At 42.9% G+C, this 93,727-nt stretch carries 64 protein-coding genes and 1 tRNA gene; 59 read left to right on the top strand and 6 right to left on the bottom strand.

Annotated features, from left to right (window positions below):
* The first annotated feature begins 249 nt into the window (after nucleotides 1-249).
* The 6 genes from Hs20B_RS08455 (at nucleotide 250) to Hs20B_RS08430 (ending at nucleotide 4,699) form a co-directional block, all read left to right on the top strand.
* Nucleotides 250-687: a GNAT family N-acetyltransferase gene (locus Hs20B_RS08455; RefSeq protein ID WP_172357499.1), complete on the top strand. Its 438-nt coding sequence runs from the start codon at nucleotides 250-252 to the stop codon at nucleotides 685-687.
* 30 nt (nucleotides 688-717) lie between these two features.
* Nucleotides 718-1,095: a hypothetical protein gene (locus Hs20B_RS08450; protein ID WP_172357497.1), complete on the top strand. Its 378-nt coding sequence runs from the start codon at nucleotides 718-720 to the stop codon at nucleotides 1,093-1,095.
* A 126-nt stretch (nucleotides 1,096-1,221) separates the two neighbouring features.
* Nucleotides 1,222-2,139, top strand: coding sequence for a glutathione S-transferase family protein (locus tag Hs20B_RS08445; protein WP_172357507.1), 918 nt, complete (start codon nucleotides 1,222-1,224; stop codon nucleotides 2,137-2,139).
* 122 nt (nucleotides 2,140-2,261) lie between these two features.
* Nucleotides 2,262-3,095 (top strand): transporter substrate-binding domain-containing protein, encoded by an 834-nt coding sequence (locus Hs20B_RS08440; RefSeq protein WP_172357495.1) that lies wholly within the window; start codon nucleotides 2,262-2,264, stop codon nucleotides 3,093-3,095.
* 26 nt (nucleotides 3,096-3,121) lie between these two features.
* Nucleotides 3,122-3,967 (top strand): transporter substrate-binding domain-containing protein, encoded by an 846-nt coding sequence (locus Hs20B_RS08435; RefSeq protein ID WP_172357493.1) that lies wholly within the window; start codon nucleotides 3,122-3,124, stop codon nucleotides 3,965-3,967.
* A 120-nt stretch (nucleotides 3,968-4,087) separates the two neighbouring features.
* Nucleotides 4,088-4,699 carry a superoxide dismutase gene (locus tag Hs20B_RS08430; protein ID WP_172357491.1) on the top strand — a complete coding sequence of 204 codons (612 nt, stop codon included), beginning with the start codon at nucleotides 4,088-4,090 and terminating at the stop codon, nucleotides 4,697-4,699.
* An 88-nt stretch (nucleotides 4,700-4,787) separates the two neighbouring features.
* Here the strand turns inward: Hs20B_RS08430 and Hs20B_RS08425 are convergent, their stop codons facing one another.
* Nucleotides 4,788-5,930 carry a DUF8462 domain-containing protein gene (locus Hs20B_RS08425; RefSeq protein ID WP_172357489.1) on the bottom strand — a complete coding sequence of 381 codons (1,143 nt, stop codon included), beginning with the start codon at nucleotides 5,928-5,930 and terminating at the stop codon, nucleotides 4,788-4,790.
* A gap of 562 nt (nucleotides 5,931-6,492) precedes the next feature.
* Here Hs20B_RS08425 and Hs20B_RS08420 point away from each other — a divergent pair.
* The 18 genes from Hs20B_RS08420 (at nucleotide 6,493) to Hs20B_RS08335 (ending at nucleotide 43,415) form a co-directional block, all read left to right on the top strand.
* Nucleotides 6,493-27,483: an Ig-like domain-containing protein gene (locus Hs20B_RS08420; protein WP_172357487.1), complete on the top strand. Its 20,991-nt coding sequence runs from the start codon at nucleotides 6,493-6,495 to the stop codon at nucleotides 27,481-27,483.
* 139 nt (nucleotides 27,484-27,622) lie between these two features.
* Complete coding sequence (rlmB, locus tag Hs20B_RS08415) at nucleotides 27,623-28,396, top strand: 23S rRNA (guanosine(2251)-2'-O)-methyltransferase RlmB (protein ID WP_172357485.1); 774 nt, start codon at nucleotides 27,623-27,625, stop codon at nucleotides 28,394-28,396.
* 24 nt (nucleotides 28,397-28,420) lie between these two features.
* A complete protein-coding gene (locus tag Hs20B_RS08410) occupies nucleotides 28,421-28,933 on the top strand; it encodes a YacP-like NYN domain-containing protein (protein WP_172357483.1) in 513 nt (170 codons plus the stop codon).
* A gap of 29 nt (nucleotides 28,934-28,962) precedes the next feature.
* Nucleotides 28,963-29,832: a DegV family protein gene (locus Hs20B_RS08405; RefSeq protein WP_172357481.1), complete on the top strand. Its 870-nt coding sequence runs from the start codon at nucleotides 28,963-28,965 to the stop codon at nucleotides 29,830-29,832.
* A 153-nt stretch (nucleotides 29,833-29,985) separates the two neighbouring features.
* Nucleotides 29,986-31,368, top strand: a complete 1,383-nt coding sequence (gene ftsA / locus Hs20B_RS08400; RefSeq protein ID WP_172357479.1) for a cell division protein FtsA — start codon at nucleotides 29,986-29,988, stop codon at nucleotides 31,366-31,368.
* A 29-nt stretch (nucleotides 31,369-31,397) separates the two neighbouring features.
* A complete protein-coding gene (gene ftsZ, locus Hs20B_RS08395) occupies nucleotides 31,398-32,663 on the top strand; it encodes a cell division protein FtsZ (protein WP_172357477.1) in 1,266 nt (421 codons plus the stop codon).
* A gap of 4 nt (nucleotides 32,664-32,667) precedes the next feature.
* On the top strand, nucleotides 32,668-33,336 hold the full coding sequence (locus Hs20B_RS08390) for a YggS family pyridoxal phosphate-dependent enzyme (protein ID WP_172357475.1): 669 nt from the start codon (nucleotides 32,668-32,670) through the stop codon (nucleotides 33,334-33,336).
* A 19-nt stretch (nucleotides 33,337-33,355) separates the two neighbouring features.
* Nucleotides 33,356-33,931, top strand: coding sequence for a cell division protein SepF (locus Hs20B_RS08385; RefSeq protein WP_172357473.1), 576 nt, complete (start codon nucleotides 33,356-33,358; stop codon nucleotides 33,929-33,931).
* Nucleotides 33,931-34,176, top strand: coding sequence for a YggT family protein (locus Hs20B_RS08380; protein ID WP_172357471.1), 246 nt, complete (start codon nucleotides 33,931-33,933; stop codon nucleotides 34,174-34,176). Before Hs20B_RS08385 ends, Hs20B_RS08380 begins: the two co-directional genes overlap by 1 nt.
* Before the next feature lie 2 nt (nucleotides 34,177-34,178).
* Entirely contained in the window at nucleotides 34,179-34,982 is an 804-nt protein-coding gene (locus Hs20B_RS08375; RefSeq protein ID WP_172357469.1) for a YlmH family RNA-binding protein, read from the top strand.
* A gap of 48 nt (nucleotides 34,983-35,030) precedes the next feature.
* The gene (locus tag Hs20B_RS08370) at nucleotides 35,031-35,759 is read left to right on the top strand and encodes a DivIVA domain-containing protein (RefSeq protein ID WP_172357467.1); all 729 of its coding nucleotides are present in this window, start codon (nucleotides 35,031-35,033) and stop codon (nucleotides 35,757-35,759) included.
* A 350-nt stretch (nucleotides 35,760-36,109) separates the two neighbouring features.
* Complete coding sequence (gene ileS / locus Hs20B_RS08365) at nucleotides 36,110-38,917, top strand: isoleucine--tRNA ligase (protein WP_172357505.1); 2,808 nt, start codon at nucleotides 36,110-36,112, stop codon at nucleotides 38,915-38,917.
* A gap of 134 nt (nucleotides 38,918-39,051) precedes the next feature.
* Entirely contained in the window at nucleotides 39,052-40,236 is a 1,185-nt protein-coding gene (locus Hs20B_RS08360; protein ID WP_172357465.1) for a DUF4097 family beta strand repeat-containing protein, read from the top strand.
* Nucleotides 40,229-40,552: a PspC domain-containing protein gene (locus Hs20B_RS08355; RefSeq protein ID WP_172357463.1), complete on the top strand. Its 324-nt coding sequence runs from the start codon at nucleotides 40,229-40,231 to the stop codon at nucleotides 40,550-40,552. Before Hs20B_RS08360 ends, Hs20B_RS08355 begins: the two co-directional genes overlap by 8 nt.
* A 92-nt stretch (nucleotides 40,553-40,644) precedes the next feature.
* Nucleotides 40,645-41,568, top strand: coding sequence for an HPr(Ser) kinase/phosphatase (gene hprK, locus Hs20B_RS08350; RefSeq protein WP_172357461.1), 924 nt, complete (start codon nucleotides 40,645-40,647; stop codon nucleotides 41,566-41,568).
* A gap of 16 nt (nucleotides 41,569-41,584) precedes the next feature.
* Nucleotides 41,585-42,382, top strand: a complete 798-nt coding sequence (gene lgt, locus Hs20B_RS08345; protein ID WP_172357459.1) for a prolipoprotein diacylglyceryl transferase — start codon at nucleotides 41,585-41,587, stop codon at nucleotides 42,380-42,382.
* A gap of 57 nt (nucleotides 42,383-42,439) precedes the next feature.
* Nucleotides 42,440-42,835, top strand: coding sequence for a DUF948 domain-containing protein (locus Hs20B_RS08340; protein ID WP_172357457.1), 396 nt, complete (start codon nucleotides 42,440-42,442; stop codon nucleotides 42,833-42,835).
* Nucleotides 42,836-42,854: 19 nt separating this feature from the next.
* The gene (locus Hs20B_RS08335) at nucleotides 42,855-43,415 is read left to right on the top strand and encodes a YtxH domain-containing protein (RefSeq protein ID WP_172357455.1); all 561 of its coding nucleotides are present in this window, start codon (nucleotides 42,855-42,857) and stop codon (nucleotides 43,413-43,415) included.
* 49 nt (nucleotides 43,416-43,464) lie between these two features.
* Here the strand turns inward: Hs20B_RS08335 and Hs20B_RS08330 are convergent, their stop codons facing one another.
* Nucleotides 43,465-43,632 carry a DUF3042 family protein gene (locus tag Hs20B_RS08330; protein WP_172357453.1) on the bottom strand — a complete coding sequence of 56 codons (168 nt, stop codon included), beginning with the start codon at nucleotides 43,630-43,632 and terminating at the stop codon, nucleotides 43,465-43,467.
* A gap of 78 nt (nucleotides 43,633-43,710) precedes the next feature.
* Here Hs20B_RS08330 and miaA point away from each other — a divergent pair, with 78 nt between their 5' ends.
* From miaA to pflB, 18 genes are all read left to right on the top strand, one after another.
* Nucleotides 43,711-44,604: a tRNA (adenosine(37)-N6)-dimethylallyltransferase MiaA gene (gene miaA, locus Hs20B_RS08325; RefSeq protein ID WP_172357451.1), complete on the top strand. Its 894-nt coding sequence runs from the start codon at nucleotides 43,711-43,713 to the stop codon at nucleotides 44,602-44,604.
* Nucleotides 44,591-45,838, top strand: a complete 1,248-nt coding sequence (gene hflX, locus Hs20B_RS08320) for a GTPase HflX (RefSeq protein WP_172357449.1) — start codon at nucleotides 44,591-44,593, stop codon at nucleotides 45,836-45,838. Before miaA ends, hflX begins: the two co-directional genes overlap by 14 nt.
* The gene (locus Hs20B_RS08315; protein WP_172357447.1) at nucleotides 45,825-46,487 is read left to right on the top strand and encodes a hypothetical protein; all 663 of its coding nucleotides are present in this window, start codon (nucleotides 45,825-45,827) and stop codon (nucleotides 46,485-46,487) included. Before hflX ends, Hs20B_RS08315 begins: the two co-directional genes overlap by 14 nt.
* A gap of 10 nt (nucleotides 46,488-46,497) precedes the next feature.
* Nucleotides 46,498-47,391 carry an SPFH domain-containing protein gene (locus Hs20B_RS08310; RefSeq protein ID WP_172357445.1) on the top strand — a complete coding sequence of 298 codons (894 nt, stop codon included), beginning with the start codon at nucleotides 46,498-46,500 and terminating at the stop codon, nucleotides 47,389-47,391.
* Between the two features lie 135 nt (nucleotides 47,392-47,526).
* A tRNA-Arg gene (locus Hs20B_RS08305) sits at nucleotides 47,527-47,598 on the top strand.
* Between the two features lie 31 nt (nucleotides 47,599-47,629).
* Nucleotides 47,630-48,568 (top strand): ribonuclease Z, encoded by a 939-nt coding sequence (gene rnz / locus Hs20B_RS08300; RefSeq protein WP_172357443.1) that lies wholly within the window; start codon nucleotides 47,630-47,632, stop codon nucleotides 48,566-48,568.
* Nucleotides 48,565-49,308, top strand: a complete 744-nt coding sequence (locus Hs20B_RS08295; protein WP_172357441.1) for an SDR family NAD(P)-dependent oxidoreductase — start codon at nucleotides 48,565-48,567, stop codon at nucleotides 49,306-49,308. The genes rnz and Hs20B_RS08295 overlap by 4 nt, the downstream gene beginning before the upstream one ends.
* Nucleotides 49,305-51,533: a single-stranded-DNA-specific exonuclease RecJ gene (gene recJ, locus Hs20B_RS08290; protein ID WP_172357439.1), complete on the top strand. Its 2,229-nt coding sequence runs from the start codon at nucleotides 49,305-49,307 to the stop codon at nucleotides 51,531-51,533. The genes Hs20B_RS08295 and recJ overlap by 4 nt, the downstream gene beginning before the upstream one ends.
* A 1-nt stretch (nucleotide 51,534) precedes the next feature.
* Complete coding sequence (locus tag Hs20B_RS08285) at nucleotides 51,535-52,047, top strand: adenine phosphoribosyltransferase (RefSeq protein ID WP_172357437.1); 513 nt, start codon at nucleotides 51,535-51,537, stop codon at nucleotides 52,045-52,047.
* Nucleotides 52,048-52,112: 65 nt separating this feature from the next.
* A complete protein-coding gene (gene rpoE / locus Hs20B_RS08280; RefSeq protein ID WP_172357435.1) occupies nucleotides 52,113-52,697 on the top strand; it encodes a DNA-directed RNA polymerase subunit delta in 585 nt (194 codons plus the stop codon).
* 125 nt (nucleotides 52,698-52,822) lie between these two features.
* The gene (mltG, locus tag Hs20B_RS08275; RefSeq protein ID WP_228407532.1) at nucleotides 52,823-54,613 is read left to right on the top strand and encodes an endolytic transglycosylase MltG; all 1,791 of its coding nucleotides are present in this window, start codon (nucleotides 52,823-52,825) and stop codon (nucleotides 54,611-54,613) included.
* 63 nt (nucleotides 54,614-54,676) lie between these two features.
* On the top strand, nucleotides 54,677-55,159 hold the full coding sequence (gene greA / locus Hs20B_RS08270) for a transcription elongation factor GreA (protein ID WP_172357431.1): 483 nt from the start codon (nucleotides 54,677-54,679) through the stop codon (nucleotides 55,157-55,159).
* A 222-nt stretch (nucleotides 55,160-55,381) separates the two neighbouring features.
* Entirely contained in the window at nucleotides 55,382-55,807 is a 426-nt protein-coding gene (locus Hs20B_RS08265; RefSeq protein WP_172357503.1) for a CtsR family transcriptional regulator, read from the top strand.
* 27 nt (nucleotides 55,808-55,834) lie between these two features.
* Nucleotides 55,835-58,282 carry an ATP-dependent Clp protease ATP-binding subunit gene (locus Hs20B_RS08260; protein ID WP_172357429.1) on the top strand — a complete coding sequence of 816 codons (2,448 nt, stop codon included), beginning with the start codon at nucleotides 55,835-55,837 and terminating at the stop codon, nucleotides 58,280-58,282.
* Nucleotides 58,283-58,379: 97 nt separating this feature from the next.
* Nucleotides 58,380-58,931, top strand: a complete 552-nt coding sequence (gene hpf, locus Hs20B_RS08255; protein WP_172357427.1) for a ribosome hibernation-promoting factor, HPF/YfiA family — start codon at nucleotides 58,380-58,382, stop codon at nucleotides 58,929-58,931.
* Between the two features lie 250 nt (nucleotides 58,932-59,181).
* Entirely contained in the window at nucleotides 59,182-60,507 is a 1,326-nt protein-coding gene (gene eno, locus Hs20B_RS08250) for a phosphopyruvate hydratase (protein ID WP_172357425.1), read from the top strand.
* Between the two features lie 67 nt (nucleotides 60,508-60,574).
* A complete protein-coding gene (locus Hs20B_RS08245; RefSeq protein ID WP_172357423.1) occupies nucleotides 60,575-61,489 on the top strand; it encodes a magnesium transporter CorA family protein in 915 nt (304 codons plus the stop codon).
* Nucleotides 61,490-61,656: 167 nt separating this feature from the next.
* Complete coding sequence (gene pflB, locus Hs20B_RS08240) at nucleotides 61,657-63,957, top strand: formate C-acetyltransferase (protein ID WP_172357421.1); 2,301 nt, start codon at nucleotides 61,657-61,659, stop codon at nucleotides 63,955-63,957.
* 94 nt (nucleotides 63,958-64,051) lie between these two features.
* On the opposite strand, the gene Hs20B_RS08235 is transcribed toward pflB, so the two are convergent.
* Nucleotides 64,052-64,354: a DUF1827 family protein gene (locus Hs20B_RS08235; RefSeq protein WP_172357419.1), complete on the bottom strand. Its 303-nt coding sequence runs from the start codon at nucleotides 64,352-64,354 to the stop codon at nucleotides 64,052-64,054.
* An 83-nt stretch (nucleotides 64,355-64,437) separates the two neighbouring features.
* On the opposite strand from Hs20B_RS08235, the gene coaE reads away from it, so the two are divergent.
* The 10 genes from coaE to Hs20B_RS08185 all read left to right on the top strand — a co-directional run bounded on the left by coaE (nucleotide 64,438) and on the right by Hs20B_RS08185 (nucleotide 75,461).
* The gene (coaE, locus tag Hs20B_RS08230) at nucleotides 64,438-65,037 is read left to right on the top strand and encodes a dephospho-CoA kinase (RefSeq protein ID WP_172357417.1); all 600 of its coding nucleotides are present in this window, start codon (nucleotides 64,438-64,440) and stop codon (nucleotides 65,035-65,037) included.
* Between the two features lie 36 nt (nucleotides 65,038-65,073).
* Nucleotides 65,074-66,279, top strand: a complete 1,206-nt coding sequence (locus Hs20B_RS08225; RefSeq protein WP_172357415.1) for a multidrug efflux MFS transporter — start codon at nucleotides 65,074-65,076, stop codon at nucleotides 66,277-66,279.
* The gene (rpmG, locus tag Hs20B_RS08220; protein ID WP_172357413.1) at nucleotides 66,269-66,415 is read left to right on the top strand and encodes a 50S ribosomal protein L33; all 147 of its coding nucleotides are present in this window, start codon (nucleotides 66,269-66,271) and stop codon (nucleotides 66,413-66,415) included. Before Hs20B_RS08225 ends, rpmG begins: the two co-directional genes overlap by 11 nt.
* 160 nt (nucleotides 66,416-66,575) lie before the next feature.
* Nucleotides 66,576-67,838, top strand: a complete 1,263-nt coding sequence (locus Hs20B_RS08215; RefSeq protein ID WP_172357411.1) for an FtsW/RodA/SpoVE family cell cycle protein — start codon at nucleotides 66,576-66,578, stop codon at nucleotides 67,836-67,838.
* A gap of 64 nt (nucleotides 67,839-67,902) precedes the next feature.
* On the top strand, nucleotides 67,903-71,316 hold the full coding sequence (locus Hs20B_RS08210; protein WP_172357409.1) for a pyruvate carboxylase: 3,414 nt from the start codon (nucleotides 67,903-67,905) through the stop codon (nucleotides 71,314-71,316).
* 77 nt (nucleotides 71,317-71,393) lie between these two features.
* Complete coding sequence (gene thiD, locus Hs20B_RS08205) at nucleotides 71,394-72,194, top strand: bifunctional hydroxymethylpyrimidine kinase/phosphomethylpyrimidine kinase (protein WP_172357407.1); 801 nt, start codon at nucleotides 71,394-71,396, stop codon at nucleotides 72,192-72,194.
* A 221-nt stretch (nucleotides 72,195-72,415) separates the two neighbouring features.
* Entirely contained in the window at nucleotides 72,416-73,852 is a 1,437-nt protein-coding gene (locus tag Hs20B_RS08200; RefSeq protein WP_172357405.1) for an NADP-dependent glyceraldehyde-3-phosphate dehydrogenase, read from the top strand.
* A 194-nt stretch (nucleotides 73,853-74,046) separates the two neighbouring features.
* Nucleotides 74,047-74,643, top strand: a complete 597-nt coding sequence (locus tag Hs20B_RS08195) for an ATP-dependent Clp protease proteolytic subunit (protein WP_172357403.1) — start codon at nucleotides 74,047-74,049, stop codon at nucleotides 74,641-74,643.
* A 61-nt stretch (nucleotides 74,644-74,704) separates the two neighbouring features.
* A complete protein-coding gene (locus Hs20B_RS08190; RefSeq protein WP_172357401.1) occupies nucleotides 74,705-75,091 on the top strand; it encodes a hypothetical protein in 387 nt (128 codons plus the stop codon).
* Between the two features lie 10 nt (nucleotides 75,092-75,101).
* The gene (locus Hs20B_RS08185; RefSeq protein WP_228407531.1) at nucleotides 75,102-75,461 is read left to right on the top strand and encodes a DUF2129 domain-containing protein; all 360 of its coding nucleotides are present in this window, start codon (nucleotides 75,102-75,104) and stop codon (nucleotides 75,459-75,461) included.
* 28 nt (nucleotides 75,462-75,489) lie between these two features.
* Here the strand turns inward: Hs20B_RS08185 and Hs20B_RS08180 are convergent, their stop codons facing one another.
* Together Hs20B_RS08180 and Hs20B_RS08175 are read right to left on the bottom strand one after the other, a co-directional pair.
* Complete coding sequence (locus tag Hs20B_RS08180) at nucleotides 75,490-76,053, bottom strand: hypothetical protein (RefSeq protein ID WP_172357399.1); 564 nt, start codon at nucleotides 76,051-76,053, stop codon at nucleotides 75,490-75,492.
* Nucleotides 76,054-76,185: 132 nt separating this feature from the next.
* Nucleotides 76,186-76,776, bottom strand: a complete 591-nt coding sequence (locus Hs20B_RS08175; protein ID WP_172357397.1) for a CYTH domain-containing protein — start codon at nucleotides 76,774-76,776, stop codon at nucleotides 76,186-76,188.
* 156 nt (nucleotides 76,777-76,932) lie between these two features.
* Here Hs20B_RS08175 and yjbM point away from each other — a divergent pair, with 156 nt between their 5' ends.
* Genes yjbM through mgtE form a run of 4 tightly spaced genes read left to right on the top strand, consistent with a single transcriptional unit; the run spans nucleotide 76,933 to nucleotide 80,659 of the window.
* Entirely contained in the window at nucleotides 76,933-77,610 is a 678-nt protein-coding gene (yjbM, locus tag Hs20B_RS08170) for a GTP diphosphokinase (protein ID WP_172357395.1), read from the top strand.
* Nucleotides 77,591-78,409 carry an NAD kinase gene (locus Hs20B_RS08165; protein ID WP_172357393.1) on the top strand — a complete coding sequence of 273 codons (819 nt, stop codon included), beginning with the start codon at nucleotides 77,591-77,593 and terminating at the stop codon, nucleotides 78,407-78,409. The genes yjbM and Hs20B_RS08165 overlap by 20 nt, the downstream gene beginning before the upstream one ends.
* Nucleotides 78,406-79,302, top strand: a complete 897-nt coding sequence (locus Hs20B_RS08160; protein ID WP_172357391.1) for an RluA family pseudouridine synthase — start codon at nucleotides 78,406-78,408, stop codon at nucleotides 79,300-79,302. Before Hs20B_RS08165 ends, Hs20B_RS08160 begins: the two co-directional genes overlap by 4 nt.
* On the top strand, nucleotides 79,295-80,659 hold the full coding sequence (mgtE, locus tag Hs20B_RS08155) for a magnesium transporter (protein ID WP_172357389.1): 1,365 nt from the start codon (nucleotides 79,295-79,297) through the stop codon (nucleotides 80,657-80,659). Before Hs20B_RS08160 ends, mgtE begins: the two co-directional genes overlap by 8 nt.
* A 44-nt stretch (nucleotides 80,660-80,703) precedes the next feature.
* On the opposite strand, the gene Hs20B_RS08150 is transcribed toward mgtE, so the two are convergent.
* On the bottom strand, nucleotides 80,704-81,246 hold the full coding sequence (locus Hs20B_RS08150) for an FKBP-type peptidyl-prolyl cis-trans isomerase (RefSeq protein ID WP_172357387.1): 543 nt from the start codon (nucleotides 81,244-81,246) through the stop codon (nucleotides 80,704-80,706).
* Nucleotides 81,247-81,371: 125 nt separating this feature from the next.
* Between Hs20B_RS08150 and Hs20B_RS08145 the strand changes: the two genes are divergently transcribed.
* The 3 genes from Hs20B_RS08145 to Hs20B_RS08135 form a co-directional block, all read left to right on the top strand.
* Nucleotides 81,372-82,589 (top strand): sensor histidine kinase, encoded by a 1,218-nt coding sequence (locus Hs20B_RS08145; protein WP_172357385.1) that lies wholly within the window; start codon nucleotides 81,372-81,374, stop codon nucleotides 82,587-82,589.
* Nucleotides 82,590-82,598: 9 nt separating this feature from the next.
* Nucleotides 82,599-83,225 (top strand): response regulator, encoded by a 627-nt coding sequence (locus Hs20B_RS08140; RefSeq protein ID WP_172357383.1) that lies wholly within the window; start codon nucleotides 82,599-82,601, stop codon nucleotides 83,223-83,225.
* 136 nt (nucleotides 83,226-83,361) lie between these two features.
* On the top strand, nucleotides 83,362-93,727 hold a 10,366-nt coding region (locus Hs20B_RS08135), incomplete at its 3' end, for a MucBP domain-containing protein (RefSeq protein ID WP_172357381.1).

The raw sequence follows: 93,727 nt of genomic DNA, 5'->3' as shown, positions 1-93,727 counted from the left end.
TGTGCATAGCTACTTCCCTAAGTTCATCACGACTTCGTCGTTCTTCACTAAAGGAGTAGCCAGCCCAACGGCTAAGCGGTAAAACCGCCAAGCCTGTGCATAGCTACTTCCCTAAGTTCATCACGACTTCGTCGTTCTTCACTAAAGGAGTAGCCAGCCCAACGGCTAAGCGGTAAAACCGCCAAGCCTGTGCATAGCTACTTCCCTAAGTTCATCACGACTTCGTCGTTCTTCGCTAAAGGAGTAGCCATGTCCATACAATACCAAACAACTGATGCTGGGATTAATTATCGTGATGTTGCGAGTTTGATGCAGGAGGTTGAGATTTCTAGTTTGCCGGCTGATTTGGTTGAGCTATCATTTAAAAACAGTCTTTACAAAGTTTTTGCCATTGATGATGCGACAGGTAAGCTTGTTGGTGTAGGGAGAGCCTTGTCTGACGGTGTTTTACAGGCAAATATCTACAATATCGCCGTTTCGCCGACGCTTCAAAATCAAGGGGTTGGGCGCAAGATTATCAACAACTTACTTGATCAAGCAGCTGGGCAGATTGTCACGCTGTACACGCATCCGAAAACCTTTGACTACTATGAAAATCTAGGATTTTCATACCTCAATACAGGATTTATCCGTTTTTTGCCGCAAGATAAGCAGTGGTTTATAGATGAAGGTTTCATCGACAAATGACGGACTGGTCATGCCCTAAAGGAGCAGAAAATGAGCTTAACCTATGATATTTTACGAAAAAATTTCAATAAAAGTGTGCCAAATGAGCTTGCCTTGCCTGAAGCACTACATAAGATCACAAGGATTGGTGATGCCGACGCAGCCATGGAAGTCACGACATCAGAAGATTTAAAAACCGTCACAGAAATCAGCATCACAACTTTTGACGATAAGATTGAAACGACATTTTACAAACTTTTTGTTGATGGACTTGAAGGAGGGATGGGCTGGTCAAGCGTGAATTTTTATCAGGCTGCGATGGCGACCTTGAAAGATCATCAGGCGCACACAGGCACAAATTCACAAGGCATCAGCGCTGTACACTCATGGGCGGACAATCAGATGACGGTTACCATTGACTTGAATTGAGCCTATAAACACAAACTCGTGATTGTTTTTGACTATCACGGGTTTTTTATTTTTCAAATTTCAAACTAAAAAAGCTATGAGACAATGAAGAAAGTTAAGTTTAAGACAAGAAAGGATTTGAAAACGATGGCAGTGGCATTTAGCGAAGATAAAAATGAAATCACAAAAGACGGGAGTTTCAACCGTCAGAAGAACTATTTTACAGGGGTACTTGGTGGGGAGGAGTTTCCCGCTGAGGCTGGGCGTTACCGGTTGATTTGGGGTGAGATTTGTCCATGGAGTCACCGTGTTGCTATCATCAGACGCCTGCTTGGGCTCGAAGATGTCATCAGCGAGGGTAAAGTCTATCCTGTCAGAACGGAAAAAGGCTGGCGCTTTTCGCTGGACGCGGGAGATCGTGATCCTGTGCTTGGTATCGAGTATCTAGCTGAGATTTATGAGCAGACTGATCCAGACTACACGGGCCGCGCGACGATTCCGACCATTGTCGATCTGACGACCGAGAAAGTGATTAGTAACGACTATCACAACATCACGACGCAGATCGAGTCGAACTTCACTGACTTTATCGCGCCAGACGCACCAGAGCTATATCCTGAAAATCTGCGCAGCGACATCGACGCCCTAAACGACGTCTTGTTTAATGAAGTCAATAACGCTGTCTACAAAGCAGGATTTGCCAAGTCGCAAGAGGCATATGAGAAAAACTATCACCTGCTTTTCAACCAACTTGACAAGTTAGAACAACGTTTGAGTGATAGGAAATTTCTCTTTGGCGACCAGTTGACCGACAGTGACATCCGACTTTATGTGACCTTGGCACGTTTTGACGTGGCTTACTACAGCATTTTTCGGACCAACCGCAACCGCCTGATTGACTTTCCAAACCTTTGGCGATATGCGAAAACACTCTATCACATCCCAGCATTTCACGAAACGACAAACTTCCAGTCTATCAAAATGGGCTATTCACTGGGCAATCACGCCGAAAACCCCAGGAACTTGCTAGCACTAGGGCCAGATACAAGCATCTGGGAAGACTAGGTATTTGAAAAATCAAATCAATCCCTTCCAAAAATCTAATACCCAAAGCAAGAAAGTCATGAGACAATAGAGAAGTCCGGAAAAGGACAATCAACTATATATGGGAATGAATAGGAGGGTTTATGAAAAAAATAAGCAAAATTGCACTAAGTTTACTCGCTGTTGCAACTGTGACAAGCCTTGCTTCTTGTGGTAAACAAAGCAAGTCAGATAGCACAAAAGCCAGTCAAGATACGACAAAAGCAAAAACGATTCTCGTAGGCACAAGTCTTGCGCCAAAGCCTTTTACCTATAAAGAAGGTGATACGATAAAAGGCTACGACATTGACCTGCTACGCGCCATTGACAAAAAACTGCCGGACTACAAGTTTAAGTTTGAGGTGACAGAGTTCACGTCGATCTTGACAGACTTGGACACAGGTCGTGTGCAGATTGGTGCTAATAACTTTGGTTATACGGATGAGCGTGCGCAAAAGTACACGTTTTCAAAACCAGTTGTCAAAAATCCGTTGGTCCTAGTCGTCAAAAAAGGCAGTGGCATCAAAGGTTTCGCAGATCTAGCTGGCAAAACAACCACGACAGGTGCTGGCACCAACTATACGGCGGTACTTGAAAAATACAACGCTGCACATGGCAATAAAATCAAAATCAACTACACAGAAGCCGACTGGGCAAAACGTCTCCTAGAAGTAGAAGATGGCGCCGTTGACTTCACGCTGACAGATGATCTCATCGCAGCAGATGTGGTGAAAAATCAAAAACTTGATAAGGTCGACGTGGTACAAATCACAGATGACAGTATCAATCCGAACTCATACTTTTTATTTGCCAAAGACGCGGATAAAAAGTTAGTCAGCCAAGTCAATGCACAAATCACTGCCTTCAAAAAAGATGGTACTTTGGAGAAAATCAGCAAAGAATATCTCGGGAAATATAACGCCCCAGACGATAAATAATCAAATCAATAGGAGTAATCACAACCATGAAAAAAATCACCAAAATCGCACTTAGTTTTGCAGCTGTCCTTGCAGTCACAAGTCTCGCTGCCTGCGGCAAGTCAGACGACAAAGATAAGACAAGCAAAAGCTCTAGCGCGAAAGTGACAGAAATCACAGTCGGCACAGCGGGTATGCCAAAACCATTTACCTATAAAACGGCTGATGGCAAGCTGACTGGCTACGACATTGAGCTTGCTAAAAAGATTGACAAGGCACTGCCACAGTACAAGTTCAAGTTTGAAGTGACAGAGTTTCCATCTGTCCTTGCCAATCTCGACACAGGTCGTTTCCAGCTTGCTGCCAATAACTTTGGCTACAAAGCTGAGCGCGCTGAAAAATATATCTACTCAGATCCGATTGCTAAAAACCCTGGTGTACTCGTTGTCAAAAAAGGTAGCGACATCAAGAGTTGGGCTGACATTGCTGGCAAAAAAACGACGTCTGAAACAGGGACGACCTACTCAAACTCACTCGAAGAGTTCAATAAAACAGCTAAAACAAAGGTTGATTTTACCTATACCGAGGCTGACTTAGCGACGCAGTTGCAACAAGTTTCAGACGGCAAGCTCGACTTCAAGCTGCAAGACCTCGTATCTGCTAAACAGATTATCAAAGAAAGTGGCTTGAGCAACCTCAAAGTCATCGATATCACAGGCGAGCGCGATAATCCAAACTCATACTATCTCTTCCCGAAAGATGCGGACAAAGCCTTTGTTAAAGCCGTAAATGCCCAAATCGCAAAATTCAAAAAAGACGGGACTTTGAAAGCCTTGTCTGAAAAAGAGTTGGGTGGCAACTACGCACCAGATGATAGTATCACGGTGAAATAAAGCCTAAATTTCTAATCAAATCATTAGTGACTGAGCTGATTTTTAGGTAAAATGAAGTTAGAACAATTGAAATGGCTGGAAAATCCCGGTCAACAACCAATGATAGAAAGAGGTACCACTATGGCACACACACTTCCAGAACTTCCTTACGCTTATGATGCGCTTGAACCATTTTTTGACGAAGCAACGATGAAGTTGCACCACGACAAACACCATGCGACTTATGTGGCAAACTTGAATGCAGCGATTGATAAACACAGCGAACTTGCTGATAAATCAGCGCTTGAGCTTGTCAAAGACTTGGCTTCTGTACCAGATGACATCCGTACTGCCGTTCAAAACAACGGTGGCGGTCACGTCAACCACAGCTTTTTCTGGGAAATCTTGGCACCAAACGCTGGTGGTAACCCAACTGGTGAGATTGGTGACGCCATCGCAGCAAAATTTGGCAGTTTTTCTGAGTTTAAAGAACTTTTCAAAACAGCAGCAACAGGTCGTTTTGGCTCTGGCTGGGCATGGCTTGTCGTTGATGCAGCAGGAGAACTCAAAGTAACGTCAACTGCCAACCAAGATAACCCTATCTCAGACGGCGAAACACCTGTTTTGGGACTTGATGTTTGGGAACACGCTTACTACCTCAAATACCACAATGTACGACCTGACTACATCGCAGCATTCTTTGAACTTGTCAACTGGGACAAAGTCAACGAACTCTACGCAGCAGCGAAATAAACAAATAAAGTGAAAAGGATGCCGGTGGCGTCCTTTTTTGATGCAAAAAAACCAGCTCTCTCAGTGAGAAAGCTGGCAAAATGCAAGGTTACCAGACGTTGACGTCTTCATAGTAGTCTCGGATAAAGTCCCTAGTGAAAGGGATGGTATATCTGACTAAGCCGTGTCCAGCGGGCTCTATCAAAGCGAGTTTAATCAAACGAGATCTGTATTGACCGATGTAACCTTTGTCGGCACTCATTCGTTCTTGTAAGTCTGCGACTTTTGTTTCGGCATCATCCTCAGCCATGGCGATGAGAAATTCCTTTTGTTTCTCGGGTAACTCCATGAAGATAATGCTGTGAACGTTTTGAAACAGGTCATCTTTAGCTGATATGAGCGCATACTTTAGCGCATCCTCGTTGTACAAGCCCATCTTGAGGTTTTCGAATAGATAATAGCCGATGAGCTGAACGAGATAGGCATAGCCCTCTGTGAGTTCGGCAGCTTTCAGGACAATGTCTCGTGTGAGCCGTTTTTGGTCAATGTCGTCTTGAAAGACAGAGAGATAAGAATGCTTAACGTCGTCAAGTTTAATATCATCGAGAAAGACTCTTTTGGCACGATTGATGAAAGTCGAGGACTTTTCTTGGAGGATTTTTTCGATGTTATTAGGCAATCCTGCCATGAATAAACTCACTTTTCGGCCTTTATTGACAGCGACTTGATACTCATTTGCGAGTGTCCGCATGATGGCTTGCTGTGACTCATCTTCTACGATGATTTCATCGATGAGGATGGTAACGGTATTATGTTGTTGGTTGAGATGTTCGATTAGCAGGTTAAAGCGTGAATGAAAGGTATCAGTTAAGGTTAGTAAGTCTCTTTTCTCGCTTTTGACGTCTATGGAGAAACCAGGAAGTGTGATACCGCTGATTGTTTTATCGACAATCTCTTTTTGGCTAGCTGATAAGGCTGCATACAAATCATGGATGATATTATCTAGCAACTGTGGGCTCATCGCATTCATGATGACGATAGCTTTACTGTTTTTTTCTAGATGTTGATAGAGCGTCGTCAGTAATGCTGTCTTGCCACTGCCACGGACACCAGAAACAACGGTTGTTTTCCAAGGGCCGCGGCTAGTCAAAGCGGCATTTTCCATATAAGGAAAGACCTGATTTCTTTCAATATAAGTGTTTGGGAGTCCTCCAAAGGAAGGGTCAAAAGGGGAGATTTCTTTTTTTGCCATGTTATACTTTACTCTCTGTGTTATACTTTGCTCTTCGTGTTATACTTATTGTCTCATGTTATACTTCATCTGTCAACCCAGACAGTTACTAGATTTTTGGCAAAACAAAAGCGCTAGGGGTAGGGGATCCACTAGCGCTTTTTCATAACTAAAAGTTATGTTTTTTATTATAACATATTTGAGAGTGGTGTCAATGGTAAAAATGATGTTGCGTGACAAAAAGTATTTATTGATGATTATGTGTATTTTATGAGAATGTGTATTCCTAACCAATCTTTTCTAAAAATCAGATATGCACTAGTTTCTCCATCAAAACACCATCAATCATATCATTTTTTTATCCTTTGAAATAGCGGTAAAATAGGAATAGAAAGCTAATATATCACATGACTATGAGTTGTAGATTAAAAAGAAAGTTTTCTTCAATAAAACCACTTCTAATTTATCAATATTTGAGCTAAAAGTATTTACTTGTTACTGATCAAGTGATATAATATACCTAATTAGGTAAAAATTTGAGTCCTAATCAGGTAATTATCTGAAATTTTATAGGGAGAAATACATGAAACGTAAAATCATGAAACATGATCCTTCAGTTAAGATTGAAAGAAAGCACACGCACTTTCGATCTTGGAAGAAAGGAAAGAACTGGCTCTACGCAAGTTCCATCTTGATGGCTTTGGCCGGTGGGACGCTCATGAGTCAAAGTGTGGTCGCGCAAGCTGATGAAACACAAACTTCATCAACAGGCACAGGCTCGTCTGGTGATGATAATGCGACAAGCTCAACCGATGCAACGGCAACGCCTATGCCTGCCGTTGTTTCGTCATACACGCAAACGGTGTCATTCAGTCTGCCGACTGGGACGCCTGCTTTTGCGTCGCTCACAAATAACAAGCTCACACAAACGGTCAATGAGGGGACAGACTTTGCTCAGGTAGATCTGCGTGCCTATGCGATTGCAGGCTACAACATGTATGTGGCGAACACTGCAACGCCTGATCAAAAAACTGAGGTCACAGACGATAGCAAGACTTACGAGATTGCTGCAAGCACGGCATCTGAAAATGTCAGCTATCAAGTAACATATGTTATGATTTCTGCGACAGAAGCGCCAGCTACTTCAGTAGCCGCAAGCTCATACGCACAAAGTCTGTCAGCAAGCACGTCGGCAAGTGTAGCAGCGTCTACATCGGCAAGCACATCGGCTAGCTTGTCAGCAAGTGCGGCAACTAGTAGTGCAGTCGCAACGTCATCATCAGCTACAAGTAACAGCAGTGCTGTGACGTCTTTGGGCGTGGTCAATGGGGATGATGCATCAGCAGTTGCAAGTCAAACCTCAGCGGCCTCATCACTTGCATCAGCAGGGAAAAAAGTTGCGCTTGCTATGGTTTTAGCAGAAGCGGCAAGCTCGTCTGCAGCTGTCTCAAATGCAGCGCTCTCAGGTGCAGCGGTAGCAGTGGACAATACTGCGACGCAAAACGATGGCTCAGCTGGTCTTTCTGGCGCAAGTACGTCATTTGCGACGTCATCAACCTTGTCTTCAGCCAACAGTGTTGTTGCTAGCTCTGCGTCTGTGATGGCGTCAACCTCTGACTACGGTTCTACCTATCCAGTGGTCGGCACGCAAGACAGTTCAACAGCATCGAACGCTAACGACCAAGGGGCAATCACGGTTGTCAACAGCGGTTCTGGTGTGACAGATAGCACAACATCAGCTAACTTTGATATTGACGCTACTTTCTCAGGTGCATCTTCTACAGTTTCTGCATATGCTAATAACACTGTTAGCTTAACTGTTACTGTGCCTAGTAATGCTGATGTAGCAGATGTTACAGTTGAAAATGATACAAGTTCAGCTTTCCAATCAGTGTCGGCTGCCTACCAAACAGCATCATCAACGGCAAGTTCGATCTACGCATCAGCTGGGACTTCATATTTCTCATCTGTTGCTGCTCAAGAAGCATCAAATGCTAAATCAGTTGCACCTTATTCAAATGCTGTAAGTACTTCTACATCGATTGCTGCTTCATTAAATGCACTCATTGCATCAGCAAGTGCTGCAGCAATTTCAGCATCTAATGCAGCAATTGCAGCTAGTTCAGCAATCAAATCATATGCGTCATCTGCAACATCACTTATTTCTACTGTTTATTCACAAGTTTCAGCAGCACCAATTGATTCGGTGTTTATTCTTGGAAACGCAAATGCTAATCGAAGTTCTGATTTATCATACTTAGTACAAGCAAACTCAGCCGCAAGTACTGGGAATCTGTCTTTAGCGTCAAGTTATTATGTACTCGCTTCATCTGTTGCACATTCGGGCACAGTTGTTAATGATGGACAAGGATATCCATTCATAGATAGTAATTCAAGCTCAATTACGAGCATGAATAGTGTTTATCTTTCAAACTCAACTGTACTATCAACTCAAAATTCACTCTATACGTCTAATTCGTTAGTGTATTCGAGTGCCTTAGCTGCTTCAACAGCTAACTCAACAGCTCTTTCAACTGCAACATCTCAATACAACTCAGTTGTATCAGCTTCTAATGCCTATGTGAATGGTTCAGCAGCCTCAACTGCAACGGCTTATATAAGTGCTTCAAGTGCAACACAAAGTTTAGCAGCTGCTCAAACTAGCCTTCTTGCTACAGGTCAAACTCTTGTAACCACAATCGGTGGTTCTTCAGCATATCTAACTTCAAACGTTCATACAAATGATTCAAGTTATTTGTCATATATGGCAATTGCTACATCTGCAGGTCTTGCTGAGCAAAGTTATGCAGCTCAAGCATCACAAACAACATCCCAAGCTGCAGGTGCACAAGCAGTAATCGATGCCGTTCAATCAACTCGTTCATCTGCTGCTTCTGCAATAATTGCTGATACAATTAAGCACTTAATTACTGATGTTCGCGCTGTTTCGGCAACGTCAGCTTCCGGATCTACTGGAATAACTGTTGCAAATTCAGTTATAGCAGCTTATCCAACATTCGTAGATGGAACTTCAGTTCCAAAACCAGGTACCGATACTACGATTGGTACGTCTTTCACGCCTATTCCTGATCCAGGTACATCAACCTTGATTTTAAGTGGTCAAACAATTCCGAATATTTTAGTTCCTTATAACATCATTGGTTCTGGTAATGCAAGTAGTACTTACTGGCCAGCAGTTATCAATTATATTAATGCACTTAAAACAAATGCTTTGAATGCTATGAATGGTGATGCTTCCGCACTTGCAGCAATTCAAACTGCTGCAGCGGCTGTTGAGACCGCATTAAATCGGTTAGCACTAGATAACAACGCTTCAAATACCACTTCTGCAAATCCAGGAAATATGCAAAACGTGAATCAGAATAACCCTGAATCTGCAAATTATAAAACTGCAACTATTTTCAGTGGTGTTGTTGGTGAAATCTCTATGTTCACCGGTTCAAACGAAACTGTTCTTCAACAAGCCGTTGTGTCAATCAATCAACTTGCCTCAGCTGCAAATTCGGCAGCAAATAGTTATTTGAACATTCAAGCGAGTGCAATTTCTGCTGCAAATAGTTATTTGGCCGCTCAAATCGCTAATGATGGTTCACCAGTATTGATTAACACGTCTGTTAATGTTGCTTCATCAGCAATTGCACAATGGACATCTGCTCCTATTTCAGCTGTTTCAGCGTTGGCATCCTATATCACTGCAGCCAATAACTCGCAAACACCCGTTGTTGCGAGTGGAATTACTGAGTCGGCTTATGTGTCTTCTGTTGCTGCTCAAAGCTTAGCGACGGACGTGAAAATCACGGGTACAACAGTAGCTGCGGGTACAGGTAGTGCTGGATCTGTTATGACAGCCTTCCCAGTTGGTATCACTTTTGACTTTACAAAAGCAACGACAATTGCGAATGCCTATTCGGCTGCCGCAAGTTATTATGCCTTAGCTGCCAGCGCAACTGACTCTGCTACTGCTGCTAACTACAAGCTCATGGGTGATGCCTACCTCAAAGAAACTGAACTTATCTCAGATATTCAAAATGGTACAAATGGCTATGCTGGCGTATTAAGCGCTGCTCAAGGTAGCGGTATTATTACTGCGATTATTCCTGGACTTAAAATGTCAGACACGTCTGCCAATGTTGCGAGTGCTGCGAGTGACTTGATTGCCTTTATGAAGTCATCAGGCTTGACATCATCTACTATACTTGACTTCATGACAGATAATGGTGATGGGACCTATTCGCTCAAAGATATCAATGTTGATGCGTCTGCTACAGTCGTAAACGCGCTTCAACCAAAAGTTAATGCGCTCTTATTGGCTGTTAATGCCATCTCAAACGACATCAACAGCTATACGGCGTCTATCCCACCACTTGTCGGTGGTCTGGTTGCGACGTACATGAACACTGCAAAAAATGCTGTGGCGTCTGGCTTGTTGAACAACCACAGTGAGATTTTGCCATCAGTTACTTACGCAGCTTCTTTGCAGGTAACGAACACGATCCATACGACAACAGTAGCGGTTATCACAAGCTTAACCAACCTTTTGAACTCTTATGCGAGTCAGACGGGTAATGGTGCTGACTTTGTACGCTCTATCTTGACTTCAGTTATCAATGCACAAAAAGCAGCCTTGGCACAAAATGATGCCAATGCAGCACAATATGCAGCGTCACTGAATGTACAAATCGCAACCTTTGACTCACGTGCAGGTGCAGTGAAGTCTACATTGCAAGCTGATGGTACTTATAACATCGATAACAATGGTATTTCAACCCAAGTTACAATTGATGCCATTGGGGATTCAGATTCATCTGCTGCTGGTGTTACTTCAGCCTTTAATACAGGGGGATTGATTGGTCAAATCCTTGGAATGACGCCTAGTCAGTTCGTTGCTGGTGTTCAAGCAGTCTTTGGTTCAGGGATTTATGGCGCGATTATTTCTACACTTGCATCGGGTATTTCTGCTGCTATGCCCAATACCGATGGTATGGCTAACATTGCTGCCGCTGGTATTTCCCAACGTATCTCTAATTTCTTCTTAGGAACAAATGGTTTCGTTTCTACACTTAAGGCGATTGATGATGGTATCATCGGTCTTGATGCTGCGGGTAATACGCTTACAAACTCTGGTTTGAATGGACTTTTGAACACGGCTGGTGTGACGTTGAGTATCACTGCGACAGCAGGAATCACTGCTACTGATCCAGATTTGTTTGCGAGTGCGACAGCTATCGACTCACCTGTAGAGGGTACGTCAGCGACAACTGCTGACGGAACATTTACCGCGGCAACGTATACGATGGCGCTCACGCAGGCAAACAGCCTCTTGTCTGGGACAGCAACGACTGATGTCGTCTATCAAGCGGTCAATAAAAACGTGCTTGCAGCTGCAGTCGCAAACGTGTCGCTCGCAAGTGATGGTAGCTTGACAGCGACTGACGGCTCATCTGTTACAGGTGACCTTGGCAACAACTTGCCAAACGCACAAACTGTCTTGGCGGATGATAATGCATCACAAAACGACGTTGACCAAGCAACTGCGAGTCTGTTAACACAGACGGCAAATGTCAGCTTTAAAGACGTCGATGTGAATGCTTTAGCATATGTCGAAGACGCAAGCGGTGGCACACTTGCCAGCCAAACGGCAATTGCACTGTCTGGTCAAACTAAGTCCTATGATCTGAGCAGTCTCTTGAACTCAGGTTATGATCTGACGAAAACAACCGTGACAGATGCTGATGGCAACGCAGTTAGTGGCGTCTCAATCAGTGCGGCAGGTATTTTGACCATCACTTTTGATAATGATACTGGCACAGATCAAGATCTGGTCATCAATCTTGTGCATAAAATCGATGGTGTCACGACGACTAAGACGTTTACACGGACAGTTGACTATACAGACAAGACAACAGGTAACACGCTCCAAGCAAATGTTGTCACACAAAGTGTCACAGGAACACAAACTGTCGGTACTGACCTGATCACAAATGATTCTGTTACAAACACTGTCTGGACGGCAGCCGATGGCACTTATGGGGAGCCTTCTGCTGATGGCCTGAGCTATGTCTTTAGTGCCGTGGATGCACCTGCTCAGACGTCTATCAACGGGACAACATACTTCCTATCTGTCAATAACGCAACTGCGCAAACTGTAGTCTTTACGACGAGTGCAGCAACAACTAAGTCTCAAGTCATCTACTCATCTACGCAGCCTAGTGCAATCATCAACATGACGACGATCGTTGCGGCAAGCGAGTTTGCGACGCGTCCTGTTGACGCAGATGGTGTTGCAGTACCTGAGGTAACTGATCCTGATGGGACGGTCTACTATGTGCTTTCTGTTTCACCACAAACAGGTATCGGAAACTACGGTGATCCAACTAGCACCCAGTTGGGAAGCCTATGGACTGCACCAGGTTCGGTATTGACGACTGGTCTCCAACAAATGGGGTGGATCCCTAACGGGTTTAGCCTAGTTGCTTCTCCGTTCTCATTTGAAACGCCTACTAACGGTGCACTTCCTGAAACTTTTGGGACGCAGGGAACTTATGATGCAGACACTGATAGCTGGACGTATGACGTCTATCTGCTTGCGACAGCCGACTTCCAACAAGCTGTTATCGTAAGCGATAGCTCATCACCTAATGGTGCTGCTACGCTTGATACGATGACAGGCGTCAGCTCGGCAAATATGGTCTCAGACCTGACAGATGCCGACCTTGATATTAAAAACTATACGTACACAGTTACAGGACCTAACGGTATTGTATATGCCACACTAGCAGCTGCCTTGAAGGCCAATCCATTTGATAATACATCAAACGGAACTGGTGCAACGACAGATGCAAGTGTGCAACAATTTACCGTTTCATATGAAAAAATCAAGATTCCAGCAACGGTTATCTATGAGTCAGAAGATGGTGAAATCCTGACGCCGGCCGCTGGGACTGAGTACACGCCTGAAGGTGCTGTTGGTGATCCAATCACGACAACAGTAGCAGATGCGCCTAAGATTCCTGGTTATGTGGCTGTGAGCGTATCATTTGACGCGGACAGTGTTGCTGATGGAAACACGTATCAGGCTGATGGTAGTGTTATCACCTTTGTCTATGTGCCCAACCCGCAAGAGATCGATGTTGCGGTATCTGGGGCTTATACAGCTAGTCAAACCCTGGCTGGTGCGTCAAATCAAACTGTTTCAACAGTTATCACGGCTACACCTGGCTATTACTTTACAGCAGGCAGCAGTGATAGTGATTTGTTGACGGTGACCATCTCTGCGGATGGAAAGACAGCGACTATCACGGGTAACTACGATGATAATGACAATCCTGGCGACACGGATGATGCGATCCAAAACGTTAGCTTGACGACAGCGGCTGCGCAACAAACAGCTATCATCAAAACAAATAACACTGATCCGCTCGGTAGCCAGGTCTATGAAACACTGACTGGTGATAGTGGTAGTGCGATCACGGCGACAACGACTGATGCTGACTTGGCACGTCCTGGCTATACGCTTACGATTACTGACCAGGATGGTAATACTTATCCATCACTTGCTGCTGCACTTGCTGTAATGACAACCTTTGATACGACAAATAACGGCAATAGCACGACAGATACCCATCAACAGGTCTTGACTGCAAGCTATGAAGCTGATCCTCAGTCACTTGTTGTGAACTTTGTTGATGCGACTGATCCGTCTACTATCCTGTCTACACCGTCTGTTACTTTGACTGGCGTGACTGATAGCAAGATCACAGACTCACCTGAATATGCGCAAATTGCAAGCCTAATCGCGTCCTATGAAGCAGCTGGATACGTGGTGTTAGCAAATGGTGTGCCTGTCGATGATGCTGTTTTCAGCACGGATAATGCGCCTGTTACTATTAGTCTAGTCCATAATACGGCTGAAACAACTGAGACATTTACTGTATCCTACACGGTGCACAATGTGTATCCGCTTGATCCGTCGAAGAATTTCGATACGGTTGAGTCGGTCACGGTGACGAAGACTTACTTCAAGGATTTGGTGACGGGGGAAGAAATTCCTGACGGCGCTGACTTGAGTTTGTACGCTGTGGATGGCGATGTTGACACGCATCCGACTGCCGCGGGAGCAGACTATACGATCGATCCTGCGAGCGAGACGGTAAATGGCACTGCGGCTGAAAACGGCGCAGAGGTAGATGCTGATGGCAATGTCACGATGAACGCAGTTGAAGCTAACGATGAAACGGGCTGGGTAGCTGACAAAGCGACAGCTATCATGACTGCGGTTTCACTGAAAAATGCGAAGACCTTAAACGGTGTTGGCACGATTGCGGCTGATGATGATACGATTACGTATGATCAAGACCATGACTCACTCGCTGAGTCTGATGAGATTTCTGACTCGACTGAGGATAGTGATTCGACTGAAGATAGCGATTCTGCTGAAGATTTTGATTCTGATGCTGATAGTGATAGCGATGTGTTCAGTGATTCTGATGAGGTTTCAGATTCTGCTGAAGATTCGGACTCGGACGAAATTTCTGATTCTGCTGAAGATTCAGACTCGGACGAAATTTCTGATTCTGCTGAAGATTCAGACTCAGATGCTGATAGTGATTCGGCTGAGCATGCAGATTCAACAGATGATTCTTCTTCAGACGAAGTTTCTGATTCTACTGAAGATTCAGATAGCGATGCTGACAGTGATTCAGAAGAGTTGAGTGATTCAACAGACGATTCTACTTCAGACGAAGTTTCAGATTCTGCTGAAGATTCAGATAGTGATGCGGATAGCGATTCAGAAGAATTGAGCGATTCAACAGACGATTCTACTTCAGACGAAGTTTCTGATTCTACTGAAGATTCAGATAGCGATGCAGATAGTGATTCTGAAGAATTGAGTGATTCAACAGATGATTCTACTTCAGACGAAGTTTCTGATTCTACTGAAGATTCAGATAGCGATGCTGATAGTGATTCAGAAGAATTGAGCGATTCAACAGATGATTCTTCTTCAGACGAAGTTTCAGATTCTACTGAAGATTCAGATAGCGATGCTGATAGTGATTCTGCTGATCATGCAGATTCAACAGAAGCGTCTGATTCAGACGAGGTTTCAGATTCTAGTGAAGATTCTGATAGCGAAGCAGACAGTGATTCAGAAGAATTGAGCGATTCAACAGACGATTCTACTTCAGACGAAGTTTCTGATTCTACTGAAGATTCAGACTCTGATGCTGATAGTGATTCGGAAGAATTGAGCGATTCAACAGATGATTCTACTTCAGACGAAGTTTCTGATTCTACTGAAGATTCAGACTCGGATGCTGATAGTGATTCGGAAGAGTTGAGCGATTCAACAGACGATTCTACTTCAGCCGAAGTTTCAGATTCTGCTGAAGATTCAGATAGCGATGCAGATAGTGATTCGGAAGAATTGAGCGATTCAACAGACGATTCTTCTTCAGACGAAGTTTCAGATTCTACTGAAGATTCAGACTCGGATGCTGATAGTGATTCGGAAGAGTTGAGCGATTCAACAGACGATTCTTCTTCAGACGAAGTTTCTGATTCTGCTGAAGATTCAGATAGCGATGCTGACAGTGATTCAGCAGAATTGAGCGATTCAACAGACGATTCTACTTCAGACGAAGTTTCTGATTCTGCTGAAGATTCAGATAGCGATGCTGATAGTGATTCAGCAGAATTGAGCGATTCAACAGATGATTCTTCTTCAGACGAAGTTTCTGATTCTACTGAAGATTCAGATAGCGATGCAGATAGTGATTCTGCTGATCATGCAGATTCAACAGAAGCGTCGGATTCAGACGAGGTTTCAGATTCTGCTGAAGATTCAGACTCAGATGCAGATAGTGATTCAGAAGAATTGAGCGATTCAACAGACGATTCTACTTCAGACGAAGTTTCTGATTCTACTGAAGATTCAGATAGTGATGCTGATAGTGATTCGGAAGAATTGAGCGATTCAACAGACGATTCTTCTTCAGACGAGGTTTCAGATTCTGCTGAAGATTCAGATAGCGATGCTGACAGTGATTCGGAAGAATTGAGCGATTCGACAGATGATTCTACTTCAGATGAGGTTTCTGATTCTGCTGAAGATTCAGATAGCGATGCAGATAGTGATTCGGAAGAATTGAGCGATTCAACAGACGATTCTTCTTCAGACGAAGTTTCTGATTCTACTGAAGATTCAGACTCGGATGCTGATAGCGATTCAGAAGAATTGAGCGATTCAACAGACGATTCTTCTTCAGACGAAGTTTCTGATTCTGCTGAAGATTCAGACTCGGATGCTGATAGTGATTCGGAAGAATTGAGCGATTCAACAGACGATTCTTCTTCAGACGAGGTTTCAGATTCTACTGAAGATTCAGACTCAGATGCTGATAGTGATTCGGAAGAATTGAGTGATTCGACAGATGATTCTTCTTCAGACGAGGTTTCAGATTCTACTGAAGATTCAGATAGTGATGCAGATAGTGATTCTGCTGATCATGCAGATTCAACAGAAGCGTCGGATTCAGACGAGGTTTCAGATTCTACTGAAGATTCAGACTCTGATGCTGACAGTGATTCTGAAGAATTGAGCGATTCAACAGATGATTCTTCTTCAGACGAAGTTTCTGATTCTGCTGAAGATTCAGATAGCGATGCAGATAGTGATTCTGAAGAGTTGAGTGATTCAACAGACGATTCTTCTTCAGACGAAGTTTCTGATTCTGCTGAAGATTCAGATAGCGATGCAGATAGTGATTCTGAAGAATTGAGTGATTCGACAGATGATTCTTCTTCAGACGAAGTTTCTGATTCTACTGAAGATTCAGACTCGGATGCAGATAGTGATTCGGAAGAATTGAGCGATTCAACAGACGATTCTTCTTCAGACGAAGTTTCAGATTCTACTGAAGATTCAGATAGTGAAGCTGATAGTGATTCTGCTGATCATGCAGATTCAACAGAAGCGTCGGATTCAGACGAGGTTTCAGATTCTACTGAAGATTCAGACTCGGATGCAGATAGTGATTCGGAAGAATTGAGTGATTCAACAGATGATTCTTCTTCAGACGAAGTTTCAGATTCTACTGAAGATTCAGATTCGGATGCTGATAGTGATTCGGAAGAATTGAGCGATTCAACAGATGATTCTTCTTCAGACGAAGTTTCTGATTCTGCTGAAGATTCAGATAGCGATGCTGATAGCGATTCAGAAGAATTGAGCGATTCAACAGACGATTCTTCTTCAGACGAAGTTTCTGATTCTACTGAAGATTCAGACTCGGATGCTGATAGTGATTCGGAAGAATTGAGCGATTCAACAGATGATTCTTCTTCAGACGAAGTTTCAGATTCTACTGAAGATTCAGATAGCGATGCTGATAGTGATTCAGAAGAATTGAGCGATTCGACAGATGACTCTTCTTCAGACGAGGTTTCAGATTCTGCTGAAGATTCAGACTCGGATGCAGATAGTGATTCTGCTGATCATGTAGATTCAACAGAAGCGTCGGATTCAGACGAAGTTTCTGATTCTGCTGAAGATTCAGACTCGGATGCAGATAGTGATTCGGAAGAATTGAGCGATTCAACAGATGATTCTTCTTCAGACGAAGTTTCTGATTCTACTGAAGATTCAGATAGCGATGCAGATAGCGATTCAGAAGAGTTGAGCGATTCAACAGATGATTCTTCTTCAGACGAAGTTTCTGATTCTGCTGAAGATTCAGATAGCGATGCAGATAGTGATTCTGAAGAATTGAGCGATTCAACAGACGATTCTTCTTCAGACGAGGTTTCTGATTCTACTGAAGATTCAGATAGCGAAGCTGATAGTGATTCTGCTGATCATGCAGATTCAACAGAAGCGTCTGATTCAGACGAGGTTTCAGATTCTAGTGAAGATTCAGACTCTGATGCAGATAGTGATTCAGCAGAATTGAGCGATTCAACAGACGATTCTACTTCAGACGAAGTTTCAGATTCTGCTGAAGATTCAGATAGTGATGCAGATAGTGATTCTGAAGAGTTGAGCGATTCAACAGACGATTCTTCTTCAGACGAAGTTTCTGATTCTACTGAAGATTCAGACTCGGATGCAGATAGTGATTCGGAAGAATTGAGCGATTCAACAGACGATTCTTCTTCAGACGAAGTTTCAGATTCTACTGAAGATTCAGATAGTGAAGCTGATAGTGATTCTGCTGATCATGCAGATTCAACAGAAGCGTCGGATTCAGACGAAGTTTCTGATTCTGCTGAAGATTCAGACTCGGATGCAGATAGTGATTCAGAAGAGTTGAGCGATTCAACAGACGATTCTACTTCAGACGAGGTTTCAGATTCTACTGAAGATTCAGACTCGGATGCAGATAGTGATTCAGAAGAGTTGAGCGATTCAACAGATGATTCTACTTCAGACGAAGTTTCTGATTCTGCTGAAGATTCAGACTCAGATGCTGACAGTGATTCGGAAGAATTGAGTGATTCAACAGATGATTCTTCTTCAGACGAAGTTTCTGATTCTGCTGAAGATTCAGACTCGGATGCTGATAGCGATTCAGAAGAATTGAGCGATTCAACAGACGATTCTTCTTCAGACGAAGTTTCAGATTCTACTGAAGATTCAGACTCGGATGCAGATAGTGATTCAGAAGAGTTGAGCGATTCAACAGATGATTCTACTTCAGACGAAGTTTCTGATTCTGCTGAAGATTCAGACTCGGATGCAGATAGTGATTCGGAAGAATTGAGCGATTCAACAGACGATTCTTCTTCAGACGAAGTTTCTGATTCTGCTGAAGATTCAGACTCGGATGCTGACAGTGATTCGGAAGAATTGAGTGATTCAACAGACGATTCTTCTTCAGACGAAGTTTCTGATTCTGCTGAAGATTCAGACTCTGATGCAGATAGTGATTCGGAAGAATTGAGCGATTCAACAGACGATTCTTCTTCAGACGAAGTTTCTGATTCTGCTGAAGATTCAGACTCGGATGCAGATAGTGATTCGGAAGAATTGAGCGATTCAACAGACGACTCTGCTTCAGACGAGGTTTCAGATTCTGCTGAAGATTCAGATAGTGATGCAGATAGCGATTCGGAAGAATTGAGCGATTCAACAGATGATTCTTCTTCAGACGAAGTTTCTGATTCTGCTGAAGATTCAGATTCAACAGAAGACAGCGATTCAACAGAAGACAGTGACTCCTCAGAAGATTCAGATTCAACAGAAGATAGCGATTCAACAGAAGACAGCGATTCCTCAGAAGACTCAGATTCATCTGAAGACAGTGACTCCGATGAAGATTCAGATTCAGACGAAGATAGCGACTCAACAGAAGACTCAGATTCATCTGAAGACAGTGATTCCTCAGAAGATTCAGATTCATTTGAAGATAGCGGCTCAACAGAAGATAGCGATTCATCTGAAGACAGTGATTCAACAGAAGACTCAGATTCATCTGAAGACAGTGATTCAACAGAAGACTCAGACTCATCTGAAGACAGCGGCTCAACAGAAGATTCAGACTCCGATGAAGATTCAGATTCAACAGCGGATAGCGAATCAGCAACTGCGCTAGATTCTACAGAAGATTCAGATTCAACAGAAGATAGCGATTCCTCAGAAGACTCAGATTCATCTGAAGACAGTGATTCAACAGAAGACTCAGATTCATCTGAAGACAGTGACTCCTCAGAAGACTCAGATTCATCTGAAGACAGTGATTCCTCAGAAGATTCAGATTCATCTGAAGACAGCGATTCAACAGAAGACTCAGATTCATCTGAAGACAGTGACTCCTCAGAAGATTCAGATTCAACAGCGGATAGCGAATCAGCAACTGCGCTAGATTCTACAGAAGATTCAGATTCAACAGAAGATAGCGATTCCTCAGAAGACTCAGATTCATCTGAAGACAGTGATTCAACAGAAGACTCAGATTCATCTGAAGACAGTGACTCCTCAGAGGATTCAGATTCAACAGAAGATAGCGACTCAACAGAAGATAGCGACTCAACAGAAGACAGCGACTCAACAGAAGACTCAGATTCAGACGAAGATAGCGATTCCTCAGAAGACTCAGATTCATCTGAAAACAGTGACTCCTCAGAAGACTCAGATTCATCTGAAGACAGTGATTCCTCAGAAGACTCAGATTCATCTGAAGACAGTGACTCCTCAGAAGATTCAGATTCAACAGCGGATAGCGAATCAGCAACTGCGCTAGATTCTACAGAAGATTCAGATTCAACAGAAGATAGCGATTCCTCAGAAGACTCAGATTCATCTGAAGACAGTGACTCCTCAGAGGATTCAGATTCAACAGAAGATAGCGACTCAACAGAAGACTCAGATTCATCTGAAGACAGCGACTCAACAGAAGACTCAGATTCAGACGAAGATAGCGATTCCTCAGAAGACTCAGATTCATCTGAAAACAGTGACTCCTCAGAAGACTCAGATTCATCTGAAGACAGTGATTCAACAGAAGACTCAGATTCAGACGAAGATAGCGATTCCTCAGAAGACTCAGATTCATCTGAAAACAGTGACTCCTCAGAAGACTCAGATTCATCTGAAGACAGTGATTCCTCAGAAGATTCAGATTCATCTGAAGATAGCGACTCAACAGAAGACAGCGATTCCTCAGAAGACTCAGATTCATCTGAAGACAGTGATTCAACAGAAGACTCAGATTCATCTGAAGACAGTGACTCCTCAGAAGATTCAGATTCAACAGAAGATAGCGATTCATCTGAAGACAGTGATTCAACAGAAGACTCAGATTCAGACGAAGATAGCGACTCAACAGAAGACTCAGATTCAGACGAAGACAGCGATTCAACAGAAGACTCAGATTCATCTGAAGACAGCGATTCCTCAGAAGACTCAGATTCATCTGAAGACAGTGATTCCTCAGAAGACTCAGATTCATCTGAAAACAGTGATTCCTCAGAAGATTCAGATTCATCTGAAGATAGCGACTCAACAGAAGATAGCGATTCCTCAGAAGACTCAGATTCATCTGAAGACAGCGATTCAACAGAAGACTCAGATTCATCTGAAGACAGCGATTCCTCAGAAGACTCAGATTCATCTGAAGACAGTGACTCCTCAGAAGATTCAGATTCATCTGAAGATAGCGACTCAACAGAAGACTCAGATTCAGACGAAGACAGCGATTCAACAGAAGACTCAGATTCATCTGAAGACAGTGATTCCTCAGAAGATTCAGATTCATCTGAAGATAGCGACTCAACAGAAGATAGCGATTCCTCAGAAGACTCAGATTCAGACGAAGACAGCGATTCAACAGAAGACTCAGATTCATCTGAAGACAGCGATTCAACAGAAGACTCAGATTCATCTGAAGACAGCGATTCAACAGAAGACTCAGATTCATCTGAAGACAGCGATTCAACAGAAGACTCAGATTCATCTGAAGATAGCGACTCAACAGAAGACTCAGATTCATCTGAAGACAGCGATTCCTCAGAAGACTCAGATTCATCTGAAGACAGTGACTCCTCAGAAGATTCAGATTCAACAGAAGACTCAGACTCATCTGAAGACAGCGACTCAACAGAAGATTCAGACTCCGATGAAGATTCAGATTCAACAGCGGATAGCGAATCAGCAACTGCGCTAGATTCTACAGAAGATTCAGATTCAACAGAAGATAGCGATTCCTCAGAAGACTCAGATTCATCTGAAGACAGTGACTCCTCAGAAGATTCAGATTCAACAGAAGATAGCGATTCCTCAGAAGACTCAGATTCATCTGAAGACAGCGATTCAACAGAAGACTCAGATTCATCTGAAGACAGCGATTCCTCAGAAGACTCAGATTCATCTGAAGACAGTGACTCCTCAGAAGATTCAGATTCATCTGAAGATAGCGACTCAACAGAAGACTCAGATTCAGACGAAGACAGCGATTCAACAGAAGACTCAGATTCATCTGAAGACAGTGATTCCTCAGAAGATTCAGATTCATCTGAAGATAGCGACTCAACAGAAGATAGCGATTCCTCAGAAGACTTAGATTCAGACGAAGACAGCGATTCAACAGAAGACTCAGATTCATCTGAAGACAGCGATTCAACAGAAGACTCAGATTCATCTGAAGACAGCGATTCAACAGAAGACTCAGATTCATCTGAAGACAGCGATTCAACAGAAGACTCAGAATCATCTGAAGATAGCGACTCAACAGAAGACTCAGATTCATCTGAAGACAGCGATTCCTCAGAAGACTCAGATTCATCTGAAGACAGTGACTCCTCAGAAGATTCAGATTCAACAGAAGACTCAGACTCATCTGAAGACAGCGACTCAACAGAAGATTCAGATTCATCTGAAGACAGTGATTCCTCAGAAGATTCAGAATCATCTGAAGATAGCGACTCAACAGAAGACTCAGATTCATCTGAAGACAGTGACTCCTCAGAAGATTCAGATTCAACAGAAGATAGCGATTCCTCAGAAGACTCAGATTCATCTGAAGACAGTGATTCAACAGAAGACTCAGATTCATCTGAAGACAGTGATTCCTCAGAAGATTCAGAATCATCTGAAGATAGCGACTCAACAGAAGACTCAGATTCATCTGAAAACAGTGACTCAACAGAAGACTCAGATTCATCTGAAGACAGTGACTCCTCAGAAGATTCAGATTCAACAGAAGATAGCGACTCAACAGAAGACTCAGATTCATCTGAAGATAGCGATTCAACAGAAGACTCAGATTCATCTGAAGATAGCGATTCAACAGAAGACTCAGATTCATCTGAAGACAGCGATTCCTCAGAAGACTCAGATTCATCTGAAGACAGTGATTCCTCAGAAGACTCAGATTCAGACGAAGACAGCGATTCAACAGAAGACTCAGATTCATCTGAAGACAGCGATTCAACAGAAGACTCAGAATCATCTGAAGATAGCGACTCAACAGAAGACTCAGATTCATCTGAAGACAGCGATTCAACAGAAGATAGCGATTCCTCAGAAGACTCAGATTCATCTGAAGACAGTGATTCAACAGAAGACTCAGATTCATCTGAAGACAGTGATTCCTCAGAAGATTCAGAATCATCTGAAGATAGCGACTCAACAGAAGACTCAGATTCATCTGAAGACAGTGACTCCTCAGAAGATTCAGACTCATCTGAAGATAGCGACTCAACAGAAGACTCAGATTCAGACGAAGACAGCGATTCAACAGAAGACTCAGATTCATCTGAAAACAGTGACTCAACAGAAGACTCAGATTCATCTGAAGACAGTGACTCCTCAGAAGATTCAGATTCAACAGAAGATAGCGATTCCTCAGAAGACTCAGATTCATCTGAAGACAGCGATTCCTCAGAAGACTCAGATTCATCTGAAGACAGCGATTCCTCAGAAGACTCAGATTCAGACGAAGACAGCGATTCCTCAGAAGACTCAGATTCATCTGAAGACAGCGATTCCTCAGAAGACTCAGACTCATCTGAAGACAGCGATTCCTCAGAAGACTCAGACTCATCTGAAGACAGTGACTCCTCAGAAGACTCAGATTCATCTGAAGATAGCGACTCAACAGAAGACTCAGATTCAGACGAAGACAGCGATTCAACAGAAGACTCAGATTCATCTGAAGACAGCGATTCCTCAGAAGACTCAGATTCATCTGAAGATAGCGACTCAACAGAAGACTCAGATTCATCTGAAGACAGCGATTCCTCAGAAGACTCAGATTCAGACGAAGACAGCGATTCCTCAGAAGACTCAGATTCATCTGAAGACAGTGATTCCTCAGAAGATTCAGATTCAACAGCGGATAGCGAATCAGCAACTGCGCTAGATTCTACAGAAGATTCCGATTCTACAGAAGATAGTGACTCCACAGAAGATTCTGATTCATCTGAAGACAGTGACTCCTCAGAAGACTCAGATTCAACAGAAGATAGCGATTCATCAGAAGACAGCGACTCCTCAAAAGATTCTGATTCTGCCGAGGATAGTGATTCCACAGAAGATTCCGATTCATCCGAAGATAGTGATTCCACAGAAGATTCCGATTCATCTGAAGACAGCGATTCAAGTGTAGATAGTGATTCATCCGAAGATAGTGATTCCACAGAAGATTCCGATTCATCTGAAGACAGCGATTCAAGTGTAGATAGTGATTCATCCGAAGATAGTGATTCCACAGAAGATTCCGACTCATCCGAAGATAGCGATTCCACAGAAGATTCCGATTCATCTGAAGACAGCGATTCAAGTGTAGATAGCGATTCATCTGAAGATAGCGATTCAAGTGTAGATAGTGATTCCACAGAAGATAGCGATTCAAGTGAAGACTCAGATTCGTCTGAAGACAGCGATTCAAGCGAAGATTCCGATTCAACAGAAGATAGCAACTCTACTGAAATTTCAGATTCAACAGAAGATTCCGACTCTGACTGGCTCATCGGCGATCCCGACAGCGACGGTCTGACTAACAGTGAGGAAGAAGCCTTGGGCACGGATCCATTCAACCCTGATACCGATGGTGATGGCGTTGACGATGGTGCCGAGGTTGACAATGGTACTAACCCACTTGTTCCAGATAATAACCCGAAAACGCCGATTGTAGTGCCAACGGTTCCATCCGCCCCTGGCAATGTTACAGCGACAGTGCCTAATACTGCAGGTGATACAACAATCACGGGCACGGGCACACCAGGCGATACCATCACAATCAAAGATAAAGATGGTAATGTCATCGGCACTGGTACAGTTGACAAAAATGGCAACTTCACAGTAGACGTACCTGCTAAACCAAATGATGAATTAACCGTCATCGAAACGGACCAAAACGGTGATAATTCTAAACCAACGCAAGTCGTAGTACCGTCCGGACCAACGGTTCCATCCGCCCCTGACAATGTTACAGCGACAGTGCCTAATACTGCAGGTGATACAACAATCACGGGCACGGGCACACCAGGTGATACCATCACGATCAAAGATAAAGATGGTAACACGATTGGTACAACCACAGTTGATCCAAATGGTAACTTCACAGTAGACGTTCCAGCAAATCCTGGCGATGATCTCACAGTTACTGAAACAGGTAAAAACGGTGTTCCGTCTGATCCTGCTAAGGTAACAGTACCAAGTGACACGACAAAACCAAGCACACCATCCAATGTGGTAGTTTCTACCCCGGATGATAGCGGCAACGTCACCATCACGGGTAAAGGCACGCCAGGTGATACTATCACAATCAAAGATAAAGATGGTAATGTAATAGGTACTACAACAGTAGATCCAGATGGTAACTTTACAGTTGATGTACCAGCTAATGGTGGTGATGATCTTACAGTTATCCAAACTGATAACAACGGTAATACATCAGATCCAATCAACGTTAAAGTTCCAGATACTAAGACTCCTACTATTACAGTAGATGCTCCTACGGTAGATAACATAACTACTCCAAACTCAAACGGAGAAGTAACTATCACAGGTACTGGTACACCTGGAGATACCATCACTATTAAAGACAAAGATGGTAATGTAATAGGAACTACAACAGTAGATCCAAATGGTAATTATTCAGTTGATGTACCAGCTACTCCAGGTGAAGAGCTTACAGTTACTCAAACAGATCCAAATGGTAATACATCTGATCCAATCAGTATTATTACTCCAATTACACTAGTAGATGATCCTCTATACGTAACTATTCCAAATGCACCTGTAATCACAAACGTAACTACTCCTAATAACAATGGAGAAGTAACTATTACTGGTACTGGAACTCCAGGTGACACTATCACCATCAAAGATAAAGATGGTAATGTCATCGGCACAACTACAGTAGATCCAAACGGTAACTTTACAGTAAATGTTCCAGCACAATCAGGTGATGATCTCACAGTTACTGAAACAGGTAAGAACGGTATTCCGTCAGATCCTGCTAAGGTAACAGTACCAAGTGACACGACAAAACCAAGCACACCATCTGACGTAGTTGTCTCAACTCCAGATGATAATGGCAATGTCACAATCACAGGTAAAGGCACGCCGGGCGACACGATCCTTATCAAAGATAAAGATGGCAATGTCATTGGCACAACTACAGTTGATCCAGACGGTAACTTCACAGTAACCGTTCCAGCTAAATCTGGTGATGATCTATCTGTCATCGAAGTAGGCAAAAATGGTGTTCCATCTGATCCTGCTAAGGTAACAGTACCAAGTGATACGACAAAACCAAGCGCACCATCTGACGTAGTAGTCTCTACCCCAGATAGCAATGGCAATGTCACAATCACAGGCAAAGGCACGCCGGGTGACACGATCCTTATCAAAGATAAAGATGGCAATGTCATCGGTACAACCACAGTTGATCCAGACGGTAACTTCACAGTGACTGTTCCAGCTAAATCAGGCGATGAACTCACTGTCATCGAAGTAGGCAAAAATGGTGTTCCGTCAGATCCTGCTAAGGTAACAGTACCAAGTGACACGACAAAACCAAGCACTCCATCTGATGTAGTAGTCTCTACCCCAGATAGCAATGGCAATGTCACAATCACAGGTAAAGGCACGCCGGGTGACACGATCCTTATCAAAGATAAAGATGGCAATGTCATTGGCACAACTACAGTTGATTCAGACGGTAACTTCACAGTAACCGTTCCAGCTAAATCTGGTGATGATCTATCTGTCATCGAAGTAGGCAAAAATGGTGTTCCATCTGACCCTGCTAAGGTAACAGTACCAAGTGATACGACAAAACCAAGCACTCCATCTGACGTAGTTGTCTCAACTCCAGATGATAATGGCAATGTCACAATCACAGGCAAAGGCACGCCGGGCGACACGATCCTTATCAAAGATAAAGATGGCAATGTCATTGGCACAACTACAGTTGATCCAGACGGTAACTTCACAGTAACTGTTCCAGCTAAATCTGGTGATGATCTCACTGTCATCGAAGTAGGTAAAAACGGCGTTCAGTCTGATCCTGCTAAGGTAACAGTACCAAGTGACACGACAAAACCAAGCACACCATCTGATGTAGTAGTCTCTACCCCAGATAGCAATGGCAATGTCACAATCACAGGCAAAGGCACGCCGGGCGACACGATCCTTATCAAAGATAAAGATGGCAACGTCATAGGCACAACTACAGTTGATCCAGACGGTAACTTCACAGTAACCGTTCCAGCTAAATCTGGTGATGATCTATCTGTTATCGAAGTAGGTAAAAACGGTGTTCCGTCAGATCCGACTAAGGTAACAGTCCCTTCTGAACCTGCTAAACCAAGCGCACCAACTACGCCAACATTGCCAGGCACTAGCACGCAACCTGCTAGTACACCAGCAGCGACTGCCTACCCAGTTCTACCAAGAACTGGTGAAGACAGTGGCACGGCAGCTAGTCTTCTAGGTGCAGCATTCCTTGCGCCATTCTTCTTACTTGCATGGAAACGTCGCAAGAAAACCGAAGAAACACAGCTCAAACATGTTTATCAAAATGGTAAACGCAAATGGTGGATGTAAGTTAAACTAGTTAAACAGCTTGTTTGGCACAGCACTACTCCTAAAAATCCCTATTGCGCCTTGTGCGCAGTGGGGATTTTTTGCGCACAAGGCGCTTTTGCGCTGAGCCAAATCGCAAGCTTTTTGCTATAATATAACTATGAATAAAAATCACGACAAATTTAGGGAACAAGATAATCAAGAAAAGGCGACTGACACGGTCTATGGTGTCCATGCGGTGACAGATGCACTCAAGGAAAATCTGGGTAATAAGCTCTACATTCAAGACGATCTTCGCGGAAAAAATGTCGATCAGATCAAACAACTTGCCAGTGACAAAAAAGTGGGCATTTCTTTTGTGAGCAAAGAAAAACTCAAAGAGATGTCAGAATCAGGTGTCCATCAAGGCTTTGTCCTCAAAACAAGTGCCTATGCCTATAAGGACTTGTCAGAGTTACTTGCTATTACAGCTGAGCAAGATAATCCACTTCTGATCATTTTAGATGGTCTGACGGATCCGCACAATCTAGGCAGTATTCTAAGAACAGCTGACGCCACAGGTGTTTCAGGATTGATCATCCCCAAACACCGTTCTGTTGGCGTGACGCCAGTTGTCGCAAAAACATCAACAGGTGCAGTGAATCACATGCCGATTGCGCGTGTGACCAATCTGTCACAGACCCTTGACAAGCTAAAGGATGCTGGTTTTTGGATTTTTGGAACAGATATGGACGGCACGCCACATGATAAATGGCAAACTCAGGGCAAGATTGCGCTGATTATCGGTGCTGAAGGTGCTGGTATCACACAAAATATCAAAAAACAAGTGGATGAGATGATCACCATTTCTATGAAAGGCCATGTGCAAAGTCTAAATGCTGGCGTTGCCGCAGGCATTTTGATGTACGAGTGGGCACGGAAATTTCAGGGCTAATTTGCGATAAAATAAGGAGTCGAGATGAAAAAGAATTTGTTAATCGTAGATGGCTACAACATGATTGGGTCGTGGGCAGAAACGCATCAGCTTTTTCAAAATAACGATTTGGAACAGGCGCGCGATATTTTACTCAAAAAGCTCTCAGATTATGCAGGTTTTGAGGGGCTTGAAGTCATCTGCGTTTTTGATGCCCAGTTTGTGCCTGGTGTCACGAGCAAGTTCAATGTGCACAACGTCCTTGTTGTCTTCACAAAAGAAGACGAAACAGCTGATAGTTACATCGAAAAGCTGGCTGGTAAGTGTAATAACGCGCTGACCACGGTGTTTGTTGCGACGAGTGATTTGGCGGAGCAATGGGTGGTGTTTTCGCAAGGCGCCATGCGGGTTTCCGCACGAGAACTAGAAGAGCGTGTCAATCTCAGAAAACAAGACTTAACCCGGCATGCCACGCATATCACCGCGCAAAAACCGAGAACAGTCTGGGCAGATGCACAGCTCGATGAACTCAAAAAACTCATGTCTAACATGAGCTAAAACCAATCAAACTTAGAAGTGGAGATAAAATGACTTATAAAATCATCACAGATTCAACGACGGACTTATCAGACAGCTATGCTGCGGCGCATGATATCATCATGCTAGGGACTGTCGTCACGATTGATGATACGGCTTATCAGACCGTAGGGGACGCAAGACTGACGAGTGAAGTTTTGCTCGAAAAAATGGCGAATGGTGCAAAACCAGTCTCGTCACAGATCAATGTTGGACAATTTTCAGAAGTCTTTAAGTCAGTTACTACGGCCGGCGATGAAGTCTTGTATCTGGGTTTTTCATCAGGGCTCTCAGGGACTTATCAGAGCGCTGAGATGGCAAGGAAAATGGTGTTAGAAGACTTGCCGGATGCACAGATTACTATTGTTGACACACTCGCTGCGGCCTCAGGTGAAGGCTACCTTGTCAAAGAAGCAGTGAAATTGCGTGATAATGGGGCAAGTACGGCTGAAATCGTTTCAAAATTAGAAGATTTGGTGCCAAGATTACGAAGCTGGGTCATGGCTGATGACCTCTATCATCTGGCACGTGGCGGTAGAATCTCGAAAACTGCAGCAACGGTTGGTAGTTTGGTCAATATCAAGCCGATTATCGATGTGGATCCAGAAGGGAAATTGCGCCAAGTTGGCAAAATTCGTGGCAAGAAAAAAGCGCTCAAATCACTGGTTGAAAAAACAGTGACAGATAGTGATGGAAATTACCCAGATGTAATCATCGGCTATTCAGGTGATATTTCTGTCGCAGAGGACGTAAAAGCTGATCTATTGACGCATGACAGTGTTGGAAACGTTGATATTACACCACTTGGACCTACTATTGCAACACATACAGGTGCGGGAACCATTGCTGTTTTTTCAATCGGAAAAAACAAACGCAGCTGAAATTTGAGAATAAATAACAAAAATCACAGTAAATATCTTGTTTTGCTGTGATTTTGTGTTAAAATAAAAAAGAGTGTTTATACCGAAAATCGGATAGTAGGCAACTTTTACATAATAAAATATGATGAATGGGTAATGGAAGGAGTCACTTTAATGGCCAAAAGTGGACTTTATACGGGACTTGACATCGGAACTAGCACCATCAAAGTGTTAGTTGCTGAGTATGTCTCTGGTGAAATGAATATAATTGGCGTCGGAAATGCAAAATCTGACGGCTTAAAAAACGGAACAATTGTCGACATCGAAAAGGTAGCGCAAGCAATTCGCAAAGCAGTTAATGCTGCTGAAGAGCGTGCGGGTATCCAAATCACAGGATTAAACGTGTCAGTTCCAGCGAATCGTCTCGAAGTTGAGGCTTGCCAAGGTATGGTAACCATCAATAGTGAGTCAAAAGAAGTCGTTGAAAGCGACATCAATCAAGTCGTGTCAAGTGCGCTAATGCGTGGTATGATGCCAGAACGTGAAATCATCGCTGTTGAGCCAAAAGAGTTCACAGTAGATGGTTTTTCAGGCATTTCTGATCCTCGTGGGATGTTTGGGGTGCGTCTTGAGATGAAAGGACTGGTTTATACAGGTCCTAAAACACTTGTACACAACATTCGCCGTGCAGTTGAACGTGCAGGTCTCAACGTTGATAACATTGTGATTGCACCTCTTGCGCTTGCACATCACGTACTTAATGAAGGAGAACGTGAGTTTGGTACAGTCATCCTTGACTTAGGTGCTGGACAAACGACGGTCACTGCCGTTCGGGATCAAGAGTTGCAGTTTGCGCATATCATCGCTGAGGGCGGAGATTACATCACAAAAGACATCTCAACAGTGCTCAATACCTCGCTTGAACAAGCAGATAATCTCAAACTTAACTACGGTGAAGCATCAACAGAACGCGCCAGTAAGGAAGAAAAATTCCCTGTTGACGTTGTTGGACATACTGAACCTGTTGAGATTACAGAGTTTTACTTGTCACAAGTCATCGAAGCACGCCTGACTCAGATCTTTACACGTGTCCGTCAAGACTTGGAACGTTCACGTGGTCTTGACTTGCCTGGTGGGATTGTACTACTAGGTGGTGCTGCGGCAATGCCTGGGATAACTGAGCTTGCGACAAAACTTATCGGGACAAATGTTCGACTTTATGTGCCCAATGAAATGGGGCTTCGCAATCCAACTTTTGCACAAGTTATCTCGATTGTGGACTATGTGGGCAGTCGTTCAGATATTGAAGTTTTAGTCACGCAAGCAGCAGCAGGAAACGTTATCTATACAGAACCAATTCCTGAGGCAGCTCCGAAATATATCGAGCCTGTAGCAACATTTGGGGACACATCTTTTGGATCATCTGATTCCGTTATTGATGACCCTTATGTAGCCCCAACACCTCAAGTACAACCCCAAGCAAATCTGCCAAAAGAAGAAAAAGGTCCAGGTATCGTTGACCGTGTTCGTAATATTTTTGGTGGGATGTTTGACTAAGTAAGAATTTAATTTGGAGATATAAAATCATGGAATTTTCATTTGATGAAGGGCTCACTCAAGGAGCAGTAATAAAAGTTATCGGTGTCGGTGGCGGCGGTGGCAATGCCATCAACCGAATGGTTGAAGAAGGCGTTTCAGGCGTTGAATTTATCGCAGCAAACACAGATGTACAAGCCTTGCAAGCTTCAAAAGCAGACACTGTCATCCAACTCGGACCAAAATTAACACGTGGTTTGGGTGCTGGGTCAAAACCAGAAGTTGGTCAAAAAGCAGCTGAAGAGTCAGCTGAAACCATTCAACAAGTCTTAAACGGCGCTGATATGGTCTTTATCACGGCCGGCATGGGTGGCGGTACTGGTACTGGTGCCGCACCTGTCATCGCACAAATCTCTCGCGAGTTGGGTGCTCTGACTGTTGGTGTTGTGACGCGTCCGTTTGGTTTTGAAGGCTCAAAACGTGGCTATTTTGCTTCAGAAGGCATCGAGTTGCTCAAAGCGGCTGTTGATACCTTGCTCATTATTTCAAATAATAACTTGCTTGAAATCGTTGACAAGAAAACACCTTTGACAGAAGCCTTGCGTGAAGCTGATAACGTCTTGCGCCAAGGTGTGCAAGGTGTGACTGACTTGATTACAAACCCAGGGATGATTAACCTTGACTTTGCCGATGTGAAAACAGTGATGGCAAATAAAGGTGACGCCCTCATGGGTATCGGAACTGCGACAGGTGAAGATCGTGTAATCGAAGCAACACGTAAAGCGATTTACTCACCACTACTTGAAACGACAATTGAAGGTGCTGAAAATGTCCTCTTGAACGTAACAGGTGGTATGGATATGAGTTTGACAGAAGCACAAGATGCGTCTGAACTCGTGATTCAAGCGGCTGGTAACGATGTCAATATTCTTTTGGGAACATCAATCGATGACAGTCTTCAAGATGAAATCCGTGTGACAGTTGTCGCAACAGGTGTTTCTGAAGAAGACTTGCAACAAGCAGTAGCACCGCGTCAAGCGACACCAGCACCTGTTGCTGAACAACCACGCCGTCGTGTACTTGGCTCATCAAATCTTGACTTGAATAGTAATAACAATTTTGCACCACGTCAAAAACAAGCTGAACCAGAAGCAACGGCACCAGAGTCAGCTTTTGGCAACTGGGATATTCGCAAGGAAAATACAGTTCGTCAAACGCCGTCAGAACCAAATGCAAGTGGTGTGAGTAGCTTTGGTGGCGCAACAACGCCAGCAAATGATGATGACCTTGACATCCCACCATTTTTGAAACGTTAAAAAGATGACACTAGCAGAGAATGTTTCAACTGTTTTGGCAACTGTTGCGACAGCTGAAAAAACAATTGATAAATTAGGACAAACCACAGTGATTGGCGTGACAAAATACGTCGAAGCTGACCAAGCACGTGCGCTTTTTCAAGCTGGTATCACAAATTTGGCTGAAAATCGAACAGAACTTTTTCTTGATAAACACGAAAAAATGTCAGATTTGCCAATTACTTGGCACCTGATTGGGACGTTGCAGCGACGTAAGGTTAAGGATGTTATCAACTTGGTTGATTATTTCCACGCCCTTGACTCAATCAAGCTCGCGCGTGAGATTGATAAACGTGCCGAGCATGTCATCAAGTGCTTTCTCCAGGTCAATGTATCTGGTGAAGCAAGTAAACATGGCTTTTCACCAGATGAGTTGGACACTGTTTTATCAGAGATTTCTGAGCTTGACAATGTTCAAATCGTAGGTTTGATGACCATGGCGCCAATTGATGCAACAAATGATGAACTAGATGATTTATTTGCGAAAGCCAAGGCTTTACAAGTATCAATCGCAGCTAAAAATCTGACTAATATTCCGTGCACTGACTTATCTATGGGGATGAGTCGTGATTATCAAACAGCGATTCAGCACGGGGCAACCTTCGTCAGAATTGGTAGCGAGTTCTTCAAATAAAATAAGTAGGTAGAAATTAATGGCTTTAAAAGATTATTTTGAAAAGGCAAAGGATTATTTTAATCTGGGGGATGAGGATGAGCAAGTGCCAGTAGCACGGCCACAAGTTGCCAAAGTGGCACCTAGTGCGTCGTCCGCATCATCATCTGCGCAAACACAACAAGCACCGCGTCCACAAGTTGTGCCACAATCAGCACCGCGCCCAGAGCCTCGTTCATCAGAACGTAAGCAGTCTGTCCGCCAGAATGAATCAGCTACGAGCACCCGTCAAACGACACAAGCACCTCGTGCTGTCACCTCAAACATTGTGCCAACGATTGCAATCAAAGAGCCACAAGCCTATGATAATATCATGGACTCAGCACAAGTCGTCCGTAATGGTGAAAGTGTTTTGGTTAATTTCAAAAACATGGGAGACCAACAGGCACGCCGCTCAATCGACTTTTTGACAGGTGTTGTTTTCACCCTTGATGGGGACATCCAAAATGTTGGTGGTCAGATCTTTCTTCTGACGCCGAACGGTATGACTGTTGATGCTGAAAAAGAGTTGAGTATTTTGGCAGGGCGAAATTTTGAAGGTATGGATAATTTTTAATGATTATTTATTGGCTTTATAAACTGATTACAGTCTATGAGTGGATTTTGATTGCCTATGCACTGATGAGTTGGGTACCAGGTTTGCAAAGTAGCAAAGTCGGAGAAATTATCGGGCGTCTGGCACGACCGTTTTTGTCTATTTTTGACCGTCTGCCACTCCAGTTTGCGGGGCTTGACTTCACGATTGTCATCGCAATCATTGCGCTTAACTGCATTCAGCGATTGCTCGTGATCCTTTTTTGAGCATGAGAATTGAGCAAACAGCCGTTTATCAGCACTTTCGGGCAAGCGAACGCGGGTTTATTGATCAGGCGACGGACTGGCTGACGCGAGTTAGTGAGACTTACAGCATCGTTACAACAGATTTTTTAAATCCGCGGCAAGTATTTATCTTGGAGACGTTGGCAAATGCGCGTGAGATTCAGGTGCTGACAAGCTCAGCTATCGCTGAAACAGAGTATGTCAAGGTGATTTTAGCGCCTGACTATTATGTGTTGGATGTCGCAGATTTTGAGCTTGCTTTATTACAGATTGATTTTGCAAGCCAGTTTGTCACCTTGAAGCATGGACAGATTTTAGGCACATTTCTGGGTGAGACAGGACTTGATCGCTCGAAAATTGGGGATATTGTTGTTCACGATACAATTGCGCAAGTTTTTGTCACGGCAAATCTGGCGTCGATTTTTGTGACAAGTATTCATAAAATCGCGCGCAGTGGTGTTAAAATCAGCGAAATGCCACTGTCAAAATTTATCGTGGGACAAGAAGAGACTGCAATAGCAAAGGTAATCACTGTTTCCAGTCTGAGACTTGATAAAGCGGTCTCTGCAGTTTTTAATATCTCTCGCAATTTGGCCCAAAATTTGATACAATCAAATAAGATAAAGGTCAATTATGCAGAGAGTGTAAAAAATGACTTTGATCTTGTGGACGGTGACTTAGTCAGTGTCAGAGGTTATGGTAGATTTACAGTGGCTGAGACGCTTGGTGTGACTAAAAAAGACAAAACACGCGTCGAAGTTAAGTTAATTGCAACCAAAAAGAAGTAAAATAGAAGTTAGTTGAAAGATGAAAAGTGTACATAAGGAGGTACGACTGTGACATTAAATAGTTTAGATGTTCAAAATAAGACGTTTTCAACAAAAATGCGTGGCTATAATAAGGCCGATGTAGATGATTTTTTGGACTTGATTGTCCGGGATTATGATGAGTTTGCAGCAAAGATAAAAGAACAGGAACGTGAGCTTAAAAGTCTGCGCGAACGTGTTGAAGTCTTTGATGGCATGAAAGAATCACTCAACAAGTCTATCGTCGTTGCGCAAGGTGCTGCTGATAACTTGAAAGAACAAGCGACAAGTGAAGCTAATAGCATTACAAATGACGCTGGTCAAAAAGCACAATACATCTTGGAATCTGCTAAAAAAGAAGCCGGTGGCATTTTGAACTCAGCATCAGATGATGCACGTCGTCTGGTCAAAGAAACAGATGAGTTGAAACGCAAGATGCGCATTTATCACCAACGTATGACTTTGATGGTCGAAGCACAGCTTGAAGGCATCAAGTCACATGAATGGGAAGAAATTCTAAAACCAACAGCGACTTATATCGGAGATGGTACTGATAAACTCAAAGAAATCATTGAAACACATGATGGCAATACAGTGCAAATCAGCCATATTGCTGATGAAGTAGCGCAGGCACTTGATTCAGAATCAGCAGCTGACGAAAGCACGTCTGATCAGGAATCTGATTCTGAAAGTAAAGACGTTCAGGTGTCTGATGTCTCATTCAACGTTGACATACCAGAAGCTGACACTGAAAAATAAAAAATGTGTGCACCACAATCATTTTCCTATATTAACAGCGAGCAAGAGACGGTGGAAGTCTTGCAGTCACTAGGAAAATGATTATCAGGCAACACAGCCACTAAGCAGTAAGGTTGGTCTACTTTATCGGACTTTTGAGACCTAAGGCAGTTGCCTTGGGTGAATGAGGGTGGTACCGCGGCTTTTCGTCCCTCGGAAAGCCTTTTTTTGTTACTTTTTCCCACAATGACTGTGTTAGGCTTAATCTCGCAAGCTCAAGGTTGCGTTGTCTTGTCTGCTCTAAAAACGATCAATCTATTTCTAAACTAAATAAAGAAAGTGAGGTTTTGAGTTTCGGCTCAAAAATCATGATGAAAATTAAAGAAACTTTGAATTTAGGCAAAACTGCCTTTCCAATGCGTGCCGGTTTGCCAAATAAAGAGCCTAAGATGCAAGAGGCTTGGGACGAAGCAAAACTCTATGAGTATCGTCTCAAGGAAAATGAAGGAAAACCGTCATTCATGCTGCATGATGGTCCGCCATATGCTAATGGTGATATTCACGTTGGTCACGCGATGAATAAAATTTCCAAAGACATCATCATCCGCTACAAAAATATGGCTGGTTTCAAGGCGCCCTACGTTCCTGGATGGGATACGCATGGCCTACCGATTGAGCAAGTTTTGACCAAACAAGGCGTTAAACGTAAAGAACTCGATCGTGCCGAATACTTGCGTATGTGCCGTGATTATGCCCTTTCACAAGTTGATATTCAGCGCAAAGGCTTCAAATCTCTGGGTGTTTTAGGGGACTGGGAGCATCCTTATATGAGTTTGCAGCCTGAGTTTGAAGCAGCGCAAATCCGTGTTTTCGGTAAAATGGCTGAAAAAAACTATATTTACAAAGGTGCTAAGCCAATTTATTGGTCACCATCATCTGAAAGTTCGCTTGCCGAAGCTGAAATTGAGTATCAAGATGTTCGTTCTGCCTCTATTTTTGTGGCTTTTAAAGTGACAGATACAAAGGGGATTTTGCCTGAGGATGCGGAGTTTGTTATTTGGACGACGACGCCTTGGACGATTCCGTCAAATATGGGTATTTTTGCACATCCTGACTATGACTATGTTTTGGTACAAGTCGAAAATCGCAAATTTGTCATCGCATCAGAACTACTTAATACGGTTGCTGACAAACTAGAATGGGCTGACTATAAAGTCTTGCAAACACTAAAAGGCTCTGAGCTTGACGGTATGCTTGCCAAGCACCCGTTTTATGACCGTGAGACTTTGATTATGAATGCTGAATACGTCACGCTTGATTCTGGTACTGGCCTTGTCCACGTGGCACCTGGTCATGGTGAGGATGACTACATTTTCAGTCGCAAGTATAAGTTGCCTGTTTTGTCGCCGATCGATGACCGTGGTTATTACACGGATGAAGCGCCAGGATTTGAAGGACTTTTCTACGATGAGGGCAATAAAAAAGTGACGGAGCTTCTGACTGAAAAAGGCGCGCTTTTGAAGCTGGAATTTTTCACGCATAGCTATCCGCATGACTGGCGGACGAAAAAGCCTGTCATTTTCCGTGCGACACCACAGTGGTTTGCGTCAATTGATAAATTCCGTGAAAATATCCTGAGTGAAGTTGAAAAAGTAGACTGGGTAATTCCATGGGGCAAAACGCGCTTATATAACATGATCCGAGACCGTGGTGACTGGGTGATTTCGCGTCAACGTGCCTGGGGTGTGCCACTGCCGATTTTCTATGCTGAGGATGGTACTGCTATTATCACGCCTGAAACGACTGAGCATGTGGCGACACTTTTTGAAAAAGAAGGGTCGATTATCTGGTGGGAACGTGAGGCCAAAGATTTATTGCCTGATGGCTTCACACATCCAGGTTCACCAAATGGTGAATTTACCAAAGAAACGGATATCATGGACGTTTGGTTTGACTCAGGTTCATCATGGAATGGTGTGCTTAACCAGCGCGACGGCTTGACCTATCCTGCTGACCTTTATCTTGAAGGCTCTGACCAATACCGAGGTTGGTTCAACTCGTCTATCACGACGTCAGTTGCAGTCAATGGTATTGCCCCTTACAAGGCAGTTTTGTCGCAAGGTTTTGTCCAAGACGCCAAAGGACGTAAGTTTTCTAAATCTCTGGGCAATGGTATTGCACCAAAAGACGTGACCAAACAATATGGTGCGGATATTTTGCGCCTCTGGGTGGCAAGCGTTGATAGCACTTCTGACGTACGTGTTTCTATGGACTTGATTGGGCAAACGTCTGAAAGTTATCGTAAAATCAGAAATACGCTGCGCTTTTTGATTGCAAATACGTCTGATTTTGATAAAACGACTGATGCTATTACCTTTGACGAATTGAAAGGCTCTGACAAGTATTTGCTCGTCAGACTTAATGAAGTCGTTAAGGCAGTTCGTACGGCGTACGACCTCTACAATTTCATGGATGTTTATCGGACGATTTTCAATTTCTTGACCAATGATTTATCAGCATTTTATCTGGATTTTGCAAAAGACATCGTCTATATAGAAGCTGAAAAATCTGCTGCTCGTCGTCGGATGCAAACGGTCATGTATGAGATTTTAGTGACATTGACAAAACTCCTCGTGCCTGTCATCCCGCATACCACTGAAGAAATCTGGACTTACCTCGAGCAAGAAGAAGAGGCCTATGCCTATCTGACTGAGATGCCTGTTGCGCAAAATATTCCAGAGTCTGACGAAATTCTGGACTTCTGGTCAGCCTTTCTGGACTTCAGAACGAGCGTGCACAAGGCGCTCGAAATCGCGCGTGACGAAAAAATCATCGGCAAATCGTTAGAGGCAAGTGTCGTTGTCTATCCTGATGAAGTGACAAAAACATTACTTGCGAGTGTTGCAGACAATGGTGAAAACATTGCGACATTGTTGATCGTTTCAGAATTTACGGTTGCAGATGGCATTGCGCCAAGCGATGTGCTTAAGGTGGATGATAATGCTATTCATGTGACGCATGCGCATGGAGATGTGTGTGAACGTTGCCGCCGCATTGATGAAACAGTTGGCACAGATGAAAATCCAAATCTAGCAAGCTTGTGTGTGCATTGTGCGGGCATCGTAGCGGCTGAATTTCCAGAAGCAGCCAAAATAGGATTTGAAATCAAAGCAAATTAATAAAAATGATTAGGAAAATCGGGCGCAAGTCTGATTTTTTTTGCTGTCAACTATGAGATAATAAGTGTGTAAGTGATTTACTACTTACAACACATCCTAAAAAAACGAAGCAAACAATCAGAAAGTGTGACAATATGAATGACCAAAAAGAAAGAATTTTAGAATTGATGCGTAAAAACATCATCACCCAAGCTGAAGCAATCGAATTGCTAGAAAAAGCTGGTTTATCGCAAGATCAAGCAACGGACGCAAGTAGCAAATCAAGCCAATCTGCTTTTGACAAAGACGGCTACCAAACAGACTCGTCAGAAACCTTCAAACAGCTGGTAAATCAAACAGGAAATTTCGTCAAAAATATTTTTAATACGGCGAAAAAATCTGTTGATAATAACGTGGACTTTAGCTCAGGCTTTCCAAGTTTTAAGTATCTGACGAAAAAAGATTATGTGGCATTTGACGGCGAGATCACAGAGTTGGACGTTTCAGTGACTTCTGGCGATGTGACAGTGCTCACGAAAGACGTCGAAAAAACGATTATCGAAGCGACTTATCGTGTTTATGGTGGCGTGGCAGAAGAAAACTTAGATGAGTTTATCCGTGATAATGTTGTAATCACACTTGAAGACGGCGAGTTGCTAGTCGCAATCAAGAGCAAACGAATTGTTGCTGATATTACGATCACCCTCGCTGAAAGTCAGCTTGATGACGCAACTTTTGACGTGGTCAATGGCGTGGTAAAACTCACAGATTTGGTCGCAGACGACCTTTCTATCAAGAAGGTCAATGGCGATTTGACAATAACAGGCGGTGCAGTAGAAAGCTTGAATGTCAAGGCAGTCAATGGTGAAGTCCGCATTGCAAGTGACTTTGAGACAGCAAACATCTCGAGTGTCAATGGTGAAATCCTAGTCACAGCGACGTCTATCAATGCCGAAAATCTCAAGGTTAAAAATGTCAATGGTGACGTCAAAATCTCTGTTCCAGAAAATATTGGCCTTGTAGGTTATGTCAAAACGACTTTTGGCAAGTACAAAACACGAATCACACTTGATAGTCCGCTTGAAATCACAAAAAATGGTGCAGCACTTGTCAGAACGGCGACGAATAGTCTGACCATTGACGCTGCGACCAACGCAGGTACTATTTGGTTAAAAGATGGTGAGGCAAAAGTGCCTGATTTTGTTGACGGGACACAGTCAGAACAAACAACAGCTGTACAATCTGATAGTCTGTCTGACGTGACGTCAGATCAGTTCACAGAAGTGTTTACAGATACCTTTGACAATCAAGAAGATAAGGAGGACGCTCAAAATGGCTAAGCAACTCACAAAATCAAGACAAAATAAGATGGTTTCAGGTGTGATTGGCGGTATTGGCGAGTATTTTAATCTAAGTCGAGATGTGATTACCATCATCCGAATCGTCTATACAGTGATTGCTTTGACAAGTTTTGGGTCACTACTCTTGATTTATATCATCGCAGCCTTCATCATGCCACGGCAAGCACCAGATATGAGTGGAAAACAACAGGATTTTGCTCACTTTTCGGGAATGTCAGGTAACACAAAAACAGAAACTAAGAAAAGAAAAGACGTCACACCATTTGATGACGATGATGACTGGTCACAATTTTAAATTGATTTCAAAAAGAAAACGCTCTGTCCTAGATAAAGCGTTTTCTTTCAAAATTTGATATAATGAAGTCAAACAAGAAAGTGAGAAAATCTATGACAGTTACAGTCGCAGAATTGCTTGAAAAAATCAAATTTGATGTGCGCTATTCGTCAGAAACGGCGCTGAAAAAAGAAATCACGACGTCAGATATTACACGTCCAGGTCTTGAGATGACAGGCTATCTAGAATACTATACACCTGAGCGCATCCAGCTTTTTGGGATGAAAGAGTGGTCGTACGCGCAAAATGTGATCGGTGATAATCGCTATGATCTGCTCAAAAATATCGTGACAGATGAGACGCCAGCGATTATTGTAGCGCGTGGGCTTGACATTCCTGATGAGATGCTCGCTGTCGCTAAAAAACGCGATACTGTCCTATTGCAGTCAAAAGAGCCAACAAGTCGCCTAAATGGTGCGCTAACAGCCTTTCTCGATGAAGAGCTTGCAGAGCGCGTGTCTGTTCACGGCGTGCTCATGGATATTTTTGGTGTCGGCGTGCTGATCCAGGGCTCGTCTGGTATTGGTAAGTCTGAAACGGGGCTAGAGCTTGTTAAACGAGGTCATCGCCTCGTTGCCGATGATCGTGTGGATGTTTATAAAAAAGATGAGTTTACAGTCATGGGTGAGCCAGCTGAGATTTTGCGCCATTTGATTGAGATTCGAGGTGTTGGTATCATTGACGTGATGAGTCTTTTTGGGGCAGGTGCCGTCATGGACAAGTCTCAAGTTAACTTAACGGTCTTTTTGGAAAACTTTGATCATGAAAAAGCTTACGATCGCCTAGGAAATGGTGAAACGAAGACTGATTTTGCGGGTGTATCAGTGCCACAGGTCAAGATTCCAGTCAAAACAGGTCGTAACGTGTCAGTGATCATTGAAGCTGCTGTCATGAATTTCCGGGCTAAAAATATGGGCTTTGATGCCACACAGCTCTTTGAAGACCGCCTGACCAACTTGATTAGTAAAAATTCATAAGATGATGCCGATATTAATGACTAATTACTTAGCTGCAATCAACCCCGTCGCTCTAAAACTAGGTCCCTTTGAAATTCACTGGTATGCGCTGTGCATCGTCTCTGGTGTTGTACTTGCGGTCTTTCTTGCCATGAAAGAGGCGCCACGCAAAAAAATCAAGCCGGATGATGTGCTTGATTTTATCCTGATGGCCTTTCCGATTGCGATTATTGGGGCGAGGCTTTACTATGTCTTGTTCGAGTTTGGCTATTATAGTAAGCATCCGTCAGAGATTTTTGCCGTTTGGAATGGGGGTCTTGCCATCTATGGTGGGCTGATTGCAGGAACCATCGTGCTCGTCGTCTTTTCTTACTACAAGATGATCGCGCCGCTTGATTTTCTAGATATTGCCGTGCCTGGCGTCCTGATTGCGCAAGCCATGGGCCGCTGGGGCAACTTTGTCAACCAGGAAGCCTACGGGCATGCTGTCAAGTCGCTCAACTACCTGCCTGATTTTATCAAAAATCAAATGCTGATTTCAGGGAAATATCGCACGCCGACTTTTCTTTATGAATCCACGTGGAATGTTATAGGCTTTGTCATCGTGCTCGCCTTGCGGCATCGACTCAAATGGCTCAAATCTGGTGATCTCTTTGCTTTTTATCTGGTCTGGTACGGTTTGGGACGCTTTGTCATTGAGCAGATGCGGACAGATAGCCTGATGCTTGGACCTTTACGTGTCTCACAGATTCTATCGCTGATACTCGTGATAGTTGGCGTGATCATCTGGTGTTATCACCATCGTCCCAGTAAATATTTCCTTAACAAACAGTAGTTTGTTATAATAAAGTGAGTACAGATGTAGCATGTATTGTATAGAAAAGAGGTGTCCATGGGAGATACAGCACTGATCATTATCGCAGTTGCAGTTGCTATTTTAGTTTTATTTTTGGTGATTTTGGTTGTCAAACTGATGAAAACAGTTGACGAGATTAACCGAACGATTGCCATTGTGACAAAAGATGCCGATGTCTTGCTCAATCAGGCAGACACATTGATGGCAAAAACCAACACTTTACTTGATGATGTCAATACCAAAGTCGCGACAATTGATCCACTATTTACGGCAGTTGCAGACTTGTCAACGAGTGTGTCTAAAGTCAATAACTCAAGTAATGCGTTTGTGACACGCTTTACTGGTAAGGCCAAAAATACAGGTAAGGCAACGGCTGTCGTTACATTGGGCAAGAGCGCAGGCAAACTGTTCAAAAAGAAAAACAAAGATTAAGCAAATCAAAGGAGAAAATATGGCTAAAAAATCAGGATTTTTATTGGGTGCATTCTTAGGTGTCCTAGCTGGTGGTGCAGCAGCACTCGCAGCAGCGCCAAAAGAAGGCAAAAAATTACGCCAAGACGTCAAGGATTTTTATGATGATTACAAGGAAGATCCAAAAGCTAAACTTGATGAAGTCAAAGGTTCAGCATTGAACTTTTACGACGAAAAATCAGGTCAAATCGTTGATTTTTCAACAGAAAAATTCAATGATATCAAAGAAAAATTTGACAATGGTGAGATCTCAGCTGATAAGGCAAAAGCCTTTCTGACAGCAAAAAAAGATGACATCAAAGCAAAAGTTGACTCCGGTGACTTGTCAAAAGAAAAAGTTTTGGAGTTCTTGAATGCGACAAAAGAAAAAATCGCAGATAAAGTAGGCGAGTTCAAGTCTGACTCTGCTGAAACTGATGCGGCATTTAATGATGATTTTTCACTTGAAATCGAACAAGAAGATTTGGTTAAAAAAGCTGATGAAATGGCTGCCAAAGCTGACGAATTGGTTTCTGAAACGTCTGATGCAATCTCAGAATAAAGAAAAAGACGCCCAGCCTGATTATCAGGCTGAGCGTCTTTTTAATGCTTTAATGTGAGACACGTTTACGTGCGGCTTTACGGCGATTTTCGTTGATAAATTCTTCTTTTTTGATTTCAGGGTCGATGATCCCTTTTTTGATTGCGAAAATACCGCCAACTGTGGCTACAACTGTACCTAAAACGCCTGTGATAAGACCTTTACCAAATTTGTTCATGAAAAATCCTCCTAGATTCATTTGAAAAAAATATGCTATACTTAAATCATAACAAAAATAAGGCAAAAAGTGAAAAATTTGACTAGAAATAAAGTAATTGTGATCGCGGGCCCGACCGCTGTTGGCAAAACTGCGCTATCAATCCAGTTGGCGCAGGCTTATAACGGCGAGATTATCAATGGTGATAGCCAACAAGTTTATCGTGAGGTTCACATTGGCACGGCAAAGGCGACGGCTGAAGAACAGGCAATGGCGCCACATCATCTGATTGATGTGCGTGATTTGACGGAGCGTTTTAGTGCGCATGACTTTGTCACGGCGGCAAATTCGCTGATTGCAGAAATTTCGTTGCGTGGCAAGTTGCCGATTATCGTGGGTGGCACGGGACTTTACTTGCAAAGCTTGATAGAAGGCTATCATTTGGGCGGTTCTGGGCATCACGATGAGATGCGTGACTTGCGTCAGTTGCTTGAAAAGAAGACGGATACTGAACTTTTTTCTGAACTTAGCGCACACAATATCAAACTTCCTGAACTCAACCGCCGTCGGGCGATCAGAGCGCTTGAAATTGCGACTTTTGGCGAGGGTCTGACGAATCAGGCCTCTGACTATGATTTTCTGATACTGGGGCTTAATGCAGATCGCAAGATATTGTATGAACGCATCAATCATCGGGTAGATGTTATGATGTCTGACGGACTCCTAGCTGAAGCGAAATTTCTCTATGAGCAATTTCCAGTGGCACAAGTCTCTCGTGCCATCGGCTATAAGGAATTTTTCCCATATTTTGAGGGGGAGATAGCGCTTGATGCAGCCGTTGATGCTGTCAAGCAAAATTCACGGCGCTATAGTAAACGGCAAATCACTTGGTTCAAAAATCGGATGTCAGTTGCGTTTGAAGATGTTTTTGCGGATGATTTTCAAGCCAACATTGCCAAGAAAATAGAGAGGTTTTTAGATGATAGAAACTGAAATGCAGGCAGAAAAAGTCGTTTTAGTTGGCGTCGAGAGCTTTGTCAATAATCGGACGTTTGAAGAATCTATGCGTGAACTAGAAAGTCTGGCAAAGACGGCCGGTGCTGTGGTGGCGGATGTGTTCACACAAAAAAAAGAAACACTTGACGGCAAATACTTGATTGGGCTTGGTAAGTTAGAGGAAATCAAGGCGAATGTTGACGCCTGGGAGATTGACACAGTTATCTTCAATGAAAAGTTGACACCGCGTCAAAATGTCAATCTAGAGACTTTTTTAGGTGTCAAAGTGATTGACAGGATGCAGCTAATCTTGGATATTTTTGCGCTACGTGCGAGGTCTCACGTTGGGATGCTACAGGTTGAATTGGCGCAACTCAAATATCTAATGCCACGCTTGTCAGGTAGTAAAGGACTTGAACTCAGCCGTCAGGCTGGCGGTATTGGTGCGCGTGGTGCTGGGGAAAGTCAGCTTGAAACAGACCGCAGACATATCCGTCACAGGATTGAAATCATTGAATCGGCGCTCAAAAAAGCTGAAAAGACGCAAGAAAATAGTCGTCAGAAACGCTTGAACTCAGGCATTTTCAAGATTGGCTTGATTGGCTATACCAATGCGGGCAAGTCGTCGATTTTTAACGCTTTGACGCAAAAAATGCAATACGAGCAAGATGAGCTTTTTGCGACCTTGGACGCAACGACCAAAGATTTCTCGCTCAAAGACGAGTTTACAGTGACCTTGACGGATACTGTTGGTTTCATCCAGGACTTGCCGACGGAGCTTGTACAGGCTTTTAAGTCGACCTTGCAGGAGTCCAAGGACGTTGATTTGCTACTACACGTGATTGATGCGTCAAACCCTGCTCATGAGCTGCACGAGCGCGTGGTGGAAGACATCATGAAAGAACTTGATATGGCTGATATTCCTGTTCTTGTGGTGTATAACAAGCTTGATGCGGCGGTGGATTTTTTGCCGACAATTTTGCCTAGCGTCCAGTTATCAATCAAGTCAGAAACGGGTGCGCAGACCTTACGTCAGACAATTATTGAAAAGGTTTCAGGTCTATTCACGCCGTTTGAGCTAGCGTTACCTTATAGCAAAGCTTATTTATTGCCTGAATTAAAGCAAATTGCTTTGATTACAAGCATCAAGGAAACAGAAACGACTTATGAGATTCACGGCAGCATTGCCCAGAAAGCACAATGGAGGTTAGAAAAATATGGATTACGTTGAGTTAGCGATAAAATCTGGCGGTTTCATGGCGATGGATCGCGTTTTGCTCGAAAATCGCCTTGCGACTTTGACAAGTCATGCAGAAAAACTGGCTTATATCATGCCACCAGCGAGCGTCATCAACGCCTATTTTGCTGAGATTTACCAAAAACAAGGCCCTGAGGCTGCGACGGACTACTTTTTAGACTTGTCGACGACTTTTGATAATTTTACATCACAGCCGAGTTTTGCGCTTGAAGGGGCACAGGCATTGCCGGTTTTTCGCTTTATCAGGCTCAATCTCTCAGGGAAATCCTACGGTTTTGCCTTTGAAAATGCGTCAGGCATCGCACGTGTCTTTTCAGAGTCTGACGACGAAAAAATCACAGATGAACTGTTATTTGAGATTGCCCAAGTTTTTCCGCACGATGTTGTCAGTTCTGACGGTGAGACAATTAAACTTGAAAAGATAAAATTCCAACCGTTTTCTAATCCGTCAGAGCTCAGTATTCTAACAACTCAAACAGAAAATGATAATTATTTCAAAATTGCAACTCTGAACAAAGAAGATGGTCTAAAACATTACAATCAGATGATAAATAGTGGCGAAGCTGCCGAAAAAATGGTACAATTCAAAGACAGGGAGTTTCTCTTATATCTAAGAAAGTAGGAATAAAAAAATGGCAGCATTATTCATTATTTTGCTCATTATTATCATTGTGATTTTAGCGAGCTTCTCAACTTTGTTTTACGTGGTCAAACAACAAAGCGTGGCGATTATCGAGCGTTTTGGTAAGTTTCAAACGATTGCAAACTCAGGGTTTCACTTCAAATTACCGTTTGGTATTGACCGCATTGCCGCACGTGTCCAACTGCGCTTGCTTCAAAATGATATGGGCGTGGAAACAAAGACGAAAGACAACGTGTTCGTACAGATGACGGTCGCAACGCAATACCGTGTCAATGAACAAAATGTGACAGACGCTTACTACAAACTCATGAATCCAGGTGAGCAAATCAAGTCTTACATCGAAGATGCATTGCGCTCGAGTGTTCCTAAATTGACCTTGGATGAGCTTTTTGAGAAAAAAGACGAGATTGCCCTTGAAGTTCAACGTCAGGTGGCTGAAGAGATGTCAACATATGGTTATATCATCGTGAAGACTTTGATTACCAAGGTTGAGCCGGACTCAGAAGTCAAGCAATCCATGAACGAAATCAATGCAGCGCAACGTAAACGTGTCGCAGCACAAGAGCTTGCAAATGCCGACAAGATTAAAATCGTAACGGCTGCCGAGGCAGATGCTGAAAAAGATCGCTTGCACGGGGTCGGGATTGCCGAACAACGTAAGGCCATTGTTGATGGACTTGCCTTGTCAATCAAAGAAATGAAAGATACAGGCGTTGATATCTCAGAAGAAGAGATTATGGCGATTTTGCTGACGAACCAATATCTGGATACGCTTAACCAATTTGCTAATAATGGTAATTCAACTGTGTTCTTGCCAAGTTCACCAGATGGTGTCGAAGATATTCGCACACAAATCTTGAGCGCGCTGAAAGCGTCAAAATAAAGGACAAATCAGGCATCGGTACGAGAAGTTTCAGGTTTTAACAATCTGAAACTTTTTTTGCGTTTCAAGGAAAATTTTGATAGAATAGAGTAGTTGTTAAAGGCTGTGTCAAAATGCACGGTCTCATCAAAAATTCCGTCCTTAGTGTAATGGATATCACGTAAGATTCCGGTTCTTGAGATGGGGGTTCGATTCCCTCAGGACGGATTTTTTTCTTTTTTTATTGAGAGAGGAAATCATGGAAATTCAGTTTTTGGGGACAGGCGCGGGGCAGCCTGCCAAGCAGCGAAATGTCACGTCGATAGCGCTGAAATTACTTGCCGAGCGAAACGAAATCTGGCTTTTTGACTGTGGCGAGGCGACGCAACATCAAATCTTGCATACCAGTATTCGCCCGAGAAAAATCACAAAAATTTTCATCACGCATCTGCATGGGGATCATATCTTTGGTTTGCCTGGTTTTTTGTCAAGCCGCAGTTTTCAGGCGTCAACCCTGGATGAGCAACAGACAGATCTTGCGATTTATGGGCCTGTTGGGATCAAAAACTATGTCATGACAGCCTTGCGTTTGTCTGGCAGTAAGCTAGGCTATCGGATTGACTTCCACGAGCTTGAGGGTTCTGATGCAGGCCTGATCTACTCTGACGAGACATTTGACGTCTACATGGAGACGCTTGACCACACGATTTACTGCATGGGCTACCGCATTGTCGAAAAAGACAAAAAAGGTGAACTTGATGCTGAGGCACTTAAAGCTGCTGGTGTGCCGTTCGGTCCACTTTTTGGCAAGGTGAAAAAGGGTCAAGACATTGAAGTTGACGGTAAAATCATTCACTCGAAAGAGTTTATTGGCCCAGATAAAAAAGGACGTGTGGTCACAATACTTGGGGATACACGGCAGACAGATCGCGCGGTGAGATTAGCCGTAGGCAGCGATCTTTTGGTGCATGAGGCGACTTATGAAGCAAAAGAGTCAAATATTGCCCGCAAACACGGTCACTCAACTACAAAACAGGCCGCAGAAGTCGCGCAAAAAGCGCAGGTCAAACGCCTGCTCTTGACGCATATTTCGGCGCGCTATGTTGGTCCGCTAGTTACCCAGTTAGCACGTGAAGCCAAGCAGACGTTTGATAACAGCTTTGTCGTGAAAGACCTCTACGAAGAAGAAATCAAATGAGAACAATTGTAATCACGGGTGCGACGGGAGACATTGCGCGTGAGCTGATTCGGCAATTGTCAGATGATCGCTTGATTTTGCTATCACGTAACGTGAGCGCTTTAGAAACTCTAGTAGATCACCAGAATCTCCATCTTTACCAGGTGGACTTGTCTGACGAAGCGGCGCTGAGTGCAACTTGTCAGGCGATTTCTGACAAGTTTGGTGCTGTTGATATTTTAGTGAATAATGCTGGGTACGGTGATTTCAAGTCATTTTTGAGCTTTAGCGACACAGAAATAAAGCAAATGTTTGCCGTCAATGTATTTGCGCTCATGCAAGTGACACGGTCATTTTTGCCAAATATGCTGGCGCAAAAATCAGGTCAGATTGTCAATATCGCATCCATTGCGAGTCATCTGCCAACAGCTAAGTCAAGTATCTATGCGGCAAGTAAATTTGCCGTGCGTGGCTTTTCAGACGCGCTTAGACAGGAAGTTGTAGCAGACAATATCAAAGTGCTTGTGGTGAATACTGGTCCTGTCAAAACTAAGTTTCACGCTGACAATCCTGACTATCTAAAAAAAGTCGGAAAAAATGCGGTCACAGCAGCATTTGTCGCCCAAAAAATCGTTAGGCATCTAGGCAGCTCAAAACGGGAGTTAAATCTTCCCTGGCAGTTCAATATAGCAAGAATTTTTGCCAGCATTTTCCCAACCACAACAGATAAAATAACACGGAGGTTTTTCAATCTAAAATGATAACACCTACCTATGAGTGGCAAATCAGCGCAGACGAGCCGTCTGAAGCCTTTGTCAAGTTAGTAAAGAAACAAAAACTAGATGATCTTGCTGCAAGTATCCTCTGGAAACGTGGCGTCAGAAATGAATCTGATCTGACGACTTTTCTAAATCCGACGCTTGAAAACCTGCACGATCCGTTCTTATTTTACAGCATGAATCGTGCCGTTGAGCGGATTCGTCAGGCAGTTGAAAATCAGGAAATGATTTTAGTTTATGGCGACTATGATGCAGACGGTATGACGAGCGCGAGTATCATGAAAACAGCGCTAGATGAGATAGGCGCTGAAACCATCGTTTATCTGCCCAATCGTTTCACAGATGGCTATGGACCCAATCTTGATGTTTATAAGTATTTTATTGAAAATGAAAATGTCAGCTTGATTATTACGGTGGATAACGGTGTTGCTGGACACGAGGCAGTTGCCTATGCACAGGAAAATGGCTGTGATGTCATCATCACGGATCACCATTCACTGCCTGAAACGTTGCCAGATGCCTATGCCATCATTCACCCAGAACATCCAGATGGGAATTATCCGTTTAAGGAACTCGCAGGATGCGGTGTTGCTTTCAAAGTTGCTTGTGCACTTCTGGAGTATGTCCCGTCAGAAATGCTTGATCTGGTTGCCATCGGTACCATTGCTGACATGATGGCGTTGACTGATGAAAACCGGATTCTCGTCAAATATGGCCTTGAAATCCTTAAAAATACAGAGCGTGTCGGACTTGAAGCCTTGATCAATATCGCAGGCATTGACAAAAATGACATCACTGAAGAAACGGTTGGTTTTCAGCTCGCACCACGACTAAACGCCCTAGGCAGAATTGATGATCCGAATCCTGCTATTGAGCTTTTGACAGGATGGGATGAGGACGAAACGCGCGCTATCGCAGAGATGATCGATGAGAAAAATGTAGCACGTAAAGCCATGGTCGCTGAAATGCTTGTCGCAGCTGAAATTCAGCTAGATGACAGTCCAGTTCAGTTTATCTATCAGACTGGCTGGAATCCTGGTGTGCTAGGGATTGTCGCAGGACAACTGTTGCAAAAAACAGGTAAGCCGATTGTTATGTTATCAGAAGACAACGGCATTTTAAAAGGGTCTGCACGGTCAATTCCGGCCTTTAATATTTTTGAAGCGCTGACGCAACATCGGGAGCTTTTTATTGCTTTTGGCGGGCATGCACAGGCTGCTGGGATGACATTTGAACTTGCTAATCTCCCGGCAATCAAGGCTGTTATAGCTGATTTTATTGCTGAGCACGAGATTGACATGTCGCAAAAAAATCAGCTGCTACTTGACGGTGAGCTTGCGCTTTCTGACATGACGCTTGAGACCATCAAGACCCTGTCACAGCTCGCGCCATTTGGTCAGAAAAACACCAAGCCACAGTTTTTAGTCAAAGACTATCAGGTCGTGCAAAGTCGGTCAATGGGGCAGGATAATGCACATCTCAAGCTAAAAATTGTGCAAGATAAAACGCAGATGGAAGTCGTTTATTTTGGACATGGTAAGGAAGCGCTTGACTTCGAACAAACGGCGCCGGAGCTTGCTGTGACGCTTTCTGTCAACACGTGGAATGGCAACACGTCTGTCCAACTCATGGTGGTTGACGCACGGGTTAATGGCAGCCAGTTGATTGATTTGAGAAATCAGCAAAATCACACAGAAATTCCAGAAAATGCAGTGATTTTCACAAATAATCTTGAAAATAGTGCTATAATAATGAGTGATGTAATGGTCATTGCAGAAGTGCCAGATTCGTCAGAAAAGCTAGCGCAGTTGAAAAATATCTTGTCAGAAACGGACTTTACTGCCGTTTATTTCAAGAATCAGATCAAGCATAGCTACTATCTGACGGGGGCTGGGACGCGTGAGCAGTTCGCAAAATTTTACAAAACGATTTACCAATTTCCCGAGTTTGACGTCAGATACAAGCTGAAAACGCTTGCTGACTATCTCAAAATTCCTGATATTCTATTGGTGAAAATGGTTCAGATATTTGAAGAACTAGGCTTTGTGAAAGTCGAAGACGGTCTGATGACTGTTAATAAATCAGCAGAAAAACGAGAAATTACAAGCAGTCAAATCTACCAAGATTTACAAGAACTCGTTGACATACAATCATTTTTCGCCTTATCGCCGATTCGTGATATTTACAAAAAGTTAAAGGAAAACTAAGATGGATTTGAAACAATATATCGCAACTATCCCAGATTACCCGCAAAAAGGTATCGAATTTCGTGATATTTCACCGCTCATGGCGGATGGCAATGCATACAGCTACGCAATTCGTGAAATTGTTCAGTATGCACAGGATAAAAAAATCGACATGATCGTAGGCCCTGAGGCGCGTGGTTTTATCGTTGGCTGTCCCGTTGCTTTTGAGCTTGGAATCGGCTTTGCACCTGTACGTAAACCAGGGAAATTACCTCGTCAAGTCATCGAAGCACAGTACGAAAAAGAATATGGTTTTGACACGTTGACCATGCATGCAGATGCCATTAAACCTGGTCAACGTGTGCTGATTGTGGATGATTTACTTGCCACAGGTGGGACTGTCAAAGCGACGATTGAGCTGATTGAACAACTCGGTGGTGTGGTTGCAGGCTGTGCTTTCTTGATTGAGCTAGATGAGCTTGCTGGTCGTGAAAAAATCGGTGATTATGAGTATAAAGTACTCATGCATTACTAAAAATGCCGAATTTATGGTAAAATAAGACTAATCACAAAAATCCTTTCTAAAACGGAGATGACAAATTGAAAATTACTGCATTTAAGAATCAAGATTTAACACAACTTTCAATGATTGAAGTGGCACACGCCATGTTGGAACAAAAAGGCAAAGAAATGCCCTTCAACGATCTTGTCAATGACATCCAAGTCTACCTTGATAAATCTGACGCTGAAATCCGCGATCGTTTGTCACGTTTCTATACAGAGCTTAACACAGATGGCAGCTTTATCCCACTCGGTAATAACGTCTGGGCATTACGTTCGTGGTACGCAATTGATGAAATCGACGAAGAAGTTGTCGCGCTTGATGAACTTGACGATGAAGGTGAACGTCCGAAGAAAAAACGGACGAAAGTCAATGCTTTTGAAGTCGACATTGACTACAATGACGACGATCCTGAAGACGAAGATGAGTCGGCAGACGACGTGACCTACGACGATGAAAATCCCGACGACGAAAAAGATGAAGCCGAAGCTTTCGACGCTGAACTTGAAGAAGTTGAGATTGATGATGTTGAAGGTGTCGAAATCGACGTTGATGATGAAGATGCTGACGACGACGATGAAGACGAAGATGATGATGAAAACGACGTTCCAGCGAAAAAATAATGGAGAAATCCATATTTTTTTATTAAATCCTTGATTTTTAGGGATTTTCGTGTATAATCTAAAATGATATATGATAACGAAAGGTAATGCAATTTTTCGTTATTAGAAAGTGGAAGATAGCCAATTTGGTAGAAAAAGATACTCAAAAGTTTGAGCGAGAGAGTTTTAAAGATAGAATTCTCCGTGAAATCGAAGAAGCGAACCGTTCTCTTGATGATGTTGCATCAGAGACTGGTTTTGGGTCGAAAAAAACTGGAAATCAGTCTAAGTCCATACCAACGCCGCGGCCTAAGCCTAAAAAAATCGTGCCAAACGAACCTGAAAATACATCAACGCTGAAAGCTTTTGATCGAGGAGAACGTCAGGAAAAGGCCGAAAATCAAGAAAAAATCGACACTGATAGTAATATCGCGGACATCGTCATCGACGAAGATGAGCTGTTAAAAAAACTATCGCGACCACTCAAAGCGGCCAAGTCTGACGATGTGGACAGCTCAATCGTTGAAAAAACATCAAAAAGTAGGAAACGTTTTGCAGCAGATGGGATTTCAAAACCTTCATCAGAATCAGAACCATTTTCAGAGATAGAAAAACCCCGTCAGAGACGCTCTCGATCTGCTAAAGAAAAGCAATCAGATAAGGCGCTGATTTCGAGTGAAAAACCTGTTAGCCTGATTGAAGACACGCAAGAGCTAGTAGCAGCTAAACGTGCTAGCCGCAAAGAAACTGAAAATGCTCAGCGTTCTAACAAGAAAAAATCTAAAAATCTTGCTGGCAAGATTATTGCCGTGCTGGTTCTGATTTTGCTTGTCGTGGGTGGTGCAAGTGCTTTTCTTGGTTATCGTTATGTCAAAAATGAGCTTAAGCCACTAAGTACCAGCAAGACAACCAAATCTGTCAAGATTCCAGAAGGTGCCGCCTCAAAAGAAATCGGGCAAATCTTGGAAGACGATGGCATTATCAAAAATGCAACGGCTTTCCAATATTACACAAAATTCAAGAGCCTTGCTGGATTTCAGGCTGGCTATTACAATTTAGCGCCTAACATGACTTTAAATAGCATTGCTAAAACGCTACAAAAAGGTGGAACAGATAAACCTGTGGTGCCTATTTTAGGAAAAGTCACTTTCCCTGAAGGCTATACCATCTCACAAATGGCTGAAAAAATTACAGATAACGTGGCAACCAAGTCTGACAAGGATAAAACGCCGTTTACTAAGGCTGATTTTCTGAAAGTTGTCACAGACGATGCTTTTATTGCCAAGATGAAAGCAGCCTATCCTGATCTATTTGCAAGCTTGCCTGCTAAGGATTCTGGTGTTAAGTATCAGCTTGAGGGCTATCTTTTTCCTGCAACTTATGAGTACACGAAAAAGTCGACGACTGAGTCTATCGTTGAGCAGATGATTGCTTATATGAACCAGAATCTCAAGCCTTACTATGCGACGATTCAGTCGAAAAGCTTATCGGTCAATGAAGTGCTGTCCATAGCAGCGTTGACTGAAAAAGAGGCAAATAATGACTCGGACCGCAGAAATGTGGCACAAGTCTTTTATAACCGGATTAATTCCGGCATGACGCTCGGGTCAAACATCTCGATTTTGTATGCTGAGAATAAACTCGGTCAAAAGACATCGTTGGCTGAGGATGCAGCCATTGATACAGGACTTGACTCGCCGTATAATCTCTATATGAACCTTGGCTTCGGCCCTGGCCCAGTTACAAATCCAAGCCTTTCATCAATCAAAGCAGCCATTGAGCCGACTGATAATAATGATCTATATTTCGTTGCAGACGTGACGACAGGCAAGGTTTACTTCTCAGAAACGCAAGAAGAACAAGACGCAAACGTCCAAAAATATGTCAATGATAAGCTCTCATCGGGTAGCAGTGAGTCAAGTGCAGAAGGACAATAAAAAGAATAATGAAAGGGGAGCGTTTTAACGCAGGTTAAACCTGAGAAACGCACAACTAAACTAATGGCAGATACAAAAACATATCAAATGACCCGTGAGGGCTATGAAGAACTAGAAGCTGAGCTTGAAAATCTCAAACTCGTCAAACGTCCTGAAGTGATTGAGCGTATCAAGGTGGCACGTTCATACGGCGACTTGTCGGAAAACTCGGAGTATGAGGCAGCAAAAGACGAACAAGCATTTGTCGAGGGTCGCATTTCCACAGTGGAGACGATGATTCGTAATGCTGAAATCGTTGACAATGCGGGTGTCAAACGCAACGAAGTGGCACTCGGAAAAACAGTGACTTTCATCGAAGTTGGTGAAAAAGACGAAGAAACCTATAAAATCGTAGGTTCAGCAGAAGCAGATCCATTCAATGGCAAAATTTCAAATGAATCACCAATTGCTGTTGCGCTGATTGGCCAAAAAACGGGGGACAAAGTTGTCATTCCATTGCCAGTGGGTGAAATGACCGTTGAAATCGTCAAAGTTTCAAATAAATAAATTCAAAAAATCCTGAACGCGAGTGCGTTAGGATTTTTTTGTATGAAAAATTTGAACGCAATTATAAAATATAAAAATATACCCAACATGCCACTGCAAAAAGAACGTCAAAGTAGATAAAAAAAGCGTTACATGATATAATGGTCAATAAAGGTCAGAGACCACGTGAAAATAGACTACAATCTCATCAGAAAGGGTAATCTCGTGAAAAATACATCAGATATGATTGAAAAATATCTCAAGGAACTATTAGCTCAGGCTGCAGAAATTGAGATACGTCGCTCGGAAATTGCGGCACATTTTGGTGTTGTACCAAGTCAGATTAACTATGTAATCAAAACGCGTTTTACCCTTCCTAAGGGATTTGAAGTTGAAAGTAAGCGCGGTGGCGGTGGCTACATTCGCATCGTCAAAGTCCAGTATTCTACGGCGCATGAGCTACTGACAAATATGATGGCGAAAATCCCTGAAAAGTTGACAGTCAGCATGTTACAAGACCTTTTACAACTCCTCTTTGATGAGGGACTTCTCACCGAGCACGAGGGAAATTTACTTCTGACGACGCTAAGTCACCCAGTTCTGACGGACATGCAGCGTGCCATTTTATTGACAGCTACGATCCACAGACTTGACCAATCGAAAAAATAAACGAATTTGATATAGAAAGATAACCAGATGACACAAGAAAAAACCGCCTTACTTCAAGACATTCTCCGATCAGCCTACGGCTTTGCTGCGGGCAATGGTTATGATTATGTTGAAACGGAGCATGTCCTTGCAGGCATGCTTAGAAGCAACGATAGTTTTGCGCAAAATATCCTGACGGACCGTGATGTGACGATGGAGATGGTGCTAGACGTCATTGAGCAAAGTAGCCTGCCAGATAAGTTTTCAGATATTGACAGCTTGCAAGCGTCACCAAAAGTTGAGCAGCTTTTAGCCGATGCAGACAGCCTTGCTGCGCTCAATCAGCTAACAGAAACCGGATCAGAACACTTGCTCTATGTCATGCTGACCGATCGTGATAACGTTGCTAAAAAAATTCTTGAGCTCAATAAAATCAAGATCGACGACATTACCAAAGATTTGATCGAGCTTGGCAATATGACGGTCAAAAAGCCTATCAGAAAAGCAGTGACACCGATGGGCAGACGTGATGCTGCAAATGGTGTTTCAGCGACAAGTATCACGCCGACACTTGATTCTGTTGCGCGTGATGTCACGCAGGACGCTAGACAAGGTCGGATTGACCCGATGATTGGTCGGGATAAAGAAGTCGAGCGCGTGATTCACATCCTCAGCCGTCGGACGAAAAACAATCCGGTCCTTGTTGGTGAGCCTGGTGTTGGTAAGTCAGCTATTATCGAAGGCCTTGCACAGCGCATTATTGACGGACAAGTGCCACTTGGCATGGAAGGTGCGCGTCTCATGTCGCTAAATATCGCAAATGTTGTCGCAGGCACGAAATTTCGGGGTGAGTTTGAAGATCGCATGACGGCCATTGTAGACGAAGTCAGCAAGGATCGCCATACTATCGTTTTTGTCGATGAACTGCACACGATTGTTGGTGCTGGTGGCGGGACAGACTCCGTTACAGATGCGTCAAACATCATGAAACCAGCGCTTGCACGGGGAGATTTTCAGCTGATTGGTGCAACGACTTTCAACGAATACCAAAAATACATCGAAAAAGATGCAGCGTTAGAGCGCAGATTTGCAAAAGTCACAGTGGATGAACCCACAGCAGCAGATGCCATAGACATTTTGCAAGGTCTAAAAACCAAGTTTGAAGAGTTTCATCATGTCAGCTTTGATGCTGACGCAATTCGTGCAGCCGTCCAGCTCAGCGTGCGTTATATGCCAAGTCGCAGATTACCTGACAAGGCCATCGACCTGCTTGATGAAGCCGCAGCCGCAATCAAGATTTCAGCTAAAAATAATCTGTCAGAGCAAAGCAATCTAGATAAACAACTCATCGCAGCTGACGAAAATTTAGCAGCAGCCATTGTCAGTCATGATTTCAAAACAGCTAAAAAGCTAAATCAAACACTTGAAAAACTGGAAAACAAACGTGAAAAGATAAGCCTTAAAACCAAGTCAGCCACAGTCAGTGAATCAGACGTCTTTTCAGTCGTGTCAAATCTGACAGGCGTGCCTGTCACACAAATGACCAAAAATGAAATGACACGCCTGATCAATCTTGAAAAAGAATTACACCAGCGTGTTGTCGGTCAAGAAGAAGCAGTAACCGCAGTGTCAAGTGCCATTCGCCGTAGCCGTTCAGGTATTTCTGACGACAAACGTCCGATGGGATCCTTTATGTTTTTAGGACCAACGGGTGTCGGTAAAACTGAGCTCGCAAAAGCACTCGCTGCAACTGTTTTCGGCGATGAAAATAGCCTGATTCGCATTGACATGAGCGAATATATGGAAAAATTCAACACCAGTCGCCTGGTTGGAGCCCCTCCAGGCTATGTAGGCTACGAAGAAGGTGGTCAACTGACAGAGCAAGTGCGCAATAAACCTTATGCGGTCGTGCTTTTGGACGAAGCTGAAAAGGCCCATCCAGATGTCTTCAATCTGCTTTTGCAGATCCTTGATGACGGCTTTATCACAGACGGCAAGGGTCGTAAGGTTGATTTTCGCAATACGATTATCATCATGACATCAAACCTCGGCGCAACGTCATTACGCGATGATAAAACGGTCGGTTTTGGTGCAGCTGATGCGTCGACAGACTACACTGCTATGAAATCACGCATCATGGAAGAACTCAAAAAACGCTATCGCCCTGAGTTTCTCAATCGGATTGACGAGACAATTGTCTTTCATCCGCTGGCTGAAAAAGAGCTTTCTGACATCGTCAAAATCATGGCACAACCTCTAGTTAAACGCTTGTCAGAACGCCATATTGCCCTAAAAATTTCAGCGCCTGCCTATAAACTCATCGCTAAAAATGGCTTTGAGCCAGAATACGGTGCACGCCCGATCAGAAAAGCGATTGAGAAAAAACTGGAAAATGTGCTTTCTGACAAGATATTATCTGGCGAAATTAAAGCAGGCAGTAGTGTTAGTGTGGGTGCTAGTGCAGATGAGTTGACTTTTAAGGTGACAGAAAAATAATCTTTTTTCAGTATTTTAATCAGTTTCACAGAAAATATTTGTTAAAAAAATGGTTTCAAGGTATAATAAGAGTATAAAAGATAAAGAGGTGACTATCATGATTAAATTTAACATTCGCGGTGAGAACATCGAAGTAACAGACAGCATCCGCAGCTACGTTGAAGAAAAAATCAGCAAACTTGAAAAATACTTTACTGAAAATCAAGAGTTGACTGCCCACGTAAATCTCAAAGTTTACGCTGAAAAAACATCCAAAGTGGAAGTCACTATTCCAGCTAAAAACATCACTTTGCGTGCTGAGGATACTTCTCAAGATTTGTATGGGTCAGTAGATTTGGTTCAAGAAAAACTGGAACGTCAAATTCGTAAGTACAAAACAAAAGTTCAGAAAAAACGTGATCATGTTGCCACAGGTAAAGCGTTTGAAACTTTTGTAGAGTTGGCACCAAGTGAAGAACTCGAAGACACAAATATTGAAGTTGTTCGTACCAAAAATGTTGACTTGAAACCAATGGATACAGAAGAAGCCGTGCTTCAAATGGATCTTATCGACCATGATTTTTTCGTCTTTACTGACGCTGAAACAAATGCAACAAGTATTGTGTACCGCCGTGAAGATGGTAATATTGGTCTGATTGAAACAAAATAAGTCCATTTTTGTCCCAAATTTGAAACTTGCGCATGATGTCGCAGGTTTTTTTATATACAAAAATGAAGGCCATGCTAGACTCATAAAATACAGTTTTGCGCAAGGCAAGCAGACAACTCAAAATTTACAAAATTTTTTCAGTAAAAATGCTAATATAAGATGTTTTTTCTTGAAATATTTGTAAGTAAATGGTAATATAAGGTGTAATTAAAAAAATGCCATCAGGTGTTTAAAATTAAAGGAGACAAAAATGTCAATTATTACTGATGTTTACGCTCGCGAAGTCCTTGACTCACGCGGTAACCCAACAATCGAAGTAGAAGTCTACACTGAATCAGGTGCATTCGGTCGTGGCATGGTGCCTTCAGGTGCCTCTACAGGTGAACACGAAGCAGTTGAGCTTCGTGATGGTGACAAATCTCGCTACGGCGGAAAAGGCGTACAAAAAGCAGTTGACAACGTAAACAACGTTATCGCTGAAGCTGTCATTGGTTACGATGTTCGCGACCAACAAGCAATCGACCGCGCTATGATCGCTTTGGACGGAACACCAACTAAAGGCAAACTCGGTGCTAACGCAATCCTTGGTGTGTCTATCGCTGTAGCTCGTGCTGCTGCTGACTTCCTTGAAGTGCCACTTTACCACTACCTTGGCGGATTCAATACAAAAGTATTGCCAACACCTATGATGAACATCATCAATGGCGGTTCACATGCTGACAACTCTATTGACTTCCAAGAATTCATGATCATGCCAATCGGCGCGCCTACTTTCAAAGAAGCGCTTCGTTACGGTGCAGAAGTATTCCACGCTTTGGCTTCAATCCTTAAAGCGAAAGGTTACTCTACTGCCGTAGGTGATGAAGGTGGATTTGCACCTAACCTTAAATCAAACGACGAAGGTTTCGAAGTTATCATCGAAGCTATCGAAAAAGCTGGTTATGTACCAGGTAAAGACATCGCGCTTGCCATGGATGCTGCTTCTTCTGAGTTCTACAACAAAGAAAAAGGCGTTTACGAATTTGGTAAATTGGCTAACAAACCTGAAAACGAATGGGAACTCCGTTCTGAAAAAGACATGATTGCTTACTACGAAGAACTCGTAGCTAAATTCCCAATCATCTCTATCGAAGATGGTCTTGACGAAAATGACTGGGCTGGTACAGTTGAGTTCACTAAAGCACTTGGTAACAAAGTGCAAATCGTTGGTGATGACTTCTTCGTTACAAACACTGACTACCTTAAACGTGGTATCGCTGAAGGCGCTACAAACTCTATCCTGATCAAAGTTAACCAAATCGGTACTTTGACTGAAACTTTTGAAGCTATCGAAATGGCTAAAGAAGCTGGATACACTGCAGTCGTTTCTCACCGTTCAGGTGAAACTGAAGATTCAACTATTGCTGACATCGCTGTTGCGACTAACGCTGGTCAAATCAAAACAGGTTCATTGTCACGTACAGACCGTATTGCTAAATACAACCAATTGCTTCGTATCGAAGACCAACTTGGTGAAGTTGCTGAGTACAAAGGTCTTGGTTCATTCTACAACATCAAAGACAAATCACGTTTCTAAGCTACAAGTTTAGAAATTGACGAAAACACTTACCATCAGGTAGGTGTTTTTTTGATATAATAATAACATGATTAAAAAATATGAGCTGGCAAATAAACAATTAGCAGAATCGAAAGACTATGCGGACTTTACCTATATTATCAACCCAACTAGAACTGAAATCGGGGAGGTTGCGACGCGGTACCAATTTCCTTTTGACTATATCGCAGGCATCCTCGACGATGATGAAAATGCGCGTTTTGAGACTGATGATAATGGCAACATCCTCTTGCTATTGCAGTATCCATTGGCTGAAAATGGGTCGATTGAAGTTTTTCCATTTTCATTGATTGTCAATGCAAAAGAAAATGCGGTTATCCTGTCGCTCAATCATGAGTGCAATCTAGACAATCTTTTTGCCCGCACGTTTGAAACGGCACGCTACCAGCATGAGATTATTTACCAAGTTATGAATGTGATGGCGCGTTCTTTTAACCAATATTTATCGCAATACAAAAAACGTATGCGCTCAATCGAAGAAGACCTCAAATATTCTCAGGAAAATGCGCAAATCATGGAAATCATTCGGTCGCAAAAGAGTTTGATTTATTTTGAGGCGGCGCTTGATGATAACATTGCCGTCTACCAAAAGTTCATGACCTATCTGCGTGATCAGGATGAAAATGGCTTTTCAGATAAGATATTTGACGTCTATATCGAGTCCACACAGGCGCTTACAACAACGGAAATTCAGCTCAAATTGCTGGAAAACTTGAGTGATTTATTCTCAAATATCGTCTCAAATAATCTCAATATCATCATGAAAATCATGACTAGCGCGACCTTTGTCATGACGATTCCAGCTATTATCGCAGGTTTATATGGCATGAATGTCAAGCTGCCTTTTCAAAGCTGGCCACATGCTTTTTGGTTTATATTAGCAATTACTCTCTTGATCTCAACAGTTGTTTTCAGGGTGATGTTGCGAAAACGTATGTTTTAAGTGCTTGAAAATGATACAGTTTTCTATTTTTGAAAAACTGTTACATAAAAGAAAGTGAAAAAATACCAAATTTCAGGTTGTGAAAACGTTTTCTGTATGATAGAATAGGGATGTAAAGTAAAACAGGTGAATCGTTCACCATTTCTATCTAATAGGAGATAAACAACATGAAAACTGAAGTGACTGAAAACATTTTTGAAGAAGCTTGGGCTGGATTTAAGGGTGATTCTTGGAAAAACAAGGCTAGTATTTCTCGTTTTGTGCAAGATAACTACGACCCTTACGACGGCGACGAGTCATTTCTTGCTGGACCAACTGAACGTTCTTTGAAAATCAAAGCAATCATTGAGTCAACAAAAGATCGCTATGAAGCAAGTGCGTTTCCAATGGACAACGACCGTGCGGCATCAATTGCTGACATTCCTGCTGGTTATATCGACCAAGAAAATGAGTTGATTTATGGTCTTCAAAACTCAGAACTTTTCCGTCTGTCGTTTATGCCTAAAGGTGGTGTCCGTATGGCTGAAACTGCGCTTAAAGAGCACGGTTTCACGCCTGACCCTGCTATGCATGAAATCTATACAAAACATGTTACAACAGTAAATGACGGTATTTTCCGTGCCTACACATCAAACATTCGTAAAGCACGCCATGCCCATACGGTAACTGGTCTGCCAGATGCCTATTCACGTGGTCGTATCGTTGGTGTTTACACACGTCTTGCCCTCTATGGTGCTGATTTCTTGATGAAAGAAAAAGCAGCAGACTGGAATAGCATCAAAGAAATTAATGAAGAAACAATTCGTCTTCGCGAAGAAATCAACATGCAATACCAAGCAATTGATGAAGTTGCAAAACTTGGTGATTTGTACGGTTTAGACGTTCGTCGCCCTGCAAATAACGTTAAAGAAGCGATTCAATGGACAAATATTGCATTCATGGCTGTTTGTCGTGTGATCAATGGTGCTGCAACGTCACTTGGTCGTGTGCCAATCGTACTTGATATTTTTGCAGAACGTGACTTAGCGCGTGGCACATTTACAGAGTCAGAAATCCAAGAGTTTGTGGATGACTTTGTATTGAAACTCCGTACAGTTAAGTTTGCACGTACAAAAGAATACGATGCGCTTTATTCTGGTGACCCAACATTTATCACAACGTCTATGGCTGGTATGGGTAACGACGGACGTCACCGTGTGACAAAAATGGATTACCGTTTCTTGAACACGCTTGACAATGTTGGTAATTCACCTGAACCAAACTTGACAGTACTGTGGGCTGAGGAGTTGCCATATGCCTTTAAACGCTATTGCATGAGCATGAGTCACAAACACTCATCTATTCAGTATGAAGGCGTGAAAACAATGGCAAAAGAAGGTTATGGCGAAATGTCATGTATCTCATGCTGCGTGTCACCGCTCGACCCTGAAAATGAAAATGAACGCCATAATATCCAATACTTTGGCGCACGTGTAAATGTACTTAAAGCGCTTTTGACAGGTATCAATGGTGGTTATGATGACGTGCATCGTGATTATAAAGTCTTCAATATCGATCCTATCAAATCTGACGTTTTGGACTTTGATGAAGTCAAAGCAAACTTTGAAAAATCACTCGATTGGTTGACAGATACCTATGTAGATGCATTGAACATCATTCACTACATGACTGATAAGTACAACTATGAAGCTGTTCAAATGGCGTTCTTACCTAGCCGTCAACGCGCTAACATGGGATTTGGTATCTGTGGCTTTGCAAATACGGTTGATACATTGTCAGCAATCAAATACGCAACTGTTAAGCCTATCCGCGATGAAAATGGTTATATCTATGACTATGAAACAATCGGTGATTTCCCACGCTATGGTGAAGATGACGACCGTGCTGACGACATTGCAAAATGGTTGATGGCAGAATACCACAACCGTTTGTCTAGCCACCGTCTTTACAAAGACGCTGAAGCAACTGTGTCACTTTTGACGATCACGTCAAACGTTGCTTACTCTAAACAAACAGGTAATTCACCGGTCCACCGTGGCGTCTTCTTGAACGAAGATGGCACAGTAAATACAAGTGAAGTTGAATTCTTCTCACCTGGTGCTAACCCATCTAACAAAGCGCGTGGTGGCTGGTTGCAAAATCTGAACACCCTCAAAAAACTCGACTTTAGCCATGCAAATGATGGCATTTCATTGACAACACAAGTGTCACCTCGTGCGCTTGGTAAAACACGTGACGAACAGGTGGACAACTTAGTTGATGTGCTCGATGGTTACTTTGAAAATGGCGGCCAACATGTCAATTTGAATGTCATGGACTTGGCAGATGTTAAGGACAAAATTCTTAACGGTGAAGACGTCATCGTGCGTATCTCAGGCTATTGCGTCAATACAAAATACCTGACAAAAGAACAAAAGCATGAATTGACACACCGTGTCTTCCACGAAGTATTATCAATGGAAGTTTAAGCTGTTATAAGATAATAAAAAAGCTAGTACCAGTCTTCGGATCTGGGCTAGCTTTTTTTGACAGCTAAAATAAAAAAACTTACCTAGGCAAGTTTTAGTCAATAATCGGGATTGAAATCTCGATCAATTTTGGTTCTTCAATGGTTGAGATATTATTTTTATCAATTTTCTTTTGGTCAATACGTTTTTTGATGAAAAATTGTTTAATCTCTTCACGTTCTTCAGGTCTGATGGCGCGATGTTTATTGGTCACGATGATCTCATGGTGAGTGGATGCGCGTGTGTAGACAACGTCGGTGTTGCCAGCAGAGTAGACCTCAACCGTCAAAGCGTCGGTGTTTCTGAGTTGCTCGTGGACGAGCTCGGGATAGTTACTAGTGACATTGATGATTTTCATGGGTTTCCTCCGTAATTTGTTCTTTAATACTATTATAGCACTATTCACTACAAAATTAAAAAAATTTAGGTTATAATGGAGATATGAAAACAGTAATCGGGATAACAGGCGGGATTGCCTCAGGAAAGTCTGCGGTGACGGCCTTTTTAGTAAAAAATGGCTATGAAGTGATTGATGCGGACGCTGTTGTCAGAGAGATGCAGCAGATTGGTGGCGCACTTTATGAGTTGATTTTTGAGACTTTTGGTGCAGATTTTTTCTTAGAAAATGGCGAGCTTGATCGGGCTAAACTTGGTAAGCTCATCTTTTCTGACGAAGTAGCACGTCAAAAGCTCAGTCAAAAACAAGACAAACTCATCAGAAGTGAATTGTTAAAACGGCGTGACGAGAGTAAGCAATCAATCGTTTTTATGGATATTCCCTTGCTGTTTGAGCGTAAATACACGGGGTTTTATGAGACCTGGCTGATCTATGCGCCAAGAAATCTCCAAATCTCTCGTCTGATGAAACGCAACGATTTAAGTGAGTCTGACGCCATTCTACGGATTGACAGCCAGATGCCGATAGATGATAAACGCGCACTTGCGACACGGATCATCGAGAATTGTGATACAATAGAAATATTAGAAACTAAGTTGATGAAATTATTAAGTGAGCTGAGAAAAGCGGGTGCTATTGACTGATAGCGTTCGTTTTTTAGAGCTTAGGAAGTGCGTGTTATGTCAGTAAATTGGAAGCGAAATCTATTTGTTGCCTGGTTTGGTAGCTTTTTCACATCGGCGAGTTTTTCACTAGTCATGCCATTTATGGCGCTATATGTCGAAAAACTAGGTGTGCGTGGTGCGTCTGTCGAGTTGTTTGCAGGACTTGCAGTGGCCATCAGCGCACTTGCGAGTGGCCTTGTTGCACCGATTTGGGGACGGCTTGCTGACCAACATGGTAGGCGTGTCATGATGATCAGAGCATCGGTCGTCATGACTTTTACAATGAGTGCACTTGCCTTTGTGCCAAATGTTTGGTGGCTGTTGCTCATGCGATTGTTAAATGGCCTGTTTTCAGGTTATATTCCTAATTCGACGGCCTTGATTGCAAGTCAAGTACCAAAAGAAAAAAGTGGCTATGCGCTTGGTACGCTATCGACTGGTATGGTGGCAGGAGGTCTGATTGGTCCGTCGCTTGGTGGCTTTACGGCGCAGGTGGTTGGTATGGAAAACGTCTTTTTGATCACTGGCGGGATTTTACTACTTGTCACGCTTCTGACGATTTTTATGGTCAAGGAAGATTTTACACCTGTTGAAAAAGCAGATATGCTGACAACGCGTGAGATTCTTGCACGTGTGAAAAATCGTCAGATTTTATTTGGGTTGTTCATCACGAGTTTTATCTTACAAATGACAGTGCAGTCGATTGCGCCTATTCTGACGCTTTATATTCGCGAGCTCAATGGTCATTCGGGTAATCTGATGACTATTTCAGGCTTCATCGTGTCTGCCGTTGGATTGTCTGCTATGATGTCCTCGGGCACACTTGGCAAGATTGGGGATAAGATTGGTAGCCATCGCTTAATTTTGATTGGCCTATCTTACAGTTTCTTGATTTATTTGCCCATGGCATTTGTCAAAACACCGCTACAACTCGGCATTTTGCGATTTATGTTGGGATTTGGGTCGGGGGCTCTCATGCCGTCTGTTAATTCCTTGCTCTCAAAAATCACACCGCCAGAAGGCATCTCACGTGTGTTTAGCTTTAATCAGATGTTCAATAACTTCGGACAAGTTGCAGGTCCCCTTTTAGGGAGTGCTATTGCAGGCTATATCAGCTATCGAGCTGTTTTTATCACGACGAGTTTGTTTGTCTTGTTCAACCTATTCTGGTCACTATTTAACTTTAGAAAATTTTTAGGAGTACGAAATATTGCGAATTAAAATCAGTCTAAAATGCACGTCGTGTGGTAGGCAAAATTATATTTCATCCAAAAATAAAACTAGTCACCCAGAAAAAGTACAGGTGCTCAAATATTGTCCAAAAGAGCGGCAAGTCTTGATGCATATCGAAGTTTAATCAGAATATATAATAGCAATAAACCGAACATTTACAGAAAGTTTTTAGAAAATTTCAACTACTTTCTTTTTTTTTAGGCGAAAAAATGGTAAAATGTATTTTAATAGCTGAAACTAGAGTTAGGAAAAAATTGTGCGTGTGCACATCAAAAAAACAAACTATGAAAGAACTTAAAAAAAGTCACTTTATCAACTATACGATACTACTCCCTTATCTGATACTTGCCGTTTTGGGGTTGATCGTCGTTTTCTCAACGACAGTACCACACCAAATCGAAAATGGACAACCACCTTATGTTTTATTTCGAAACCAGACCATTTTCTTTGTTTTTTCGCTGATCATGATCTTCATCTTGTTTAGGATGAACCTTGACAGACTTAGGAGCCGTGGCTGGTTTGGTGTGCTGATTCCGATTATGATGGCGTTACTGTTTATTGCACGTTTTATGGCGCCAACGGTCAATGGCGCACACGGTTGGATTTCTATTCCAGGGATTGGTACCATACAGCCTGCTGAATATCTGAAACTTGTCGCCATCTGGTTTTTATCAGTCACATTTGCCGCACCGACCAAGCAAGAACGCATCCAGGCCTATGATCTCAATGCCCTGTTTGACCGTAATCAGTTTTTGGTCAACTTTATAAGCGGTTGGCGGCTGCCAATTTTTATCATGATCGGCGCAGTTGCGATCATGCCCGACATGGGAAATGCCATTTTGATCATCTTGAGCTCAGCTGCTGTTCTTGCAGCGAGCGGTGTATCTTACCGTTGGGGGACGGGCTTTACCAAGATATTTGGTGGATTTGTTTTGGTCATCCTTGCTTTGTTAAAAATCACAGGTGGCAATATCATTCCAGCCGTTGGACCTTTGAAAAATATTGCCTACGTCAACAAACGCTTTATCGCCTTTGCTAATCCCTTTCAGGATACAGGGGACTCAGGTCACCAGCTGATCAATGGCTATTATGCCGTGTCAAATGGCGGCTGGTTTGGCCGTGGACTGGGCAATTCAATCGAGAAAAAAGGCTATCTGCCAGAAGCACATACCGATTTCGTCTTTGCCATTGTCATTGAGGAGCTCGGGCTGATTGGCGGGATTATCATTCTTGGTATCTTATTTTTCCTGATTACACGTATTTTCATGGTTGGGATTCGCGCTGTTGATCCGTTTAACAGCATGATGGCAATCGGTGTGGGTACCATGTTCTTTGCTCAGGTTTTGGTCAATATCGGTGGGATTTCAGGTTTGATTCCCTCGACCGGTGTTACCTTCCCGTTTTTAAGTCAGGGCGGAAATTCACTTTTGACTTTGTCTGTTGGGATTGGCTTTGTGCTAAATATCTCAGCTGATGAAAAACGGCGAGAGCTAGCTGAAATGTCGGCTAGATATAGCGTCAAAGACACTGACTATCAACAAATTTAGACTGATAGCTAAACAAAATCAGATATTTATCTAATGATCGTAAAAAATTGAAAGGCTTTATATAATGAAAAAACTTCTAGTTGCTAACCGTGGCGAGATCGCCATCCGCGTTTTCCGTGCCTGTAACGAGCTTGGTATCTCAACTGTGGCGATTTATGCCAAAGAAGATGAGTATTCTGTTCACCGTTTCAAAGCTGATGAGGCTTATATGGTCGGCGAAGGTAAGAAACCGATTGATGCCTACTTGGACATTGATGATATTGTGCGTATTGCCTTAGAATCTGGTGCAGAAGCCATTCACCCAGGTTATGGCCTTTTGTCAGAAAATATCGACTTCGCGCGTAAAGTTGAGGCGGCTGGTCTGATTTTTGTCGGTCCAACTTTGCATCATTTGGATATTTTTGGTGATAAAATCAAGGCAAAAGAAGCTTCAGTAGCAGCAGGTGTGGGCTCTATTCCAGGGACTGAAGGCCCTGTTGACCTTGAAGGCGCACTTGAATTTGGTCGTGAGTTTGGCTATCCAGTCATGATCAAAGCTGCACTTGGCGGTGGCGGTCGTGGTATGCGTGTTGCACACAACGAAGCTGAAGCGCGTGACGGCTATGTTCGTGCCGCGTCAGAAGCCAAATCAGCCTTTGGTTCTGACGAGATTTATGTTGAAAAATATATCACAAATCCAAAACATATCGAGGTGCAGATTTTAGGCGATACACATGGCAATGTGGTACATTTGTATGAGCGTGACTGTTCTGTTCAACGCCGTAACCAAAAAGTGATTGAAGTGGCACCAAGTGTTGGCATGCCAGACGAATTACGTCAACGCATCTGTGATGCTGCTGTAAAACTTTGTAAACATGTTGGTTATGTCAATGCAGGGACAGTTGAGTTTCTTGTCAAAGACAACGAATTTTACTTTATCGAAGTTAATCCGCGTGTCCAAGTTGAGCATACCATTACAGAAGCCGTGACAGGCATTGATATCGTGCAGGCGCAAATCCTCATCGCTGAAGGTGCTGATTTGCATCAAGATATCAAGATTCCGGCACAAGCTGAGATACCCTTGCTAGGTTCTGCCATCCAATGTCGGATTACGACAGAAGATCCTGAGAATAATTTCCTGCCTGATACAGGAAAAATCGATACATACCGTTCACCAGGCGGTTTTGGCGTGCGTTTGGACGTGGGGAATGCCTACTCAGGTTATGAAGTGACACCATATTTTGATAGTTTGCTAGTCAAAGTCATCACGCATGCTATGGACTTTAGTGATGCCATTCTTAAAATGGATCGTTGTCTGCGTGAGTTCCGGATTCGTGGTGTTAAGACTAACATGCCTTTCCTGAAAAATGTGCTCAACCACCCAGAATTTGTGTCAGGTGAAGCAAAAACAACCTTTATCGACAGCACGCCTGAACTTTTCAACTTCCCGCGTTTGCGTGACCGTGGGAATAAAACGATGAAATACATCGCAAATATCACTGTCAATGGCTTTCCTGGTATTACAAAAACAGAAAAACCTTACTTTGATCAAACACGTCTGCCTAAGATTGAGACAGCAGATGTTCTGACGACTAAAAACATCCTTGACCGTGATGGTGCGGATGCTGTGGTTGATTTCGTCAAATCACGTAAAGAAGTGCTGTTAACAGATACAACTTTCCGTGATGCGCATCAGAGCCTGCTTGCCACACGTGTGCGCCTGCAAGACATGAGAAATGTTGCAACAGCAGTGGATCAGGGCTTGCAAAATCTCTTTTCTGCTGAGATGTGGGGCGGTGCAACATTTGACGTGGCCTACCGTTTTCTAAATGAAAGCCCGTGGTACCGTTTGCGTGAGCTGCGTAAACTCATGCCAAATACCATGTTCCAAATGCTTTTTCGTGGGTCAAACGCTGTTGGTTATCAAAACTATCCTGATAATGTCATCGAAGAATTTATCAAGGTAGCTGCAAGAGAAGGCATGGACGTCTTCCGTGTCTTTGACTCGCTCAACTGGTTGCCACAGATGGAAAAATCAATCCAAGCTGTCCGTGACACAGGGAAAATTGTTGAAGCAACCATGTGTTATACTGGCGATATTTTAGATAATGACCGCCAAAAATATAGCATCAAATACTATAAAGACCTCGCAAAAGAACTTGAAGCGACGGGTGCGCATATCCTTGCAATCAAGGACATGGCGGGTATCTTGAAACCTCAGGCGGCTTATCGCTTGATTTCTGAACTCAAAGAAACAGTAGATATTCCTTTGCATTTGCACACGCATGACACAGCAGGAAACGGCGTCATGATTTCATCAGCCGCAGTTGCGGCTGGCGTTGACATTGTCGATGTGGCAACGGCTGCCATGTCATCTGGTACAAGCCAACCAAGTTTATCGTCTGTCTATTACGCCCTTAAAAATGGGGAAAGAACACCAGAGTTGAATGTTGAAAATGCCAATCAGATCAACCATTACTGGGAAGACGTTCGCAAGTTCTATGCCCCATTTGAAAAAGGTCTGACAAGCCCACAAACTGAAGTTTATGAGCACGAAATGCCTGGCGGTCAATACACTAACTTGCAAGCACAAGCAACAGCAGTAGGTCTTGGACAACGTTTTGACGAAGTGAAGAGCATGTATCATACGGTCAACATGATGTTTGGAGACATTATCAAAGTGACACCAAGTTCAAAAGTTGTTGGAGATATGGCACTCTTTATGGTGCAAAATGACTTGTCAGAAGAAGACATCTATGAAAAAGGGGATACACTTAGCTTCCCAGAGTCTGTCATCAGCTTCTTTGCTGGAGATTTAGGCCAACCTGTTGGCGGATTCCCTGAAAAACTGCAAAAAATCATTCTCAAAGATAAACCATTTATCACGGATCGTCCGGGTGCACATGCTGCACCAGTTGATTTTGCTAAGGTATCAGCTGAACTAGAAGAGAAAATCGGCTATGCACCAGGTGATCACGAAGTTTTGAGCTACATTCTTTATCCGCAAGTCTTTCTTGATTATCAAAAAATGCAAAATGAATTTGGTAGTGTGACTTTGCTTGACACGCCAACTTTCTTTGGTGGTATGCGCGTTGGCGAAAAAATCACAGTGGAAATCGAAAAAGGTAAGACTTTGTTGATTCGTCTGGATAGCATCTCTGAGCCTGACAATGAAGGCAATCGGACCTTGTTTTTCAATCTTAATGGTCAACGTCGTGAGATTGTGCTCAAAGATACGTCAATCAAATCAAGCGTGACGGCTAAAGAAAAAGCTGAGCCAAGCAATCAACATCATATTGGTGCGACCATGCCTGGTTCAGTCGTGGCTGTACTTGTTGAGACCGGAGAGCAGGTCGTTAAAGGTCAACCGCTCATGGTGACTGAAGCCATGAAGATGGAAACAACGATTGAAGCGCCATTTGACGGGGAAATCAAAAAAATTCTTGTCAAAGCAACAGACGCCATTGCAACACAAGATTTGCTTATTGAATTAAAATAAGTTAGACTAAATATAATCAAAAAGAAAGTTTGCCAGCTCATCCTTTTCAAAACTGGCAAGGCAAGAGGAAAACCACTATGACGACATTTCCACAAGTAGTAACAATTGCAGGCTCTGACAGCGACGGATCAGCAGGTATGCAAGCTGATCTGCACGGATTTTTTATCCGTGATGTGTATGGTGCAAGCATTCTGACGGCTGCTGTGGCGGGAAATTCTTACGGGATTCATGACGCGGTCAATTTGCCGACAAGTTTCATTGATAGTGAGTTTAAGGCGCTTTATGACGATTTTGAGATTCTTGCTGCAAAGACTGGCATGCTTGCGAATGCTGAAATCATTGGCAATGTTGTCAAAAATCTGAAAACCTATCATAAAGGGTTTCTCGTGGTCGATCCTGTCATCATGACCAAGCACGGGAATCAGCTCCTTGAGGAAGCTGCTTATGAAAGCATGCGTAAAGATCTGATTCCGCTTGCAGATGTGATAACTCCGAATTTTTATGAAGCGCAAAAATTAGCTGAGATGACGATTAACTCTGACGAGGATCAGATTTTAGCGGCTGAGATTTTACAAAAGCTGGGTGCGAAAAATATCGTGGTTAAAGGATGTCACGATGATGACACACAGGCGCTTGTCAAAGATTACTTGCTCTTAGAAAATGGACAAGGTCAGTTTTTGACTGAAAACTATGTCAAAACAGATCGGATCAATGGTACAGGAGATACATTTGCAGCTGTCATCACGGCTGAGTTAGCCAAAAATCCTGATGTTGAACGCGCAGTTAAACTTGCAAAAAGTGTTGTACACGCAGCGATTGCAAGTCCGATTGAAGTTGGGCATCAGTTTGGACCGATTAACCATTTTACTGGGAAGTAGGACTAGAAAATAGTCCAATAAAATAACACTTTTAACTAAGTGTTATTTTTTTCGCACAACTTTCAGTCATAAGAAGTCAAAATAGTGATTATTTTCAGAAAATTCTGTTGACAACTTGTGTGAAATGTTTTACAATATATAAATAAGAGAAATGACGATTGTTTTTATCGGGAAAATGAGGTGAAAACTCACATGATAAAAAAGAATCAAAAGGAGAAAAAATGTCTGAAATTACAACGTATCAATATTATGTCGGTGGCAAGTTTGTCAACTCAACATCTGGAAATTTGATTGATATCGAGTGTCCCTATGAAGATCGCGTGATTGGGCGCGTGCAAGCCATTTCAAAAGAAGAGGCTGACGCTGCAATTGCTGCGACAAAATCTGCACAAATTGCCTGGGCAGATACCGATTTGTTTAAGCGTGCTGAGTTGCTAAACAAGTGGGCTGACCAGCTGGAGATTGATGCGAAGGATATCGCACAAATCATCATGCAAGAAGTTGGAAAAACTTGGAATGATGCACTAAAAGAAGTGACGCGGACTGCGGACTTCATCAGATATACAGTCCAAGAATTTATCCACACAAACGACAGCTCTATGTCTGGTGAAAACTATCCTGGTGGTTCAAAAAATAAATTTGCCATTATCAAGCGCATTCCTTTGGGGACGATTCTTGCGATTTCACCTTTCAACTATCCGGTCAACTTGTCTGTGGCAAAACTTGCGCCGGCACTGATTTCAGGGAATGCTGTCGTCTTCAAACCCGCGACACAAGGGGCGATTTCTGCGGTGAAGATCATCGAATCATTTGACAAAGTCGGCTTTCCAGCAGATGTGTTACAGTTGATTACAGGCAAAGGGTCAGATATTGGCGATTATGTCAGCGAACACGAAGGCATCGACATGATTTCCTTCACGGGAGGTGCAACGACCGGTCGTCATCTGTCAAGCTTTTCAACGATGAAGCCGATGGTGCTTGAGCTTGGTGGAAAAGATCCCGCTATCGTTTGTGCCGATGCTGATATTGACAAGGCCGTCGCTGAGATCATGAGTGGCGCTTATAGCTACTCGGGTCAGCGTTGTACGGCGATTAAGCGCGTTTTGGTCAATGATGCTGTGGCTGATGATCTTGTTGCACGACTTAAAACGGAAGTTGAAGCACTAACAGTTGGCATGCCTATCGATAATCCTGTGATTGTGCCTTTGATTAACAAAGGATCAGCTGATTACGTGGCAGACTTGATTGCAGATACTATTGCTGTTGGTGCGGACTTGCTAGTTGGCAATAAGCGCGAAGGAAATCTGATTTATCCGACCTTGTTCGACCATGTGACGACAGATATGCGTTTGGCTTGGGAAGAACCGTTTGGACCGGTATTGCCAATCATACGTGTCGCATCAGATGAGGAAGCAATCAAAATCGCTAATGCGTCAGAATACGGCCTACAAGCCTCAGTTTTTTCTGAAAACTTCTCGCGTGCAGTTGCCATTGCAGGCAAAATCGAAGCAGGTTCTGTCCAAATCAATGGTAGAACAGAGCGCGGACCAGACCATTTTCCGTTTTTAGGTGTGAAAAATTCTGGTATGGGCGTGCACGGTATTGCTAAAACGATTGATGCGATGACACGTGAAAAATTAATTGTGGTGAATCTTTAATTGCTGAGATAACTACTGGAATGTTTTTTAGGTATCGATCCGCCTATCCCCTTAACAAACGCGCTATCAGATTCGACATTTTGGAGATTAGCATTCACAAAGTTTGAAAACAATCGTCAGATTGAACCTAAATCTTTGACCAAATCTGACCAATGAGATATAATAGAGTTATCAAAACATAAGGAGCTACAAACATGGCACTCATTCCTACAGTCATCGAACAGTCAAGCCGCGGTGAGCGCGCTTATGATATTTACTCACGTCTTTTGAAAGACCGCATCATCATGCTGACAGGCGAAGTTGAAGATAACATGGCAAATGCTATTATCGCGCAACTTTTGTTCCTGGATGCACAAGATTCGACAAAAGACATCTACCTTTACATCAACTCACCAGGTGGTTCAGTATCTGCTGGCCTTGCTATCGTTGACACGATGAACTTTATCAAATCTGACGTACAAACGATCGTCATGGGCGTTGCAGCATCAATGGGGACAATCATTGCCTCGTCTGGTGCTAAAGGCAAACGTTTCATGTTGCCAAATGCTGAGTATTTGATTCACCAACCAATGGGCGGTACTGGTGGTGGTACGCAACAAACAGACATGCAAATCGTGGCTGACCATTTGTCAAAAACGCGTAAAACACTCGAAAAAATTCTCTCTGACAACTCAGGTCAAACCATTAACAAGGTCCACAAAGACGCTGAACGTGACCGTTGGATGTCAGCTGAAGAAACATTGGATTATGGCTTTATCGATGAAATCATGAATCGCAATGATTTGAAATAAGCTGAATTCAGCAAACTTAAAAAACTCGCCAGATGTGCGAGTTTTTGTTATAATAAAACTAATGTTGACAATAGATGAAAATATATTAGCTTTAGATGACTTGGCAGATGATGTTGCGCGTGCTTTTCTTGCCTTGCCAATCGTGACTGAGTTTCAGAAAAAAGTCGCACAGTTTGAAGCGGACGAGCGCTTGCAAGAAAAGATTCAGCGCCTAGAAGAAAATCGAGCTTTTATTGCATTTCGACCTGAAATTCGTGAGCTTCAAAAAGAAATTTTGATGGATGAGACGATTTATCAGCTCAAGATTTCTGAAAATGACGTGCAGACGACATTATCTGATTTAGCAAAAGAAGTGGCAAGTACGGTTTCCGACGGGATTGTGGTCGATGAAAACTTACCATTTAAGAAAGGCGGCCACCATGCCCACCACAGAAATAACGCAAAATGATAGAATGAGTATGATGAATCTGAACACAGACAGCCATCAGGACATTGCAGACAAACTCAGCAAACTTGATGAAAAAGACGAAATTAAACCGCTTGAGATTATTGGGCGGACGGCTGTTTATGTTTTTTACAGCAGCTATAAGCATGTGCGCCAGCTTACGCGTTTTGGGAATCTGGCTTATAGCAGCAAAAAAGCGCGTTATGCGCTCTTGTATGTCAATACTGACGAGCTTGAGCAAATTTTACCTGCGCTTGACAAACTGCATTTTGTGAAGCAAGTCAAGGTGTCAGAACTTGATAATCTGAACCTAGACTTTGCAGCAGCCTTTCAAGAAACCGTTTCTGACAATCAAAAAATAGCTGAAGCTTGAGATAATCTGGCCTTAGCTATTTTTTATTTTAATGTTGTGTGATGACTTGCAACTGCTCTTGCGCAGTCTGATGATGCAGGTAGTCGGTCACCTGATTTTGTGTCAGATAATTGATCAGAACGGCGTCGTTGCGAGTGATGTCATAAATCAAACTTGATGGCAAGATTGTCAGTTTGTCTGCGTGGAAATTGTGCTGGCTTCTGATGAGACTTGCTCTTGCAAACTGATGATTTCTGATGAGGTCTGCAACGTCAAAATCAATCTGATGCAGGATTTGCCTGAGTACCTGATTATTGTAGTCGAGTGGTGTTTTGCCAGTCATAAGTGTTTGAAGCGCACTCAGAAAAGCACGTCCAGCCTTGCGCCCAGCAAAATTGACAGTCAGAAAGTCTAGTGTCACACGTTCCAAGCGGTCAAAGACAGCGTTATAAGTTGTCACGTCTTTTGTTAAATGGTAAGCGTCTCGAGTGTTTCTGACAGCCGTCGGCGTGATGAGTGGATTCAAAAACCAGTCATAAGTTGCTGTTTCAAGCTGATTAAAGTCAAAGTCATCGTTAAAAAGCGTAAAATAATGTTGAATTTCGTAGGTCAACCTGGTTCCCCTTGTTTCATAATTGTTGCGTATTTTCTTTACCCAAAAACTAGTTTATCAAAATTTCGTGATAAAGAAAAGTAAGATACAAATTTTAGAAAATCAGGCAACCGAAAAATCGCTAAACAGATATTAAGGCATTTTGCCAATGGACTCTAAAAATCGGACGACTTTACTGCGGGCATAACGGTACTCGACCTGTGTGGTGCGCAGAAAATCACCAAAGTTTTTCTCGCCGATCTTGGCATCCGTGACTTCGACTTCGAGTTCATAGTCTGTTTTACCTGAATAGTCATTTTTGTCAAGCGCCATGAGGCCGATTTTCGTCATATATTCGCGACGTGTTGTGGTGAGCGAACCTAGCGTTTCAATGCGTGATGTTTCGATGTCAAAACCGTGTAAAATATCCAAGATTTTTGAAATGTTGATGCAGTTTTCAGGCAGGTGACGACTTGCAATTATCGCCATCGCCTCTTCAAGCGTCATGGCAACGTTGTGCTCTAAATTGCCCACTTTTTGTGGGACTTTTAAAGTCATCTCAGCGGCATCATCAAACGTCCGAATCCGCAAAGACAGCTTGTTTGCACGTAATTTCAAATCCGGCGTGTCAAAGTAGTGGTTGGTCTGGCGAATGGGTTTGACATGGCTGAAAAGTTTGCCAAGCTTGTCGTATTCTGCGAGACTGAGCAGTGTTTTGTATTCGATTTCAAGATTAGTTTTCATAGAAAATCCTCATGTTTTATGGTAAAATAAGTAGTAATTATTGTTTTAATTGTACTGAAAAAAAGGAGAGAAGGCAAGTCTTTTGACGTAAATCTGCTGGCAACAAAAAATGTTTCTGGTTAATAATCAAAAAAACTTGTCCTTATACTTGTCCATATGGCAGAAAAATTTAACTGGGAAGAATTTCTAGATCCCTATATTCAGGCGGTCGGCGAGCTGAAAATTAAATTGCGCGGTGCGCGCAAGCAATATCAGAAAAAAAATCGCCATTCGCCGATTGAATTTGTGACGGGGCGCGTGAAGCCTGTCGAGTCAATCAAAAATAAGGCACGCTTGCGTGGTTTTACGCCTGAAAATATCGAAGAAATGCAAGACATCGCAGGCGTCAGAGTCATGGTCCAGTTTGTAGAAGACGTCGAAGAAGTGCTTGAGTTACTCCATCAGCGCAAAGATTTCAAGATTGTCCAAGAACGAGACTATATCAATCACCAAAAAGACTCAGGATACCGCAGCTATCACGTGGTTGTCGAGTACCCAGTTGAGACGATTGATGGCAATAAGCTCATCCTTGCTGAAATTCAAATCAGGACACTTGCCATGAATTTTTGGGCGACGATTGAGCACTCACTCAACTACAAATATCAAGGTGCCTTTCCAGAAGAGCTGAAAACAAGGCTCGCAACAACGGCTAAAATCGCCTTTGCGCTCGATGAAGAAATGAGCAAAATTCGTGAAGAAATCCAAGAAGCACAACTTTTATTTAGTCCGCCAAGACGTAAGGTTGATGATGGCGTAGAAAATCGGGATGATTTTGATGAAGAAAACAACTGGTAAAAAAATCTGGATTGTCAAAAATCATTATGATAAAACAGCCAAAATCGCCGCTGAACTTGAAAAAATGTGTCTGGCTGCGGGTTTTGTTTTTGATGAAAAATCACCTGAGATAGTGATTTCTGTTGGGGGTGACGGCACTTTACTTGCGGCCATGCACTTTTACGAAAGCCAGCTGGAACATGTCCGATTTGTCGGTGTGCACACGGGGCATCTTGGCTTCTATGCGGATTTTCAAGAGCATGAACTGCTAGAGTTGATTGTGGCCATTCGTGAGGAAGATCCTAGCGAAGCCTTTCAGTATCCGCTTTTGAAAGTTACAGTCAAACTTTCTGACGGCACGATTAAAACGCATCTTGCGCTCAATGAATCCGTCATCAAGCGTGGGTCAAAGACTTTAGTTGCAGATATTGAGATTTCAGATTTTCTGTTTGAAAAATTTCGTGGCGACGGCTTGTCCGTCTCGACTCCGACAGGCTCAACCGCTTATAATAAGTCGATTGGTGGCGCAGTCATGCACCCGCGTGTTAAGGCCTTTCAAGTGACAGAGGTCGCGTCATTAAACAATTTAGTCTACCGCACGCTTGGTGCGCCGATGATTATTGCCGAAAAAGATACGGTCAAGTTTGTGCTTGAAAGTGCCAGTGATTATCTGCTGACGGTGGATCAGCTGGACTATGCCTATGATGAGATTACAGAAGTGACGTATAGCCTAGACGGTGGGACGATTCGTTTTGTCAATGGTGGGCACACAGGCTTTTGGCACCGTGTCAAAAATTCATTTATTGGGGATGTCAAGTGAGATTTGAATTTCAAGCCAATCAAGACAACATACTCTTGAAAAATCTGCTCAAGCAGCACGGCATCTCAAAAAAACTACTGGCTAAAATTAAGTTTGACGGCGGTGAGTTGCTGGTAAATGGCACACGTCAAAACGCGATTTATAGGCTCTCTGACGGCGATCAGGTGACAGTGGTTATACCACCAGAAACAGCCACACCGACGCTCAAACAGCAGCATATGACGCTCAGTATCGCCTATGAAGATGCGCATTTTCTATTGATTGATAAGCCAGCAGGCATTGCCAGTGTGACAGGTCAAAACTATCCTGATCAGACCATGAGTAATTTTGTCGCGGGTTATCTGCAGGCGCAAGGCTATGAAAATCAAAAAGTGCACGTGGTGACGCGGCTAGATAAGGATACGTCAGGTCTTATGCTATTTGCCAAGCACGGTTATGCGCATAGTCTCATGGATAAAATGCTGCAAAAAAAAGGTCTGACCAAGAAATATTTTGCCTTGGTGCATACGTCAGAGGCGCTCAAAGATTCTGACGAGATTTTGGCCCCGATTGGTCGCAAGGACGGCTCGATTATTGAGCGAGCGGTGGTTGATGCAAGTCATCCGACAGCAAAACAGGCGCACACGTCCTATCAGCTGATCAGTCAAAATCAGGAATTTAGTCTAGTTGATATACAGCTGCACACAGGCAGGACGCATCAGATACGGGTCCATTTTGCGCATCTGGGGAGCCCGCTTTTGGGGGATGATCTTTATGGTGGTTATCGTGATAAGATTGCGCGTCAAGCGCTACACTGCCATTTTCTGAGGTTCACGCATCCATTTACCAAGGAAATCATCGCACTAGAATCCGACTTACCACTAGATATGAAAGGAGTTATCAATCATGAGTGATGAAATTGAGACATCTCAAGAAGTTTTTGAGCATTTACAGCATCTTTTACGGACAAATGAGATTGCTGCTTTTCGTGAGGAATTTCTAGATCACCATATCTACGATCAGTCACAGTTTTATCTGGATTTCTCAGACGATGAGCGCCTTGAGCTCTATAATGTCTTGTCGCCTGATGAATTGTCAGAGATTTTTGATAGCATCGATTTTGACGAGGTCAACATTGAGCCATATCTGCGGGAAATATCGCCAGAATATTTGTCTGCAATCTTTGATCAGATGTCATCAGATAATGCTGCAGATATTTTGATGACTGTCAATAAACGGGAGCGTCGTGCGATTTTTACACTGATGTCGCCTGAGAAAGTCACAGAAATCCGCAACCTCATGCACTACGACGAGGAAACTGCAGGATCTCTGATGACAACAGAGTTCGTCGCCGTTGTCGCCAATCAAACGGTCAAATCAGCCATGACTGTGATCAAAAGCATTGCCGAGGATGCGGAGACAATCTACTATGTCTACGTTTTGGACACTCAAAAGCAGTTACTGGGCGTGATTTCCTTGCGTAGCCTCCTGATTTCTCATGATGACGTGCTGATTTCTGACTTGGTCAATGAGCACATCATCAAAGTAGATGTTTCGGAGCCGCAAGAACGTGTGGCTAAGTATTTCAGAGACTATGACCTACTTGCCTTGCCCGTTGTCAGTCATGATAATATCATGCTTGGTATCGTCACGGTCGATGATATTATCGACGTTATCGATGACGAAGCGCAAAGTGACTACTCAGGACTTGCCGGGGTTAATACAGATAATCTCAACCAAAATCCCGTTCAGGCTGCAGGAAAGCGCCTACCATGGCTAATTGCACTGTTGTTTTTAGGCATGGGGACAGCCAGTCTGATTGACCATTTTGATAGCTTGGTGAGTCAAGCGTCAGTGCTTGCTATTTTTATCAGCCTGATCACTGGGACAGCCGGGAACGCTGGCACACAGTCCCTTGCGGTCTCAATTCGCAGGATTTCAGTCAATGATGAAGAAAATAAATCATTTATCAGCTTGATTTTGCGTGAAATCGCAACAGGCCTTGTGACAGGTGCGGTGACGGGGGTGACGATTTTCGCCGTTGTTAGCATTTGGAAAGGCAATATCATGCTTGGTCTTGCAGTTGGTGTTGCCATGTTTTGTGCCATTACGGTTGCTAATCTCGCAGGTTCTCTGATCCCAGTTGGCATGGACAGACTTGGTTTTGACCCAGCTGTCGCATCAGGACCATTTATCTCGACCATGTCAGATTTGACCAGTGTTTTTATTTACTTTTCAATTGCTGGCATGTTTATCAGATTCTTTACATAAAAAAATCAGTTCTGACATCAGAACTGATTTTTTAGTGTCGTACTTTATTTGACTGCGACGATTTCAACGACAAAGACGAGTGGTCCAGAGACTTCTTCAGATGGTGCGCTGCTACCGTAAGCTTTGCTAGTTGGAATTGTCAGTTTGTAGATACCGCCGACTTTCTTGCCAGTCAAGCCTTCAGTCCAGCCAGGGATGACACTGCTAAGTGCGAACTCAACAGGTGTTGCCTTACCTCCTTCTTGTTTGGTGCTTTCAAAAAGGGTACCTGACGCATTCCAGCCGTTGTAGTTAGCAGAAATGGTATCAGTTTTTTTGACAACTGCGCCAGTGCCTTCTTTCAAGGTTTCAACCTTGAGCTCAGTAACTTTTGCAGCGTCAAATTTTTCAGGTTTTGCTAAGTCAGTTGTTACCACGTACTTAGGAGCCGCTGCACTGCTAGATGCGGTTGTAGCCGTTGCAGTAGTTGCAGTAGTTGCTGTGACAGCTTTCTTAGGCTGATTTGCAAGGACAACCAAACCAGCTGTTGCAAGTGTCACCACCAAAACAATGATCGTGATGAGTGTGTTATTATTTTTATTTTCCATATTTCATATTTTATCACAAACTCTGCCTGATTTGGTGAGATTCTCGGGAAAAATTTTTGCTTTAAGCTTGATTTTAGTTAAGATTACGTGTCATGGTTTTCAGAAAATATGTTATGATAGAATAGATGAAAAAATTGATACAGAATATTTTAAGAATATCAGCAGATTTTAAGCTGCCAGATGCTGAGATGAGTCAAGTAGTTTATCGCGGCTTACGTCTTCCGTTTGCCGTGTGGTTAGCCATAACGTATTGTGCTGGCATTGCATTTAGCGCTGAGTGGATGTCTTCGTTTGGTGTCGTAATGGCACTTAATCTAGGAACAATTGGATTACTGTTATTTCTATTGCCTTCTAGAAAATTATGGCAACGACATCTCATTATCGGGGCACAACTTCTTGTTACATTGCTGATAGCTCAGTTCGAACCAGATTCTTTACGTACGATTTTAATGATCGGTGGATTCCCGATACTCGTTGTCGAACTGTTATTGTTTTATGAGCATTGGCGCTTGCAGGTCATCCTGTTAAGTATGGGACAAGTTGCTTATATTATTTATGAAATTTTTGTCAGATTAAGCAATGTTCTACTGATAGAGGCGCAGCTCCTGACGCTTTGGGTTATCGTCTTCTATTGGTCACGCTATTACACAAGTTTGCTAGAAAAAAAACAGCTAAAAGATGCTTACGCTGAGTTGGAAATATCCTATCACCAAGTGGAACACCTATCTGCGCGAGTCGAACGTGGAAAAATAGCCCGCGAATTTCATGATACGGTCTTGCAAGATGTGATCGCTGTCACCATGCAGTTAGAAAATATTACAACCTTGCTTAAAGACCAACAACCGCAAGCAGCACTGACGTTGAGCGAACACGCCCTTGTTTTATCCCACGAAGCCACGGTGAACGGCAGAAAAGCTCTGTCAAGTTTGCGTGATGAAACAGAAAAAAGAACACTGTCGTTTAACGAACGTCTCGTCATATTGAAGCAAATCTTTGAAGAAGACTTCCAGCTCACGCTACAAATCAATGGTAGGCCAGATAAGATTGATCTGGCGCCTGGAACGATAAATGAAGTGATTAAGATGGTGTCCGAAGCCTTGCGCAATGTCGTTAAGCATACAGGGACCTCGGTGGCAATTATGAACGTCATCCCACAAGGAGAAAATGTGGCAATCTCAATAATCGACTTTGGTGATGGCTTCGATGAAACTGAGCAAAACAAGTCAAATCATTTTGGACTCAAAGGGATGAACGAACGTGCTGCCAAAATTGGCGGCAGCGTTACCGTTGATAGTGTGATTGGTGAAGGCACGACAGTTAAGGTAATAGCACCAACAAAATAAAGGAGAATCATGATGGAAATAATGTTAGTTGATGACCATGTGGTCTTACGTGAAGGTTTGCGGGCGACTTTGATACGACTAGATGAGTCAATCAAAATTGTTCACGAAGCGAGTAATGGGCAAGAAGCGCTCGATTGGTTGGCGGACAATAATGCAGTACCAGACATAATCTTACTTGATGTTAAAATGCCAGTTTTAGATGGTGTCGAGACGATGAAAAAACTCGCAGCTGATTACCCTAGCATTTCCGTCGTTGTGTTGACAACTTTTGACGAGACGCAAACTGTCAAAGAAATGGTACAACTTGGTGCAAAAAGTTATCTATTGAAAGACGCGGAGCCAAGCCAGATTTATCAGACGCTTAAGCGCGTGAGCAACGGCGAAGTGGTTTTATCTGATAAGGTGGTCAACCAGATTTTCTCTACGCCAACCGAACCAACTGTAAACTTAACGCCACGAGAACAGCAAGTATTGCAGATGTTAGCAGAAGGCTACCGCAATAAAGAGATTGCTGCAGAATTGTATTTAAGCGAACGCACCATTCGTGCTGAGCTGACTTCTATCTATAACCAACTCGGTGTTGAATCTCGCTCTGAAGCAGTTTCATTGGCACTTCGTCAAAATTTAGTCAAATAATTTCAAGAAGTACAATTGTGCTTCTTTTTTTACCTAAAAAGGCAGAAAAGTTTACCGTTTTATACGATGTTTTTGTGGCAAAATTTCAGTAAAATGAGACATGTCCGGGGAAAAATACCAAAATATAGGAGAAAACATGATAAAGGGTAAACACGACTCAAAGTTAAACGTCGACAGGAAAAACACGAATTTCCGTTCGTGGAAAAAAGGTAAAAACTGGCTTTATGCCAGTACCGTTTTGGCTGTCCTAGCAGGTGGCGCAGCGGTAGCAGGACAAACAGTTGTAAGCGCAGATGAAAATACTGCGGCAAAAACAACTCAAACCAGCACCCAAGCGTCAGCTAAAACGTCCGAACCACAATCACAAAGCAGCGCAGTAACACCAACGCCAGCAGCATCTGAAGTGCCAGCATCAAGTGAAACTGCTGCACCAGTGCAAAGCGAAGCATCAACTCAAGCAGAAGTAGCGTCTCAAACAACAACAACAACCCAAAGCACAACAACAAGTGCCGCACCTGCTGAGTCAGAAACAGCAGCAACAACAGAAGAAAAAACAACTGCTGAGCCCAAAGCGGCAGCAGACCTTTCGTATACGCAAAAAATCATCTTGACTTTCCCTGATGGGACAAGCAAAACTTTGACACAAACAGTCAAAGCAGGCGAAGACTTTGCAGCGCAAGACTTGACTAGCTATACAGTTGCAGGCTACGACGCAGTCATCACAGATGCAACTGGTGCAGTTCTTCCGAACGTATCAGCAAGCACAGCAGACAAAGATGTCACATACACCGTTACTTATAAGAAAACTGCTGAAACAGCAGACACAACAGCAAGTGCTGAAACAACAGCAAGTGCTGAAGCAAAAACAAGTGCAGACACAGCAGCCTCACCAGTAACAGAAAAGTGGCTGGCAGAAACTGCTGAAACAGCACAAGCACACAAAGACGACATTGACGAGATCTTGGACCAGTCTAACGCACAAGCAGATGCCAGCGACACAGACACAGTCGTGAGAAACACAGCTATCTTAGCACTCGCCAACCACCAAACGCAAGAATTAGCAGTAGTCAAAGCTAACTTGGCGTCACTTAAAGCGCTTGATCCAAAAGCATCACTCGAAGACGTTCAAACGCTTTACACCCAAACAAATCAAATCATCAGCGACATGGCACAAGAAGTAACGCTCGCTGGTGCTATGTTGGTTGAAGATAAAAAAGGTGCTAACGCAGCACAAGTGCAAGCAGCGCAAGAAGCCTACCAATCATTGGTTCTACCGGTCAACACCAACGCCTATGTGTCAGCTTACGGTGACTTGATCATCAACGCAGCAAGTGCTAGCGACTATAACAACGCGGTAGCTGCGATTGACGCACAAGGACTAACAGGTGCTTTCCGTAATATCGTTGACCCAGATGATATTTCAGCCTTAACAGACTTAGAAGCAGGTGTTCACTCACTTGCTGGTACTAACTCAGCAGTTACTGATGGTAAAACATTTACAGCAACTGGTGCAACGACTGCCACTAATAAAACAACCGGCACCAACGTGACAACTTTGACCACTGCCGACCAAAACAAAACTGGTTATTTAGCCTTAACTAAACAAGTTGACATGACATCAGCATGGTCTTTGGACTATAACATGAACTTTGCTGGATTGAATGCCGATATTCAAAAAGGTATCAATCTGATTATCGTGTCATTCATGTCTTATGGTGTTGGTGATTCTATGGGCTTGATTATTACACCTGCCATGCCTAACCAATTAACAAGTGGACAAGCTGGTGGTGGACTTGGTATTCAAGGCTTAGCAAATTCTGTTACTTGGGGAATCGATTTTTGGAATAACGCTGCAAAATCTGACTCAACTACTACAGGTGCTAATAAAACAGCTGGTGATTCAAACTTAGGGATTAATCCAGATAATACAACATCATTCTTTGGCCTTGGAAACAGTGCAAACGCCGCCACTCAAGTTGCTGGTTTCCGTTCAACTGATGCATCTGGTAACTTGATTGATGCAAGTAGTGACGATACTGATCAACAAGTGATTGCTGATAATACACCAGGTATTCCAGCATTGCCAAAAAGTAACGGTAGTTGGACAAACAGCACAACACCACAACTCGCAATTCATGCAGTAGCTAATTATACTTATGACGCCGCAACTGGTCTTGGTACTTTGGTAGTGACTTTGCCTGATTTGAACATGACTTTCACAAAGTCATTTACACCGCCAGCCGCTTCTGAATCAATTGGCTTCGTTGGCGCTACTGGAAGTAACACGTCACAAATCGGTGTTACAGTCAACAGTTTCTCTGGTAACTACGGTACTGCTAAAACAACAGTTAATTATGTCGATGCTAATGGTCAAACAATTCAGCCTTCAACTTCTTTCATTGGTAACGTTACTGACCAAGTAGCAATTACTGGTGTAACTGCTTTGCCTGCCACAAAAGATATTCCATTAGGAACAACAACTTATACTTACAATGCACCAACTATTGCCGGTTATACACTCAACACAGTGTCTTCACCAAAAGCTGGTACAGCCTTGATCGTTAACAATGATGAATCAAAGAACGTGATTACTTTGGTTTATACGGCAAATCCTGACTCAGAAAACATTGTTTATAAGTTCGCTGATGGAACAACATTTGCCGACCATGGTGTCACTTTGAATGCAGCGGCAATTGATGGTTCAACCAACACGGTTGCAGGAACGACAACAACACTTAAGAACAGTACATCGGCATTAACTGCTACAGCAGCTAATAAAGATAAGTACTACATCAATACTGCAACTCAAACTGTGACATTGATTGGTCAAACTGGCACAACATTTAACGTGAAAGTACCAGTAGTTTCTGGTTATGTTGCGAGTGTATCTGCAGTGACTGGCAAGTATGCTGTTGGTCAAACTTATACAGTCACTTATACGCCACAAAAAATTAATTTGACCTATCAAATTCAACAACCTGATGGTAGTTATAAAGTAGTATCAGCCGCACAATTACCAGCCGGTGCTGCATCGAGCGTACAAGTTAACGCTGCAACCAGCGCGACGCCAACAACTGGCTTCACATCCGCCTGGGCCCAAGCTGCAGGATTAATTCCAGTTGGTTATTCAGTTACTAGCGCAACCTATAACAACGCAACAACTGCTTTGCCAGCAACATATACAACAACGGGTTTGACTTCAACTGACGGCATTAACTACTCGGCTGTCATTGATATCAATACACAAGCTAATGCAACGCAACCAACTGTTATTTATCGTTTGCGTGATGCTAACAAAAATGTTTTGATAGCTGATTTATCAAAAGCTGGGTTAACAGACGCTAGTGGTAACCCAATTACGTTTAACACAACTAACGTAACAGGCACAGTTGGTACAGTTGTAAGTACAACACAAATTCCAGCCAGCGACCAAACTATTCCTGGCTTAACATTCCAATCAGTAACAGCAGCAAATACAGGAACTGTTGCAACTGGATTGAGTGCAACGAACGCAGCCGGTAATGTACTTTATGCTGTTGATGCAACTGGCAAGTCAACAACCACTGTGTACCTCAACTTTGTTTCTAATCCTGTTAATGTGACTTTGAACTACTTATCAAGTGCTGATGGTACTGCAACTGGCGCAACGACTTTGACAGCCGCTGATGGGACAACATCAGGTACTGGTACAGGACTTGTTGGCACAACTAGCTTCACGTATGCTGCCCCAGCAATTCCTGGTTACACATTGGCTTCAGTAACTGACAAAGCCGGTAATATCTTGTATGATGGCACTGGTAAAGCAGTGAACGCATCAACGCAAGTCGTATCTAATGTTTTGGCAGATAACCAATACAACTTGATCTATAAAGCTAGTGCACAAACTGCCACAGTCACTTTCGTTGACCAAAATGGTAATGATATTCCAACGTTAACAGCCACAACAATCAACGGTACAACCAACCAAGCAATCACTGCAACTGGTACTGGCAAAACTGCAACAATCAACGGCACAGTTTATACAGCACCAGCTGGATACACTTACGCAAGTACACAAATTAACGCAACAGGTACAGCTGATGATGTCTTCACAAATGGCACAAACACTGTTAAAGTAACATTCACAGCTGCTGCGGCAACTGCCACAGTGAAATATGTTGACCAAAATGGTAATACAATTGCTGCTTCACCAACATCAATTACTGCAACGACGTCAACTAATGCCGCAGGCACAAAATTGGCATCAGCAGTTGTTGGATCCGTTATCGATACTTCAAGTATTCCAACGGTGTATACTGGTTATGCAAATGGCGTGATTACTGGACCAACAGTTTATTCGGCTGATCCAGCTCAAAATGTTTTGACAGTGACGTTTAATGGCTTGCCAACAACAGCAAATATTATTTATTACGATAGTACGAATGGTAAAGCTTTAACACCGGCTGGTTTACCAACTACAATCGCTGGTAATGTCGGTGATTTGTTGACTGCGATGGCAAAAACAGATGCACCGGCAATTGATGGTTATACTTTGCAAACAACTGGTGTGCCAATCTATGTTGGCACTTCACCTGCCCAAAGTGCCGCATTCAAAGCAAACGGCACGTTGAATGAATATGTTTTGTATACCGCCAAAAGTGTCACATACCAAACAAATATTTATTCAATTGATCCAATCACAGGCGACACACAAATAATCGCTGGTGCGACATTAGCAGGAGCAGTATCACAAACTGGTAAGGCGATTGCAACATCGAGTGCCTACGCTTCAATGGATAACTTGAAAGCAGCAGTTGATGCGCAAGTTCAATCAGCTGCTCCTGGTGGTTACACATTCTCAAGCATTGATGGTACTTTGCCAAATGGTGGTACAAGTGCTGCGCCAACTTATGGCTATAACACTGCAACTAATGGTGTGACAACAATTAACTTCTACTACACGGCAACACCACAATCAGTCACAGTCAACTATGTTGATCAAAATGGTAACTCAATTCCTGGCTTAACAACTAAGACTTTGACTGGTGGGACTGGTTCAGTGTACGGCATCGATACACCTGATATTGATGGATACACCTATGTTTCAACCGATGATGCAGATGAATCAGCAGGTACAGATCCAGATGGCAACAATATTGGCTATATCTTCTCAACCACTTCAGATAAAGCAATTGTGAACTATAAGGCAGCTGATGTATCATACCAAGTGAACTATGATCTCTTGGATGGTGATGGCAACATTATCGCTGGTTCAAGCGGCACATTAATGCCTGCCACAGTTGTTGGTACAGTTGGTTCAGAATGGACTTATGCAGCCCCAGCTATTAATGTTGGTGGTAACTTGTACACACCAATCTCAAATGCGTCACTCGATGTGAAGTTGGCGCCAAACGCTGCTGAAGGCACGCCAACAATCGTAACTGTTCAATATCAGTTAGCGACTGAAACTTTGACTGCACACTATTTGTTGGCAGGTACTAACGTAACAATTGCACCAGACCAAGAAGTAAGAGGCGCTGATGGTAGTGCTATTGCTGATGTTGCACCAGACTTCTTAGCAACACCTGCCAATCTGCCAGCTGGATATGTTGCAACTGGCACACCAGTATGGCAAACTGATGCCTTCACTGTCCAAGCAGATGATGGTTCTGTGATTGTTGGTGCCGCACCGACTGTTGATCCTGCTAACGCGGATAAGACATTCCAAGCAGGTACTAACACAGTAACTTATTACTTCACAGTAGCACCAACAGTGACATACCATTACGCTGATGGTTCACAAGCTGATACCACAGCAACCCCAGAAGTAACTTTCAGCACTGGCACAGCATTTACAGTTCCTGTTGATGGTGCACCAGCTGGCTATGTTTCTGATAAGGGTACAACGATTAGTGGCAACGCTGATGGAACGCCTTTGAACCCAGCTGACTTCACAGTGACTTATACACCAGTAGCTCAACCTTTGACTGTGAATTACATCTTGAAGGATGCAAGTGGTGCAGTAATTAAAACAACACCAATCACAACATCAAACTTCAAAACAAACCAAACAGTAACAGCAGCTGACTTGAAAGCCGCAACAGCTTATGCAGTACCTGCTGGTTACGAGTTGGTAACTGATTTGACAGATGATATCACAGTGCCTGCTGGTGGTGCTACATATGAAGTAGAATACCAAGCAGCGCCAGTGACTTTGCCAATCAATTATCAAGTTAATGGTGCGGCACCAAGTGCTGCCTTCACAACAGCAAACGCCGCAGCTTTAGCTAAAACAACTGAAACAAGTGCTGATGGTACAAGTTTCAATGGTGGAACTTATACAGTTTCACCAATTGCTATTGCTGGTTATACAGCTTTGGCAACAACTACTGGCGGAACATTCACTGCTACTGGCACTGAATTGCCTGATGGTAGTTGGGCTGATGCCAAGGGTTCTGTCACAATTAACTATGTGGCAAACCCACAAGCAGTAACAATCGTTGCTCAAGATGCAACAGGCAAGACATTTGCACTCGCACCCGCATTTACAGCGATGACTGGTAAAACAGATGAAGCTCATGACACATCAGTTGAACCGTCAGACATTACTGTTGCAGGTTATGATGCTCAGATTTATGCAAATACCGTTTCTGCTGCAAACAAAGTTTCTGACTTTAGTGGCACATTTGCAATGAATGGTTCATCACTTGCGATTACTAAATATATTGTTGTTTACACACCTAAGAAAGCAAGTGCAGTTGTGACATTTGCAACTGATGGTACTGGAAATCCAGTATTACCTGCTAATGTCACTTTGAATGGTGAAGTAGGTGCCGGAATTCTTAATGCTGATGGATCAGCTTATGTTGCACCTGCAATTCCTGGTTATACAGCAAGTGGTCTAGTAGATGGGTTATATTCAGCTGCAGATGTTGATTCACCAGAATCATTCACAGTAACTTATTCTGCAAACGACCAAACAGCTCCTATCACAGTAACCGTTTTGGGAACGGATGCAATCAATAGCTCAGCAATCTTTGCTCTGCAAGGACAATCATTAACACAAGTTGATCGCACATTTACTGGTACATTGGCAAGTAAAACAGACACTGAAGCTAGTTATACATTGACCGCACCTGATGGTTATAAGATTGTTGATGCTGACGGTAATGATGCATCAGATACACAAACTGCTACCTTTGCAATTCAACCTGATGGCACAATCACTGGTTTGAACTTCTATTTGCAAGCTACTGATCAAAATGTCACAGTAAAAACTGTTTACACAAACGGTGCAAAAACTGTTGCTGATCAAACAATCTCTGGCACAACTGGTTCAACTCAAACAATTACTGTCCCTGCAGTTGCAGGTTATACTGTCGACTTTAATGCTGATGATGCATCATCCTTGACAGATAATGGTGATGGCACATATTCATATGTTTTGCAACCAAGCGACGATAACGTGTTTACAATCACGTATTCACCAGTTGACCAATCAATCCCTGTAACAATCGTAGGACCTGCTGCAGCAACAAACTTGTTGACTGGACTGGCTCGTGCAACAGAAGATGGTAAGACTGATGCGCAAGTTGTTGATAACACTGACTACGCTGCTGCTGTACCTGGTTATGTCGTGACTTATTCATATACTGATGCAGCTGGTTCACATAATGTGGACAGTTTGAGCGATCCAGCGTTGACATTTGCTGTTGATGCATCTGGTAAGACTCTAATTTCAGGCATCACAATTACCTTAACACCAACGCCACAAAAGTTAGATTTGGCTTTGGATGATTCAAATTTAACTGACGCTCAAAAGACAGTTGTTGACGTTAAACAAGATATCTTGATAGCAGCTAACACTGCACAAGATGGTGAAGATTTGCCAGCTACTGAAGGTGCAACAGATACTTCTAAGGTTATCTTGACAGCTGATCAATTAGCAGATTTGCAGATTCCTGGATATACTTATCACATCACTGATGCTGATGGTAATGATGTGCCAGTTGATGCAGATGGTAACTTGAGTCACACGTTCACGGCCGGCGATGAAACAGCATGGACTTTGAGCTACAAGGCAGACTCACAAGCTGTAACAATTAACTATGTATTGCCAAGTGACCCTGCCCAAGTTGATGCCATTAACGCGCTCGTTGATACAGATTCAGCAACAGTTAATGGGGATACCGACGTAACAAAGAATTTGTTGTCTGCTTCTAGATTGTATGTACCAGGTTATGTTTACACAATTACTGATGCTGATGGCAATGTTGTTGCAGCCAATGGGGATGATTTAACTCATTTGTTTACTGCTGATGATAATAGTGCATACACAGTTACTTACACCGCAGCCCCTCAATCGATCAACATCAACTACGTACTTGGTGCTAAAGATGCTGATGGTAACATTTCAACTGATGGTTCATCAATCGCATCTGATAAGTTAATCGCTGGTTCAACTACTTCTGATGCAGGTTATTCTGATTCAGGATTGTCAACAGCCTTAACTGGACTTGATGCAACTATCTATGGTGGTACTAACTCTGGATATTCATATACTTTCCCAACTGTTTCTGGATACACTGCGTACTTGTTAACTAAAGATGGTGATGGCAATGCTGTATATACTGAAGCAATCTCAGCTAGCGGTACATTCCTTTCAAGCAATAACGCTGACATCACTATCGTTTATGTACCGAATGCTCAAGACATTACTTTGAGTGCTAGTGGTATTGATTCAGCTAACGGTAAATATAGTGTACTCGCTGATTTGAATGATTCAACATTGAATGCTGTAACTGATGCTAGTTATGCAGATGCGGTTAACACTGATGGATCAAAAGTTATCGTTCCAGCTGTACCTGGTTATACCTTCACAATCACTGATAGTGAAGGTAATGAAGTTGTTGCTGATTCATCAACAGACTTTGACTTTACTAGTTTGGACAATACATTTGCAGTAAACGCTGATGGTAGTTTAGTTGTTCCTAGTTACACAGTTGTATTTACACCGGATGCTGCTACTAAGTATCAAGTGACTTACGTAGACGCTGATGGTAATGAAATCAAAGCAACTACAAACTCAACTGGTACTACTGACACTGCAATCGTTAACGATGATACTTTCGTTAGTGGTTATAAGTTATCAACTACTGATGGTGCTACAACTATCAATGGTGACGGAACTTCAGTAGTTGTAAATCACTATGTGAAGATCACTATGCCTGAAGAAAGTCCACTTTCTAAAGAACCAAGCGTGATCGCTGCTGAAGATGCATTTAACAATGCAACTAACGAAGAAGATCAACAAAAAGCCCTTGAAGATTTACAAACTGCTATTGATGAAGCACAATCTGCTCGTGATGATGCAAATACTGCAGCTGACGTAACAGTTCCAGTAAACGTATCTGATGATGATAATGTTGCTAAAGCAAAACAAGCTCTTGATGATGCCATTGCTGCAGCCGCTGATGATAATGGAACTACTCAAGATATCTTAGATGCCTTGGATGATTACAACAATGCAGTAGCACAAGCTGAACAAGAAGTTGAAGATGCTAAGTCTGCTGCTACTGATGACATTGAAAACATCCCAGCTAACGTAACTGATGATGACAATGTCAATAAAGCTAAAGATGATCTTCAAGCAGTGATTGATAACCCAGATTCAACAGAAACTGAAGTCAAAGCTGCTCAAGATGCACTTGACGATGCAGTAGCTCAAGCCCAAAAAGAAGTTGAAAATGCGAAGTCTTCTGCTACTGATGACATCAAAAACATCCCAACTAACGTAACTGATGATGACAATGTAAACAAGGCTAAAGATGATCTTCAAGCATTGATTGATGATCCTGATGCAACTGAAACACAAATCAAAGATGCTCAAGATGCATTAGATGATGCAATCAAGACTGCTCAAGACGAAGTTCAAGCTGCTAAAGATGCAGCTACTGATGCCATTAATAACATCCCAACTAACGTTTCAGATGATGACAATGTAAACAAAGCTAAAGATGATCTTCAAGCATTGATTGATGATCCAGACGCAACAGAAACTGAAATCAAGGCTGCCCAAGATGCATTAGACGATGCTGTTAAACAAGCTGAACAAGAAGTTGAAGATGCTAAGTCTGCCGCAACTAATGACATTAACAAAATCCCAACAAACGTTTCGGATGATGACAATGTCAATAAAGCTAAAGACGATCTTCAAGCATTGATTGATGATCCAGACGCAACAGAAACTGAAATCAAGGCTGCCCAAGATGCATTAGACGATGCTGTTAAACAAGCTGAACAAGAAGTTGAAGATGCTAAGTCTGCCGCAACTGATGACATTAACAAAATCCCAACAAACGTTTCGGATGATGACAATGTCAATAAAGCTAAAGATGATCTTCAAGCATTGATTGATGATCCAGACGCAACAGAAACTGAAATCAAGGCTGCCCAAGATGCATTAGACGATGCTGTTAAACAAGCTGAACAAGAAGTTGAAGATGCTAAGTCTGCCGCAACTG

It is taken from the genome of Pseudolactococcus insecticola, from assembly GCF_011170065.1.
In the GTDB taxonomy this organism is placed as follows: domain Bacteria; phylum Bacillota; class Bacilli; order Lactobacillales; family Streptococcaceae; genus Pseudolactococcus; species Pseudolactococcus insecticola.
Note: the sequence above shows the minus strand (reverse complement) of the source record. Positions and strands in the feature narration are given on the sequence as shown.

Bases quoted from the DNA above. Each gene is read 5' to 3' on its own strand.
- Hs20B_RS08455 (WP_172357499.1), top strand. From the start codon at position 250: ATGTCCATACAATACCAAACAACTGATGCTGGGATTAATTATCGTGAT.
- Hs20B_RS08450 (WP_172357497.1), top strand. From the start codon at position 718: ATGAGCTTAACCTATGATATTTTACGAAAAAATTTCAATAAAAGTGTG.
- Hs20B_RS08445 (WP_172357507.1), top strand. From the start codon at position 1,222: ATGGCAGTGGCATTTAGCGAAGATAAAAATGAAATCACAAAAGACGGG.
- Hs20B_RS08440 (WP_172357495.1), top strand. From the start codon at position 2,262: ATGAAAAAAATAAGCAAAATTGCACTAAGTTTACTCGCTGTTGCAACT.
- Hs20B_RS08435 (WP_172357493.1), top strand. From the start codon at position 3,122: ATGAAAAAAATCACCAAAATCGCACTTAGTTTTGCAGCTGTCCTTGCA.
- Hs20B_RS08430 (WP_172357491.1), top strand. From the start codon at position 4,088: ATGGCACACACACTTCCAGAACTTCCTTACGCTTATGATGCGCTTGAA.
- Hs20B_RS08425 (WP_172357489.1), bottom strand. From the start codon at position 5,930: ATGGCAAAAAAAGAAATCTCCCCTTTTGACCCTTCCTTTGGAGGACTC.
- Hs20B_RS08420 (WP_172357487.1), top strand. From the start codon at position 6,493: ATGAAACGTAAAATCATGAAACATGATCCTTCAGTTAAGATTGAAAGA.
- rlmB (WP_172357485.1), top strand. From the start codon at position 27,623: ATGAATAAAAATCACGACAAATTTAGGGAACAAGATAATCAAGAAAAG.
- Hs20B_RS08410 (WP_172357483.1), top strand. From the start codon at position 28,421: ATGAAAAAGAATTTGTTAATCGTAGATGGCTACAACATGATTGGGTCG.
- Hs20B_RS08405 (WP_172357481.1), top strand. From the start codon at position 28,963: ATGACTTATAAAATCATCACAGATTCAACGACGGACTTATCAGACAGC.
- ftsA (WP_172357479.1), top strand. From the start codon at position 29,986: ATGGCCAAAAGTGGACTTTATACGGGACTTGACATCGGAACTAGCACC.
- ftsZ (WP_172357477.1), top strand. From the start codon at position 31,398: ATGGAATTTTCATTTGATGAAGGGCTCACTCAAGGAGCAGTAATAAAA.
- Hs20B_RS08390 (WP_172357475.1), top strand. From the start codon at position 32,668: ATGACACTAGCAGAGAATGTTTCAACTGTTTTGGCAACTGTTGCGACA.
- Hs20B_RS08385 (WP_172357473.1), top strand. From the start codon at position 33,356: ATGGCTTTAAAAGATTATTTTGAAAAGGCAAAGGATTATTTTAATCTG.
- Hs20B_RS08380 (WP_172357471.1), top strand. From the start codon at position 33,931: ATGATTATTTATTGGCTTTATAAACTGATTACAGTCTATGAGTGGATT.
- Hs20B_RS08375 (WP_172357469.1), top strand. From the start codon at position 34,179: ATGAGAATTGAGCAAACAGCCGTTTATCAGCACTTTCGGGCAAGCGAA.
- ileS (WP_172357505.1), top strand. From the start codon at position 36,110: ATGAAAATTAAAGAAACTTTGAATTTAGGCAAAACTGCCTTTCCAATG.
- Hs20B_RS08360 (WP_172357465.1), top strand. From the start codon at position 39,052: ATGAATGACCAAAAAGAAAGAATTTTAGAATTGATGCGTAAAAACATC.
- Hs20B_RS08355 (WP_172357463.1), top strand. From the start codon at position 40,229: ATGGCTAAGCAACTCACAAAATCAAGACAAAATAAGATGGTTTCAGGT.
- hprK (WP_172357461.1), top strand. From the start codon at position 40,645: ATGACAGTTACAGTCGCAGAATTGCTTGAAAAAATCAAATTTGATGTG.
- lgt (WP_172357459.1), top strand. From the start codon at position 41,585: ATGACTAATTACTTAGCTGCAATCAACCCCGTCGCTCTAAAACTAGGT.
- Hs20B_RS08340 (WP_172357457.1), top strand. From the start codon at position 42,440: ATGGGAGATACAGCACTGATCATTATCGCAGTTGCAGTTGCTATTTTA.
- Hs20B_RS08335 (WP_172357455.1), top strand. From the start codon at position 42,855: ATGGCTAAAAAATCAGGATTTTTATTGGGTGCATTCTTAGGTGTCCTA.
- Hs20B_RS08330 (WP_172357453.1), bottom strand. From the start codon at position 43,632: ATGAACAAATTTGGTAAAGGTCTTATCACAGGCGTTTTAGGTACAGTT.
- hflX (WP_172357449.1), top strand. From the start codon at position 44,591: ATGATAGAAACTGAAATGCAGGCAGAAAAAGTCGTTTTAGTTGGCGTC.
- Hs20B_RS08315 (WP_172357447.1), top strand. From the start codon at position 45,825: ATGGATTACGTTGAGTTAGCGATAAAATCTGGCGGTTTCATGGCGATG.
- Hs20B_RS08310 (WP_172357445.1), top strand. From the start codon at position 46,498: ATGGCAGCATTATTCATTATTTTGCTCATTATTATCATTGTGATTTTA.
- rnz (WP_172357443.1), top strand. From the start codon at position 47,630: ATGGAAATTCAGTTTTTGGGGACAGGCGCGGGGCAGCCTGCCAAGCAG.
- Hs20B_RS08295 (WP_172357441.1), top strand. From the start codon at position 48,565: ATGAGAACAATTGTAATCACGGGTGCGACGGGAGACATTGCGCGTGAG.
- recJ (WP_172357439.1), top strand. From the start codon at position 49,305: ATGATAACACCTACCTATGAGTGGCAAATCAGCGCAGACGAGCCGTCT.
- Hs20B_RS08285 (WP_172357437.1), top strand. From the start codon at position 51,535: ATGGATTTGAAACAATATATCGCAACTATCCCAGATTACCCGCAAAAA.
- greA (WP_172357431.1), top strand. From the start codon at position 54,677: ATGGCAGATACAAAAACATATCAAATGACCCGTGAGGGCTATGAAGAA.
- Hs20B_RS08265 (WP_172357503.1), top strand. From the start codon at position 55,382: ATGATTGAAAAATATCTCAAGGAACTATTAGCTCAGGCTGCAGAAATT.
- Hs20B_RS08260 (WP_172357429.1), top strand. From the start codon at position 55,835: ATGACACAAGAAAAAACCGCCTTACTTCAAGACATTCTCCGATCAGCC.
- hpf (WP_172357427.1), top strand. From the start codon at position 58,380: ATGATTAAATTTAACATTCGCGGTGAGAACATCGAAGTAACAGACAGC.
- eno (WP_172357425.1), top strand. From the start codon at position 59,182: ATGTCAATTATTACTGATGTTTACGCTCGCGAAGTCCTTGACTCACGC.
- Hs20B_RS08245 (WP_172357423.1), top strand. From the start codon at position 60,575: ATGATTAAAAAATATGAGCTGGCAAATAAACAATTAGCAGAATCGAAA.
- pflB (WP_172357421.1), top strand. From the start codon at position 61,657: ATGAAAACTGAAGTGACTGAAAACATTTTTGAAGAAGCTTGGGCTGGA.
- Hs20B_RS08235 (WP_172357419.1), bottom strand. From the start codon at position 64,354: ATGAAAATCATCAATGTCACTAGTAACTATCCCGAGCTCGTCCACGAG.
- coaE (WP_172357417.1), top strand. From the start codon at position 64,438: ATGAAAACAGTAATCGGGATAACAGGCGGGATTGCCTCAGGAAAGTCT.
- Hs20B_RS08225 (WP_172357415.1), top strand. From the start codon at position 65,074: ATGTCAGTAAATTGGAAGCGAAATCTATTTGTTGCCTGGTTTGGTAGC.
- Hs20B_RS08215 (WP_172357411.1), top strand. From the start codon at position 66,576: ATGAAAGAACTTAAAAAAAGTCACTTTATCAACTATACGATACTACTC.
- Hs20B_RS08210 (WP_172357409.1), top strand. From the start codon at position 67,903: ATGAAAAAACTTCTAGTTGCTAACCGTGGCGAGATCGCCATCCGCGTT.
- thiD (WP_172357407.1), top strand. From the start codon at position 71,394: ATGACGACATTTCCACAAGTAGTAACAATTGCAGGCTCTGACAGCGAC.
- Hs20B_RS08200 (WP_172357405.1), top strand. From the start codon at position 72,416: ATGTCTGAAATTACAACGTATCAATATTATGTCGGTGGCAAGTTTGTC.
- Hs20B_RS08195 (WP_172357403.1), top strand. From the start codon at position 74,047: ATGGCACTCATTCCTACAGTCATCGAACAGTCAAGCCGCGGTGAGCGC.
- Hs20B_RS08190 (WP_172357401.1), top strand. From the start codon at position 74,705: ATGTTGACAATAGATGAAAATATATTAGCTTTAGATGACTTGGCAGAT.
- Hs20B_RS08185 (WP_228407531.1), top strand. From the start codon at position 75,102: ATGATGAATCTGAACACAGACAGCCATCAGGACATTGCAGACAAACTC.
- Hs20B_RS08175 (WP_172357397.1), bottom strand. From the start codon at position 76,776: ATGAAAACTAATCTTGAAATCGAATACAAAACACTGCTCAGTCTCGCA.
- yjbM (WP_172357395.1), top strand. From the start codon at position 76,933: ATGGCAGAAAAATTTAACTGGGAAGAATTTCTAGATCCCTATATTCAG.
- Hs20B_RS08165 (WP_172357393.1), top strand. From the start codon at position 77,591: ATGAAGAAAACAACTGGTAAAAAAATCTGGATTGTCAAAAATCATTAT.
- mgtE (WP_172357389.1), top strand. From the start codon at position 79,295: ATGAGTGATGAAATTGAGACATCTCAAGAAGTTTTTGAGCATTTACAG.
- Hs20B_RS08150 (WP_172357387.1), bottom strand. From the start codon at position 81,246: ATGGAAAATAAAAATAATAACACACTCATCACGATCATTGTTTTGGTG.
- Hs20B_RS08145 (WP_172357385.1), top strand. From the start codon at position 81,372: ATGAAAAAATTGATACAGAATATTTTAAGAATATCAGCAGATTTTAAG.
- Hs20B_RS08140 (WP_172357383.1), top strand. From the start codon at position 82,599: ATGATGGAAATAATGTTAGTTGATGACCATGTGGTCTTACGTGAAGGT.